Source organism: Mycolicibacterium sp. XJ879 (genome assembly GCF_053483935.1).
Window position 1 is genome coordinate 114010 of sequence record NZ_JBEFTH010000002.1, and the last position, 115343, is coordinate 229352.

At 66.7% G+C, this 115343-nt stretch carries 105 protein-coding genes, 3 tRNA genes and 2 pseudogenes (2 of these 110 only partly in view); 53 read left to right on the forward strand and 57 right to left on the reverse strand.

The features are described 5' to 3' along the window. Positions 1-211, forward strand: the 3' end of a protein-coding gene (locus ABQF13_RS04260) for a TetR/AcrR family transcriptional regulator (RefSeq protein WP_448392001.1). Its footprint begins 410 nt before the window's first position; only the last 211 of its 621 coding nucleotides appear in the window; its start codon lies off the left edge, out of view; it ends in the stop codon at positions 209-211. Positions 212-229: 18 nt separating this feature from the next. Here ABQF13_RS04260 and ABQF13_RS04265 read toward each other — a convergent pair whose 3' ends face one another. Next, on the reverse strand, positions 230-838 hold the full coding sequence (locus tag ABQF13_RS04265; protein ID WP_448391495.1) for a universal stress protein: 609 nt from the start codon (positions 836-838) through the stop codon (positions 230-232). A gap of 298 nt (positions 839-1136) precedes the next feature. Here ABQF13_RS04265 and ABQF13_RS04270 point away from each other — a divergent pair, with 298 nt between their 5' ends. Further along, on the forward strand, positions 1137-1496 hold the full coding sequence (locus tag ABQF13_RS04270) for a nuclear transport factor 2 family protein (RefSeq protein ID WP_448391496.1): 360 nt from the start codon (positions 1137-1139) through the stop codon (positions 1494-1496). A 67-nt stretch (positions 1497-1563) separates the two neighbouring features. Here ABQF13_RS04270 and ABQF13_RS04275 read toward each other — a convergent pair whose 3' ends face one another. From ABQF13_RS04275 to ABQF13_RS04310, 8 genes and pseudogenes are all read right to left on the reverse strand, one after another. Then, the gene (locus ABQF13_RS04275; RefSeq protein ID WP_448391497.1) at positions 1564-2331 is read right to left on the reverse strand and encodes a MerR family transcriptional regulator; all 768 of its coding nucleotides are present in this window, start codon (positions 2329-2331) and stop codon (positions 1564-1566) included. Positions 2332-2545: 214 nt separating this feature from the next. Continuing rightward, positions 2546-3400: a zeta toxin family protein gene (locus tag ABQF13_RS04280; protein ID WP_448391498.1), complete on the reverse strand. Its 855-nt coding sequence runs from the start codon at positions 3398-3400 to the stop codon at positions 2546-2548. Beyond that, positions 3384-3851: a sigma-70 RNA polymerase sigma factor region 4 domain-containing protein gene (locus tag ABQF13_RS04285; RefSeq protein WP_448391499.1), complete on the reverse strand. Its 468-nt coding sequence runs from the start codon at positions 3849-3851 to the stop codon at positions 3384-3386. Before ABQF13_RS04285 ends, ABQF13_RS04280 begins: the two co-directional genes overlap by 17 nt. A gap of 273 nt (positions 3852-4124) precedes the next feature. Beyond that, positions 4125-4982 (reverse strand): GIY-YIG nuclease family protein, encoded by an 858-nt coding sequence (locus tag ABQF13_RS04290; RefSeq protein ID WP_448391500.1) that lies wholly within the window; start codon positions 4980-4982, stop codon positions 4125-4127. A 194-nt stretch (positions 4983-5176) separates the two neighbouring features. Beyond that, on the reverse strand, positions 5177-8311 hold the full coding sequence (locus tag ABQF13_RS04295; protein WP_448391501.1) for a type I restriction endonuclease subunit R: 3135 nt from the start codon (positions 8309-8311) through the stop codon (positions 5177-5179). 2 nt (positions 8312-8313) lie between these two features. Continuing rightward, on the reverse strand, positions 8314-9567 hold the full coding sequence (locus ABQF13_RS04300; protein ID WP_448391502.1) for a restriction endonuclease subunit S: 1254 nt from the start codon (positions 9565-9567) through the stop codon (positions 8314-8316). Beyond that, a pseudogene (locus ABQF13_RS04305) lies at positions 9564-11299 on the reverse strand (type I restriction-modification system subunit M). Before ABQF13_RS04305 ends, ABQF13_RS04300 begins: the two are co-directional and overlap by 4 nt. 336 nt (positions 11300-11635) lie before the next feature. After that, positions 11636-11718 (reverse strand) — tRNA-Leu (locus tag ABQF13_RS04310). A 257-nt stretch (positions 11719-11975) separates the two neighbouring features. On the opposite strand from ABQF13_RS04310, the gene ABQF13_RS04315 reads away from it, so the two are divergent. The 7 genes from ABQF13_RS04315 (at position 11976) to pknB (ending at position 21626) form a co-directional block, all read left to right on the forward strand. Further along, a complete protein-coding gene (locus ABQF13_RS04315) occupies positions 11976-13415 on the forward strand; it encodes an FHA domain-containing protein (RefSeq protein ID WP_448391503.1) in 1440 nt (479 codons plus the stop codon). Between the two features lie 122 nt (positions 13416-13537). Next, a complete protein-coding gene (locus tag ABQF13_RS04320) occupies positions 13538-14005 on the forward strand; it encodes an FHA domain-containing protein FhaB/FipA (RefSeq protein WP_448391504.1) in 468 nt (155 codons plus the stop codon). Beyond that, the gene (locus tag ABQF13_RS04325; protein ID WP_448391505.1) at positions 14002-15561 is read left to right on the forward strand and encodes a PP2C family protein-serine/threonine phosphatase; all 1560 of its coding nucleotides are present in this window, start codon (positions 14002-14004) and stop codon (positions 15559-15561) included. The genes ABQF13_RS04320 and ABQF13_RS04325 overlap by 4 nt, the downstream gene beginning before the upstream one ends. Beyond that, the gene (locus tag ABQF13_RS04330) at positions 15558-16970 is read left to right on the forward strand and encodes a peptidoglycan glycosyltransferase RodA (RefSeq protein ID WP_448391506.1); all 1413 of its coding nucleotides are present in this window, start codon (positions 15558-15560) and stop codon (positions 16968-16970) included. Before ABQF13_RS04325 ends, ABQF13_RS04330 begins: the two co-directional genes overlap by 4 nt. After that, positions 16967-18442 (forward strand): D,D-transpeptidase PbpA, encoded by a 1476-nt coding sequence (gene pbpA / locus ABQF13_RS04335; protein ID WP_448391507.1) that lies wholly within the window; start codon positions 16967-16969, stop codon positions 18440-18442. Before ABQF13_RS04330 ends, pbpA begins: the two co-directional genes overlap by 4 nt. After that, on the forward strand, positions 18439-19755 hold the full coding sequence (locus ABQF13_RS04340) for a protein kinase domain-containing protein (RefSeq protein ID WP_448391508.1): 1317 nt from the start codon (positions 18439-18441) through the stop codon (positions 19753-19755). Before pbpA ends, ABQF13_RS04340 begins: the two co-directional genes overlap by 4 nt. Beyond that, positions 19752-21626, forward strand: coding sequence for a Stk1 family PASTA domain-containing Ser/Thr kinase (pknB, locus tag ABQF13_RS04345; protein ID WP_448391509.1), 1875 nt, complete (start codon positions 19752-19754; stop codon positions 21624-21626). Before ABQF13_RS04340 ends, pknB begins: the two co-directional genes overlap by 4 nt. On the opposite strand, the gene ABQF13_RS04350 is transcribed toward pknB, so the two are convergent. Further along, a complete protein-coding gene (locus ABQF13_RS04350; protein ID WP_448391510.1) occupies positions 21604-22308 on the reverse strand; it encodes an aminodeoxychorismate/anthranilate synthase component II in 705 nt (234 codons plus the stop codon). The two genes, pknB and ABQF13_RS04350, sit on opposite strands and share 23 nt — an antisense overlap. Before the next feature lie 23 nt (positions 22309-22331). Continuing rightward, on the reverse strand, positions 22332-23099 hold the full coding sequence (locus ABQF13_RS04355; RefSeq protein WP_448391511.1) for a DUF881 domain-containing protein: 768 nt from the start codon (positions 23097-23099) through the stop codon (positions 22332-22334). Positions 23100-23182: 83 nt separating this feature from the next. Between ABQF13_RS04355 and crgA the strand changes: the two genes are divergently transcribed. After that, on the forward strand, positions 23183-23446 hold the full coding sequence (gene crgA, locus ABQF13_RS04360; protein WP_448391512.1) for a cell division protein CrgA: 264 nt from the start codon (positions 23183-23185) through the stop codon (positions 23444-23446). Positions 23447-23600: 154 nt separating this feature from the next. Further along, entirely contained in the window at positions 23601-24023 is a 423-nt protein-coding gene (locus ABQF13_RS04365; RefSeq protein ID WP_448391513.1) for a PH domain-containing protein, read from the forward strand. 50 nt (positions 24024-24073) lie between these two features. Here ABQF13_RS04365 and ABQF13_RS04370 read toward each other — a convergent pair whose 3' ends face one another. After that, the gene (locus ABQF13_RS04370) at positions 24074-24601 is read right to left on the reverse strand and encodes a peptidylprolyl isomerase (protein WP_448391514.1); all 528 of its coding nucleotides are present in this window, start codon (positions 24599-24601) and stop codon (positions 24074-24076) included. A gap of 108 nt (positions 24602-24709) precedes the next feature. Here ABQF13_RS04370 and cwsA point away from each other — a divergent pair, with 108 nt between their 5' ends. Continuing rightward, positions 24710-25141, forward strand: a complete 432-nt coding sequence (cwsA, locus tag ABQF13_RS04375; protein ID WP_448391515.1) for a cell wall synthesis protein CwsA — start codon at positions 24710-24712, stop codon at positions 25139-25141. Between the two features lie 19 nt (positions 25142-25160). Here the strand turns inward: cwsA and ABQF13_RS04380 are convergent. The 11 genes from ABQF13_RS04380 to dnaA all read right to left on the reverse strand — a co-directional run bounded on the left by ABQF13_RS04380 (position 25161) and on the right by dnaA (position 38372). After that, positions 25161-25233, reverse strand: a tRNA-Ala gene (locus ABQF13_RS04380). Then, entirely contained in the window at positions 25224-25355 is a 132-nt protein-coding gene (locus tag ABQF13_RS04385) for a hypothetical protein (RefSeq protein ID WP_448391516.1), read from the reverse strand. The genes ABQF13_RS04380 and ABQF13_RS04385 overlap by 10 nt, the downstream gene beginning before the upstream one ends. A gap of 16 nt (positions 25356-25371) precedes the next feature. Next, a tRNA-Ile gene (locus tag ABQF13_RS04390) sits at positions 25372-25445 on the reverse strand. A gap of 55 nt (positions 25446-25500) precedes the next feature. Further along, positions 25501-26376 (reverse strand): DUF3566 domain-containing protein, encoded by an 876-nt coding sequence (locus tag ABQF13_RS04395; protein WP_448391517.1) that lies wholly within the window; start codon positions 26374-26376, stop codon positions 25501-25503. 27 nt (positions 26377-26403) lie between these two features. Then, a complete protein-coding gene (gene gyrA, locus ABQF13_RS04400; protein ID WP_448391518.1) occupies positions 26404-30177 on the reverse strand; it encodes an intein-containing DNA gyrase subunit A in 3774 nt (1257 codons plus the stop codon). 20 nt (positions 30178-30197) lie between these two features. Continuing rightward, positions 30198-32234, reverse strand: a complete 2037-nt coding sequence (gene gyrB / locus ABQF13_RS04405; RefSeq protein WP_448391519.1) for a DNA topoisomerase (ATP-hydrolyzing) subunit B — start codon at positions 32232-32234, stop codon at positions 30198-30200. Between the two features lie 223 nt (positions 32235-32457). Next, on the reverse strand, positions 32458-33018 hold the full coding sequence (locus tag ABQF13_RS04410) for a DUF721 family protein (protein WP_448391520.1): 561 nt from the start codon (positions 33016-33018) through the stop codon (positions 32458-32460). Beyond that, positions 33011-34183 carry a DNA replication/repair protein RecF gene (gene recF / locus ABQF13_RS04415; RefSeq protein ID WP_448391521.1) on the reverse strand — a complete coding sequence of 391 codons (1173 nt, stop codon included), beginning with the start codon at positions 34181-34183 and terminating at the stop codon, positions 33011-33013. Before recF ends, ABQF13_RS04410 begins: the two co-directional genes overlap by 8 nt. Before the next feature lie 28 nt (positions 34184-34211). After that, positions 34212-35105, reverse strand: coding sequence for a phosphogluconate dehydrogenase (NAD(+)-dependent, decarboxylating) (gene gnd, locus ABQF13_RS04420; protein ID WP_448391522.1), 894 nt, complete (start codon positions 35103-35105; stop codon positions 34212-34214). Between the two features lie 28 nt (positions 35106-35133). After that, positions 35134-36327 (reverse strand): DNA polymerase III subunit beta, encoded by a 1194-nt coding sequence (gene dnaN, locus ABQF13_RS04425; RefSeq protein ID WP_448391523.1) that lies wholly within the window; start codon positions 36325-36327, stop codon positions 35134-35136. Positions 36328-36881: 554 nt separating this feature from the next. Further along, positions 36882-38372, reverse strand: coding sequence for a chromosomal replication initiator protein DnaA (gene dnaA / locus ABQF13_RS04430; protein ID WP_448391524.1), 1491 nt, complete (start codon positions 38370-38372; stop codon positions 36882-36884). A gap of 550 nt (positions 38373-38922) precedes the next feature. Between dnaA and rpmH the strand changes: the two genes are divergently transcribed. From rpmH to ABQF13_RS04475, 9 genes are all read left to right on the forward strand, one after another. Further along, entirely contained in the window at positions 38923-39066 is a 144-nt protein-coding gene (gene rpmH / locus ABQF13_RS04435) for a 50S ribosomal protein L34 (RefSeq protein ID WP_082933415.1), read from the forward strand. Between the two features lie 20 nt (positions 39067-39086). Next, positions 39087-39446 (forward strand): ribonuclease P protein component, encoded by a 360-nt coding sequence (gene rnpA / locus ABQF13_RS04440; RefSeq protein WP_448391525.1) that lies wholly within the window; start codon positions 39087-39089, stop codon positions 39444-39446. Continuing rightward, positions 39443-39787 (forward strand): membrane protein insertion efficiency factor YidD, encoded by a 345-nt coding sequence (gene yidD, locus ABQF13_RS04445; RefSeq protein WP_448391526.1) that lies wholly within the window; start codon positions 39443-39445, stop codon positions 39785-39787. Before rnpA ends, yidD begins: the two co-directional genes overlap by 4 nt. Next, positions 39780-40910: a membrane protein insertase YidC gene (gene yidC / locus ABQF13_RS04450; RefSeq protein WP_448391527.1), complete on the forward strand. Its 1131-nt coding sequence runs from the start codon at positions 39780-39782 to the stop codon at positions 40908-40910. The genes yidD and yidC overlap by 8 nt, the downstream gene beginning before the upstream one ends. Positions 40911-40946: 36 nt before the next feature. Beyond that, positions 40947-41501, forward strand: coding sequence for a Jag family protein (locus ABQF13_RS04455; protein ID WP_448391528.1), 555 nt, complete (start codon positions 40947-40949; stop codon positions 41499-41501). Positions 41502-41570: 69 nt separating this feature from the next. After that, positions 41571-42251: a 16S rRNA (guanine(527)-N(7))-methyltransferase RsmG gene (rsmG, locus tag ABQF13_RS04460; protein ID WP_448391529.1), complete on the forward strand. Its 681-nt coding sequence runs from the start codon at positions 41571-41573 to the stop codon at positions 42249-42251. Further along, complete coding sequence (locus tag ABQF13_RS04465; protein WP_448391530.1) at positions 42248-43300, forward strand: ParA family protein; 1053 nt, start codon at positions 42248-42250, stop codon at positions 43298-43300. Before rsmG ends, ABQF13_RS04465 begins: the two co-directional genes overlap by 4 nt. Before the next feature lie 36 nt (positions 43301-43336). Then, positions 43337-44329 carry a ParB/RepB/Spo0J family partition protein gene (locus ABQF13_RS04470; RefSeq protein ID WP_448391531.1) on the forward strand — a complete coding sequence of 331 codons (993 nt, stop codon included), beginning with the start codon at positions 43337-43339 and terminating at the stop codon, positions 44327-44329. 218 nt (positions 44330-44547) lie between these two features. Beyond that, the gene (locus ABQF13_RS04475; protein WP_448391532.1) at positions 44548-45318 is read left to right on the forward strand and encodes an acetyltransferase; all 771 of its coding nucleotides are present in this window, start codon (positions 44548-44550) and stop codon (positions 45316-45318) included. Between the two features lie 5 nt (positions 45319-45323). Here ABQF13_RS04475 and ABQF13_RS04480 read toward each other — a convergent pair whose 3' ends face one another. The 8 genes from ABQF13_RS04480 to ABQF13_RS04515 all read right to left on the reverse strand — a co-directional run bounded on the left by ABQF13_RS04480 (position 45324) and on the right by ABQF13_RS04515 (position 56188). Then, a complete protein-coding gene (locus ABQF13_RS04480; RefSeq protein WP_448391533.1) occupies positions 45324-46520 on the reverse strand; it encodes an N-acetylmuramoyl-L-alanine amidase in 1197 nt (398 codons plus the stop codon). Positions 46521-46654: 134 nt separating this feature from the next. Further along, positions 46655-46981 (reverse strand): thioredoxin, encoded by a 327-nt coding sequence (gene trxA / locus ABQF13_RS04485; protein ID WP_448391534.1) that lies wholly within the window; start codon positions 46979-46981, stop codon positions 46655-46657. A gap of 15 nt (positions 46982-46996) precedes the next feature. After that, positions 46997-47968 carry a thioredoxin-disulfide reductase gene (gene trxB, locus ABQF13_RS04490; protein WP_448391535.1) on the reverse strand — a complete coding sequence of 324 codons (972 nt, stop codon included), beginning with the start codon at positions 47966-47968 and terminating at the stop codon, positions 46997-46999. A 94-nt stretch (positions 47969-48062) separates the two neighbouring features. Further along, positions 48063-48668 (reverse strand): RsmA family anti-sigma factor, encoded by a 606-nt coding sequence (locus ABQF13_RS04495; RefSeq protein ID WP_448391536.1) that lies wholly within the window; start codon positions 48666-48668, stop codon positions 48063-48065. Positions 48669-48704: 36 nt separating this feature from the next. Next, the gene (gene sigM, locus ABQF13_RS04500; RefSeq protein ID WP_448391537.1) at positions 48705-49274 is read right to left on the reverse strand and encodes an RNA polymerase sigma factor SigM; all 570 of its coding nucleotides are present in this window, start codon (positions 49272-49274) and stop codon (positions 48705-48707) included. A 64-nt stretch (positions 49275-49338) separates the two neighbouring features. Further along, the gene (gene murJ, locus ABQF13_RS04505) at positions 49339-52992 is read right to left on the reverse strand and encodes a murein biosynthesis integral membrane protein MurJ (RefSeq protein ID WP_448391538.1); all 3654 of its coding nucleotides are present in this window, start codon (positions 52990-52992) and stop codon (positions 49339-49341) included. Then, a complete protein-coding gene (locus ABQF13_RS04510) occupies positions 52989-55421 on the reverse strand; it encodes a DUF6049 family protein (protein ID WP_448391539.1) in 2433 nt (810 codons plus the stop codon). The genes murJ and ABQF13_RS04510 overlap by 4 nt, the downstream gene beginning before the upstream one ends. Next, complete coding sequence (locus tag ABQF13_RS04515) at positions 55418-56188, reverse strand: NUDIX hydrolase (protein WP_448391540.1); 771 nt, start codon at positions 56186-56188, stop codon at positions 55418-55420. Before ABQF13_RS04515 ends, ABQF13_RS04510 begins: the two co-directional genes overlap by 4 nt. Positions 56189-56273: 85 nt before the next feature. Between ABQF13_RS04515 and ABQF13_RS04520 the strand changes: the two genes are divergently transcribed. Both ABQF13_RS04520 and ABQF13_RS04525 read left to right on the forward strand, forming a co-directional pair. Continuing rightward, entirely contained in the window at positions 56274-57713 is a 1440-nt protein-coding gene (locus ABQF13_RS04520) for a CCA tRNA nucleotidyltransferase (protein WP_448391541.1), read from the forward strand. 17 nt (positions 57714-57730) lie between these two features. Next, the gene (locus ABQF13_RS04525) at positions 57731-58225 is read left to right on the forward strand and encodes a pullulanase (protein WP_448392002.1); all 495 of its coding nucleotides are present in this window, start codon (positions 57731-57733) and stop codon (positions 58223-58225) included. Between the two features lie 6 nt (positions 58226-58231). On the opposite strand, the gene ABQF13_RS04530 is transcribed toward ABQF13_RS04525, so the two are convergent. Together ABQF13_RS04530 and ABQF13_RS04535 are read right to left on the reverse strand one after the other, a co-directional pair. After that, a complete protein-coding gene (locus ABQF13_RS04530; RefSeq protein ID WP_448391542.1) occupies positions 58232-59005 on the reverse strand; it encodes a TIGR03084 family metal-binding protein in 774 nt (257 codons plus the stop codon). Positions 59006-59010: 5 nt separating this feature from the next. Next, positions 59011-60252: an MFS transporter gene (locus ABQF13_RS04535; RefSeq protein WP_448392003.1), complete on the reverse strand. Its 1242-nt coding sequence runs from the start codon at positions 60250-60252 to the stop codon at positions 59011-59013. A 157-nt stretch (positions 60253-60409) separates the two neighbouring features. Between ABQF13_RS04535 and ABQF13_RS04540 the strand changes: the two genes are divergently transcribed. Further along, complete coding sequence (locus ABQF13_RS04540) at positions 60410-61024, forward strand: YqgE/AlgH family protein (protein ID WP_448391543.1); 615 nt, start codon at positions 60410-60412, stop codon at positions 61022-61024. Here ABQF13_RS04540 and ABQF13_RS04545 read toward each other — a convergent pair. Both ABQF13_RS04545 and ABQF13_RS04550 read right to left on the reverse strand, forming a co-directional pair. Then, on the reverse strand, positions 61021-61371 hold the full coding sequence (locus ABQF13_RS04545; RefSeq protein ID WP_448391544.1) for a hypothetical protein: 351 nt from the start codon (positions 61369-61371) through the stop codon (positions 61021-61023). The genes ABQF13_RS04540 and ABQF13_RS04545 overlap by 4 nt on opposite strands. Positions 61372-61448: 77 nt before the next feature. Next, on the reverse strand, positions 61449-62426 hold the full coding sequence (locus ABQF13_RS04550; RefSeq protein WP_448391545.1) for an LpqN/LpqT family lipoprotein: 978 nt from the start codon (positions 62424-62426) through the stop codon (positions 61449-61451). 177 nt (positions 62427-62603) lie between these two features. On the opposite strand from ABQF13_RS04550, the gene leuS reads away from it, so the two are divergent. Beyond that, a complete protein-coding gene (gene leuS, locus ABQF13_RS04555) occupies positions 62604-65489 on the forward strand; it encodes a leucine--tRNA ligase (protein WP_448391546.1) in 2886 nt (961 codons plus the stop codon). 96 nt (positions 65490-65585) lie between these two features. Further along, positions 65586-66467 carry a PDDEXK-like endonuclease domain-containing protein gene (locus tag ABQF13_RS04560; RefSeq protein WP_448391547.1) on the forward strand — a complete coding sequence of 294 codons (882 nt, stop codon included), beginning with the start codon at positions 65586-65588 and terminating at the stop codon, positions 66465-66467. A gap of 20 nt (positions 66468-66487) precedes the next feature. Here the strand turns inward: ABQF13_RS04560 and ABQF13_RS04565 are convergent, their stop codons facing one another. Next, on the reverse strand, positions 66488-67159 hold the full coding sequence (locus ABQF13_RS04565) for an SDR family oxidoreductase (RefSeq protein WP_448391548.1): 672 nt from the start codon (positions 67157-67159) through the stop codon (positions 66488-66490). A 54-nt stretch (positions 67160-67213) separates the two neighbouring features. Between ABQF13_RS04565 and ggh the strand changes: the two genes are divergently transcribed. Further along, positions 67214-68554 carry a glucosylglycerate hydrolase gene (gene ggh / locus ABQF13_RS04570; RefSeq protein WP_448391549.1) on the forward strand — a complete coding sequence of 447 codons (1341 nt, stop codon included), beginning with the start codon at positions 67214-67216 and terminating at the stop codon, positions 68552-68554. A gap of 3 nt (positions 68555-68557) precedes the next feature. On the opposite strand, the gene ABQF13_RS04575 is transcribed toward ggh, so the two are convergent. The 5 genes from ABQF13_RS04575 to ABQF13_RS04595 are packed head-to-tail and all read right to left on the reverse strand — an operon-like array spanning position 68558 to position 73134. Further along, positions 68558-69001: a MarR family winged helix-turn-helix transcriptional regulator gene (locus ABQF13_RS04575; protein WP_448391550.1), complete on the reverse strand. Its 444-nt coding sequence runs from the start codon at positions 68999-69001 to the stop codon at positions 68558-68560. 55 nt (positions 69002-69056) lie between these two features. Next, positions 69057-69794, reverse strand: coding sequence for an amino acid ABC transporter ATP-binding protein (locus tag ABQF13_RS04580; RefSeq protein ID WP_448391551.1), 738 nt, complete (start codon positions 69792-69794; stop codon positions 69057-69059). Beyond that, entirely contained in the window at positions 69794-71557 is a 1764-nt protein-coding gene (locus ABQF13_RS04585) for an ABC transporter substrate-binding protein/permease (RefSeq protein WP_448391552.1), read from the reverse strand. The genes ABQF13_RS04580 and ABQF13_RS04585 overlap by 1 nt, the downstream gene beginning before the upstream one ends. A gap of 44 nt (positions 71558-71601) precedes the next feature. After that, positions 71602-72282: a GntR family transcriptional regulator gene (locus ABQF13_RS04590; protein WP_448391553.1), complete on the reverse strand. Its 681-nt coding sequence runs from the start codon at positions 72280-72282 to the stop codon at positions 71602-71604. Between the two features lie 60 nt (positions 72283-72342). Further along, positions 72343-73134: an LLM class F420-dependent oxidoreductase gene (locus tag ABQF13_RS04595; RefSeq protein ID WP_448391554.1), complete on the reverse strand. Its 792-nt coding sequence runs from the start codon at positions 73132-73134 to the stop codon at positions 72343-72345. 74 nt (positions 73135-73208) lie between these two features. On the opposite strand from ABQF13_RS04595, the gene ABQF13_RS04600 reads away from it, so the two are divergent. Further along, entirely contained in the window at positions 73209-74393 is a 1185-nt protein-coding gene (locus tag ABQF13_RS04600) for an aminoglycoside phosphotransferase/kinase family protein (RefSeq protein ID WP_448391555.1), read from the forward strand. A gap of 85 nt (positions 74394-74478) precedes the next feature. Continuing rightward, the gene (locus ABQF13_RS04605) at positions 74479-74724 is read left to right on the forward strand and encodes a hypothetical protein (protein WP_448391556.1); all 246 of its coding nucleotides are present in this window, start codon (positions 74479-74481) and stop codon (positions 74722-74724) included. A 28-nt stretch (positions 74725-74752) separates the two neighbouring features. On the opposite strand, the gene ABQF13_RS04610 is transcribed toward ABQF13_RS04605, so the two are convergent. From ABQF13_RS04610 to ABQF13_RS04625, 4 genes are all read right to left on the reverse strand, one after another. Further along, positions 74753-75664, reverse strand: coding sequence for an Rv0045c family esterase (locus ABQF13_RS04610; RefSeq protein ID WP_448391557.1), 912 nt, complete (start codon positions 75662-75664; stop codon positions 74753-74755). An 83-nt stretch (positions 75665-75747) separates the two neighbouring features. After that, positions 75748-76854 (reverse strand): inositol-3-phosphate synthase, encoded by a 1107-nt coding sequence (locus ABQF13_RS04615; protein ID WP_448391558.1) that lies wholly within the window; start codon positions 76852-76854, stop codon positions 75748-75750. A gap of 39 nt (positions 76855-76893) precedes the next feature. Continuing rightward, complete coding sequence (locus tag ABQF13_RS04620) at positions 76894-77439, reverse strand: PadR family transcriptional regulator (protein ID WP_448391559.1); 546 nt, start codon at positions 77437-77439, stop codon at positions 76894-76896. Positions 77440-77601: 162 nt separating this feature from the next. Then, positions 77602-78468: a DUF1707 SHOCT-like domain-containing protein gene (locus ABQF13_RS04625; protein WP_448391560.1), complete on the reverse strand. Its 867-nt coding sequence runs from the start codon at positions 78466-78468 to the stop codon at positions 77602-77604. Positions 78469-78556: 88 nt separating this feature from the next. Between ABQF13_RS04625 and ABQF13_RS04630 the strand changes: the two genes are divergently transcribed. The 8 genes from ABQF13_RS04630 (at position 78557) to ABQF13_RS04665 (ending at position 88473) form a co-directional block, all read left to right on the forward strand. Further along, a complete protein-coding gene (locus tag ABQF13_RS04630; RefSeq protein WP_448391561.1) occupies positions 78557-79000 on the forward strand; it encodes a DUF5318 domain-containing protein in 444 nt (147 codons plus the stop codon). Positions 79001-79145: 145 nt separating this feature from the next. Continuing rightward, positions 79146-81560: a transglycosylase domain-containing protein gene (locus tag ABQF13_RS04635; RefSeq protein WP_448392004.1), complete on the forward strand. Its 2415-nt coding sequence runs from the start codon at positions 79146-79148 to the stop codon at positions 81558-81560. Then, a complete protein-coding gene (locus ABQF13_RS04640) occupies positions 81557-83164 on the forward strand; it encodes a glycosyltransferase family 87 protein (RefSeq protein WP_448391562.1) in 1608 nt (535 codons plus the stop codon). Before ABQF13_RS04635 ends, ABQF13_RS04640 begins: the two co-directional genes overlap by 4 nt. Before the next feature lie 116 nt (positions 83165-83280). After that, the gene (rpsF, locus tag ABQF13_RS04645; RefSeq protein ID WP_448391563.1) at positions 83281-83571 is read left to right on the forward strand and encodes a 30S ribosomal protein S6; all 291 of its coding nucleotides are present in this window, start codon (positions 83281-83283) and stop codon (positions 83569-83571) included. A gap of 77 nt (positions 83572-83648) precedes the next feature. Further along, positions 83649-84155, forward strand: coding sequence for a single-stranded DNA-binding protein (locus ABQF13_RS04650; protein ID WP_448391564.1), 507 nt, complete (start codon positions 83649-83651; stop codon positions 84153-84155). Between the two features lie 38 nt (positions 84156-84193). Beyond that, positions 84194-84448 (forward strand): 30S ribosomal protein S18, encoded by a 255-nt coding sequence (gene rpsR / locus ABQF13_RS04655; protein WP_448391565.1) that lies wholly within the window; start codon positions 84194-84196, stop codon positions 84446-84448. Between the two features lie 22 nt (positions 84449-84470). Continuing rightward, positions 84471-84929, forward strand: coding sequence for a 50S ribosomal protein L9 (rplI, locus tag ABQF13_RS04660; protein WP_448391566.1), 459 nt, complete (start codon positions 84471-84473; stop codon positions 84927-84929). A gap of 460 nt (positions 84930-85389) precedes the next feature. After that, complete coding sequence (locus ABQF13_RS04665) at positions 85390-88473, forward strand: replicative DNA helicase (RefSeq protein ID WP_448391567.1); 3084 nt, start codon at positions 85390-85392, stop codon at positions 88471-88473. A gap of 706 nt (positions 88474-89179) precedes the next feature. Here ABQF13_RS04665 and ABQF13_RS04670 read toward each other — a convergent pair. Further along, positions 89180-90187, reverse strand: coding sequence for a zinc-dependent alcohol dehydrogenase family protein (locus ABQF13_RS04670; protein ID WP_448391568.1), 1008 nt, complete (start codon positions 90185-90187; stop codon positions 89180-89182). A 90-nt stretch (positions 90188-90277) separates the two neighbouring features. After that, entirely contained in the window at positions 90278-91225 is a 948-nt protein-coding gene (locus ABQF13_RS04675) for a DUF5996 family protein (protein WP_448391569.1), read from the reverse strand. A 408-nt stretch (positions 91226-91633) separates the two neighbouring features. Here ABQF13_RS04675 and ABQF13_RS04680 point away from each other — a divergent pair, with 408 nt between their 5' ends. From ABQF13_RS04680 to ABQF13_RS04695, 4 genes are all read left to right on the forward strand, one after another. Next, positions 91634-92200: a dihydrofolate reductase family protein gene (locus tag ABQF13_RS04680; protein ID WP_448391570.1), complete on the forward strand. Its 567-nt coding sequence runs from the start codon at positions 91634-91636 to the stop codon at positions 92198-92200. A 184-nt stretch (positions 92201-92384) separates the two neighbouring features. Then, complete coding sequence (locus tag ABQF13_RS04685; RefSeq protein WP_448391571.1) at positions 92385-93755, forward strand: flavin-containing monooxygenase; 1371 nt, start codon at positions 92385-92387, stop codon at positions 93753-93755. Next, the gene (locus ABQF13_RS04690; RefSeq protein ID WP_448391572.1) at positions 93745-94374 is read left to right on the forward strand and encodes a TetR/AcrR family transcriptional regulator; all 630 of its coding nucleotides are present in this window, start codon (positions 93745-93747) and stop codon (positions 94372-94374) included. The genes ABQF13_RS04685 and ABQF13_RS04690 overlap by 11 nt, the downstream gene beginning before the upstream one ends. Next, positions 94371-95315, forward strand: coding sequence for an alpha/beta hydrolase (locus ABQF13_RS04695; RefSeq protein ID WP_448391573.1), 945 nt, complete (start codon positions 94371-94373; stop codon positions 95313-95315). The genes ABQF13_RS04690 and ABQF13_RS04695 overlap by 4 nt, the downstream gene beginning before the upstream one ends. Before the next feature lie 56 nt (positions 95316-95371). On the opposite strand, the gene ABQF13_RS04700 is transcribed toward ABQF13_RS04695, so the two are convergent. From ABQF13_RS04700 to ABQF13_RS04710, 3 genes are all read right to left on the reverse strand, one after another. Next, positions 95372-95809 (reverse strand): type II toxin-antitoxin system VapC family toxin, encoded by a 438-nt coding sequence (locus ABQF13_RS04700; protein WP_448391574.1) that lies wholly within the window; start codon positions 95807-95809, stop codon positions 95372-95374. Beyond that, positions 95806-96060 carry an antitoxin gene (locus tag ABQF13_RS04705; protein ID WP_448391575.1) on the reverse strand — a complete coding sequence of 85 codons (255 nt, stop codon included), beginning with the start codon at positions 96058-96060 and terminating at the stop codon, positions 95806-95808. The genes ABQF13_RS04700 and ABQF13_RS04705 overlap by 4 nt, the downstream gene beginning before the upstream one ends. A 92-nt stretch (positions 96061-96152) precedes the next feature. Continuing rightward, positions 96153-97610: an alpha/beta hydrolase gene (locus ABQF13_RS04710; RefSeq protein ID WP_448391576.1), complete on the reverse strand. Its 1458-nt coding sequence runs from the start codon at positions 97608-97610 to the stop codon at positions 96153-96155. A gap of 16 nt (positions 97611-97626) precedes the next feature. On the opposite strand from ABQF13_RS04710, the gene ABQF13_RS04715 reads away from it, so the two are divergent. The 3 genes from ABQF13_RS04715 to ABQF13_RS04725 all read left to right on the forward strand — a co-directional run bounded on the left by ABQF13_RS04715 (position 97627) and on the right by ABQF13_RS04725 (position 99732). Further along, positions 97627-97845: a hypothetical protein gene (locus tag ABQF13_RS04715; RefSeq protein ID WP_448391577.1), complete on the forward strand. Its 219-nt coding sequence runs from the start codon at positions 97627-97629 to the stop codon at positions 97843-97845. A 207-nt stretch (positions 97846-98052) separates the two neighbouring features. Continuing rightward, positions 98053-98493: an NAD(+)--rifampin ADP-ribosyltransferase gene (gene arr, locus ABQF13_RS04720; RefSeq protein ID WP_448391578.1), complete on the forward strand. Its 441-nt coding sequence runs from the start codon at positions 98053-98055 to the stop codon at positions 98491-98493. Positions 98494-98613: 120 nt separating this feature from the next. Continuing rightward, positions 98614-99732 (forward strand): coiled-coil domain-containing protein, encoded by a 1119-nt coding sequence (locus tag ABQF13_RS04725; protein ID WP_448392005.1) that lies wholly within the window; start codon positions 98614-98616, stop codon positions 99730-99732. Positions 99733-99740: 8 nt separating this feature from the next. Here the strand turns inward: ABQF13_RS04725 and ABQF13_RS04730 are convergent, their stop codons facing one another. The 3 genes from ABQF13_RS04730 to ABQF13_RS04740 all read right to left on the reverse strand — a co-directional run bounded on the left by ABQF13_RS04730 (position 99741) and on the right by ABQF13_RS04740 (position 104880). Then, positions 99741-100508 carry a DUF1906 domain-containing protein gene (locus tag ABQF13_RS04730; protein ID WP_448391579.1) on the reverse strand — a complete coding sequence of 256 codons (768 nt, stop codon included), beginning with the start codon at positions 100506-100508 and terminating at the stop codon, positions 99741-99743. Between the two features lie 171 nt (positions 100509-100679). Continuing rightward, positions 100680-102821: a DNA gyrase subunit A gene (locus ABQF13_RS04735; protein WP_448391580.1), complete on the reverse strand. Its 2142-nt coding sequence runs from the start codon at positions 102819-102821 to the stop codon at positions 100680-100682. A 16-nt stretch (positions 102822-102837) separates the two neighbouring features. Continuing rightward, positions 102838-104880, reverse strand: a complete 2043-nt coding sequence (locus ABQF13_RS04740; RefSeq protein ID WP_448391581.1) for a toprim domain-containing protein — start codon at positions 104878-104880, stop codon at positions 102838-102840. A gap of 181 nt (positions 104881-105061) precedes the next feature. On the opposite strand from ABQF13_RS04740, the gene ABQF13_RS04745 reads away from it, so the two are divergent. Next, positions 105062-106450, forward strand: coding sequence for an oxygenase MpaB family protein (locus tag ABQF13_RS04745; protein WP_448391582.1), 1389 nt, complete (start codon positions 105062-105064; stop codon positions 106448-106450). On the opposite strand, the gene ABQF13_RS04750 is transcribed toward ABQF13_RS04745, so the two are convergent. Next, positions 106440-107321 (reverse strand): winged helix-turn-helix transcriptional regulator, encoded by an 882-nt coding sequence (locus tag ABQF13_RS04750; protein ID WP_448392006.1) that lies wholly within the window; start codon positions 107319-107321, stop codon positions 106440-106442. The genes ABQF13_RS04745 and ABQF13_RS04750 overlap by 11 nt on opposite strands. A gap of 32 nt (positions 107322-107353) precedes the next feature. After that, positions 107354-108844 (reverse strand): carotenoid oxygenase family protein, encoded by a 1491-nt coding sequence (locus ABQF13_RS04755; protein ID WP_448391583.1) that lies wholly within the window; start codon positions 108842-108844, stop codon positions 107354-107356. A gap of 67 nt (positions 108845-108911) precedes the next feature. Here ABQF13_RS04755 and ABQF13_RS04760 point away from each other — a divergent pair. The 3 genes and pseudogenes from ABQF13_RS04760 to ABQF13_RS04770 all read left to right on the forward strand — a co-directional run. After that, positions 108912-108989, forward strand: a pseudogene (locus ABQF13_RS04760) (hypothetical protein); the annotation flags it as partial. A gap of 71 nt (positions 108990-109060) precedes the next feature. Beyond that, on the forward strand, positions 109061-109393 hold the full coding sequence (locus tag ABQF13_RS04765; RefSeq protein ID WP_448391584.1) for an ArsR/SmtB family transcription factor: 333 nt from the start codon (positions 109061-109063) through the stop codon (positions 109391-109393). A gap of 2 nt (positions 109394-109395) precedes the next feature. Continuing rightward, a complete protein-coding gene (locus tag ABQF13_RS04770; RefSeq protein ID WP_448391585.1) occupies positions 109396-109884 on the forward strand; it encodes an SRPBCC family protein in 489 nt (162 codons plus the stop codon). Here ABQF13_RS04770 and ABQF13_RS04775 read toward each other — a convergent pair. Next, positions 109853-110338 (reverse strand): hypothetical protein, encoded by a 486-nt coding sequence (locus ABQF13_RS04775; protein ID WP_448391586.1) that lies wholly within the window; start codon positions 110336-110338, stop codon positions 109853-109855. The two genes, ABQF13_RS04770 and ABQF13_RS04775, sit on opposite strands and share 32 nt — an antisense overlap. A gap of 29 nt (positions 110339-110367) precedes the next feature. Then, on the reverse strand, positions 110368-111615 hold the full coding sequence (locus tag ABQF13_RS04780) for a L,D-transpeptidase (protein ID WP_448392007.1): 1248 nt from the start codon (positions 111613-111615) through the stop codon (positions 110368-110370). 107 nt (positions 111616-111722) lie between these two features. Between ABQF13_RS04780 and ABQF13_RS04785 the strand changes: the two genes are divergently transcribed. From ABQF13_RS04785 to ABQF13_RS04805, 5 genes are all read left to right on the forward strand, one after another. Further along, positions 111723-112457, forward strand: coding sequence for a DsbA family protein (locus ABQF13_RS04785; RefSeq protein ID WP_448391587.1), 735 nt, complete (start codon positions 111723-111725; stop codon positions 112455-112457). Further along, the gene (locus ABQF13_RS04790; RefSeq protein WP_448391588.1) at positions 112457-113356 is read left to right on the forward strand and encodes a cytochrome c biogenesis CcdA family protein; all 900 of its coding nucleotides are present in this window, start codon (positions 112457-112459) and stop codon (positions 113354-113356) included. Before ABQF13_RS04785 ends, ABQF13_RS04790 begins: the two co-directional genes overlap by 1 nt. A gap of 95 nt (positions 113357-113451) precedes the next feature. Then, positions 113452-113826, forward strand: a complete 375-nt coding sequence (locus ABQF13_RS04795; protein ID WP_448391589.1) for a BlaI/MecI/CopY family transcriptional regulator — start codon at positions 113452-113454, stop codon at positions 113824-113826. Then, a complete protein-coding gene (locus ABQF13_RS04800) occupies positions 113823-114752 on the forward strand; it encodes a M56 family metallopeptidase (RefSeq protein ID WP_448391590.1) in 930 nt (309 codons plus the stop codon). The genes ABQF13_RS04795 and ABQF13_RS04800 overlap by 4 nt, the downstream gene beginning before the upstream one ends. A gap of 290 nt (positions 114753-115042) precedes the next feature. Beyond that, positions 115043-115343 carry the 5' end (the start) of an RNA-guided endonuclease InsQ/TnpB family protein gene (locus tag ABQF13_RS04805; protein WP_448391591.1) on the forward strand. 1127 nt of this gene lie beyond the right edge of the window, so the window shows 301 of its 1428 coding nt (coding positions 1-301); the start codon lies at positions 115043-115045; its stop codon lies beyond the right edge, outside the window.

Below are 115343 nucleotides of genomic sequence, written 5' to 3' on the forward strand. Positions count from 1 at the left end.
CCCGGTGTTCGTGCTGTTGGCCGCGGAGATCGAACGCGCTCGTATCCGCGGCGACCTCTACGACGACGTCGACGCCTACCACAGCGCAGCGTTCTTCTTCCTCGGCGTCCACGCCCTGCTGACCACTGTCCGAGAGTTTCGCTCCGAACGTGAGGTGGCGCTGGAGAAGTTCGTCAAGAGCACCCTGCGCAGCCTGCAGCCGGTGACGTAGCCATACCGACTGCCGGATCTAGTCGACGACGAGCACCGGGACCGGGGATCGCTCGAGCAGATCGGAGGAAACGCTGCCGAGCAGCGCCCGGCTCAGACCCCGCCCGCGCCGGCCGACGACAACGACGTCGGCTCCGAGCTGTTGGGCGAAGTGGGCCAACGCTTCTGCGGGGGCGCCGACGAGCACTTCGTGGCGCGGCGGGGTGGCGGCCGGTGCGTCGGCCGCGCGAGCGGCCAGCCTTTCCTTGGCCGAGGTGATTACCGTTCGTTCGGGATCTTCTGCGGCCTCGTACGGAACGACCTCGGCCAGGACCAGTTCGGCCGTCTCACCGAAGAGGCGCTTCGCGGCGTCGAGGGCTGCGGTCGACTGAGTCGATCCGTCCAAGCCGACGAGGACTCGAGGCGCACCAGACGTCGGCGCCGAATCACTGGAGTCGCCGGCCGACGCCCGCCGTGGTCCACCGCGATCGGCGAGTTCCAGCGCAATCGGCACGAAGATGGGGCCGAGCATCAGTGCGATCGGAATCCAGCGCAGATCGTGGCCGCGCCGAGCCAGCCAGATGCCGGTGATCGCCCCGGTGACGAACCAAACCACCAGAAACACCGCGGCGAGAGGGAAAGTGTCCATAGTTATTGCGCCCTAGCGCAGCCTTTCGATCGAAGCAGCTTGATGATGCCGACCAGACTTCCCGGCGCGCCCCAGGCAGAGCCTACCGGGAGGGATCCATAGCTGGAGGCTCCCCGAGTGCACGCAGTCGGGCGTGGGCGTGAACGCCCGCGATGGGATGAGCCGAGGCGAAACGATCCGCCGCGTGCTGATCGAGCACTTCACGAAAGAGTGCGACCTAGCCGCGGCGCTCGACTACCTGAGTGCGGCTCGGATTGCGTCTTGACTCTCCCGTTGGGGGAGACTCCACGCTGGGATCATGACCATCAACGAGAACACCAATACGTCGTGGGACGAGCTTCCCGATATCGTCCGTACCTTTCTAAGCGCACAGTCTGATTCGGATCCGGATGCGGCGGCTGCCGCCTTCACCTCCGACGCAAAGGTGACCGATGAGGAGCAGACCTACCGCGGAGGCCGCGAGATCGCAGCCTGGTTGAGGCGCGCGGGAAGCGAGTACACCTACACCACCGAGTTCGACCACGCCACCATGGCTGGTGCCAACCATGTCGATGTGGTGCAGCATCTGGAGGGCAACTTCCCCGGCGGCGTCGCCGACTTGCATTTCCGGTTCACCCTCGAAGGCGGCCGGATCAGTCGTCTGGTGATCGAGCCGTGACTCAGTCGGCGCCTACCGCCGGGGTCACCGGTGCGAGCGGGAAGACTGGCCAGCCGATCTCCGTACGCTATGCCGTTGAGTCCGCGGTGTCACGCGGCCCGACCAAGTACACCTCCCTGACTGGTCCGTCGACGGCCAGCGCGTGTTCGACGACCCAGGCGCCGAGCCTGCCGTAGGTGACGTCGATGTCGTCGTGCGGTCCAGGGTGCACGACGACGGCGAGGTCGGCAGGCTGCAGGTCAAGGACCTCGATCCGCCCGGAGGCGCGCGGGGTTCGCACCGGACGGAAGACGGTCATGGGGCCGTCGCCCTCGGTGAACAGTTCGTTGGCATAGTGTCCGCCGGGCGGTCCGGTGCGTTCGGCTGGTGGGAACGCATCGTCGAGTTCGGCCATCGCGCCGTCATACCACTCCAGCGAATCATCAAGGGAGACAGACGCCGTGACCGCCACCACGGTGCGCGCCGGAACGGAGCGGACTTCCACGGGGAGGTCCGCGGGTTCGGGGTGCAGCAACCGGCGCAGCGAGACAACGGCGGCTCGGGTCCGGTCGAGCGCGGCCTCCAGGCGCCTGAGGTGGCTGGCGACGACCTCGGCTCGCTGTTCTGGATTGCCCGTTGCCAGAATCGTTTTCACCTCGGCGAGGGGCATGTCCAGCTGGCGCAGTTGCCAGATCACCTGGGCGGTGGGGATCTGTTCGGCACTGTAGTAGCGGTAGCCCGTGGCCGGGTCGATCGTGGCCGGCTCCAGGAGGCCTGCTTCGTGATAGCGGCGCAGCGTCCGCACGCTCAACCTCGTCACCGTGGCGAATGCCCCGATGGAGAGGCCGGGACGCATGACCGACTCCCTTCCTGTCATCTCGTCGCGAGCGACGCATGCGAGATGCACGGTACCGCAACCAGTAAGAGGAAGACATGCACCGATGGTGGACGTATCCGATGCCTGCCGCACCTAGAGCGGCCGCCAATTTCGTCTTCGATAACGCTGTCGGCGTCGCCAGGTACATCCAAGCCGTGGCGGTACCCGCCCGCCCACCTCAGCCAGCTGTCCGCTACTGACGATAGAAGCGCTCATCCGAGATCTCCACCGCCCCAGTAGCTTGCCTGCGCACGATACTGACGCGGACCCTGGGAATCTCTCCAGTCTGCGCTGATTCAATGAACCTCAGCGCGTGCGCAATACATATCGATGGCCCGCTCGACGGGTAACAGACATCGATGGCATCCGCTGGAGTGAACCGCCCGCCCAGGCGATCTTCGCCTCGGACCCAGCGTTGTCTACCCTCCCACCATCGCGTCAGAGCCTGCTCATGCGCGATCGCTTTTTCCGTGTCAACCCCATACACCTCGACATCGGTGTATTGGGCGTATGCAAGCTCCCGAAAAATTCTCGGGCCCTGACCATCCCACGTCAATGTGCCCTCAATGACGAGGTTCTCTCCGCGTTCTATACACAACCGTCGGATCTGGTCGGCCAGCTTTACGGACTCCACATGCACCAAGCCTGCTAGTTCACGTGGCGCGAGCGAGTGTCCATCCGCAAGGATCTCAGCCAGCAGACCGTCGTATATGCCGTCGTTGAGTGCCTGTTCAATCAGGTCGTCCTTCAAGTCGTCAGCATCGATCACGCGGTATTCGTCGAGGTCGGCAAGCAAGGCCCGCAAGATGGAACTCTTGCCTGCGCCCGGCGCGCCAGCCGTGATGATCGCCGAACGGCCATCGAGGCGGGGATTCGCTCGCGCGAGATACCTTTCGACGAGCCGCTTACGTAGCTTTGGGCGCCCGGCATCAGTCGCGTAGCGGAAGGCGGTGCATCCGGGGGCTTCGCGATGTAACGGACCACCCGGAGCCGACTTGCTTGCGAGCTGACGGGCTACCTGGGCCCGCACGTCAAGGTTGAATTCCACGACCCATGGTGTTCAGGTGGCGTTGGGCGAGGCGTTCGAACTCGTCGTCGGTGAGTAGTCCACGGTAGAAGCCCATCTCGATGTCGTCCCAGTCACCGGTCTTGTACGCATCGGTGACGACGCCGTCCACTCGGACCGCCCCACCAACGGAGTACTCCCAGTTCAAGAGACGGTCCATCATTTCATCGGTGTCAATGAGGCCTGCGGCACGTCGGTCGATGATCTCCGCTGGAGTCTCCTCAAGGCGCGAAGGGTCTTCCGTTATGCGACGAAGGATGCGCTGGACTGTAGCTTGTGAGTGGATGCCCACGATTTCGCTGATCTGGCGTTGCGATAGACCCTCCAGGCTGGCGGCCCTGTAAATCTCCCGCTCTAGCTCGCGCTCGTTAATTCGCTGACGGGCAGCTTTTATGGTCAGCCGCTCTCTAACGTTCATGACCTGCGGTTGCATGGCTGTCGCACCTTTCGCTGATTCATTTTGAATCACTCCCACGGTACGCCTCCGCAACAGTCGCCGCCACCCCTCTGGCAGTTCGTGCCGCCGGCCCGATACCGGCCTCGCATAGTTACATTCGCGTCAACATTGGGGTCTTGAGGCGCGGGCAGGAGATGACCTCGTTCAGCGCCCGAGTGCGACATGAACTCTGAGCTCCGTGCCTGCGATGAGTCGTAGCACGGCCCCCGCGACACGTCGGACCGTGCGTTAGTTCCCGGGGCTTCAGAGCTAGTTTCGATTGTTTCCAAACCTTCTCGACGCCAGAACGTTCTTCCAGTAGACCTCTCGGTCGATCACTCGCTGGTCGTCGGTGCGCAGGGTTAAGAACTCCAGCAGCGCAAAGCGCAGGTTGTCGAGCGCGTAGTTTTCACCTTTCGCCTCGATGAGAGCTTTCAACTCCACGTTGCCGCCATGCAACGTCGTCGCATAGGCGCACAAGCGTTGCCATATCCCGGTGTCACCGTAGGCGGCCCCGACGTACGGTGCACCGGTGGCCTGATCATGGATCACATACACGCCCTTCATCGCTTCGAGGGCACTGCGCCAATCTGGCCGGTTCTGTTCGATGACGGTGCGTAGCTGCCGCAGTGAATGGTCGATGTTGTCAACACCGGGGAACTCTTCGCCCTCGTAAGGTCGGTCATGAATCGCAGCGACGACCATGCGGTCCAGGTGCGATTCCAGGTTCAACCGCTTGTTGCGACCTGGAGGCCTGAACTCGATAACCAGGCGCTTGATGTACTCGCCCATGATGTCATCGCGCAACTCAAGGTCGTAGGACCGCGAGTTGGGGATGGGTTGGCGCCCGACCACCTTGAAGACTCCGCCGAACAGCCACCGGTCCAGGGACTTCCGCTCTCTTGCCATCGTGAAGATGAAATCCCGGTTGAAATGGTCGGTGGCTCCACGCCACCTGCTCCAGCCGACCCACTCGTCCCAATCGTTGGCGAGTACGTCAATCGGCTGGATCTGCTGTTCGTTGACCACTGCGCAGTGGAGTTTGAACGCTGTGGCATCGAGGCCACCGAACAGGTGCCGCACCGGTATGGGATTCAATGCGGGCCGACGATGCTGTTCTTTATGCACTTCGCCTCCTTGTATTTCCGCTGGCGCTGCCAGCGTGCCGCGCAATCAGCGGCGTCCGCTGGATCTTCGGTGCCATACGGCTGATGGCGCGAGCGTTTCGAGCCGACGGGCGCGCACAACGCGCGCAGCGGAGTCTGCGCCTCTGGTTAGGTGGTGCTCCTCTTGGGCTGGCGAACTCCATCACAATCGCGTTTTTATGCCTGACGCATCCCATCTGGTGCGAGTTCTGCATACTCTGATGCCACCACCCGGTGGAACCATTTCGCGATATCGGAGATTAGGTGGCTACGGCCAGGGGCGTTGGTGAAGAAGTAGTCGCTCATCTTTTCGTGCGCGCCGTGGTTGTCGGCGACCGCACCGGTGACGGCGTCGTCGAAGTCGGGTGATTCGACGAATTGTTTGATGGAGTTGACTTTGGCCTGCTGAACAAGGGCCTGGTCGTCGAGCAGGTTGCGCAGCAAGGCTTCGAGAAACGAGACCTTCTGCGACTCGGTGAAGTCCTCGGATCCGAACAGGTCGTTGAGCCGGTCGAGGACTTGTTGGAAGGCAACCATTTTCGGGTCACGCTTCTCCCCAGAGCCGGCGGCGGTGATACCGGTCAGCCCGACGCGAACGCCGAGACCGATGTCGATTCGACCGCGGTCGATCTGTTTGACCTTCTTCAGCACCACATCCGAAAGGTCGATGGGTGCGGTGTAGTTCTCCGGCTGAATCTCCCGCTCAAGATGCCGCAGGTAGATGTGTTTCTTCTCCAAAGCGGGGTCGCCGTAGTAGATGATCTGCGACATGAAGTCATACAGGCGCACAAACGAGCCGACATCCTTACGGAACATGTCCAACTCGGCGAGTGCGGCCTTGTCGCCCTCCCCGCCGTTATCGCGTAGCGCGGCCTGATACCGCTCGGCGAAACGCTTCTTGCCGGGGCCGATCGCCGCTCTCAGCGCGTTGTGGCCCTTGCCTTTCACGACAACCTCCGCGCAGTGGTCAATCTCTGCTTGCGTGTAGATCCCGGCGGTGTCGAGTTTGGCGGCCAGATCGTGGACCAGGTTGGGGTCGGTTTCGGTTTCCAGGAACGCGTCGGTGTAGTACGGCTCGAATGCCTTGCGGATCTCTTCGGGTTCGTTGACGAAGTCCACGATCTGGGTCATCGCCGCGGTCTTCTGCACGCCGGAGGGGGTGCGGTAGGTGCGGTTGAGCCGCGACAGCGTTTGGACCGCGGTGACTCCGGACAAGAGTTTGTCAACGTACATCGCGCACAGCAGCGGTTGGTCGAAGCCGGTCTGGAATTTGTTGGCGACGATCATCACCTTGTACTCATCGCCACGGAACGAGGTGCGGAGATCCCGCACGCCGGGGTTCATGGTGGCTTCGGTGAAATCCTCGGGTCCAGATTCGGGGTCGTGCACCGTGCCGGAGAACGCAACCAGGGTGCCGTAGCCGTAGCCCTTCTTGGCGATGTAGTCATCGATCGCCCCTTTGTAGCGGACCGCGGCTTTGCGGGAGTCGGTGACGACCATGGCCTTGGCGTGGCCGTCGAGCAGGTCGGCGACGTTGGCGCGAAAGTGTTCGACGATGATCGCGGCTTTCTGCGCGATGGTCTGCGGGTTGAGTTTCACCCAGCGCATGACGGCTTTGGTGGCCTCGGCCTGATCCACGTCCTCGCCGTTGGTGGCGTTCTGGCCGACCTGGAATGCCAGCTTGAACGAGTGATAGCCGGTGAGCACGTCGAGGATATAGCCCTCCTCGATAGCCTGCTTCATCGTGTACACGTGGAACGGTGCCGGCGGTTCATCCGGGCCGGGTCGGCGGCCGAACAATTCCAGCGTCTTGGCCTTCGGCGTCGCGGTGAACGCGAAGTAGGAGATGTTGGCCGATTCGGCCCGCTCGGTGGCCTCGGCCGCCAGGACGGCTTCGACGTCGATTTCTGCGCCTTCGGCGAGTTCCTGAAGCTCCTCAGCGGTCAATACCGCTTTCAGATTGGCGGCGACCTGCCCGGACTGAGAGGAGTGGGCTTCGTCGGCGATGACTGCGAACGTCTTGTCCCTGAGGCCCTTGTTCTTGCGGATCTCGGCCATCGCGAACGGAAAGGTTTGGATGGTCACAACGATGATCAGCTTGCCGTCGGTCAACGCCTTGGCCAGCAGCCCCGACTTCGACCCGCCAGTCTTGGCGGCTTCGTCGCGGTCGATGGCGACGACGATGCCTTGATCGTTGTCGATCTGCTTGATCGCGTCCTGCAGCTGGGCATCGAGCACGTTGCGGTCGGTCACCACGATGACCGAGTCGAACACCTTCTGGTTGTCGACCTGCAGCCTGGCCATCCGGTGCGCCGTCCAGGCAATCGAATCAGTCTTTCCGGAGCCCGCGGAATGCTGGATCAGATACCGCTTGCCGACGCCTTCGGCGGTGACCGCGGCCGTCAGCTCGGTGACGGCCTCCCACTGGTGAAACCGCGGGAACCGCAATGTGGCCGACTTGCTGGTCTTGCCGGTGATCGGGTCGGTGCGCGACTCGTGCTTGATGTACATCAACCGACCCAGAATGTTCAGCCACGCATCACGCTGCAACGCCCGCTCCCACAAGTAGGAGGTCTTCGACCCCTCTGCGTTGAGTGGGTTTCCGGCGCCGCCTCCTTCGGTCCCGCGGTTGAACGGCAAGAAATGGGACTTGTCGCCGGCGAGTTTGGTGGTCATCCACACCTCGTCGTTGGTGACCGCGAAATGCACCAACGCCCGCGCGCCCGACACGAACAACGGCTGAACCGAGCCAGTACTCGGATCTTTCGGCAACCGGGATGTCTTGTACTGGTTGATCGCATCGGCGATCGTCTGGGTGAAGTCGGTCTTCAACTCCGCAGTCGCGACTGGTAAACCGTTGACGAAGAACACCAGATCCACCGAACGCTGATCCGCGGTGGAAAAGTGCACCTGCCGCATCACCCGCAACCGCACCGCCGCATAGTCAGCGTTGCGCTTCTCGTTCAGAGTGGTCTCGGGCTTGAAGACACACATCTGGAACTTCCCCGCTAGATGCGAAAACCCTTTGCGCAACACATTGAGGGTGCCGCCACCGTTGTCTAGCGGTGTATCAAGGACTTTCACGATCCGGTCAAGCAACTGGCCCTGTTGCTTGACGATATCCCGGGAGCCCGATTTGACGACCTTCTCAAGTTGCTCGGGCTGCGTCTCCGCCAGCCAACCGAACACGTCCTCGGGTAACAGGGCGCGCGCCTTGTCGTAGCCGGCATCGTTCGGCGAGTACAGCCAACCATGGTCAGCTAGATACTCGGTTAGCTCCTTCTCGAACTCGATCTCGTTGTGCTGCGCCATAATCAGGCCACCTTGTCGCACACATCGATCTGACCCGTCACCGCCGCGGTGATCAAAGCCGACCGTCGCTCCCGGGACAACTCGATGAACTTCTCGGTTTCCGCGATGAGGGTGTCGATCTTGGCGGACCGCGCTCGCCACTTCCTAACTATCGAAACCTGTGCGTCTTTGTTTGGGAGCGGGATAGCTACCTGCTGTACAACCGAAGTATTGAGGCGTGCACGCGTCGCGCCACGAGCAAGGAGCATTACCTGTGACCTAGTTTCAGGCGCTGACAATGCCCACGCGAGATAATCTGGCGTAACGGCATTAGTCGGACGGGCGCGGTAGCAATCCGCCTTTACTATCGCTGGGCCAATCGGGGGCACCACAACTGCACGCCCCAAGGGCATCCTGTCGTCTCCCAGTCCGGCAATGACGACATCGCCTGGACTTACTGCGTGGGCCCTCAGTTTGTCCGCGTACGACAACGGGACGTAGGCAGCGTCCTCATTACGAAACTCGCAGAGACCGATGTTGCCAAGCCGGATCACTCGCGCTCCCTCGTCAGAGTAGTGAGCTGACGTCAGCGCCGATCCGAACGGACCGTCTACGATCGACGAGAGAATGCGCCGAACCCTCACAGGTTTACCGCTGCGGGCTGCTTCTGCAAGTCCGTGTGACCACACCGAGTCCCGTCGTTCCCGGAGCATTTCGATCAGTCGCTGCTGCTCGGCGATAAGCATGTCGATGCGTGCCGTCTCCCGATCCAGAAAGTCAGAGATAGCTTGCTGCTCGGATAGCGGCGGCACAAGAATTCTGATACTTGCCGCATCCTTTTGATAGATCGTTTGGTGGGTTGAACCCATGTTCATTGCCCGCAGTGCTGGTGCGATCGCTTTGAACTGGTAGTTGAGATACTCCGGGATCAGGTCGGGTCCGCACACCCAATTCCAGAAATCTTGGCTGGTTGCCATCGGTTTTGGCATCACGCCGGAGAACCCCACGGAGGCAGTCCGCGACAGTACGACTGTGCCCTCGGGTAGCAACTCCGCGGCGGAGTTCACAAGCCCAAGCTCGGAGATGCGGTTCGTTGTGTCTCCGAGATAGGTGCGCTGGCCATCCCTAAGCTGCCAGACGTCCGCGAGTGTGAACCAGGGAATTGTGGTGTTCTCCCAGTACTCCGGATTCGACCGACTAGGAGTGTGGCCCGTTTTCATCGAGGCGTAGCGTCTGATGTTTCCGCGGCGCCATCCGGGAGGAAGGACGCTGCTCACCCCTCCACCTCCCGCAGCATTTCCAGGATCTTGGCGACCTGCTTCTCCAGGTCGGCATCGATCTCCGCGAGGGGGCGGGGCGGCACGTACTTGTAGAAGTGGCGGGTGAACGGGATCTCATAGCCGACTTTAGTTTTCGCGGTGTCGACCCAGGCGTCGGGCACATGCGGTAGCACTTCGGCGTCCATGTATGCCTTGATCGTCGCATCGCGGCCAGCTTGCCCCTCGGTGTTGCCACCGTAGGTAAAGGGTACGTTCTCGGTGTCCCGCTTCTTCGGATCCGGTTTCGGATTGCCCTTGCGATCGGTCGAAACCTTGCCGCAGTCCGTGAGCAAGGCGCGTTCGACGGTGATGGTCCAGTAGCCGAAGTCGTTGGCAGTGAACACCTTCGAGAAATCCGGATCGGCTTCGTCGAAGGCGTCATACAACGCCAGAATGCGGTCACGGGCTTTTTCATCGACCTCGCGGTTCTTGGAGCCGAGACTCTTGCGCATCTTCATCCAGAACGATGTCGCGTCGATCAGCTGGATCGTGCCCTGCCGTTCGGGGCGTTTGGTGTTGTCGAGGATCCAGATGTAGGTGGCGATACCGGTGTTGAAAAACATGTTGGTAGGTAGCGCGATGATCGCCTCCACCAGATCGGATTCCAGCAGCCACTGCCGAATTTTCGACGGCCCGGATTCCGCGGCGCCAGTGAACAGTGGCGAGCCATTCAGGACGATCCCGGCACGGCCGCCACCTTCGTGAGCGGGCCGCATCTTCGATGCCAGGTGACACAGGAACAGCATCTGGCCATCGCCAATGCCGGGCAGGCCGTGGGAGAACCGCGAGTTCTGCGCCAGGGCTTCCTTTTTCACCGCGTCGGCTGCGGCTTTCCAATCCACCCCATAGGGGGATTGGACATGCAGAAGTCGAAGGTTCGGTCCCAGAACAGGTCGTCGGACAAGGTATCGCCGAGGCGAATGTTGTCGGCGTCTTGGCCTTTGACGATCATGTCGGACTTGCAGATCCCATAGGACTGGTCGTTGATCTCCTGGCCGTACAGTCGCAGCCGCGCATCGGGATTTTTTTCCAGCAGCCGTTCTTCGGCGACTGAGAGCATGCCGCCGGTGCCGGCGGTCGGGTCGTAGATGGAGCGCACGGTGCCAGGTTCCATCAGCGCCTTGTTCTCCTCAGCGAACAGCAAGTCGACCATCAGCCGAATCGCGTCACGCGGGGTGTAGTGCTCGCCTGCTTCCTCATTGGAAGCTTCGGCGAACTTGTAGATCAGGTGCTCGAACAGGTCACCCATCTCGGCGTTGGACACCGTGTCGGGGTGCAGGTCCACCTCCGCGAACTGGGAGGTGACCAGATACAGCCGGTTCTTCTCGTCTAGGGTGGCGAGTTCGTTTTCGAACTTGAATCGCTCGAACACGTCGATGTTGGCCGAGAACCCGGTGATGTAGTCCATCAGGTTCGCCCGCAGCCCCTCGGGGTCGTCGAGTAGGAGCTTGAAGTCGAACGGGCTGGTGTTATAGAAACCCAGCCCGGTCTTGCGCTTGACCTGTAGGTCCAGCGCACCGCCCGAATACTTCTCAGCGAGCGCGCGGACCTCGTCGCGGGTGGGTTCCAGTACACAGTCCAGCCGCCGCAGGATCGTGAACGGCAGGATCACCCCGCCGTACTGGTGCGGCTTGTACACACCGCGCAGCTGATCGGCGATCCCCCACACGAAGTTGCCAAGCTTGCTCAAACTTCAGCCCCCATTGAGTTATCCGAGTTGCACTCGCGCACCACGGTCCGGAGCGGTCCTCAGCATCTTCGCCCAAACGCAAGGTAGCCGGGGGCAGTCTGAGCGCCTTTTGTCGTCGGGGCCATAGACACTGCGCCCCGGCCGACATCATTCTTTGAGTGCCGTCGCGCATAAGGCCTGTCCATACTGCCGGCCCGCAAGGTCGTCAGGGACTTACGCCGCCAACTCCCCACGAGGCTGACTCCGGCACTCACGGACACGCCCCCAAGCAAAAAGGCCACGCCCTCTATAGAGTTCGTGACCTTTGCGTCGCAGTTCAAAAGAACCGCTCATGTGTGGGCGAAGGGGGACTTGAACCCCCACGTCCCGAAGGACACTGGCACCTGAAGCCAGCGCGTCTGCCATTCCGCCACTCGCCCCAACAACCGGGGGAGCCTATCACGCAGGCGCCCCGGCCCTTCAACCGTACCGATGGTCTCATCCGGCCCGCCACCTACACCAAAGCCACCCCCGCCCGGCCCGCTGAGCTGCACAAACGCGATTCTCAGAGTTCTGGTGGTCCCGCAGGCCTGCGCTTGGCCGATACCATGCAACTGAGCGATGTGCCCGGCGACACGCTGGTGTACATGGTCGTGTGCAGGATCGACGGGTACCAACGAGTGAGGCGGGCGGTGACATGGGTCTGGTCGACCGCATCGAGCGCAAGCTCGAGTCGACCGTCGGCGACGCGTTCGCCCGGGTGTTCGGCGGGGCGATCGTCCCGCAGGAAGTCGAGGCGATGCTGCGCCGCGAGGCCGACGCCGGTGCTCGTGAAGTGCTCGGAGGCCGGGTTTTGGCTCCGAACGACTACGTCATTACGCTCAGTGTGCCTGACTACCAGAAGGTGAGCGCCGACCCCGACCTGACCTCAGCGACTTTCGCCAAGCACTTGGAGGGCTACATCCATGAGCAGGGATGGCAAACATATGCTGACGTCGTCGTCAGGTTCGAACAGTCTTCCAACCTGCACACCGGACAGTTTCGCGCGCGTGGTGCGGTCAATCCTGACGCAACCGCTGGCGAGCCCGCCCCACCACCTCGAGACCTTTCGTCTAACGCAGAATCAGGAGTACCACCGATGAGCGACAACCCGAGCTACCGCGGCGGTCAGGGACCGGGGCGGGCCGCCGACGAACCCTACGACGACCGGTACAGCCGGCAGCCGGACGACCGGCCGCAGGATCCGCGGGGCCAGTACGTGCCGCCGGACCAGGGCGCCTACCCGCCGCCCCCGCCTCCCCCGGGCGATCAAGGCTATCCCCCACGCCACGGTGGCGGCTACCCCGACCAGGGCGGCTACCCGGACCACGGCGGCTACCCCGAACAGGGCGGCTATCCCGACCAGGGTTATCCGCCGTCGGCCTACGAGCAGCGCCCGCCCGCCGGCTACGCGCCGCCCGCCGCCGGCGGCTACCCCGATCAGGGCTACCGTCAGCCGCCCCCGAATTACGGCCCGCCGCCCGGCGGTCAGCCCGGCTACGGCCCGCCGCCCGCCGACTATGACTACGGCCGCGGACCCGCCCGCCCCGACGAGGGCTACGGCCGGCCCGAACCGCGTCCCGGCTATCCGGACCAGGGCTACCCCGAGCAGGGCGGCTACCCGGACCAGGGCGGCTACGGCGGCGGTTACGGACGCCAGGACCAGGGCTACGCTCCGCCCGACTACGGCCGCTACGGCGAGCCCGCCGGCGGCTACGCCGAACCCGGTTACGGCGAGCCCGCGGGCGGCGGCTACGACTACGGTCAACCCGGGTACGGCGCCGGCTACGGACAGCCCGATTACCCCGCCGCGACCGCCGTCACGTTGCAGCTCGACGACGGCAGCGGCCGCACGTACCAGCTGCGTGAAGGCTCCAACGTCATCGGCCGCGGCCAGGACGCGCAGTTCCGGCTGCCGGACACCGGGGTGTCCCGTCGTCACCTGGAGATCCGCTGGGACGGTCAGGTGGCCCTGCTGTCGGACCTCAACTCCACCAACGGCACCACCGTGAACAACGCACCGGTGCAGGAATGGCAGCTGGCCGACGGTGACGTGATCCGCCTGGGCCACTCCGAGATCATCGTCCGCGTGCACTAGAGAACGTCCGTCAACTGAGGGCGAAGCTGCGCGCTTCACCCTCACGTAGAGGGGTGTCCAAGTATCGTGACGTTGCGCCGGGACGGCCAGAACGGGATGGGGACGGACGGAGAGGACGTCAGATGCAGGGGTTAGTGCTGCAGCTGACGCGCGTCGGCTTTCTGCTGCTGCTGTGGCTGTTCATCTGGTCGGTGCTACGGATTCTGCGCACCGACATCTACGCGCCCCCGGGCACGGTCATGGTGCGCCGCGGGCTGCCGCTGCGCAGGTCGCTGCTGCCCAGCCGGGGCCGTCGAAATGTCGCCCGCCACCTGATCGTCACCGAGGGCGCGCTGGCCGGCACCCGGATCACCCTGGGCAGCCAACCGGTGCTCATCGGGCGCGCCGACGACTCCACCCTGGTGTTGACCGACGACTACGCCTCGACCCGGCATGCCCGGCTGTCGCCTCGAGGTTCGGACTGGTACGTCGAAGACCTAGGATCGACCAACGGCACATACCTTGACAGGGCGAAGGTGACGACGGCGGTACGGGTTCCGATGGGCACACCGGTTCGGATCGGCAAGACGGTAATCGAGCTGCGCCCGTGACACTGGTGCTTCGATACGCCGCGCGCAGCGACCGCGGCCTGGTCCGGGCGAACAACGAAGACTCGGTCTACGCCGGCGCGCGTCTGCTCGCGCTGGCCGACGGCATGGGTGGGCACGCGGCCGGCGAGGTGGCCTCCCAACTGGTGATCGCCGCGCTGGCCCATCTCGACGACGACGAGCCCGGCGGCGACCTGCTCTCTCAGCTCGACGATGCGGTCCGGGAAGGCAACGCAGCCATCGCCGCTCATGTCGAGGCCGACCCCGAACTCGAGGGCATGGGCACCACGCTGACCGCAATCTTGTTCGCGGGCAACCGACTTGGTCTCGTGCACATCGGCGACTCGCGCGGCTACCTGCTGCGCGACGGGGAACTCACCCAGATCACCAAGGACGACACTTTCGTTCAGACGCTGGTCGACGAGGGTCGCATCACCGCCGAGGAGGCGCACAGCCATCCGCAGCGGTCGCTGATCATGCGCGCGCTGACCGGCCACGAGGTCGAGCCGACGCTGATCATGCGCGAAGCCCGCGCCGGCGACCGTTACCTGCTGTGCTCCGACGGGCTGTCCGACCCGGTCAGCCACGACACCATCCTGGAAGCGCTGCAGATTGCCGACGTCGGCGAAAGCGCCGACCGGCTGATCGAATTGGCGCTGCGCGGCGGCGGCCCGGACAACGTCACCGTCGTGGTCGCCGACGTCGTCGACTACGACTACGGCCAGACCCAGCCGATTCTGGCCGGCGCGGTGTCCGGCCACGACGACCAGGTTGCCCCGCCCAACACCTCCGCGGGCCGCGCGTCGGCGTTCAACCCGCGTCGCAACGAGGCTAAACGCGTTCTGCCCCAAGAAGAGGAGCCGACGCGCCCGCCGCGGTCACGGCGCCGAATCTTCATCGCCGCGACGCTGGTGGTGCTGGTGGTGGTGGCCGGTCTGGCCATCGGCCGCGAAATCGTGCGCAGCAATTTCTACGTCAGCGACCACGACGGCGTCGTGTCGATCATGCGCGGGGTGCCGACCTCGTTTCTCGGCTACTCGCTGCATGAACCGTATCGGCAGGGTTGTCTGACCCCGTTCAACCAACTCACCCTCATCAGCCCCGGCCAGGATCCGCGGGACTGCGAACTGTTCCGGGTCTCGGACCTGAAGCCCTCTGAGCAACAGCAGGTCATGTCGGGTCTCCCGACGGGGTCTGAAGACGAGGCCATCAACCAGATCAGCCAACTGGCCCGCGACTCGCTGCTGCCGGTGTGCCCGACGCCAGCCCCGCCACGACCGACCACCACCGTGCCACACTCCCCTGAGGCGACGAATTCCCCTGGGCTGCCCAATGTTCCGCGCCAGCCGACTCCAGAGACCCCGCGCACAGCCCCGCCACCGCCCCCGCCGTCCCCGACCGAAGCTTCACCCCAGCCAGCGCCCGAGTCGCCGAAGCCGTCACCCGCGCCGCCGGCGACCGACACACCGCCGCCGCCTCCCCCGCCGGCGCCTCCGACCGTCACCGCGCTGCCACCTCCGCCGCCGGAACCGGGCGTAACCTGCCGGGAAGCGGCATGACCACACAGCCGCAGTCCGCCGTCTCCGTGGTGCCGCCGCTGCCCAACCGGCGCAACGCGGAACTGTTCCTCCTCGGGTTCGCCGCGCTCATCACGACGATCGCGCTGCTGCTGGTCGAAGCCAACCAGGAACAGCGCCTGCGGTGGGAGTTGGCGCAGTACTCCGTCGCCTATCTCGCCTTGTTCACCGGTGCTCATCTGGCGGTGCGGCGGTTCGCCCCGTACGCCGACCCGCTGCTGCTTCCCGTCGTGGCATTGCTGAATGGCCTGGGGCTAGTGATGATTCACCGGCTCGACCTCAGCGAGGGCGAGACCATCCGAAATGGGCTGGGCGGCACGGCCAACCAGCAGATGCTGTGGACGCTGGTCGGGGTGCTGGGCTTCTCGTTCGTCGTCGTGTTCCTGCGCGACCACCGTCTACTGGCGCGCTACGGCTATCTCTGCGGGGTCACCGGGCTGATCCTGCTGGCCATCCCCGCGGTGCTGCCCCGCTCGATATCCGAGCAGAACGGCGCGAAGATCTGGATTGAGTTGCCGGGCTTCTCAATTCAGCCCGCCGAATTCTCCAAGATTCTGCTGCTGGTGTTCTTCGCCGCGGTGCTGGTCAACAAGCGCAGCGTGTTCACCAGCGCGGGCAAGCACTTCCTGGGCATGGACCTGCCCCGACCGCGGGATCTGGCGCCACTGCTGGCCGCGTGGATCGCCTCGGTCGGCGTGATGATCTTCGAAAAAGACCTGGGCACTTCACTTTTGCTGTACGCATCGTTTCTGGTGCTGGTCTACATCGCCACGGACCGGCTCAGCTGGATGGTTATCGGGTTGGCCCTGTTCGCCGCGGGAAGCGTTGCGGCCTATTACCTTTTCGACCACGTACAGGTGCGGGTGCACAACTGGCTCGACCCGTTCTCCGATCCCGAGGGCGCCGGCTATCAGATGGTGCAGTCGATGTTCAGCTTCGCCACCGGCGGCATCTTCGGCACCGGTCTGGGCAACGGGCAACCCGGCACCGTGCCCGCCGCGTCGACCGACTTCATCATCGCTGCCGTCGGCGAAGAACTCGGGCTGGTGGGCCTGGCCGCCGTGCTGATGCTCTACACGATCGTCATCATCCGCGGGCTGCGCACCGCGATCGCCGTGCGGGACAGCTTCGGCAAGCTGCTGGCCGCCGGGCTGGCCTCCACGCTGGCGATCCAGTTGTTCATCGTGGTCGGCGGGGTCACCAAATTGATTCCGCTGACCGGCCTGACGACACCGTGGATGTCCTACGGCGGTTCGTCGCTGGTAGCCAACTACGTGCTGCTGGCGATCCTGGTGCGGATCAGCCACTCCGCGCGCCGCCCGCTGGTCAACAGCCCGCACAGCGCGACTCCGATCGCCGCGGCCGGTACCGAGGTGATCGAGAAGGTATGAACACCTCACTGCGCCGCATCGCCGTCGCCGTCATGGCGCTGGTGGTGTTGCTGCTGGCCAACGCCACCGTCACCCAGGTTTTCACGGCCGAGGGCCTGCGCTCGGATCCGCGCAACCAGCGGGTGCTGCTCGACGAGTACTCCCGGCAGCGGGGCCAGATCTCGGCAAGCGGCCAACTGCTCGCCTACTCGGTGTCGACCAACGGCCGGTTCCGGTTCCTGCGGGTGTATCCCGAACCGTTGGTGTACGCGCCGGTCACCGGCTTCTACTCACTGCGCTACTCCAGCACCGGCCTGGAACGCGCCGCGGACTCGGTTCTCAACGGCTCAGACCAGCGGCTGTTCGCCCGTCGGCTGGCCGACTTCTTCACCGGCCGGGACCCGCGCGGCGGAAACGTCGACACCACCATCAACCCGCAAGTGCAACAAGCCGCGTGGAACGCGATGGAAGACGGCTGCGCCGGCCCGTGCAAGGGTTCGGTCGTCGCGATCGAACCGTCGACCGGAAAGATCCTCGCGATGGTGTCGTCGCCGTCCTACGACCCCAACCTGCTGGCCACCCACGACATGGACAAGCAGGCGGCGGCCTGGCAGCGGCTGCGCGACGACCCCGACTCCCCAATGCTGAACCGCGCGATCTCGGAGACGTATCCACCCGGTTCGACGTTCAAGGTCGTCACCACGGCCGCGGCGCTCGCACACGGCGCCTCCGAGGACACCCGGCTCACCGGCCAGGCCCAGATCCAACTCCCGGACAGCACCGCCACTTTGGAGAACTACGGCGGCTCGGCGTGCGGGTCGGGCGGGACCGTTACCCTGCGCGAGGCGTTCGCGCGGTCGTGCAACACGTCGTTCGTCGAACTGGGCGTCGACACCGGCGCCGACGCGCTGCGTTCAACCGCATTGGGCTTCGGCATCGGCGCCCCTCCCCCGCTGATCCCGCTTCAGGTCGCCGAATCGACGGTCGGTCCGATCGTTGACGACGCCGCACTGGGCATGTCGAGCATCGGGCAGAAAGACGTCGCCCTCACCCCGCTGCAGAACGCGGTGGTCGCCGCCACGATCGCCAATAAAGGCGTGCCGATGCGGCCGTATCTGGTCGATAGCCTGAAGGGACCCGACCTGTCCAACATCGCCACCACGGCTCCTACCGAAGAGCGGCGGGCGGTGTCGCAGCAGGTCGCCGATACACTAACGGATCTGATGGTCGCCGCCGAGCAGGTGACGCAGCAGAAGGGAGCCATCGCCGGCGTGCAGATCGCATCGAAGACCGGCACAGCGGAGCACGGAACCGATCCGCGCAACACCCCGCCGCATGCCTGGTACATCGCCTTCGCCCCGGCGCAGGATCCCAAGGTGGCGGTCGCGGTGCTGGTCGAGAACGGTGGCAACCGGCTGTCGGCCACCGGTGGCGCGCTGGCCGCCCCGATCGGGCGTGCGGCGATCGCTGCGGCGCTGCGAGGTGGCTCATGAGCGCGCGCGTAGGGGTGACGCTGTCGGGTCGCTACCGGTTGCAGCGGCTCATCGCCACGGGCGGCATGGGTCAGGTGTGGGAAGGCGTCGACTCCCGGCTGGGTCGACGCGTGGCGATCAAGGTGCTCAAGGCCGAATACTCCACCGACGCCGAATTCGTCGAACGTTTCCGGGCCGAGGCGCGCACCGTCGCGATGCTCAACCACCCCGGCATCGCCGGTGTGTACGACTACGGCGAGACGGAGATGGACGGTGAGGGCCGCACCGCCTACCTGGTGATGGAGCTGGTCAACGGGGAACCGTTGAACTCCGTGCTCAAACGCACCGGGCGGCTGTCGCTGCGCCACGCCCTCGACATGCTCGAGCAGACCGGCCGCGCGCTGCAGGTCGCCCACAGCGCCGGGCTAGTACACCGCGACGTCAAACCGGGCAACATTCTGATCACCCCGACCGGGCAGGTGAAGCTCACCGACTTCGGCATCGCCAAGGCCGTCGACGCCGCGCCGGTCACCCAGACCGGCATGGTGATGGGCACCGCCCAGTACATCGCGCCCGAGCAGGCGCTCGGCCACGACGCGACAGCGGCCAGCGACGTCTACTCGTTGGGTGTTGTCGGCTACGAATCGGTGTCGGGGAAGCGGCCGTTCACCGGCGACGGCGCGCTGACCGTGGCGATGAAGCACATCAAGGAGACGCCGCCGCCGCTGCCCGCCGATCTGCCGCCCAACGTGCGTGAGCTGATCGAGATCACCCTGGTCAAGAACCCCGGCATGCGGTACCGCTCCGGCGGCGCGTTCGCCGATGCCGTCGCCGCCGTGCGCTCGGGCCGGCGCCCGCCGCGGCCCAACCAGGCGCCGTCGCTCGGCCGGGCCGCACCCGCGGCGGTGCCGTCGGCCGCCCAGGCCCGCGCCGCGGCGGATATGACCGGCCGCGCACCGGCCACCGCTGCGCGTCCCCGCCCGGTCACCGGCAGCCACCGCACTCCCCCGCCGCGAAGCACCTTCTCCTCCGGGCAGCGGGCGCTGCTGTGGGCCGCCGGGGTGCTGGGCGCGCTGGCGATCGTCATCGCCATCTTGATCGTGCTCAACGCCCAAGACCGCCGCGACCGGGAGAACCAGCCGCCGCCGACGATCACCACCACGATCACCGAGACGACGCCGTTCTCACCGACCGCGATGGCACCTGCGCCGGGCGACGACGGTCATGTCAACGAGGAATTGCGGGTAACCCGACACGATGTGCTCGCATCGGCCCCCGAGGCGTGGCAGCCGCAGACCCAGCGACAGACCGTTTCAGAACAGACACCGCAATGACCACCCCTCCGCACCTGTCCGACCGGTATGAACTCGGCGACATCCTCGGCTTCGGCGGCATGTCCGAAGTCCATCTCGCGCGTGACACGCGGCTGCACCGGGACGTCGCGATCAAGGTGCTGCGCGCCGATCTGGCCCGTGATCCCAGCTTCTATCTGCGGTTCCGTCGGGAGGCGCAGAACGCCGCCGCGCTGAACCACCCCGCGATCGTCGCGGTCTACGACACCGGTGAGGCCGAGACGCCGACCGGGCCGCTGCCCTACATCGTGATGGAGTACGTCGACGGCGTGACGCTGCGCGACATCGTGCACAACGACGGCCCGATGGAGCCCAAACGCGCCATCGAGGTGATCGCCGACGCCTGCCAGGCGCTGAACTTCAGCCACCAGCACGGCATCATCCACCGCGACGTCAAACCCGCCAACATCATGATCAGCAAGACCGGCGCGGTGAAGGTGATGGACTTCGGTATCGCCCGCGCGCTGGCCGACTCCAGCAGCGTCACCCAGACCGCGGCGGTGATCGGCACGGCCCAGTACCTGTCCCCCGAGCAGGCCAGCGGCAACTCGGTCGACGCCCGCTCCGACGTCTACTCGTTGGGTTGTGTGCTTTACGAAATCCTCACCGGGGAGCCACCTTTCGTGGGTGACTCGCCGGTTGCGGTGGCTTATCAGCATGTGCGGGAGGATCCGGTCCCGCCCTCGGAACGCAACCCCAACGTGCCGCCGGAACTGGATGCGGTGGTGCTCAAAGCGCTGGCCAAAAACCCCGACAACCGCTACCAGACCGCCGCGGAGATGCGCGCGGATCTGGTTCGGGTGCACAGCGGCGAACAGCCCGACGCCCCGAAGGTGCTGACCGACGCCGAACGCACCTCGCTGTTGGCGGCGTCCTCGGGACACGACCGCACCGAACCCATCGACGACGTGGCGCGTCCGCTACCGGACTACGAGGAGCGTGAACGACGCGGATCGGTGGGCCGCTGGCTGGTCGCCGTCGCCGTGCTTGCGGTGCTCACCGTCGTGGTGACGGTGGCGATCAACATGTTCGGCGGCGAGACCCGCGCGGTGCAGGTGCCCGATGTGAGTGGGCAGGCCAGCGCCGACGCGATCGCCGAACTGCAGAACCGCGGCTTCAAGACCCGCACGCAGCAGCAGCCCGACTCCACCGTGCCGCCCGACCACGTGATCAGCACCGAACCGGGTGCCAACAGCTCGGTGGCCGCCGGTGACGAGATCACCATCAACGTCTCCACCGGACCCGAACAGCGCGAAATCCCCGACGTCAGGAACCTGTCCTACGCCGATGCGGTGGAACGGCTCACCGATGCGGGCTTCGAGAGTTTCAAATCGTCCACATCGCCGTCCACGCCGGAGATGAAGGACAAGGTGCTGGGCACCAACCCGCCCGCCAACCAGACGTCGGCGATCACCAACGAGATCACGATCGTGCTCGGGTCGGGTCCGGAGAGCAGGTCCGTCCCCGACGTGGTCGGCCGCACGACGGCGAGCGCCAACCAGATCCTCAACGCAGCGGGCTTCACCAACACGGTGCCCGTCGAGGTCGACAGCACCGAGCCGCAGGGTCAGCTGGTGGGCACCGTGCCCTCGGCCGGCCAGACGGTTCCGGTGGACTCGGTGATCCAGTTGCAGGTCTCGCGAGGCAACCAGTTCGTCATGCCGGACCTGGCCGGCCAGTTCTGGACCGACGTCGAACCGCGGCTGCGCGCACTGGGCTGGACTGGCGTGCTCGACAAGGGCGCCGACATCCCCAACAGCGGCCAGCGGACCAACGCCGTCGTGCGTCAGAGCCCCGCGCCGGGCACCGGGGTCAACTTCGGCGCGACTATCACGCTGAGCTTCGCGTCGTAGCCGCCGCCACGGACCCTGATGTCGCCGCCCCAGCGGCTCCGGCGGCGGCTACTTCCAACTCGAGCCGGCGCACCAGTCCTTCTGCCGGTGCCGCGCCGCAGCAGCCGAGCCAGTTGGCGAGCATCCGGTGACCGCCCTCGGTGAGGATCGACTCGGGATGGAACTGCACCCCGTGGATCGGCAGCGCGACATGGCGCACCGCCATCACGACACCGCCGTCGGTACGCGCGATCACCTCGAGTTCAGCGGGCATGGTCTCGGGCAGGATCGTCAGCGAGTGATACCGCGTCGCGGTGAACGGATTCGGAAGTCCTTGCAGCACACCGGTGTTGGTGTGGTGTACCACACTGGTCTTGCCGTGCAGCAGTTCGGGTGCGCGGTCGACCGTAGCGCCGAACGCCACCCCGATGGCCTGGTGGCCCAGGCACACACCGAGCAGCGGGGTCTTCGCCGTCGCGCAGGCCGTCACCAACGGAATCGAGGCGCCAGCCCGCTGCGGGGTGCCGGGTCCGGGGCTCAGCAGCACACCGTCGAAGGTCTCGGCGGCGCGCGCGACGTCGGCGTCAGTGCCCAGGCGCTCGTCGTCGTTGCGCCAGACTTGCACGTCCACACCAAGCTGGCCCAGATACTGCACCAGGTTGAACACGAAGCTGTCGTAGTTGTCGACGACCAACACCTGCATCAGCCAAGGCTACCTAGTACGGATCAGTAGCCGACGGGTCCCAACGGTTTGGCGTACTGCATCCGCACCGGTTGCTTGTGGCCGACCACCTCGACCGAACTGCGGGGCTCCTCGGAGTAGCCCAACCCGAAGCGCACGACGTACTGCCGGTACAGCTTGACCAACGGCGACGCGGCCAGGGCGGCCTGCATCGCGCCGGAGTCGCCGATCGCGGTGATGACGTACGGCGGGCTGTAGGTACGTCCGTTGAGCAGCAACGTGTTTCCCACACAGCGCGGCGCCGACGTGCCGATGATGCGCTGGTCCTGCATCTGGATGCCCTCGGCGCCTGCACTCCACAGCGCGTTGAGCACGGCGTCGATGTCCTGCTGGTGCACGACGAGGTCGTCGGGGGAGGCGTCGCGCGGGAAGCGGCCTTCGGCGTCGCGCTGGGCATCGTTGAGGGTGACGACCAGACCCGGACCGCGCATCGGTTCCAGCCCGGCGCCGACGCCGAGGCGCTCGGTTCTGGCGGTGATGGCGGCCAGGGCCGCATCGGTGCCCGGGCTGCCGCCGTGGTGGCTGTCGAGCGTCTCCGCCAAAGTGTCCCGTTCGGCGCTGAGGCGGTCCACCGAGTGCTGGGTTTCGCGGACGAGGTCGACGAGCCGTGGGGCGTCGCTGCGCCGGATCTCGTCGCCGCCGGATACGCCGTGGGTGGCGGCGAGGAGTATCCCGGCCAGCAGGCAGATCACTGGGACGCCGAAGCGCCACGCGCTGCGCGTGCGCGCTGGCGGGGGAGCGGTGGGCTCCATCGGCTGGTCTCCTCCGGATCGTCGCTGCGATAGGCTAGCTACATCGTCGCACCGTGTGACCCCGATTTCTCGCGAAGGTACCCATGCCCAAGTCCAAGGTTCGAAAGAAGAACGATTTCACCATCAATCCGGTGAGCCGGACCCCGGTCAAGGTCAAGGCCGGCCCGTCGAGCACCTGGTTCGTGGTGTTGTTCATCAGCTTGATGCTGATCGGCCTCGTCTGGCTGCTCGTCTTCCAGCTCGCCGCGTCCGCTATCCCGTTCATGGCCGACCTCGGCCCGTGGAACTATGCGATCGCCTTCGCCTTCATGATCACCGGTCTTTTGCTCACGATGCGGTGGCGCTGAGGCGCGTCGCCGTCAAATGAATTCATCTTGGTCATTTGGGGTTCGCCCGCCAGCAACTTCGCTGTCACCGGATCACACTGATGTGATTCATCCCCATTGGGGATAGCACTTGTGGATAACCTCATTCCCGGCGGTGAGAGGGTGTTAATTACCCGTGCAGCAAACTGAATGGAGTCCGCCGCCGCTTGGAATCGCAGCGTGCGGCATAGCCGGGCTTATCTTGGCTATCAGCGTTGTGACCGTGGTCACAGACCCGCCGGGGCGGCTTCTCGGGGGCGTAGCCGCCGTCGGATTGTTGGTGTTCGCAACGATGTCGTGGCGTGCCCGGCCCAAGCTGGCAATTACCAGCGACGGTCTGGTGTTTCGCGGCTGGACCGGCACCCGGCACCTGCAGCGCGGTGACATCCGGCGCATCCGGATCACCGAGTTCCGCCGCCTCGCCCGAAAGCAGCGGTTGCTCGAGATCGACACCACCGACGATCGGCTGCTCGTGTTCACCCGATGGGATCTGGGCACCGACCCGCTGGACGTGCTCGACGCGCTGACCGAGGCCGGCTATGCGGGCGGCCCCGCGTGATTTCGGCGCGCTGACGGACCGCTACGGGGCATGAGCGCGCCGAAATCGCCCTAGCTGATGGTGATCGAGTCGATGACGACCGGGTCGGTCGGCCGGTCGTTGCGGTCGGTCGAGGTCGTGGCGATCGCATCGACCACCTTCTGCGACTCGGGGTCGACGACCTCACCGAAGATGGTGTGCTTGCGGTTGAGGTGCGGGGTCTTGCCGACCGTGATGAAGAACTGCGATCCGTTGGTGCCCGGGCCGGCGTTGGCCATGGCCAGCAGGTAGGGCTTGTCGAACTGCAGCTCGGGGTGGAACTCGTCCTCGAACTTGTAGCCTGGTCCGCCGCGGCCGGTGCCGGTGGGGTCGCCGCCCTGGATCATGAAGCCGGAGATGACGCGGTGAAAGACCACGCCGTCGTAGAAGGGCCCGGACGTGCCGCCCGATGCGTTCTCGCCGCTGTAATCCCTGGTGCCCTGCGCCAGGCCGACGAAGTTGGCGACCGTCTTGGGGGCGTGGTTACCGAAGAGTGCGATCTTGATGTCACCGCGGTTGGTGTGCAGCGTCGCGGTGGCTGTCTGAATGGGGCTCGTCACGAGAAATCAGTCTGCCACGCGCGGTCCGGCGGCCAACCGGGCACCGCTGGATAGCCGGGGATGGCAGGCTGGTATGGACCTGCCGACGGGTGATGAGAGAGGCCGAAGATGCGCGCGAAGACACAAGACCGGTTGACTCCCCGCGAGCGGTTGAACCGCGGACTGATGTATTCGGCGGTCGGCCCGGTCGACGTCACCCGCGGTGCGGTGGGCCTGGGGATCAGCGGCGCGCAATCGTCGGCGCACTGGGTGGGGGAGCGCTACCGCCAGGGCCGTCTCAAGGATCAGTTGAGCAAGGACCTGGCCGCCGCTCAAGAGACGATAAGCGCTGAGTTGGCCGCCGCCCAGGAGGTGGTGTCGGGGCTGCCGGAGGCGTTGAACAAGGCCCGGGCGCGGCGCCGACGTCGACCGCTGCTGTTGGCTGCGGCGGGCGCGGTGGTGCTGGCCGGGGGAGCGGTGGCCTTTTCGATCGTTCGCCGGTCGAGCCGGCCCGAGCCCTCACCGTTGCCGCCCAGCGTCGAAGTGGCGCCGAAACCGTAGTCGGCGCAGGACATTTGCGTGGAGCCTAGGAGAATCGAACTCCTGACATCTACCTTGCAAAGGTAGCGCTCTACCAACTGAGCTAAGGCCCCGTGATCGGTTCGGCGGGCGCGTCGGCTGCCACGTGCCATACCTCGACGCCGTGCCGCGATCGCCACAACGTGACGGCCACCGCCGCGACGATCCCGGTGGCGGCCAACAGCGCCAGCCTCATGGTGTGAACCTTTCCGTGGGGCTAGGAGGACTCGAACCTCCGACCTCTTCGTTATCAGCGAAGCGCTCTAACCGCCTGAGCTATAGCCCCGTATGCCGTCTGGCCGAGCGACGAGATTACCGCAACCCTAAGCCGCTACCCAAACTCAATCCCGATCGGCGAGGGTGACCTCGACACCGCCGACCAAGTCGGTCGTCAGGTTGTAGACGAACGCACCCACCGTGGCCATCGCGGTCAGCAACACGATGTTCACCAAACCGATCAACGTCGCGCCGCCGAAGATCGTTCCGCTGGACACCAACTCGCCGCCGGAGGTCCCGCTGGCGCTGGTGAGCAGGTCGCCGACGTTGCTGTTGAGTTTGCTCCACACGCCCATGCCGCCGAGCGCCAGGTACAGGAACGCGACGGCGATCATCCACACGAAGAACAGCGCGACCGACAGCACCAGCGACACCTTCAGCGTGCTCCACGGGTCGATGCGCCGGATCTGCATGCTGGCCCGCACCGGTCCGTGGTGGCGGGTGCCGACCTGGATGCGGCTGGTGGGACCCGCCGGCCGGTGGGCCGGTTCTGCCGTGGACCGCTCCGCGGCCGGTTTCCGCGGTGTCGGACGCGGCACCGGACCGGACAGGTCGGGCAACTCGCTGCTATAGGCCTCCGGGGTCGGCTGCCGCGTCTCGGGGCCGCCCGGCCGGGTTTCGGGCCCGGGTTGCCGGGCCTCGGGCCCCTGCCGGCCATCCTCGCCAGCACCCTCCGGTGCGTCACCGCGGGCGTTGGGTCCCCGGCCAGCCACCGGACGTCGACGCGGCGGACCCTCCGGCGGCCGTTGCGACGTATTCGCGCCGCGAGCCGCACCCTGGCCTCGCTGCCACGGCGGTGCGTCACCGCGGTCGGAAACGCCTGGCCGCGACGCTGCCGCGCCCAGCGCCCCGCCGTCGTGGCCGGGGCCGCCGGCTGAGCCGTTGGGGCCACCGGGACCATCGACCGCGCGCGGGTGTCCCGGCTCGTTCGGTGAACTCACCTACGGCTCCTCACTGGTGACGGGCGCTCAAGCTCCGGGGTCGGTGTTGACCTCATCGGTGCTGTCACCTTCCTCGGCGTTGCGCGCGATGGCAACCAGTGTGTCGCCCTCACCCAGGTTCATCAACCGAACGCCCTTGGTTTGCCGCCCGGCCTTGCGAACCTGGCGAGCCGCCGTCCGGATGACGCCTCCACCCGAGGTGATGGCGTACAGCTCTGTGTCGTCATCGACGATCAACGCACCAACAAGGGTGCCACGACGTTTGTCGTACTGGATCGTCAGCACCCCTTTGCCACCGCGGCCCTGCACTGGGTACTCCTCGATCGCCGTGCGTTTGGCGTACCCGCCCGACGTCGCGACCAGCAAATACGTATCCGGGCGCACCACGTTGAGCGACAGCAGCTGGTCGTCGGTGTTGAACCGCATGCCCTGCACACCGGAGGTGGCGCGGCCCATCGGCCGCAGCGCCTCATCGGTGGCCGAGAACCGGATCGACTGGCCCTTGGCCGATACCAGCAGCAGGTCGTCGTCGGCCGAGCACAACACGGCGCCCACCAACTCGTCGCCGTCGCGCAGGTTGACCGCCACGATGCCGCCCGACCGGTTGGAGTCGAACTCGGTGAGCCGGGACTTCTTCACCAGCCCGTTGCGGGTGGCCAGCACCAAGTAGGGCGCATCCTCGTAGGTCTTGATCTGGATGACCTGCGCGATGCGTTCCTCGGGCTGGAATGCCAGCAGGTTGGCGACGTGCTGGCCGCGCGCGGTGCGCGACGTCTCCGGCAGGTCGTAGGCCTTCGCGCGGTATACGCGGCCCTGGGTGGTGAAGAACAGGATCCAGTCGTGCGTGGAGCAGACGAAGAAGTGGTTGACGATGTCGTCCTGTTTGAGGCCGGCGCCCTGCACTCCCTTACCGCCGCGCTTCTGGCTGCGGTACAGGTCGGTCTTGGTGCGCTTGGCATAGCCGGTCTCGGTGATCGTGACGACGACGTCCTCGCGGGCGATCAGGTCTTCGTCGCTGACCTCACCGTCGGCAGGCACGATGCGGCTGCGGCGGTCATCGCCGTACTTGTCGACGAGTTCCTTGAGCTCATCGCGCACGATGGCCCGTTGCCGCTCGGGCTTGGCCAGGATGTCTTCCAGATCGGCGATCTCGGCTTCGATCTTGGCCAGATCGTCGACGATGCGCTGGCGCTCCAGGGCGGCCAGCCGGCGCAGCTGCATGTCCAGGATGGCCTGGGCCTGGATGTCGTCGATGTCCAGGAGCTCGATCAGGCCTTGGCGCGCGATGTCGACGGTTTCCGAGGCCCGGATCAACGCGATCACCTCGTCGAGGGCGTCGAGCGCCTTGACCAGGCCACGCAGAATGTGCGCCCGTTCGTTGGCCTTACGCAGCCGGTAGGTGGTGCGCCGCACGATGACGTCGAGTTGATGGTCGACGTAGTACCGGATCATCTGATCCAGGCGCAACGTGCGCGGCACCCCGTCGACGATCGACAGCATGTTGGCGCCGAAGCTGGTCTGCAGCTGGGTGTGCTTGTAGAGGTTGTTCAGCACCACCTTGGCCACGGCGTCGCGCTTGATCTCGATGACGATGCGCAGACCCACCCGGTCGCTGGACTGGTCCTCGATGTTGGCGATGCCGGCGAGCTTGCCGTCGCGGACCTGCTCGGCGATCGAGGTGATGAAGTTGTCGTGGTTGACCTGGTACGGCAGCTCGGTGATGACGATGCCGGTGCGGCCGCGGCTGTCCTCTTCGATCTCCACGACGCCGCGCATCCGGATCGACCCGCGCCCGGTGGTGTAGGCGTCCGTAATGCCTTGGGAGCCAACGATCAAACCGGAGGTGGGGAAGTCCGGACCCTTGACACGTTCGCAGACGGCCGCCAACGTGGCTTCCTCGTCGGCGTCGAAGTTGTCCAGGCACCAGTACACCGCGTCGGCGAGCTCACGCAGGTTGTGCGGCGGAATGTTGGTGGCCATACCCACCGCGATGCCGCCGGACCCGTTGGCCAACAGGTTGGGGAACCGGCTCGGCAGCACCGTCGGTTCTTGCACCCGGCCGTCGTAGTTCGGAACGAAATCGACGGTCTCCTCGTCGATTTCCCGGAGCATCTCCATCGCCAGCGGGGTCAGCCGCGCCTCGGTGTTGTGGCTGACGAACCCGTTGGTGATGAATGAATGGTCATCGGTGTCAACACGCAGGCTGTAGACCGGCTGCACTCCGGCGTCCGTCACCGAGGCCACGCGAGCGTAGTAGAACCGGCCGTCGGTGAGTTCCGAGGCGATCGCTTTCACGTCGGTGTCCGCGATACGGCCGAGTATCTCGGCGCGGTCGCGCTGCCAGCGGGACTGCCGGTCGATGTTGTGCCTGTTGAGCCAGTCCTTGTCTATCCACCGGCTGCGGCAGTGTGTGCGGATGAACTTGGCGAGGCCTGGGACATGATCGCCATCCAGCCCTGCGGCGTTCGCCGGCAGCGCCGCAAGGAGCCCTTGCAGCTTGGACTGTTTCGCTCCACCGAAACCGACCTGGGCCGCGAACATTTCAGCGTGTGCACGGTTCGTGATGACGACTTTGTGCTCACCCGTCGCATGCAGATAGCGCCGTGAGATCACTCCGAACTCCAACAGCATCTGCTGGATATCCTTGGCAAGCCGCCCACTTCGGGTTGAGTACGAGACCTGGATTATGTTGCGCGGCAGGGCCGAACATGATCCATCGCCTTCGAACAGTGCGCCAAGGAATGCGCGTTTGACCGCCGCCGGGCTATGCCAGAGCCACTCGGGGACGGCTTTCTCCGCCGACCGCTGACCCATGAGCTCGCCCAGGCGGCTGTGCCGGAGCGCATCCGTGTTCTGGACATCGAGTTCGAACAGATTTGCTCCGGAAGCAATTGTCCGCTCGGAGACATACCGGGGGCCGCCCACGACGGCGTCATAGGCACCCACCACCATGTTGAAGTAGTCGCGGTCCAGGTTGTTGAACCCAGCACGCTTCTCCGAGACGAAACCCTCGCTGATGAAGGCGCCGAACAGGAGTGCCTCCAGGGTGTCGTGCCAGTCACCCGGCGGTCCGAACTCCGCCGGCGGCGTTCTCTGGATGACCACCCGGTCGTCTGCACGCACTTCTTCGATGAGCTTCCACAGCAGAGTCGGAACGCCTGCCACATCCACCAAGCACAGAATCGGATGGTTGGCAGTCCCGGTGACCTCGTAGCCCTCGGCGGTCCGAACGGTGTAGGTCTGATGCTCCCCGGAGTGGAAAAGGCGGTCGGCCAGGACTGGGTTACCGTGGCGGTCCAGCACCTTGGCGTCGACCACATTGTCGGAGTTCGGCCGAACACCGGGAACGATCTCCGCAATCCGGACCGACTGTCCAAAGGGCAGCCGCACCAACGCATCTCCGGTCACGCAGTATCTCATCGCGGCCGGCGGGTCGTTGCCTGGCGAACCGAAGTTGCCCTGGCCGTCGACCAGCGGATAGCGCAGCGACCACGGCTGAGCCAGCCTAACCAGGGTGTCGTAGATCGACGCGTCGCCGTGGGGGTGGTAGTTACCCATCGTCTCGGCAACGGAGCGCGCGGATTTCGCGTGGCTGCGGTCCGGGCGAAAACCCGAGTCGTACATCGCGTAGAGCACCCGGCGGTGCACCGGCTTGAGCCCGTCACGCACCTCGGGCAGCGCGCGGCCCACGATCACGCTCATTGCATAATCGATGTAGCTGCGCTGCATTTCCTGCTGGATGTCGACCGGTTCGATGCGGTCGCCTGCTTCGTCGCCGGGAGGCAACGTGGTGTCAGTCATGAAATGAGTCCTATGGCTAGTTAAACGTCAAGGAAACGAACGTCTTTGGCGTTGCGGGTGATGAAACTTCGGCGCGCTTCCACGTCCTCGCCCATCAGCACCGAGAACAGCTCATCAGCGGCTGCCGCGTCGTCCAGGGTGACCTGGCGCAGGATTCGCGTGGAGGGATCCATCGTGGTCTCCCACAGTTCCTTGGCGTCCATCTCGCCAAGACCCTTGTACCGCTGGATGCCGTCGTCGACGTTGATCTTCTTACCCGCTTGGCGGCCCGCCTCGAGCAGGGCGTCGCGTTCACGGTCGGAGTACGCGAACTCCGGCTCGCTGCGCTGCCACTTCAGCTTGTACAGCGGCGGCTGCGCCAGGTACACATGGCCGTTTTCGATGAGCGGTTTCATGAACCGGAACAGCAGCGTCAGTAGCAGCGTGGCGATGTGCTGGCCGTCGACGTCGGCGTCGGCCATCAACACGATCTTGTGGTAGCGCAGCTTGGCGAGGTCGAACTCGTCGTGGATACCGGTGCCCAGCGCGGTGATGATCGCCTGCACCTCGGTGTTCTTCAGCACCCGGTCGATACGTGCCTTCTCGACGTTGATGATCTTGCCGCGCAGCGGCAGAATCGCCTGGAACATCGAGTCGCGGCCGCTCTTGGCCGAGCCGCCTGCCGAATCACCCTCCACCACATAGAGTTCGGACTTGCTCGGATCGGTGGATCGGCAGTCGGCCAGCTTGCCGGGCAGCCCGCCGAGGTCGGTGGCGCTCTTGCGACGCACCAGCTCGCGTGCCTTACGCGCCGCGATGCGCGCCTGCGCAGACGAGACCGCCTTGTTGACAACGGTTTTGGCTTCAGATGGGTTGGCTTCGAACCAGTGGCTCATCTGCTCGTTGCAGATCTTCTGCACAAACGACTTCACCTCGGTGTTGCCGAGCTTGGTCTTGGTCTGACCCTCGAACTGCGGCTCAGCCACCTTGACCGAGATGACCGCGGCCAGGCCTTCGCGAATGTCGTCGCCGGTGAGGTTGGGATCTTTGTCCTTGAGCAGCTTCTTGTCTTTGGCGTACCTGTTGACCACGGTGGTCAGCGCGGCGCGGAAACCCTCTTCGTGGGTGCCGCCTTCGTGGGTGTTGATGGTGTTGGCGAAGGTGTGCACCGACTCGGAGTAGCCGCCGTTCCACTGCATGGCGATCTCGACCTCGTGGCCTTCACCCTTGCCGCCGAAGTCGATGATGCTCTGGTGGATCGGCGATTTGGTCCGATTGATGTGTTTGACGAAGTCGACCAGCCCGCCGGGGTAGTGAAACGTCCGATGCTTGACCTTGAACGGCTCGGCCGCCTCGGCCGCCTTCTCCTCGGCGGACTTGGGCGCCTCGGCGACGTCGCTGACCACCTCGTCGGTGACCTCTTCTGCCCGCACCCGCTCGTCGACCAGCGAGATCGTCAGCCCCTTGTTCAAGAACGCCTGCTCCTGCAGGCGGCGCGCGACGGTCTCGAAGTCGTACTCGGTGGTTTCGAAGATGTCCGGGTCGGCCCAGAACCGCACCGTCGTCCCGGTCTTGTTGGTCTTGCCGCCCTGCTTGAGCTCGCCGGGTACCGACCGGTCGTAGTACTGGAACCACTCGTAGCCGTCGCGGAAGATCGTCACCTCCACCCGGGAGGACAGCGCGTTGACCACCGAGACCCCGACACCGTGCAGGCCGCCGCTGACCGCGTAGCCGCTGTTCTCGCCGCCGAACTTGCCGCCGGCGTGCAGCTGGGTCATCACCACGTCGACGGTGGGGATGCCAGCTTGTTTGTGCTTGGCCACCGGGATGCCACGACCGTCGTCGGTGACCTCGACGCTGCCGTCGGCCAGGATCTTGACGTCGACTTTGGTGGCGTAGCCGGCCATCGCCTCGTCGATGGAGTTGTCCACGACCTCCCAGATAAGGTGGTGCAGGCCGCGTTCACCGGTCGAGCCGATGTACATACCCGGACGTTTGCGGACGGCCTCGAGCCCTTCGAGAATGGTGATCGCATCGGCGCCGTACTCGTTGGGAGCACTCTTCTTCTGGGCAGCCACGTTGGACGGGTCTCCTTGGGGTTCAAATGCGGGCGGTCGAGCACCGCCCACCGATTCTGTGGAACAGTCTACCGGGAATGACCGTCAGGACCGACTCTGAGGGGGCGTTTCTACACACCTATTTGCGTCGCCTGTGGCATTTTTTGCCTTGAGGTGCCTCATGACGCTTCAGAACACCGATCGAAGCGTTCTAGTGCGTTTCAGGAACCAGCCGCGGCGGCGGTCAGCCGTAGGTGTCACGGGGTCCCCGGCCTGCGATGTGGTACGGGCCTTTTCGCCATGACGGCGCCACCGGTCCGACGATCTTCAGCGACGTCACCACCCCGTCGCCGACCTCCGCGGCGATCTTGGCCAGCAGTTGGGCCTGAACCATCCGCAGCTGGGTGGCCCACGCGGTGGATTCCGCGGAAACCGTCAGCACCCCATCGTGCAGCGTGGTCGGCGTCGCATGCGCCGCAATCTGCTCGCCGACGACGCCGGCCCAGCGTCCGAACACCGCGCCCTGCGCGACGCGGCCGGACCAGCCGCGGGTTTTGGCAACGTCACGCGCCGCCGACCCGAGCGGTTGTGGATCACGCGCGTCCGGTCCCGGCCCTGACCAGCGTCGGCGGCTGTTTCCCGCCACCCGGCGCGGTTGCGGCCGCCGGCCCCGGCCGATGTCCTTACCTTGGCTGCGTGCCGCGCCACGTGCTTCTTCCAACGTGCGACGGACCAGATCCATCCCCGCCAGGTTCGCCAGACGCTCGGGTGGCCGCACGTCGCCGTCGCCGCTGCCATCAGTCATGGTCCACACCAGCCACATCGGAGACCCGACCGTCGTCGCCGTCGCGCATCGACACCTCGATTCGGCGGGCATCCCAGTCCGCGGGGATGTCGTCGGCGACGGCCGCGGTGACCAGCACCTGCTCGGCGTCGGCGGCGACATTGGCCAGCGCTTGTCGTCGCGCGGTGTCGAGTTCGGCGAACACGTCGTCGAGCAACAGCACAGGATCCCCGCCCTCGGCGCGCAACAACTCGTAAGCCGCCAACCGCAGCGCCAGCGCCATCGACCACGACTCTCCGTGGCTGGCAAAGCCTTTCGCGACATGATCGCCCAGCCGCAGCTCCAGATCATCGCGGTGCGGCCCGACCAGACAGACACCGCGCTCGAGTTCGGCGTCACGGCGGCGCGCCAGCGCGTCCAGCAGCGCGGCCTCGAACACCTCCGCATTGCCGGTGCCCGCGGCGCTTTCTTCCTCCACGACTTCCACGCCGCTGCGGTACCGGATCGACGCCGGGCGCGACGCCGGCGCCAACAGCTGATAGGCCTTCTCGACCTCGGGTGCCAGTTGGTTGACGAGGTCGACGCGGGCCGCGATCAGCCGCGCGCCTTTCTCAGCCAGATGCCCATCCCAGACGTCGAGGGTGTCGAGCACCCCGCGGTCACCGCGATACCGGGCGGCCGCGGCGGTCTTCAACAGCGCGGTGCGTTGCCGAAGCACCTTGTCGTAGTCCGCGCGCACCGCGCTGACCTGCGGGCGCCGGGTGGTGGCCAACTCGTCGAGGTAGCGACGACGCTCGCCGGGATCGCCGCGGACCAGCGCCAGATCCTCCGGTGCGAACAACACCGCACGCAATACCCCGAGGATCTCGCGGGCCGCACGCACCGGCGACCGGTTCAGCCGGGCCTTGTTGGCCCGGCCCGCGGTGATCTCCACGTCTACCGCCAGCTCACGGCCCTCGTTGACCACGATGGTCGACACCACCGCGCGTGGGGCGCCCGTTCTGATCAGCGGCGCATCGGTGGCCACTCGATGCGAACCCAGCGTCGCCGAATACCACAGCGCTTCAATGATATTGGTCTTACCGAAGCCGTTCGGACCGACGAACACGGTGCGCCCCGGCGCCAACTCCAGGTCGACCCGCGGCCATGACCGGAAGTCGGTCAATCCGAGACGACGGACGTGCACCCTAACCGCTCCTCGCGTACGCAGGCACCTAGCCTGACTCGCTGATCCGCTTGACCGCATGGCCACCGAACTGGTTGCGCAACGCCGCGACGGCCTTCATGGTCGGCGACTCGTCCTGCCGGGACAGGAAGCGGGCGAACAGTGCCGCGGCGATGCTCGGCACCGGAACCCGCAGCCGGATCGCCTCCTCCACGGTCCACCGACCTTCCCCGGAATCCTCGGTGTAGCCGCTGATCTTGGCGAATCCCGGATCCTCTTTCAACGCCTTCGCCAGCAGTTGCTGCAGCCACGACCGCACCACGGTGCCGTTGCTCCACGCCTGATACACCGCCTGCGGGCTCTCGATCAACTCCTCTGCGGACAGCATTTCGTAGCCCTCGGCGTACGCAGTCATCAGCGCGTACTCCACCCCGTTGTGCACCATCTTCGCGAAATGCCCCGCACCGACCGGCCCGGCGTGGACAAACCCGTCTTCGCGCGGCCCGGGCGGGCGCAGGGTGTCGAAGATCGGCATCGCGCGTTCGACGTCGGCGTCCGCGCCGCCCACCATCAGCCCGTAGCCTTCTTCCAGCCCCCAGATCCCACCGGACACCCCCGCGTCGATGAACGCTACTCCTTTGTCGCCCAACAACTTTGCGTGTGGCGCGTCTTCGGTGTAACGGGAGTTTCCGCCGTCGATGACCAAGTCGCCGGCGCTGAGTTCGTCAGCGAGGCTGGTGATCGTCTCCCGGGTGATCGGTCCCGACGGCACCATCACCCACACCACCCGTGGCGTATCCAGAGCGTCGGCCAGCGCCGCCAGCGAGGGCACGTCGCTGACCTCGGGTCGTGGGTCGTAGCCGATGACCTCATGGCCGTTCTCGCGCAGGCGCTGACGCATGTTGAAGCCCATCTTGCCCAAGCCGACCAGACCCAGTTGCATATGCGCCCCTTTCCCGGGATCGGGCCGGTCAGCCGGGAAGCCGCACCGGCATCAGCAGGTAGACGTAATCAGTCTGCGCGGCGGGGAACGGACCGGTCGCGCCGGCCTCGGCCGCATCGTCGCCCGCCGGGCGCAGCACCGCGGGCCGGCTGGGCGTGGTGAACCCGAACGTCACCCGCTCCGAATGCAACGACCCCAGCCCGTCGGTCAGATACGTCGGGTTGAACGCGATGGTCAACGGGTCGCCCGCGAATGTCACGGGTAGGTCCTCTTCGGCCCGGCCGACATCGTCGGCGCCGGCGGACAACCGCAGCACGTCATCGGCGAACTCCATCCGCACCTGCGCGCCCCGGTCAGCGACCAGCGCGACGCGTTTGATGGCTTCGGTGAGTTCGGCGACGCCGACGGTGGCCACCGAGGTGTGCTCGGCGGGCAGCAGTTGGCGAAACTTCGGGAACTCGGCGTCCAGCAGTCGGGTAGTGCTGCGTTTACCTTGACTGCGGATACCCAGCAGCCCCTCCTGACCGACCTCGGCGCCCGCACCCAGCGACAGGTGGACTTCACCACCGTCGGTGGCCGCCTTCGCCGCTTCGGCCAGCGTCTTGGCCGGAACCAGCACCGCGGCTTCCAGATCGGCCGACGAGGTGGACCAGGTCAGTTCGCGAACCGCGAGCCGGAACCGGTCGGTGGCCGCCAAAACGACCTTCTCCCCGGCGATTTCCACCCGGATACCGGTGAGCATTGGCAACGTGTCATCACGACCGGCGGCGACGGCCACCTGACCGATGGCCTCGGCGAACAAGTCCGATGACACCACCCCGGTCTCCTCGGGCAGCGTGGGCAGGGTGGGGTAGTCCTCCACCGCCATCGTCGGCAACGAGAACCTGGCGCTACCGCAGGTCAATGACACCCTGGTGCCTTCGACACTGACGTCGATCGGCTTGGCGGGCAACGCTCTGGTGATGTCGGACAGCAACCGCCCGGATACCAAAACGCTTCCCGGGGAGGCGATTTCGGCTGGAACTTGCACCTCTGCCGACACTTCGTAGTCGAAGCCGGAGATGGTCAGCCCCTCGTCGGTGCCGGTGAGCAACACCCCGGCAAGCACCGGAACCGTCGGCCGGGTGGGAAGGTTTCGGGCCACCCAGGCGACCGCGTCGGCGAAATCTTCGCGCACCAACCGGAACTTCAAATCGGTGAGACCGACCGTTGTCGTCGCCACGTCCATTGGGTCCCTTCGATCAATGACACAACAAGCACTACGCAGCGGTTCCCCGGTGTCTCACTCGCATTCGAACCGATTTGCGTCGGAACGACCGTAACGGCTGCCGCTGAACCACCGTAGAGCTTTCCGCCTCAACTTGAAAGCTAAACGATGGGGCTGACATGCAGGTTGGGAAGGGGTTTCGACTTCGGGTGTCCGGGTGGTGTCCCCAGGCGCCTACTTCAAAGAAGAGTTCCGATAGATATACAAGCAACAGTATTAGGGCCTGTGCACATTGGGGATGAACACCGGTCTGCCCAGCCCAGCGTGATTTCCCGCTGTGAATGATTTGTGGATGATGCGTTGACCGAATGACAAACGCTGGGGAGTCCGGCCGGCCTGTGGACGACGCGCCGACCGGCTCCAGCGCTGGTTCCCAGGTTGTGCACATGGTGTGCACAGGGCCGGTCTGTGACCAGTGATGCTGGCGGTGCCAAAGATTTTTCGGATTCTCCCCGTCGTACGGACGCGCGAAAACCACCGCCGATGCGGTGATTCAGGTGGGGTGGACGTCAGCGCTTGGAGCGCTGACGGATCCGGGTGGTCAGTTCCTTGACGTGATCGAAGACCTCACGGCGTTCGGCCATCTCGGCGCGAATCTTCTTCTCCGCGTACATCACTGTAGTGTGATCGCGCCCGAACGCCTGCCCGATCTTGGGCAGGGAGAGGTCGGTGAGCTCGCGGCAGAGGTACATCGCGATCTGGCGGGACTGCGCCAGCGCCCGGGTCTTACCGGGTCCGCGGAGTTCCTCGACGGTGGTTTCGAAGTACTCGGCGGTGGCGGCCATGATCGCGGCCGCGCTGATCTGCATGGTGCTGGCATCCGAGATCAGGTCGCGTAACACGATCTCGGCCAGCGACCTGTCGATCGGGGTCTTGTTCAGTGAGGCGAACGCGGTGACCCGGATCAGCGCACCCTCGAGTTCGCGGATGTTGCGCTCGATGCTGCTGGCGATGAGCTCGAGCACGTCGCCGGGTACGTCGAGGCGGTCCATCTGCGCCTTCTTGCGCAGGATCGCGATGCGGGTCTCCAGTTCGGGCGGTTGAACGTCGGTGATCAAGCCCCATTCGAACCGGGTCCGCAGCCGGTCCTCGAGGGTGGCCAGCTGTTTCGGGGGCCGATCCGACGAGATCACGATTTGCTTGTTGGCGTTGTGCAGCGTGTTGAAGGTGTGGAAGAACTCTTCCTGGATACCTTCCTTGCCCTCGATGAACTGGATGTCGTCGACCAGCAGGACGTCGATATCGCGGTAGCTGCGTTTGAAGGACGCTTTGCGGTCGTCGCGCAGCGAGTTGATGAAGTCGTTGGTGAATTCCTCGGTGGAGACGTACTTGACCCGCATGCCCGGAAACAAGCGCTGGGCGTAGTTGCCGGCGGCATGGAGCAGATGGGTCTTGCCGAGCCCGGATTCACCCCAGATGAACAAGGGGTTGTAGGCCCGGGCCGGAGCCTCGGCGATCGCGAGCGTCGCGGCATGGGCGAACCTGTTGGACGCGCCGATGACGAAGGTCTCGAAGGTGTAGCGCCGGTTCAGGTTGACCGCGGTGTCTTCATCGTCGGGGGCGTTGAGCTGTCGGTTGGCGAAGTAGGTCGGCCAACTTTCCTCGGCGCTGGCCAGGGCTTCGGAGACCTCGTCGACTTCGTCGGGTTCGAGGGGGGCGGAGGCGCTGGAGCCGTCGTCGGCCTCGCTTTCGGAGGACGCGGCGATGCGAACACCGAGTTCGACGCGCTGGCCGAGCTGGCGGCTGAGCGCGCTGATGATCGGTTCACGCAGGTGCCGTTCGATCTCGTTTTGCACAAACGGCGTCGGTACCGACAGGAGGGCAAATCCTTCGGTGATGACGAGTGGCTTGACGAGCTTCAGCCACGCCCTTTGCTGCGGGGTGAGGACGGGGAGGGTCGATTCCCCGTTGGGGGCCTCGGTGGGCCGAGAGGTGGCGTTGAGTTCAGCGACGACGGTGTTCCACACCGACACGAACGGCGGATCGGGGTCGGCTGTCAATGACTAGTAACCCCCTTTAGGCCGTGTTTGAGACGACCAAATGAACGATGACGAACTGTCCACAAAGTTATCCACAGGTTGTGGATAACGGACAGTCGCCGCCGCTCGGTTCTCTACCGGTGAGGAGGGCAGTGGCCGGGGCTCGTCGCAGTCGTGCGGGCCGTGGGCTCGCGGCTGTTCGGCCATCCTCATTTCGTTGTCTGTCGCCGTTTCGTTATCGAATCGGCCTTGGCAGAAGCTAACAGGTTTCGGGCCGGGTGCCAACCGTTCTGCGACATTGACGGGGGCGGATTTTCGGGGTGCGTAAAGGCGCGACAGCTGTGACGGCTGTGACGATTTGTGGGGGCCCCGAACGAGGTTTGACCCAGGCAATACTCGTCAGTACCCTCGAACAGTCGCCCGAACGTGGTGACACGGCTGCGAGCAGGCACGCCTGGTGAACGCGCCGGTTAAGCGGGACGGATGAGCTTACCAACGGCAACCGGGTCCACGACAGCGATATTCGCTTGCTGTGGGCTGCGGGTGCAAGACGCAACAAGGAGATAGAGCCGTGGCCAAGGGCAAGCGGACTTTTCAGCCCAACAACCGGCGCCGCGCACGCGTGCATGGGTTCCGGCTGCGGATGCGGACTCGGGCCGGTCGGGCGATCGTGTCCAACCGGCGGCGCAAGGGCCGTCGCGCGCTGTCTGCGTAACGCGACGCAGGACTAGCGCGGTGCTTCCGGCGCGGTACCGGATGACGCGGTCGACCGATTTCGGGACGACGGTCAGCCGCGGTGTGCGCACGGCACGGCCCGATCTGGTGGTGCACGCGCTGCGTGCGGACAATGGGGCCGAAGACGGCCCGAAGATCGGGCTGGTGGTTTCGAAATCGGTTGGTACCGCAGTGCAACGACATCGGGTGGCGCGCCGGCTACGGCACGTGGCCCGCGCGGTGATCGACGAACTCGACCCGGCTGACCGGGTGGTGATCCGCGCGATGCCCAGCTCCCGGCACGCGATCTCGGCTCGGCTGGAACAAGAACTGCGTTCGGCGTTGCGGCGGAGCAGACCCAAGAGCGAGGCGCGTCGATGAAGGCGGGTGTCGTCGCGCGCGGGGTCATCTTCGTGATCCAGCTGTACCGCAACATGGTTTCGCCGCTGCGGTTGCCGACGTGCCGCTTCATGCCGACCTGCAGTCAGTACGCGGTGGATGCGCTGGGCGAGTACGGGCTCATGAAGGGCGGCTGGTTGGCAACCGTACGGCTGCTGAAATGCGGACCATGGCATAAGGGAGGATGGGACCCGATCCCGGAGCGCGGGGGCGAGGCGCACCAAAGCTGTGCGCAGGCAAGCGAGTACCGCACCGATCGGGAGAGTTCCGCCCGCAGCGGGCAAACCCCGGCATTGCGATCAGGAAGCGAGACGCGTGTTTAACTGGTTCAGCCTCGACATCATCTACTACCCGGTGTCGGCGATCATGTGGGTCTGGTACAAGCTGTTCGGTTTTGTGCTGGGGCCGTCGAACTTCTTCGCCTGGGCGCTGGCGGTGATGTTCCTCGTGTTCACCTTGCGCGCGATCCTCTACAAGCCGTTCGTCAAACAGATCCGTACCACCCGCCAGATGCAGGAGTTGCAGCCTCAGATCAAGGCGCTGCAGAAGAAGTACGGCAAAGACCGTCAGCGCATGGCGCTGGAGATGCAGAAGCTCCAGAAGGAACACGGCTTCAACCCGATCCTCGGCTGCCTGCCGATGCTGGCGCAGATCCCGGTTTTCATCGGGCTGTTTCACGTGTTGCGGTCCTTCAACCGCACCGGCGGTTACGGCATCGGCGCACAGCACCTCGATCCCGCGGTGAACCGCACGTTGCCCAACTACGTCTTCAGCGCCACTGACGTTGGGCACTTCCTGGACGCCAACCTGTTCGGCGCTCCGATCGGGGCGTGGATGATCCAGACCACGGGTCTGGACGCGTTCACCGAATTCAATCGCGCGGCGGTGATCGCGGTCGGTGTGCCGATCATGATCCTGGCCGGCGTCGCCACCTACTTCAACAGCCGGGCGTCGGTCGCGCGGCAGAGCCCCGAGGCTGCGGCCAATCCGCAGACCGCGTTGATGAACAAGTTGGCGCTGTACGTGTTCCCGCTCGGCGTCGTGGTCGGTGGACCGTTCCTACCGCTGGCCATCATCATGTACTGGCTCGCCAACAACATCTGGACCTTCGGTCAGCAGCACTACGTGTTCGGCAAGATCGAAAAGGAAGAAGAAGCCAAGAAGCAGGAAGCGCTGGAGCGGCGCGCACAGAACGCGCCGCCGCCGGGGGCCAAGCCGAAACGGGCCGGCAAGGGTCAGGCCGCGACCGCGCAGGTGACCACGACGGCCAACGCCGACAGCGCCGCCGACGACGGGGGTGAGGACACCACAACGGACGGTGAGAGCGCGCCGAAGACGAAGCCAGCCTCCGGTCCGCGCAAGTCCGCATCGGCGACGAACAACCGCGCGCCGCGGCCGGGAGCCACACCGCGGCCGGGCGCGCGACCCAAGAAGAAGAAACGTTGACCGGTTCTCACCGGTGGAATGAGGAGAGACACAGTCATGACGGACGCTGAGACGACCGAGCGCGACGAGGAGTTGACCGGCGGACCGGACGACGGCGAGGCCGCCGCGCCGACCGTCGAGGACGACCTGGAGGAGCGTCTGGTCGCCGAAGGCGAGATCGCCGGCGACTATCTCGAGGAGCTCTTGGATCTGCTCGACTTCGACGGCGACATCGATCTGGATGTGGAGGGGGACCGCGCGGTCGTCAGCATCGACGGCGGCGGGGACCTCAGCAAGTTGGTCGGGCGTAAAGGCGAGGTACTCGACGCGCTGCAGGAGCTGACCCGGCTGGCGGTCCACCAGAAGACCGGTGAGCGCAGCCGGCTGATGCTCGACATCGCGCGGTGGCGCCGCCGGCGTCGTGACGAGTTGACCGCTCTGGGCGAGAAGGTGGCGCGGCGGGTGCTCGAGACGGGGGAGCGCGAGGAGCTCTCGCCGATGACGCCGTTCGAGCGCAAGATCGTGCACGACGCGGTCGCCGGAATCGATGGGGTGCACAGCGAGAGCGAGGGCGTCGAGCCGTCGCGGCGCGTGGTCGTGCTGATCGACTGATCGCGAGCGAGTTACATCGATGTAGTTTTGACGGCTAGGCCGGCGCGCGAGATCCGGAGGATGTTTCACGTGAAACATGGCGAGGTATCGGCGGCGCCGGCGGCCGCGGAGGCCTTGTTCGGAGGGGCGGTCGAAACAGCCCAGCGGTACGCCGAAGCTCTTGCCGGCGCCGGCGTGGAACGGGGGCTGATCGGACCGCGGGAGGTGGACCGGCTATGGGAGCGCCACCTTCTCAATAGCGCCGCCGTCGGCGAGCTCATCGAACCGGATGCCAATGTCGCCGACATCGGGAGCGGGGCCGGGCTGCCCGGGATACCGTTGGCGTTGGCTCGCCCGGACCTCCGTGTGACGCTTGTCGAACCACTCCTGCGCCGCAGCGAATTTCTGGCGGAGATGATCGTGGAGTTGGCACTCGACGTGAGGGTTGTTCGAGGCCGGGCCGAGGAGGCGACGGTTCGGCGCCAAGTGGCGGAAATGGATGTTGTGGTGTCGCGCGCGGTGGCGTCGTTGGACAAGCTGACGAAGTGGAGCATGCCGCTGTTGCGTGTCGACGGGCGAATGCTGGCGATCAAGGGGGAGCGGGCCGAGGAAGAGGTCCGGGACCACCGGCGTGCGATGACGGCACGGGGTGCCGCTGATGTGAGGGTGATCAAATGTGGCGCGGATTTCGTGGATCCACCCGCGACCGTCGTGGTGGCGCGGCGACGCACTCCGAGGGCACACCGCTCAACGGGCAGGAGAAGAGGATGAGTTCGGTTCCTGAGCGCGGCGGGCGTGGGCCCGAGGGCTCCGGTGCAGACGCCGCCGCGGCCCAGGGCCCCGAGGTTTCACGTGAAACATCGACTCCGCGCGAGGACGTTTCACGTGAAACATGGGACACCTCAGCGCCGCCGACCGAGGACTGGTCGGACCCGGCGGCGGCGGACACCCCGATCGGCGCGGAGGCCGAGCGGGCCGTGCGCCTCTTGCACGCCGCGGCGAAGGGCCGGCTGCCGCGCCCGCCCCGCCAACGCGTCTTCACGATCGCCAACCAGAAGGGCGGGGTCGGCAAGACGACCACCGCGGTCAATGTCGCGGCGGCGCTCGCACTGCAGGGCCTCAACACGTTGGTCATCGACCTCGACCCCCAGGGCAATGCCAGCACCGCGTTGGGGATCGAGCACCGACCCGGCACGCCGTCCTCTTATGAGGTGTTGATCGGCGAGATACCACTGCAGGACGCACTGCAACGCAGCCCGCACAGTGAACGGCTCTACTGCGTGCCGGCGACCATCGACCTCGCCGGTGCCGAGATCGAATTGGTCAGCATGGTGGCCCGGGAAGGCCGGCTGCGCAGTGCGCTCGCCGGGCTCAAGGACCACGACTTCGACTACGTTTTCATCGACTGCCCACCGTCGCTGGGGCTGTTGACGATCAACGCCCTGGTGGCCGCACCCGAGGTGCTCATCCCGATCCAGTGCGAGTACTACGCGCTTGAAGGGGTGGGGCAGTTGTTGCGCAACATCGAGATGGTCAAGGCGCACCTGAACCCTCAACTCGATGTCACCACCGTGGTGTTGACGATGTACGACGGGCGCACCAAACTCGCCGACCAGGTTGCTGCCGATGTTCGGTCACACTTCGGCGATAAGGTATTGCGGACCGTCATCCCGCGCAGCGTCAAGGTTTCCGAGGCGCCCGGCTACGGGATGACGATCCTCGATTACGACCCGGGCTCGCGGGGCGCGATGAGCTATCTGGACGCGAGCCGGGAGATCGCCGAACGGGGCCAGATCGCCGAACGGAGCCACGGCCGATGAGCGGGCGCAGGTTCGAGGAGTAGGGGAGAAAGTGCAATGACCCAATCGTCACGCAGGCGCAGCGGTCTTGGTCGCGGGCTGGCTTCGCTGATCCCTACCGGGCCGGCCGACGATGACACGTCGTCGTACGGACCGCGGATGGGCGACGCGGCCGCCGACGTGGTCATCGGCGGCTCGATCGACGGCGCGAACACCACCACCAACGACGTCGGTGCGGTCTACTGCGAGATCGACCCGGCCGCCATCGAACCCAACCCGCGCCAGCCCCGCCAGGTCTTCGACGAGGAATCGCTCTCCGAGCTCATCCACTCCATCCGCGAGTTCGGTCTCATGCAGCCGATCGTCGTGCGCAGCCTGCCCGGCGAGCGGGGGGAAAGTCCGCGCTATCAACTCGTCATGGGCGAGCGCCGGTGGCGGGCCGTGCAGCAGGCCGGCCTCGACACCATTCCCGCGATCGTCCGGGAGACCACCGACGACAGCATGCTGCGCGACGCGTTGTTGGAGAATATCCACCGCGTGCAGCTGAACCCGCTCGAGGAGGCGGCCGCCTATCAGCAGCTGCTCGATGAGTTCGGTGTCACCCACGATGAACTGGCGGCCCGCATCGGCCGGTCGCGGCCGTTGATCACCAACATGATCCGGCTGCTGCGGTTGCCGATCGCGGTACAGCGCCGAGTCGCCGCCGGCGTGCTGTCGGCCGGCCACGCCCGCGCGCTGCTGTCACTGGAGGGCGGCCCGGAAAAGCAGGAGGAGTTGGCGGCGCGAATCGTCGCCGAAGGGTTGTCCGTGCGCGCCACCGAGGAAGCGGTCACGCTGGCCAATCGCTCCGACGATGCGGCCCCGAGCGCGCCACGACGTAAGCCGATCCAGATGCCCGGCCTGCAGGACGTTGCTGAACGGCTCTCCACATCGTTCGACACCCGCGTCACGGTCAGCCTGGGCAAACGCAAGGGCAAGATTGTCGTCGAGTTCGGGTCGGTCGACGATCTGCAACGCATTGTCGACCTGATGACCGCGGCCGAGCGCTGAACTACCACCCGCGGTAATTACGTCACTGTGACACTGGCATCCGGTAGCGAACCGCACGGGCAGCTCGTGCAGATGAATTCCGCTGGGGTGCAATCGGTTTCGGCTCACCGGCGGTGCGTCGCGCGATGCAGTGAAGAAACCGGGCCGTCGGCGCCGGAGCCTTCTATCCTGGAGTGGCACCCGAGCATCTCGGTACCGCGTGGAACCCGGAGAGTTTAGTGTCAGCACGAATCGCGCCTCTTCGGCTCGATGGCTTCGAGCAGTTACCCAAGCACGCCCGCCGGTGCGTGTACTGGGAGGTCGATCCGTCGACGCTGGAGACCGGTGCCGGCGCTGCGCCCGGTCGAAACGCTCCGCTGTCGGACCCCGAATTCGAGAAGGAAGCGTGGCTGTCGATGGTCATGCTCGAGTGGGGGTCGTGCGCGCAGATCGCGGTGCAGTGCCGCGACGGGGCCGACGACGACCCGGTGCCGCTGCGCGGCGACGAACCATGCCTGGGCTACGCCTTCTACGCGCCGCCGACCGCGGTGCCCCGCGCGCGTCACTTTCCGACCGGGCCAGTCAGCGCCGACGCCGTGCTGCTCACCTCGCTGGGGGTGGAACCGTGCGACGACGCTGACACGTTGCCGCGCAGCCTGATTGCCGCGGTCGTCGGGGATCTGGTGCGTCGCGGGGCGCGCGCATTGGAGGCCTTCGGGCACACCGCCGACGTCGGCGAACTCGCCGACCCGGACACGGTGTCGCCGTCGTTGCGCGGCGTGGTGGAAGTACTCGGGGACTGTGCGGTGGACCAGTGCGTGCTGGGCGTCGACATGTTGCGCGATGCCGGGTTCGTCGTCGTCGCCCAGCACCCGTACTTTCCGCGGCTGCGGCTGGAACTCGAGCAGGGTCTGGGCTGGAAGGCGGACGTGGAAGCCGCGTTGGAACGGCTGCTGGAAACCGTTGAGCTGAAGGAACCGGTCGGGGCGGGTGCGCGCTCGTCCGGGTGAACCGGTCAGGACCGGCTGACCCGGCCGGCGTTGTCGACGGACAGTTCGTGCGCCAACAGTTCGGCGAACGTGAATGTCCCTGTCGGACGGTCGTTCTTGCCGAGCAGGTAGAGGCGTTTGACGGCGGCGAGGATGCCTTCGGCGATCGAATCGCGGTTCTGGGTCGACACCAGCATGTCGCGGTCGCGCGGGTTGGTGACGTAACCGACGTCGACCTGCACGGTGGGCATCCGCGTCAACCGCAGCAGATCCCACGTCCGCCCGTGGGTGCGGCAGTCGCGTAATCCGGTGCGGGCCACTACTTCTCGTTGAATGAAGTCGGCCAGGTTGCGCCCGATGGTGGACACCGAGCCGTGTGAGTTACCGAAGTGGAAGGAGGCGACCCCGTTGGCGGCCGGGCTGGGCTGGGTGGCGCAGCGCAAGCTGATCATCAGGTCGGCGCCCACGGTGTTGGCGGTCGCGGCCCGTTCAGCGTCGGAGGGTGCGCCGTTGGCCGGTCGCGACAAGAACGTCTCCATGCCGATTGCGGTCATCCGGCCTTCGAGCCGACTGGCCAAGTCCCACAGGATATCTGCCTCGTTGATCGGCCCTTCCGGACTGTGCATGATCAGCCCGTGCTCGGCACCGCCGCGGCCCGGGTCGATGATGATCCGCTTGCCCGAGAGCCGCGGCCCCGACCGGCGGACCTGCTCTTCCTCGCGGATCGCGTGCGGGGAACCGCCCGTGACGCGTGATCCCAGAAAATACAAGGACCGCAACGTTTCCGGACCGCAGATGCCGTCGGGGTACAGGCCGTACTCGCGCTGGTAGGACATCAGCGCGTTGTGCGTACCGAGACCGAAGTGGCCGTCCACCATGCCGGTGTAGAACCCCAGGTCCTGTAGTCGGGCTTGTAGGGTGGCCACGTCGTCGCCGTACATCGGCGCGCCGAACTGGTGGTTCAGGGTCCGGGCGCCGAGCCGGTACGAAGCTTCTTTCAGCGCCCGGTACGTCGCTTCACCGACGATGCCGTCGACCAGCAGACCACGGTGCTGTTGGAAGGCACGCACCGCGCGGTCGAGTTCGTCGTCGAAAAAGTCGGCGACGACGTGGCGGCCCGTGGTGATCTCTTCATCGGGGTTGTCGAGCATGCCCAGCGCTGCCAGTGCAGCCCGGATCTCGGTGACCGGGCCTCCACGGTCACCGCGACGCAGACTCGACATGGGCGACCTTTCGATCACGGTCGTCAGGGGGTGACACCCGCGCTGACGAGGCATCAGGGACTTAGCCAGCATTGTCTCAGACACCGGCGGGATTCGAGAAAACGCCAGGCGGGTGTCCGCCAGGCAATCCGGCGTCAGACCACGTCGGCGAGCTCGCGCAACAGCGCTGCCTTGCCTTTTGCCCCGACGATGCGTTTCACCGGTGCGCCATCCTTGAACAGGATCAAGGTGGGGATCGACACCACCTGAAAGTCACGGGCGGTTGCCGGGTTGGCGTCGACGTCGAGCTTGGCGACGGTGAGTTGACCGGCCTTCTCGGCGGCGATCTCCTCGAGCACCGGCGCGACCATCTTGCACGGGCCGCACCACGTTGCCCAGAAGTCGACCAGCACCGGGGTGCTGCTGGACAGCACATCGGTGGAAAACGAGTTGTCGGTCACTTCGACGGTGCTTCCAGCCATCGCAACGTACTCCAATCAAGCAGGGGTGGATGTCTCTTCATCGGCTGGGGCAGAACCGATTTCGGCCAGCCAACGCTCGGCGTCGATGGCGGCCGAACAGCCGCTGCCCGCCGCGGTGATGGCTTGCCGGTAGACGCGGTCGACGAGGTCGCCCGCGGCGAACACGCCGTCAACGGAGGTATGGGTGGTGCGGCCCTGGGTCAGCACGTAGCCGTCCTCGTCGAGGTGCACCTGGCCCCGCACCAGTTCCGAGCGCGGATCGTGGCCGATCGCGACGAACACACCCGTCACCGCGAGCTTGGACTCCTCGCCGGTGCCGGTGTTGCGTAGCCGCACGCCGCTGACCTTGGGGTTGCCCTCGACCTCGAGGACCTCGGTGTTGGTGACAAAGGTGATCTTCTCGTTGGCCCTGGCCCGCTCGAGCATGATTCGCGAGGCGCGGAACTCGTCGCGGCGGTGCACGATGGTCACGCTGCGCGCGAACCGGGTGAGGAAGGTGGCCTCCTCCATGGCCGAGTCGCCGCCGCCGACGACCACGATGTCCTCGTCGCGGAAGAAGAAGCCGTCGCAGGTCGCGCAGGTGCTCACCCCCATCCCGATCAGCGCCTCCTCACCGGGAACGCCGAGGTGGCGTGCTGCCGCGCCCATCGCGAGGATCACCGCGCGCGCCCGGTGGGTTTCGTCGCCGACGGTGACCGTCTTGATCGCACCGTCCAGCGACACCGCGTCCACGTCCTCCATGCGCAGGTCGGCGCCGAAGCGCAGGGCCTGTTCCCGCATCTCGTCCATCAGTTCCGGGCCGGTGATGCCGTCACGGAAGCCGGGATAGTTCTCCACCTCGGTCGTGGTCATCAGGGCGCCGCCGAACTGGCTGCCTTCGAACACCAGCGGGGACAGCTGCGCACGCGCCGCGTAGACGGCGGCGGTGTAGCCGGCCGGGCCGGATCCGATGACGATTACGTCATGCACCGGGGATGTCGAGGTCATGAGCGCCTTTCTGCCGGAAAAGGGACGGCACGAGTACAAACACCAGCCTAAGCCCAGGTGTTCCCAACGTGGCTCGCCAGGCCTGCCGCACAGGTTACGGACGCCGAAGCACGGTGTGAGCCAACAGGCCGGTGCAGTCGGGTGGCGCCACCAGCGCGACCAGCGCGTCGTCGGTGTGGCCGGGCACCAGCAGCAGCACCCCGGACCGGCCCGCGATGTCGACGGGCCGCGCGCCCAGCGGCGTCACCCCTGAATAGCCCAGCCGGTCCAGACACCAGGTGCGCCGCGGCGCATCGGTCAGCGGGCCGTAGTCCGGCGCCCCGTCGAGCAACGCCAGGATCTCGGCGTCGGGCAGCGGTACGACGTGCTGGGTCACCGTAATGCTGCGCGCCGTCGGCCCGGTATCGGGCCGGGGCGGGGGACCGTCAGCCGAGAGCATCACGACGCCGATGACGCCGCCTGCCAACGCGGCGCCGACCCCGGCGATCAGGCCGAGTAGTTGCCACCGCCCGAACCGCGGTCGGCGCACCGAGTGCGCCGGGCTTTGGGACTGGGCGGGGCTGGCGGCCCGCAGCGCGGCGCCGATGCGGGCGGTGACCGCGCCGGGCACCTCGGGAGCCGACGCGTCGTCCGCGCCCAGCCGGGCGAGTTCCGCGCGCACCCGCGCCGACGCCGGGTCGAGCTCGTCGTCGTGGTCCATCGCTGTCAGTCTGTACCACCGGGCGCGAGCGTGGGGTCAGCGTGCGCCCGCGCTGCTGTCGAAGCAGTCGAGCGCCTCGGCCAGCTTGGTGCGCGCGCGGGCGCAGCGGCTCTTCACCGTGCCCTCGGGCACACCGAGGAGACCGGCGGTCTCGGCCACCGAATAGCCCTGCATGTCGACGGCGACCACCGCGGCGCGCTGCTCGACCGGCAGCCGCATCAGCGCGCGCTCCACCACGATGGTGGTGTCCACCAACGACGTCGGATCGCCGATGGCGAACTCGTCGTCGGGCAGCGCAGTGGTGTCGTGAGACTTGTTGCGGCGCAACCGGTCCAGACACGCGTTGACGACGATGCGATACAGCCAGCTGCTCACCGCGCAGTCGTAACGAAACGTGCGTGCCCTGCGGTGCGCGGACAGCATCGCATCCTGCAACGCGTCGGCGGCGTCGTCGGGGTTGCGGCTGGTGAGGTGGGCGAGCCGGTACAGCTGACGGTGGTGGCGGTAGAACAACTCCTCGAAGGCGTAGCGGTCACCGGCGACGTGGGCGGCCAGCAGGTCCGCGTCGCTGCGATGGTGTCCGGCCGGCCCGTCGAAGCTCCCCACAGCCGAACACTAAACGGCGCCGGGGGCACCGGATGACACATCTTTGCCCGGCTGGGGATAGCCGCTACTCGGCCGCCTTGACGGTGATCTCGGCGATGTCCGAGCGGCTCTCCCCGTTGACCTGACCCAGCTTGGACACCCAGATGAGCAGGTTCGACGTCGGTGACGCGTCGTCCACCTCGATGGTGTTCTCGCCCGGCTTGACCGGGGTCGCCGGGGTCAGCACCGTGGTGTCGGCCAGCGACGACGGTGTCGACGTGGACGCCGAGCGGATCTCGATCTCGGTGCCGGTGCTGTTCAGGTCGACGGTGACCGCGCCGACCGTGGTGGGCTGCGGCAACCGCAGGATCAACCCGACACCGTTCTTGAAGTTCGGGAACGGCACCGCGTCGGTGTAGGTGTCGATGGGCCACACCGTGCTGGGGTCGCCGTCGATGGCGAGACCGGCCAGCGCCGGCGCGTCGGCCTCGCCCTCGGGTGAAAAGACGGTCGCCGAAACGGGTTTCACCGTCCCTCCGCTGGCCGCGGGGCTCTCTTCGTCCTGGGCGGTGGTCGGCGCGTTGAGCCCCAACCGGTCACCGCCGAGGCCGCCTCCGACGTCACCGAAGATGCTGCTCAGCACCGAGCCCAGCACCACCAGCGCCACTACGATGATCACGGCGCCGACGGCCAGACCGACCATCAACCCCTTACGCCGGCGCGCCACGATCTCCGGATCGTCGGTGGACCCGGCCGCGGTGGCCGACGCCGACGGCGGCGCGGTTTCCTCGACGGGGGAGATGACCTCGGTGCGGTCGGCGATGGCGGTGGCCTGCTGCAACAGGTTCAGCAGGGTCGGGGCGCTGCGGATGCCGCCGCCTTCCTGCACGGCCCGCGCCGCGGCCGCCGAAATCTGGAACGGGATCTGGCGGTCGACCGCACGCGGTTCGACGGGCTGGCCGGCGGGGTCGAGGTCGGCGGGCGCCAGGCCGCTGCGGACCCCAGACTCGGGCAGCGGCCACCGGTTGATCAGCAGCGCATACAGCGCCGCGCCGATACCGCGAATGTCGTCTTCGGGGTTGGCGTCGGGCAGCGTCGCGGGGAAGGCCAGCGCCACATCGCCCTCGATGCTCACCCGCACCCGGTTGGGATGGTCGATCGACAGCGCCACACCGGAACGGTGCGCCGCCTCGGCGGCCGCCGCCAGCGACTGGATGGCCCGAGCGCCGCCGATCGGCGACGGTGACGTGTCGGCCACCTCCGCCAGCGAGCCGCCGCGGATCCACTCCGAGACCACCAACCCGCCCGAGCCGGTGTTGGCCACGTCCAGCACCCGGGCCACCCCGGGCATCTCCAGCCGGCTGAGCTTGAGCGTGCGCGACAGGATCTCCCGCAACTGCTCGTCGGGCAGCGTCGCGTCGGGGTCGACGAAGGTCAGCGCGACCTGCCGGTCCAGCGCGGTGTCCAGCGCCTGCCAGAACTGCAGGTTGGGCGGACCGCCGTGGAACACCAGCAGCCGGTAACGGCCGCCGGCGATCAGGGCGCCGGGAACCAGATGTACGTCCTCGTCGGAGGTGGCCGCCTCGATCGGGGGCTCCCGCGGCGGGTCGAAGGCGACCGGCTCACGGGTCGGGTCGCCGCCGTAGTCGGCCGGGGGCCGACCCGACACCGGTGCGCGCGCCGGGCCCGCGGTGCGCTCGGCGGCGAGCTCTGTGGTCTCCTCCTGGGCCGCGACGTCGGGCTGGAAGTCGTCGGCGGCCACGTCGGGCTGGAAATCCTCCGGCCGCGACCGCGGAATCTTGGTGGTGGCGGAGGTGTCGGGAATGGGCGTGGTGCCGCCTGCGGGTTCGTCGCTCACCGCTGGTCCTTTCGGCATTCCGTCCCCGGCAAACGCATCCGGGGGTTCGCGGCGGACGTCAGACCGGTTGGGTCGGCCCCCCGACGCGAACGAATTCCTCTGTTGAGGGTACGTGAGTGGTCCACGTGTCGGTGGCTTGTCGGGCACCGGCGGTGCCGGGGTGCGCCCGCCGAGGCGGCGGCGGACGAACGCCAACGCGGCCAGCGCGTCGGGAACCCGCGCGGCCAGCAGGACGGCCACGATGATCGGCACCATGATCAGCCCCAGCGCCAGCAGCCGCAGCAACGATCCCGCCCCACCCCAGTTGCGGGTGAGGTCTTCGAGGCCGAGCAGCTGGTCGGCGACGTGTGCGATCAGCCCGGCCAGCAGGGACGCCGCGATCGTCACCAGGATGCTGCGCACGACCTGCAGGCTGATCAGCCGCCCGCCGGGCGGGTCCAGGGCGGCGCGCAACAGGAAGTAGCCGACGGTGGCGCCGGCCAGGAAACCCAACCCGTTCGCCGTGCCGAGATAGCCGGCGACCAGGTCGGGGTCGTCGGTCACGTACGGGGCAAGCAAGGAGCCGATGATCTTGACCGTGGTGATGACCACGATCAACACGATCGGTATCCACGGCTGCTGACGGGCGTAGAACACCCGAAGTTGCAGCAACACAAGGGCATACGGGATCAGGGTGAATGCCGAGAGGGTCAGCGCCATCCCGAGGTAGCCGGCGTCGACGTCACCGAAATTGCCGTACGCGAACAACGCGCTGCCGATCGCCGGGCCACCGACCGTGGTCATCGCGACGATGGGGATCAGCGTCACCATCGTCAACCGGGTGGCCAGCGACAGGTCGGCCAGCACCGCGGGGCCGTCGTTGGCGGCGGCGTTGCGGCTCAACCGCGGCATCACCACGGTCAGCACCGTCACCCCGATGATGCCGAACGGCAGCTGCAGCACCAGCCATGTGTAGTTGTAGATGGCGGGCCCGGAAGCCGCTGCGCCGGCGGCGATCCGGTTTCCGACTATCAATCCGATCTGGCTGATCATCACGTAGAGCAGCATCGCCGCCGCCATCGCGCCGAACTGCTTCACCCGGTCGTCGATGCCCAGCAGCGGGCGCAGGCTGATCCGTTCGCGGCGGATCGCCAACAGCAGGACCACCACCTGGGTGACCGTGCCCAACGTCATACCGATGCCCAGCACCAGCAGCTTCGGGTTACCCATCCGCACCGGGTCAAGCGAAAGTTCGCCCGGCACAGCTACATACAGGCCGAGCGTGGCCAGCGCCACCAGGTTGTTGCAGACCGGCGCCCAGGCAGGCGGCCCGAACACGTTGCGGGTGTTGAGGATCGCCATGAACACCGAAGACAACCCGTAGAACAGCACCTGAGGCAGCAGGAGATAGGCGAAAGCCGTTGTCAGATCACGGTTCACCTCGGGTTGGCTGCCCAGCATCAGGTCGACCAGCAGCGGTGCGGCCGTCACCGAGATGACCGTCGTGATCAACAACAGGATGGTCGCCAACGTGACCAGGCGGCGCACGAAAGCCGTTCCGCCGTCGGGGTCGTCGCGCTCGGCGCGCGCCAGCACCGGCACGAAGATCGCGGTGAACGTCGCCTCCAGCACCAGCGCGGCGATCAGGTTGGGCAGCTGGTAGGCCACCGAGAACGCACTCGACAGCGCGGCACCCAGGATCGTGGCCAGCAACACGATGCGGGCGAACCCGGTGAGCCGGCTGACCAGCGTCGCCACCGCCATACCCCACGACCGCGACACCACCGCGGCGTCGGTGAGCTCAGGTCGGCCCGCACCTCGGCTGGGGGCGGGCCCGCGGGGCAGCCGGGGCGGGGGTTGGCGCACCGCTCTGCGCGACGGCGGCGCCCCCGGGTTGTTCACCTCTCCTCGCTTGCGCGGCTGCGGGCGTCGTCGTAGTGCAGCGCGACGTCGAGCGGATCCGGGCGGTGGGGGTCGGCATCCAAATCAGCACGGTCGGGCTGGCCGCGGAATCGGTGCCACAGCCGGCGCCCGGCCAACAACACCAGCACGGCGGCCGCCGACAGCGTGATGATGAACAGCACCTGACCGTAGGCGTTGGAGTGCACCGACAGCCGCACCTGCTCACCGAGCGGAAGCCCGTCGGCGGTGCGCAGCGCGACGTCGACGGCCACGCGCTGGGTGAAGTGCACCTCGATCGGCACCCGCACCGGCAGGTAGCCGGGCGGCAGCTCGATCACCCCCATATCGGTGACCGTCATCCCGGGCGGCGGGTCGATGTCGAGCCGCACCCGGATCGGCACCGGCAGATCGTTGCGCAGGGCCAGCGGCAGCGGGCTGCGCTCGGTCGCCAAGGTGTAGGAGCCGCCGGGGTTGACGATGGTGACGGCGTGGAACATGTCCTCGACCGTGCGCCCAACCGTCGTCAACCGCTGCTGCGCCAACCCGTTGCGCGCGGCCGGCGGGACCGACTGGCTCAGCGCGCGCAGCATGTCCTCGCGCAGCGGCGCGGTGTAGCCCAGCCCGGTGAGACCGGTGCGCATATCGGCGGTCAGCGCCGCCGTCAGCCCCCACAACCGTCCGGTGACCGCGGCGATGCCCGACACCACCGCGTCGTCGAAGCGGGCGCGCGGGTTGCCGAGGTCGTCGTCGGGCAGGCCGGCGTGCGGTTGCGGCGGGATCGCGTCGCCGTCGCCGATCACCGCGGGCAGCGGCCGCGGTTCGGCCAGCCCGGCGTTGATCGCGGTGGCCACCGTGGTGAGCATGGCCTGCGCGTCGGCCGGTTGCAGGCTCCAGTTCAGCGGGGGCATCAAGATCTCGGTGCGCGGCGTGGTCTCCGGGGTCAAACCCCGCCACAACAGCGCCCCCAGCGCGGACAGCCGCCGCGCCACCGCCGACTCGTCCTGCACCGCGATCTCCAGCGACGGATCGAGATACGCCGGCGACACCGGGTCGGTACCCGCGCCCGCCAGCGCGGCGCCGACGGCCGGGTCGAACGGCGCGGAGACCAGCTGCGGCGTGTAGCGCTGCGGCGTCAGTTCCGGCGGCGCCGCCGTACCGGTGCCCGACCCGTCGTCGCGGTCGGCCGCCGCGACGGCGACCGTGCGGCCTCCCCTACCCTCCGGGTGTGGGCCCAGGGCCGACAGCAGTCGCACCGCCGGGCCGGTCAGCGGTCCGTCGGCGAACAGGGCCACACCCCGTAGCGAGGTGATGCCGAGCAACTGGTCGACGATGTCGGCGGCGGTGCGGGTGGCGATCGCAGTGAGCCCGGGATCGCCGACGCGGTGCAGCGCGTCCAGATCCGCCTGGGCGTAGGTCGTCGGTGCGACACACAGCCGCTGCGCCAGCGCCTTAAGCCGGTTGAGCCAGGCCACCGCCGCCTCCTGGCCGGTGCCGGGCCGGGTAGGGGTGCCCGGGCCGGCGTCGGGGCCGGTGTTGACGACGTAGCCGCCCGTCATCGCGTTGACGGTGACCAGCAAGTCGGGGTCAACGGCCAGGCAGGCCGTGGCGCGCATCTGCCCGTCGGGGTCGACCTCGGGGCTGGTGGCGAATTCGATCGCCGACAGCATGGTGTCCAACCGTCCGCCCGGGGCCAACGACGTGGCCAGGTCGTCGTCGATCAACCGGACCGGGGTGGTGCCGCCCGGGGCTCCCGCGGCCAGCCGTGGTTCGTCGGCGATCGGCCACAGCAGAGTCAGCCGCACCGGGTTGGAGGTGTCGGGCGCCACCACCGAGGTCAACGTGTCGGCCACCGAGTCGGCCGTCGTATCGGGCGGCACCCCCAGCACCGGCAGCAGGAACCTCGAGTCGTCGAGCCGCGCCGGGGCACCGTAGTCCGGGGTGCCGTTGACGTTGACCATCACCGGGTACACCCCGGGCTCGTCGATGCCCAGCGACGGCTGCTGCGACGACCGCAGGGGATAGGACAGCTCGAACGGAACCTGTTCGCCGCGTTGCAGTTCCGGGGTCAGCGTGACGAAATCCCCGACGGGATCGAACTGGTCGACGTTGCCGGCGAGGTTGGTGCGCAACCCGGGCGACGACGTCACCGCGGCGGCGTCCTCGAGGCGCACCACCACGTCGCGCACCGGGCGGTCACCGACGTTGCGCACCGTTCCGGTGACGGTGACCGTGGGTTCGCTGGTGGTGGTCACCACCTCCGGGGTGACCCGGTCGATCTGCACCGACAAGAACTGCGTCGAGCCGGGCTCGGCGGCGGCGGCGCGGGGCAACGCGACTGGGGCGGCCACCAGCACCAGCAGCAGGACGGCACTGCACAGGCGGAGCACCGCCGGGGTGCGCTCACGTGGCACCGCCGCGGTGCGCGTCACGGACCCTGTCCGCAGCCGTTCGTCCGCCGGCCGGGCTGAGGTTGCGCGCGCTCGTCAGGACGACGGTTGCGGGTGTGCGAATGTGTCTGCGGCCGTCGTCGCGGCGCCATCCGCGGCAGCGGTGGCAACGCGGCGGGGCCGTCGGTATGCAGCCGGTCGATCAACTCGCCGGCCACCTCGGCCAGCCGGCGTTCGTCGGCGTAGGCCAGCCGCGCCGGCAGTTCCTTGAACGGCACCCACGCCACCTCGGTGACCTCGATGTCCTCGTCGGACAGTTCGCCGTCGAGGAACCGCATCAAATAGTGGTGCACGGTCTTGTGCACCCGGCGGCCCTCGGTGACGAACCAGTAGTCGATGCTGCCGAGCGCGGCCAGCACGCTGCCCTGAATTCCGGTCTCCTCGGCGACCTCACGGATCGCGGTCTGTTCGGCGGTCTCGCCGAGTTCGATGTGGCCCTTGGGCAGCGACCACAGCATCCGGCCGCGCCGGTCGATGCGCCCGATCAGCGCTGCGACCTGCCGGTCCTTCGGACCGTCGATACCGTCGATGACCAGGCCACCGGCGGACGTCTCGTGCACGGTGCGCAGCCGGTCCGGAGGCCGGCGCGGACGCGACTTCTGAGCCTTGCGTTGTCCGTTGCCGGCGTTGTTGGTGCGCAGCTGGGCAGCGTCGGGGGCCGGGGATGCGGCGTCCGGCGGGCCGGCAGCACGACGGCCCCGACGTCGCCCGCGGCGCCGTCGAGGTTTGGCCTGTTCGCCGTCCGACACCCAAGCGATAGTAGCTGCCACAGAGTTTCGCCCCGGCCGCACTCACCGGTCGTGACAGAGCCGTTGCACATTATGCTGTCCGAACGTGCCCGAATCAGCTTCCGACGCCGAACTGCTTGCCGCTGCGCAAGTCACGCTGAACCGCCATCGCGACCTGCTCGCCGACGTCGGCAAGCTTTTTGCTGCCGCGGGTCATGAGCTGTACCTCGTCGGCGGCAGCGTGCGTGATGCGTTGCTGGGGGAGAGCCGCGGGGATCTGGACTTCACCACCGACGCCCGCCCCGAGCAGATGCAGAAGCTCCTGCGGCCGTGGGCCGACGCGCTGTGGGACACCGGGATCGAGTTCGGCACGCTCGGGGTCGGCAAGGACGGCCACCGCCTGGAGATCACGACGTTTCGCGCCGACACCTACGACCAGGTGTCGCGTAACCCCGAGGTGCGGTTCGGCGACCGGCTCGAAGACGACCTGGTGCGCCGCGATTTCACCGTCAACGCGATGGCGGTACGCGTCACCGCCGAAGGTGCTGCTGAATTCCACGACCCGCTGGGCGGGCTGGCGGCGCTGCGCGAACGGGTGCTCGACACCCCGTCGGCGCCGGAGACGTCGTTCGGTGACGACCCGCTGCGGATGCTGCGCGCGGCGCGGTTCGTCTCCCAGCTGCAGTTCACCGTCGCGCCGCGGGTCATCGAGGCGCTTGTGGAGATGGCGCCGCAGCTGGGCCGGATCACCGTCGAGCGGGTGGCCGCCGAACTCGACAAGCTGCTGCTGGGCGCCGACCCGGTAGCCGGTATCGACCTGATGGTGCAGACCGGTCTCGGCGAGGTGGTGCTGCCCGAGGTCGGGGCGATGCGCATGGCCATCGACGAGCACCATCAGCACAAGGACGTCTACTGGCATTCGCTGACCGTGCTGCGGCAGGCGATCGCGCTGGAGGGTCCCGGGGGGCAGGACCTGGTGTTGCGGTGGGCGGCGCTGCTGCACGACATCGGCAAGCCGGCGACCCGCAAGCTCGAACCCGACGGCGGGGTGAGCTTTCACCACCACGAGGTGGTCGGGGCCAAGATGGTGCGCAAACGTATGCGGGCGCTGAAGTACTCCAAGCAGATGATCGAGGACGTGTCCCAGCTGGTGTACCTGCACCTGCGGTTCCACGGCTACGGCGGCGGGCGCTGGACCGACTCGGCGGTGCGCCGCTACGTCACCGACGCGGGGCATCTGCTGCCGCGGCTGCACAAGCTGGTGCGCGCGGACTGCACCACCCGCAACAAGCGTCGCGCCGCGCGACTGCAGGCCAACTACGACGACCTCGAGCAGCGGATCGCCGAGCTGGCCGAGAAGGAGGATCTGGCCAGGGTGCGGCCCGACCTCGACGGCAACGAGATCATGTCGATTCTCGGTATACCCCCGGGTCCGGAGGTCGGTGAAGCCTGGCGCCAGCTCAAGGAGCTGCGGCTGGAGCGCGGGCCGCTGTCGCACGACGAGGCCGTCGACGAGTTGTGGAAGTGGTGGAACGCCAGACAGTAGTGCTGCGTCGAAAGGATATGGACTACTGCCTTGGCGACGGGGACGGTTCGGCCACCATGTGGACCGCGGCGCCCGATGTCGACGTGGACGGCGACGGTGTGTTCGACGCGGTCGGGCTGGATTTCGACGGTGACGGGCTGCGCGACGACGCGATGGCTGACCTCGACGGCGACGGCCTCGCCGAGCATTTGGTGCGCGACGCCTCCCCTGATGACGCCGCGCTCGCGTATTTCACCGACGACGGCACCGGCACCTGGGCGGTGGCCGTGGACCGGGGTTTGCGGTGGTTCCGGCTCGACGGCACCGAACAGTTCGGCGGGCCGATGGTCGACATCGACGGGGACGGCCAACTCGACGACCGGCTGTCCGACGCCGACGGGGACGGCCTGGCCGACCGGGCGCTCGGTGAGGCCGACGCGTACGTGGACGCCGACGGCGACGGCCGCTGGGATGTGAAGCTGTCCGACGCCGACGGGGACGGTAAGGCCGACGGCGCCGACGAGCTGTCGTGACGCGCGTCAGCGGCCCGGGCCCGGCGGCCCGGCGAAAGCCTGGGCGATGCCCAACCAGGTCTCCGCGTCGTCACCGGTGGCCGAGACGTCCAGTTCGGCGCGTGGCCGGCGCTGGGTGACCAGCAGACAGAAGTCCTCGGCCGAACCGGTGACCCGCTGCGCCGCATCCTCGGGCCCCCACGACCACGTCGACCCGTCGGGCGCCCGCAACTGCACGAAGAACGGATCCTGCGGCGGCGCAAGCCCGTTGACCGTGAACGCGAAGTCGCGGGTGCGCACCCCGATGTGGGCGATCGAGCGCAGCCGCGCGGTGGCCGGCCGTCGCACCCCGAGCGCGTCGGCGACGTCGAGGCCGTGCGCCCAGGTCTCCATCAGCCGCGCGGTCGCCATCGACGCGGCGCTCATCGGCGGCCCGAACCACGGCAGCTTGCGGCCGTCGACCACCGCAAGCAGTTCGTCGTGCAACCGGCTGCGGGTGTCGCGCCAGTCGGCCAGCAGGTGCTGCGGCGGTGTGGCGGCCAGTTCCTCGGCGCCCGCGTCGACGAAGCCGGCCGGATCCTTGCCCGCCTCGGCCAGCACGGCCGCGAACGCGTCCTCGTCGGTCACGGCGGTGAGCGCGACACGGTCGGTCCACAGCAGGTGCGCGATCTGATGGGCGATGCTCCAGCCGGGCGCCGGCGTCGGTGTCGTCCAGCGCTCCGGTGCGAGGTCGGCCACCAGCGCGTCGAGCTCGTCGCTCTCGGCTCGCAGATCGGCGACCATCGGCGCGGCAGCAGACATGGCGGTCACTGTATCGCCACCGGCCGGTCCCGTCGGCCGATCACGGCGTGGGCGACCAACCCGACCAGGTAGACGCCGACGCCGGCCAGCGCCAGCGCGGGTTGGCGCCCGTCTGGCGGAATCACCATGGCCGACAACGCGATCGCCGCGATGAACGATACCCAGAACAGCGAGTCCTGCACGGTGAACACGTGTCCGCGCAGCGCGTCGTCGACATCGAGTTGCATGGCGTTGTCGGCGCACAGCTTTACCACCTGACCCGCCAGCCCGAGCAGGAAACCGCACGCCACCATGACCGGAAGCCACAGCCCCGAACCGGCCAGCTGGATCAGCGCGGCGCATACCAGTGCCCCGTTGGCGGTGGCGTAACGGCCCCATCGGCGCACGGCGATCGGTGTCACCGGCGCGGCGAGAAACGATCCAACACCGGTGGCCGCGACGAACAAGACGGCCGTGCCGAGCCCCGCGACGGCCGGGGTGTCGCTGTGGCGCACGATCACCAGCACCAGCAAGCTGTTGATACCGAACACCATTCGGTGCGCCGCCAGCCCAGTGAGCGTCGCGGCCACCGTCGGCACCGCCGCGACCGTGCGCGCGCCGTGCACCCACCCGGTGGCCACCGCGTAGAACGCCGACCCGTGCACGGCGCGTGCGCTGTCGTCGGGACCGAGGACCCGCGGCCGGAAGCGCCACGACAGCCACAGCGCCAGCCCCACCGGAACGGCGACGATCAAGATGATTGCTGCGGCACCGGCGTCGTCGGCGCCGAACAGCCAGCGGGGCAACAGCATGAAGTTGGCGCCGAGGAACGCCGCGACCGCGCCGGTGGCCGCGGCGACCGAGTTCATCGCCACCACCTGATCCCTGGGCACCACATGCGGCAGCGCCGCCGACAGGCCCGAGGAGACGAACCGGGTGAAGCCGTTGACGATCAGCGCGCCGAACAGGATCGGCAGTTCGCCTGCGCCCGACTCGAGCAGCGCCGCGACGGCCAACACCAGAAGCAGCCGCCCGGTGTTGGCGCCGACCAGGACTACGCGCCGGTCCCAACGGTCCAGCAGCGCACCGGCGAACGGGCCGAGCAGCGAGTAGGGCAGGAACAGCACCGCGAACGCGCCGGCGATCGCCCACGGCTCGGCGGCGCGCTGAGGGTTGAACAGGATCGCGCCGGCGAGAGCGGCGGCGAACAACCCGTCGCCGAACTGACTGACCAGCCGCAGTTGGAGCAGCCGCCAGAATTCGGGCATGCCGCGCACCGAGTGCCACAGGGTGATGGGTGCGCGAAGGTCGGCCAGCGGGATCACGTCCTGGTTGTGCGGATCGGGACCGGACCCACAGTACAAATCTCGCGGCGGGCCGCGCTTGTTCTCCACGTTGTTTGGTTGCTGGTGCCATGATGGATAGGTGGCGCAGTCGGAGGAGCCGGAGGATCGCAGAGAGGGGGTCGCCCCCGCGGCGCATCGGGTACGGGCCGGAACTCTACTGCTGGCCAACACCGACCTGTTGGAGCCGACCTTTCGGCGCAGCGTCATCTACATCGTCGAGCACAACGACGGCGGCACGCTGGGGGTGGTGCTGAACCGGCCGAGCGAGACCGCGGTGTACAACGTGTTGCCGCAATGGGCGAAGCTGGCCACCAAGCCCAAGACGATGTTCATCGGCGGGCCGGTCAAGCGCGACGCGGCGTTGTGCCTGGCGACGATGCGGGTCGGAGTGGACGCTGACAGGTCGCCGGGGCTGCGGCACGTGCAGGGTCGGATGGCGATGGTCGACCTCGACGCCGACCCGGACTCGATCGCGCCTGCGGTCGAGGGCGTGCGGATCTTCGCCGGCTACTCGGGGTGGACGATCGGTCAACTCGAGGGCGAGATCGAGCGCGACGACTGGATTGTGTTGTCTGCGTTACCCTCTGACGTTCTGGTCGAGCCTCGGGTGGACCTGTGGGCGCGGGTGCTGCGCCGTCAGCCGCTGCCGCGGTCGCTGTTGGCCACCCACCCGATCGACATCAGCCGCAACTAGCTGCAGGACAGCGTGCAGGTGGCGCAGGTGCCGCCGCATACGCCCGCCGCCGCCGAGTCCGCGCCGACGCGGGCCAGGCTCTTCGCGCTCTGCCAACACCCGGCGCCCACCGTGCCGACGGCGCCGAGCACGCACACGATCGTCACGATCAGCGCGGTGCCGGGTTCGGTGGTCAGCGCGACGGCCCCACCCACGGCCAGCATCACGGCGGCGGCGAACTGGGTGGGCACCAGCGAGCGCAGCACCTGCCGCGCGGGGTCATCGGAGCGCGGCCGGCTCAGCAGCCACAGCGCGGCCGCCGCGGACGCCACTGCGGCACAGAGGCAGAGGATTCCGGCGACCAACATGTGCCACACAATACGAGACGTGATGGCGTCCCCCGGGCGCCAGGCTTCGCCCGGGGGACATGTCCATCGCGGTAGCCCTAGCTGGGCCCCGTGTGCGCGAGCGCGTGTGACACCTGCGCCGACGCCGGCGGTGCGCTGGGCGGTGCCGGCGCGGCAGGTGCCGGTGCCGGGGGTGCTGCTGGGGGCTCCGCCGGGGCCGGAACGCTCACCTTGAAGCCCCGAACGATGGCGTCGGTGGCGTCCGCGGCGGGCACCACCTGGTCGATGCTGGTGGTCACGGCCAGCGAGACGAGATAGCGGTCCGGGCCTGCGGTGGCGATGACGTGGCGCCGCGACGTGTTCAGCGTCATCGAGTGTTGCCGGTAGGTGCCCTCGATGACCGACGACGGCATGCCGCCGAAGTTGGCGAACGACGCGTCGGTAGAGCGCCATGCGGGCAGTTGCTGGCTGTCGACGAAGCCGTGGCTGATGGCCTCGATCGGATCGAAGTCACCGAGGAGTTTGTAGACGGTCACCTGGGCGTTGGACGTGTACAGGCCGTTGCCGCCGACCCGGTCGGCGATCACCGCGAACGCGTCGGGCACGTTGGGGTCGGGCACATGGGACCACCCGCGTGGCAGGGGCAGCACGATGTTGAGCGCCGTGAAACCCTCGCTGCGCTGCGGTTCGAGCGTGACGCCCTGGGACTCGAGGAACTCCCGCAGCGTGCCGGACGCCGCCGGCGTGATCGCGATCTGCGGGGACGGAGCGGGTGCTGCGACGGGCGCGACGGGTGCGGCGGCGGACGCAACGGGTGCTGCGGCTGCTGCGGCGGGTCCGGCGACCCCGTTCTGCGCGACGCCGGTGGCGGAACTCACACCTGGTTGAACGAGGGCCTGCGGCGCGGCGTTCGGCGTCACCGTAACCGTCTGTGTCACAGTGGCCGGCGCCGGCATCGGCGGTTGCGGAGCCACCGGCTGGGCGGAGGCGGTGGTGCCGGCGAGGCCCACTACACCAGCCGTCGCGACGGCGGCTCCTGAAGCCAGAACCCGCCAGCGGCGGGCGATCTCGATCATTGAGGTCGGTCCTTCCGTACAGCCTTGGTGCACGCCAGGCGCCGACTGTATCCACACCGGTGCGTTAGCCACTAGAGCCGGAACCGACCTGCAACCTTGTTCTGACTTGTCCGCAACGCAACCGATACCAACCCGTGGCCGACGCAGACGAAATCCGCGGGCTTATACCCTGTTCACGTGACCGAACCGCCGACCGCTCAACCCGCGGCTGCCGCCGACGCCGGCGCCGAAATCCCGCAGCACCGCTACACCGCGGAGCTCGCCGGGCAGATCGAGCGCGCCTGGCAGCAGCAGTGGGCCGACGCCGCCACGTTCCACGTGCCGAACCCGGTCGGTTCACTCGCGCCCACCGATGGCGCCCGAGTGCCCGACGACAAAATGTTCGTGCAGGACATGTTTCCCTATCCCTCCGGTGAGGGCTTGCACGTCGGGCACCCCCTCGGCTACATCGCCACCGACGTTTACGCCCGCTACTACCGGATGGCCGGGCGAAATGTGCTGCACGCGCTGGGCTTTGACGCGTTCGGGCTGCCGGCCGAGCAGTATGCGATCCAGACCGGCACGCATCCGCGGGCGCGCACCGAGGCCAACATCGTCAACTTCCGTCGCCAGCTCGGCAGGCTGGGGTTCGGCCACGACCCGCGCCGCAGCTTCTCGACCACCGACGTCGACTACTACAAGTGGACCCAGTGGATCTTCCTGCAGATCTACAACGCTTGGTTCGATCCGGCCGCCGGCAAGGCCAGGCCGATCGACGAGTTGATCGCCGAATTCGCCTCCGGGGCACGCACTCTCGACGACGAGCGGACGTGGTCTCAGCTCAGCGCCGGTGAGTGCGCCGACATCGTCGACTCCCACCGGCTGGTGTATCACGCCGACTCGTTGGTCAACTGGTGCCCCGGTCTGGGCACGGTGCTGGCCAACGAAGAGGTCACCGCCGACGGGCGCAGCGAACGCGGCAACTTTCCGGTGTTCCGGAAACGGTTGCGGCAGTGGATGATGCGCATCACCGCGTACTCCGACCGGCTGCTCGACGACCTGGACCTGCTGGACTGGCCCGAGAAGGTCAAGACCATGCAGCGCAACTGGATCGGACGCTCCACCGGTGCGACTGTGTTTTTCGCCGTTGATTCGGCCCCGGACGCCGGCGACATCGAGGTCTTCACCACCCGTCCGGACACCCTGTTCGGCGCGACGTACATGGTGCTGGCACCCGAACACGAGTTGGTCGACACGCTGACCGCCGCGGAGTGGCCCGCCGACGTCGACGAACGCTGGACCTACGGCGCCGCGACTCCGCGCGAGGCCGTCACCGCTTACCGCTCGGCCATCGCGGCCAAATCGGATCTGGAGCGCCAGGAGAACAAGTCCAAGACCGGCGTCTTCCTCGGCGCGTATGCCACCAATCCGGCCAACGGTCAACAGATCCCGGTGTTCATCGCCGACTACGTGCTGATCGGCTACGGCACCGGCGCGATCATGGCGGTGCCCGGCGGCGACCAGCGCGACTGGGACTTCGCCACACAATTCGGGCTGCCGATCGTGCAAACCGTTGCCGGCGGCGACATCTCACAGGGGGCGTACACCGGTGACGGTGAGGTGGTCAACTCCGACTACCTCAACGGGCTCAGCGTCGATGCCGCCAAGGAGGCGATCACCCGGCGGCTGGAGGCCGAGGGCCGTGGTCGGGCGCGCGTCGAGTACAAGCTGCGGGACTGGCTGTTTGCGCGCCAAAGATACTGGGGCGAGCCGTTTCCGATCGTGTACGACGCCGACGGCCGGGCCCACCCGCTGCCGGAGTCGATGCTGCCAGTGGAACTGCCGGATGTGTCGGACTATTCGCCGGTGCTGTTCGACCCCGACGACGCCGACAGCGAACCGTCGCCGCCGCTGGGCAAGGCGACCGACTGGGTGCATGTCGAACTGGATCTCGGCGACGGGCCCAAGCCCTACACCCGCGACACCAACGTGATGCCGCAGTGGGCCGGCAGTTCCTGGTACGAGTTGCGTTACACCGACCCGTACAACTCGGAGGCGATGTGCGACAAGGAGAACGAGGCCTACTGGATGGGCCCGCGGCCTGCCGAGCACGGGCCGGACGATCCGGGCGGGGTGGACCTGTATGTCGGCGGCGTGGAGCATGCGGTGCTGCATCTGCTGTACGCGCGGTTCTGGCACAAGGTGCTCTACGACCTCGGCCACATCACCTCGCGGGAGCCGTACCGGCGGCTGGTCAACCAGGGCTACATCCAGGCGTACGCCTACACCGATGCCCGCGGCGCGTACGTGCCCGCCGCCGAAGTCGTTGAGCGCGACGGAAAATTCTACTGGGACGGTCCCGACGGCGAGATCGAGGTCAACCAGGAGTTCGGCAAAATCGGCAAGAGCCTGAAAAACTCCGTTTCACCCGACGAGATCTGCGACAACTACGGCGCGGACACATTGCGCGTGTACGAGATGTCGATGGGGCCGATCGAGGCGTCGCGGCCGTGGGCCACCAAGGACGTCGTCGGCGCGCACCGGTTCCTGCAACGGGTGTGGCGTCTCGTCGTCGACGAACAGAGCGGCGCCTTGCAGATCGTCGAGCACCAGGCGCTCGAGACCGACACGCTGCGGTTGTTGCACCGCACGATCGCCGGGGTGACCGAGGACTACACGAACCTGCGCAACAACACCGCGGTGGCCAAGCTGATCGAGTACACCAATCACCTGACCAAACAAGGGGTGACGGCCCGCGGTGCGGTGGAACCGCTGGTGCTGATGCTCGCGCCGTTGGCGCCCCATCTGGCCGAGGAGCTGTGGCGGCGCTTGGGCCACGACACCTCGCTGGCGCACGGACCGTTCCCGGTGGCCGACCCGCAGTACCTCGTCGAGGACACCGTCGAGTATCCGGTGCAGGTGAACGGCAAGGTGCGCGGGCATATCACCGTCGCTGCCGACGCAGATGCCGACGCGATGGAGGCCGCGGCGCTGGCCGACGAGAAGGTGCAGGCGTTCCTGGGCGGCGCCACACCGAAGAAGGTGATCGTGGTCGCCGGCCGCCTGGTCAACATCGTTATCTAAGTGATTTCGGTGCGCAAACAATCGGTACACGCTGGTTTGCGCACCGAAACCACGGGGAGTGGAACCGCCGAGCCGCCGGCCAACGTCTAAACTCATGTGCTCAGCGAATTTCTGCGCGACCAAGATGGTGTGATAACGCTCGACCAGGCACGTGCGGCGGGCCTAAGCGAGCACGCGGTTCAGCGCCGGCTACGGGCAGGCCAGTGGCAGCGATGCGGTCGCGGCGTGTACTTCGTCGCGGACCGCCCGTTCACCGACGGCGCTCGTATTCGCGCAACGGTCTGGGGCTACGGCCAACAGGCGGTCGCGAGCGGCCTGGCCGCCGCATGGTGGCACGGTTTGACCCGATTCGCCCCGGACATCGTGGACGTCACGATGCCGAGAAACGGACACGGTCGGTGCCACGAAGGCAGTCGGCTGCGGCGACGCGACCTCGACCCCACCGACATCGTCACCGTGCGAGCGCTTCGCGTGACCGCCCCGGCGTTGACGGTTCTGGAAGCTGCGATCCGGCGACCCGGCGGAGTCAAAATCATGGACCGGGCTTTGCAGAAGGACATCGAGCTACGCGAGTTATGGCGAGCGCAGCTGCGTAACAAGGGCCGATACGGTTCGCCGGCGGCACGTCGGCTGTTGCAAGCCGCGTCCGACGGCGCCCATTCGGAAGCCGAACGGCTCTTGGCCAAACTGTTTCGAGAGGCAGGTGTCACCGGGTGGAGAACGAACTACCCCGTGGCTGGATACAAGGTGGATTTCGCGTTCCCAGCAGCGAAGGTCGCCATCGAAACGGACGGGTTGGCATTTCACAGTTCGTCCGACGACTTTCACCACGACCGAGTCCGGCAAAACGACATCACGCTGCTCGGTTGGCAAGTGCTGCGGTTCACCTGGCTGGATTTGACCGAATATCCGCGACGGGTGATCGCAATCATCCGCCATGCGATTTCGGTGCGCGAACAAGCGATACGCGCTGGTTAGCGCACCGAAATCACCAGAAATCACCGGACGCGTGGGCGGATGATCACCTGGTGGATGTGCCCATCCGGCGGCGACGACACCGCGTCGGCGATGACGCGCGCGACCGTCTCGGGCAACAAGAACCGCGACGGGTCGTACTGCCCGCCCTCGTAGGCCACCAACCTCTCCTGCATCTCGGTGGCGATCCGGCCGGGATGCACCGACGTCACCCGCAACGACGGCTCGTCGGCGCGCAGCGAATCGGCGAACGACCGCAGCGCGAACTTGCTGCCCGAATAGGACGCCAACCCGGGTGAGGCGTTGATACCCGAACCGGAGTTGACGAACACGACGTGCCCGCCGACCGCCCGCAGCGCGGGCAGCAGCGCCAACGTCAGCGCCACCGCCCCAATCACGTTGACTTCCATACTCGTTCGCCACTCATCGACGGTCGACTCGGCCACCCGCCCGGGAAACGCCACCCCGGCGTTGTGCACCAGCACGTCGAGTTCGTCGACGGCCGCGACGGCGTCGGGAATCGTGTCGGTGTCGGCCAGGTCGAGGGCCAGGATGGCGGCGCCGAACTCGGCGGCCACCTCGTCCAGCCGCGTCGACGGCCGCCCCGCCAACACCAGGCTGTGCGTCGGCGCCAGCGCGGCCGCGACGGCCGCGCCGAGCCCCCGGGAGGCACCCGTGATCATTGCGGTCGGCATGTCGTCAACGCTACCGACCTGCGAACCACGCTCCCGCGTCGCATCATGGTACGGATGCCCGCCGACCACAGCTTCGCCCCGACGCAGCTCTCCGCCCGCGCCGCCTACCTGCTGCGCGGCAATGACCTGGGCACGATGACGACGGCCGCGCCGCTGCTGTACCCCCATATGTGGAGCTGGGACGCGGCGTTCGTGGCGATCGGGCTGGCTCCGCTGAGCGTCGAGCGCGCGGTCGTCGAACTCGACACGTTGCTCTCGGCGCAGTGGGGCAACGGGATGATCCCGCACATCGTCTTCGCCAACGGGGTCGACGGCTACTTTCCCGGCCCCGCGCGCTGGGCCACGTCGACGCTGGCCGTCCACGCGCCGCGCAACCGGCTCACCTCGGGTATCACCCAACCGCCGGTGCACGCCATCGCCGTCCAGCGCATCCTCGACAACGCCCGCACCCGCGGCCGCACCACCCGCGCGGTCGCCGAGGCGTTCCTGGACCGCCGCTGGAACAACCTGGTGCGGTGGCACCGTTGGCTGGCCGAAGCCCGCGATCCGCAGTCCCGCGGCAGGGTCACGCTCTACCACGGGTGGGAGTCCGGCATGGACAACTCGCCGCGCTGGGACAGTGCCTACGCCAACGTTGTTCCCGGCGCGCTGCCCGAGTATCAGCGCGCGGACACCACGATCGTCACCGACGCCAGCCAACGCCCCAGCGACGTCGAATACGACCGGTATCTGTGGCTACTCGAGGAGATGAAGCTGGCCCGCTACGACGACGAGTTGCTGCCCAAGGTGATGAGCTTCGCCGTCGAGGACGTGTTCGTCTCGGCGATCCTCGCCGTCGCCTGCGACGTGCTCGCCGAGATCGGCGAGGACTACAAACGTCCGTCGGCCGACGTGCGCGACCTGTACGCGTGGGCCGATCGGTTCCGGGCGGGCGTGATCGACGCCACCGACGAAAGAACCGGCGCGGCACGCGATTTCGATGTCCGCGCCGGCGAGTGGGTGGCCACCGAGACGGTCGCGCAGTTCGCGCCGCTGCTGTGTGGCGGGTTGCCGCACGAGCGGGAACGCCACCTGGTGAAGCTGCTGGAGGGCCCGCGGTTCTGCGGGCATCCCGACCTGAAATACGGTCTGCTGCCGTCGACGTCGCCGGTATCGCGGGACTTCCGCGCCCGCGAGTACTGGCGTGGGCCGGTGTGGCCGGTGATGACGTGGCTGTTCGGGTGGTGCTTCGCCCGGCGCGGCTGGGCCGAACGTGCCCGCCTGTTGCGCAAGGAGGGTCTGCGGCAAGTCAGCGACGGCAGCTTCGCCGAATACTACGAGCCCTTCACCGGAGAACCGCTGGGCAGCATGCAGCAGTCGTGGACCGCCGCGGCGGTACTGGACTGGCTGGGATGAGCGCTATTCGCCGAGGCGCTCGAGCGGGCCGATGGCCTTGGTCAGCATCTCCAGATCCTCGGGGCTGAGCTTGCCCAGCAGCGTGGCCAGGTACGCCCGCCGCGTCGCCAGCGCCTCTTGGTGCTGGGCCCGTCCCTCGGGGGTGATATCGACCAGCACCGCCCGCAAATCAGAGGGGTCACGTGAGCGTTTGACCAAGCCAAGCTTCTCCAGCCGGCGGATCGCGACCGTGGTGGTGGGGGTGCGAACCCGCTCGTGGGCGGCCAGATCGGTCATCCGCAGCGGCCCCTGATCGAGCAGCGTCAACAGGATCGACAGCTGCGCCAACGTCAGGTCACCGGCTTCCGCACGGTTGGTGTCGCTGCGGCGCAGCACGGAGAAAACCCGGGAGAGCACCCGCTGCAACTCCCCCGCCAACTCCGTGACCTGCGGTTCTACCTCGGCCATAATTCGTCAGTCTAACCTGTCTGAGGCTGCCAAGTTGTGATGACGGGCGATTACCTCACAGAACCTGGGACAGGAACCGCTGCAGCCGCTCGGTCTCGGCGGCCTCGAAGATCTGCTCGGGCCGACCGGCCTCGACGACCTGCCCGTGGTCCATGAACACCACGGTGTCGGCCGTCGACTGTGCGAAGCCCATCTCATGGGTCACCACCACCATCGTCATCCCGTCTTCGCCCAGGTCGGCGATGAGCGCCAGGATCCCCTTGACCAACTCCGGGTCCAGCGCTGAAGTGGCCTCGTCGAAGAACATCACCTGCGGCGCCATCGCCAATGCGCGCGCGATCGCGACGCGTTGCTGCTGACCACCGGACAGCGTCGTCGGGCGCACGTCGGCCTTGTGCCGTAGTCCGACCCGCTCCAACTGCGCCATGCCGAGTTCGCGGGCCTCGTCGGCGCCGAGGCGTTTGAGCTTGCGCGGCGCCAGCGTCACGTTGTCCAGCACGCTTCGATGTGGAAACAGGTTGAAGTTCTGGAACACCATCCCGATGCGCTGACGCAACTGATCCGGGTTGTCGTTGAGCACCGAACGCCCGTCGAGCAGGATATCGCCCCGGTCGGGTTCGTGGAGCCGGTTCAATGTGCGCAGCAGCGTCGACTTCCCGGAACCCGACGGCCCGATCACGACGGCGGTGCTGCCCGCCGGCACGTCGATGTGCACCCCGCGCAGCACCGAGTTCGGTCCGAACGACAGGTGAATGTCGTTGGCGGCCAGAGATACCGGTTCGAAGGCAGCCATCAGATCATCTCTTGTGACGTGGACAGTTCCAGTGGGTCCTCCTCGGTCGGGGCCCGCCCGCGCCGCAGCCGGTTGTCGATGTAGTTCACCAGATGGGTCAGCGGTACGGTCAGCGCCAGGTAGAACAGCCCGGCCGCCACCAGCGGGGACAGGTTGCCGGTCTGCGCGTTGAGGTCGCGGCCGACCTGGAACAGTTCACGCTGGTCGGCCACCAGACCCAGGAAGTACACCAGCGAGGATGCCTTGAGCAGCGAGATGAACTGGTTCATCAGCGCGGGCAATACCCGCCGGATGCCCTGGGGCACCACGACCAGCCGCATCGACGTGGTATACGAAAAGCCCAGTGCCCGCGAGGCTTCCAGCTGGCCCGGCTCCACGCTCTGAATGCCTGAGCGGAAGATCTCGCCGACGTAGGCCGCGGCCATCAGCCCCAGCGCGGCGATGCCGAGCGGAAACGGGTTGTTGCCGGTCAGCCCGCCCACCACCGGGCCCAGGCCCAGGCCGATCAGCAAGATGATGACCACCTCGGGCAGACCGCGGAAGATGTCGGTGTAAACCCGTGCGGGCCAGCGCAATAGGCGGCTTCGGGATATTCCGGCGACGGCCAGCGCCATGCCCAGCAGCAGCCCGATCACCGAGGCGCACACGGTCAGGATCAGCGTGTTGGGCAGACCGGTCTTGAACAGGTCGGGGATGGCCTGCTTGTAGAGGTTCCAGTCCAGGAACGAGTCCTTCAGTTGCGCCAGTGTGGATTTCGGCTGTACCGGCCCGCCGGTGTCGGTTTCCTGTTGCTGCGCGGCGATCGCGTCGAAGTTGGGCAGCTGCGGCACCGGCGCCGCCTTTGATCCGGGTTTCCACCCCGGCGGCAGCGCGCGCGGCACCCAGTCGGAGTACAGCCGGCCCCAGGTGCCGTCGGCGATCACCGCGTCCAGCCCAGCGTTCAACGCGTCGATGAGGGACTGGTTCTCCTTGGCGACCGCATAAGCGATGAAATTGTCCAAGCTGAAGGTGTTTTCGATGATCTCGGCTGGATCGCCGGGTTGCACCGTGCCCTCGGCCTGCTGCGACGGCGCGACCCACGCATCGAGCTGGCGGGATTTGAGGCTCGCGTAGACGGTGTTGTAGTCGGGGTAGATCACCGGCTGCAGGCCCAAGGTGTCGACGACGTAGGACTCCTGCACGGTGCCCTGTACAACCCCGATGCGCTGCCCGGCGGCCAGGTCGCCGAACCCGGTGATGGCCGAGCCGGCGGGCACCACCAGCGAGAAGTAGCCGAAGTCGTAGCCGTTGGTGAAACCGACGGTGCGGCGGCGGGCTTCGGTGGTGGTGATCGACGACGACCCGACGTCGAAGCGGCGCGAGGCCACCTGGGCCAGCAGGCCGGAGAACTCGGTGCCGACGAAGTTGATCTGCAGCCCCAACCGCTCGGCGATGGCCCGCAGCACCTCGTTGTCGAACCCGGTGAACTGACCCGCGGAGTTGATGCAGATGCTCGGCGGGGCGTCCGAAAGGGTGCCGACCGTCAGTGTTCCCGGGGTGCTCAGTCCGAGCGCATCCACGTCGACGGAGTCCAGCGGCACGACGGTGGCCGTGGTGTAGCTGTCTTCGTCAGGTCCCTTGGCAGCTGCGGCCAGGTTGGTGGGCAGTGCGCTGGCGCTCTCGACGCCGGGCGGCGCGCACTGGTCGACTTGCGCCCGTGCCGGCGGCGCCAGGCCCAAGGTGAAGATCAACAACCCGATCAGCGCCAAGACGGTTGTCTTCATTACTGCAACGTAGCGAGCGTCGGCCCGGCGACGGCGACGTCAGGTCAATTGGAATGCAACGCCGGGTGCGCGGACGGGGCGAGTACACCGCGGCGCACCAGTTCGGCCAGCATGATCCGGACCATCAGGTCGGACCGGTCGATGTTGGCTGCGCGCGCCGCGGCGGTGTCGCCGCGGCGGATCGCGTCGACCTCGCGTACGTAGAACGGCAGCATCTCGTCGTGGTTGTCGGTGTATGCACTCCAGAACGCCTCAGGCACCAGCGCCTGCGACGCCTGGATCAGCGCCAGCAACCGCGGGCCCGCGTACCGCTCCTTGATCAGCCGCCGGAAATCCCAGCCGGCCTCGTTGAAGGCACGTGAACGGCGGGTGCTGTGCATGACGCCGAGCAGCCTGTCGAGTTCGTCGATGAGCTCCGGATTGCGGTCGGTCGCCGCACGCGCGGCGGCGATGCCGTTGAGCAGGCCGTAGATTTCGTGGTGCTCGCGCACGACGGTCTCGTCGAACACCTCGACGAACGCCCCGCGGTGGTAGCGGGTGTAGAGGATGCCGTCGTGCTCGAGCTGTACCACGGCCTCCTGGATGGGCACGCGGGACACCCCGAGTTCCTTGGCGATCTCGTTGCGGTCCACCCGATCACCCGAGCGAAGTTTGCCGGTCAGTATCAGGTTGACAACATGCGAGACCACGAGGTCTTTTTCTTTGACCCCATACTTCTTTGGCATCGCGGCCAACAGTGTCTCACGCAGCGGGTGCGCCCGGAGCGGATCGACGCGAGGTGGTGACTAGCTCGTCTGGCGGTCGCGCCAGCGACATAGCGCTTCGGCCTGGGTGAGGTCGTAGTCGGGACCGTTGGCGCCGACGGTCAGCAGCGTGACCCCGAGTTCGGCCAGCGCGTCGGCCTCGGCGAGCAGCTCGTCGGTCGTCTTGCCCGACACTCCGGCCGACCGCTCGATCGCGGCAGGATCTCGGCTGACGTCCGAGCAGTGCCGCGCCAAGACCTCGGCCTTGCGGGGGTAGCCGGCGCTGCCGCTGAAGGTGTGCCAGATGTCGGCGTGCCTGGCCACCAGCCGCAGCGTCTTCTTCTCACCTTCACCGCCGATCAGGACGGGGATCGGCCGGGTGGGCGGCGGGTTGAGCTTGGTCAGCCGCGACGTGATGCGGGGTAGCCCGGTGGCCAGGTCGTCGAGGCGGCTGCCCGCGGTGCCGAACTCGTAGCCGTACTCGTCGTAGTCCTTCTGCTTCCAGCCCGAGCCGATGCCCAGAATCAGCCGGCCGTCGCTGATGTGGTCGACGGTGCGGGCCATGTCGGCCAGCAGTTCGGGGTTGCGGTAGGAGTTGCACGACACCAGTGCGCCGATCTCGATGCGCGACGTCTGCTCGGCCCAGGCGCCCAGCATCGTCCAGCATTCGTAGTGCGCGCCGTCGGGGTCGCCGTATAGCGGGAAGAAGTGGTCCCAGTTGAAGGCGACGTCGACACCCAGGTCCTCACAGCGACGGACCGCGTCGCGGATATGGCGGTATTGCGGGGAATGTTGCGGCTGTAGTTGCACACCGATGCGAATGGGGAAGCTCACCGTTTCAAGTTAGATGAGAGCACTCTCATTTCGCACTCATCTGCGTTTCCGCCGCAAACGCCAGGCTTGGGGATATGACTTCGCCCGCGCTGGATCTGCTGCTCGGTCCGCACGCACCCGACGTGCTGACGGCTGCCCTCACCGAATACGGCGGCAAACTCGAACACCTGCAGCCCGGTCACGTCAACGTGCGGCCCAGCGGCGCGGCCACCGTCATGTACTGGGCGGGGGTGCGTCGCGCCGACGGTACCCGCACGACGGAGATCCTGGCCGCCACGACCGGCAGCCGCATCCCGGCCGGCGCGGCCGTCGTCGCCGGCGAACATCTGGGCGAGTCGGTCGAGGTCGGCATCTGGCGTTGGCCCCAAGACCCGGCGCTGCCTGCGCTGGCCGCGGCCAGCGACGCGGGGGTGCTGCGCCACCTCGGCCTCAGCGCGACGGACGTGAGCGACGTCCGGGTACGCGCGTATCGGCCCGCGCAGCGCGCGGTGCTGGAGGTGCACGACGGCCGTCGCACATGGTTCCTCAAGGTGCTGCGCCCATCTGCCGTCGCGCAGCTGCGCGTCCGCCACGACCTGGCCAGCCCGCACCTACCCGTCCCGCCGGTGGCGGCGTTCACCCCGGACGGGCTGATCGCGCTGCCCGAGGCGCCGGGGACGGCGCTGCGAAACGTGCTTGCCGACGGCGGCGATGTGCCGGCGCCCGACGCGTTCGAGGCGTTGTTGGACGCGCTGCCCGCCGATCTGACGGCGATGCCGCGGCGACGGTCACACCTGCAGCTGGTCGACGACAACGCCGCCGCGCTGCGCTGGGCGGCCGCCGGCGAACCGGACGTGCTGGCCGAGCTGGCTGAGCTCGTCGCCGCCCTGCACACCGTCGAGCAGGAGGCGGCGCCGGTGGTGCCGGTGCACGGAGACTTCTACGAGGGTCAACTGCTGACCCACGGCGCCCGGATCACCGGGTTGGTCGATCTGGACACCGCCGGCCCCGGAGAACGCATCGACGAGTGGGCGATGCTGATCGCGCACCTGTCGGGGCTGGACCTGGAGGACCGGTGGCATCCGACGGCGGGACGGTACGCGGCCGAGGTGTTGGCCCACGCCGATCGGCGAGTGCCGCCTCGGCAGCTGCGCCAGCGCACCGCCGCGGCGCTGCTCGGCCTGGCCACCGGCCCGTTCCGCATTCAGCATCCGCAGTGGCGCGAGCACACCGTCGCGCGCCTGGAGCTGGCGAAGAAATGGCTGGCGAGCGCCGGATGAGAAGGCGCTCATCTTGGTCTCCTTCTGCCCTCACCGCAGAGCGAGACAGTGGACATGTCGGGGAAACGAGGAAAAGGAGCACACAATGAAACGCACGGCTACTTGGAAGGTCCTGACCATGGGCGCCGCGCTCACCGGACTCGGGGTCGCGGGCGCAGGTGCCGCACACGCCGACGCCGGACCGGCCGCGCTGGCTGCGCACCCGGCGGACGTGAATGTCCAACTAACAGCCGCTGTTCCGCAGATCGAGGGTCCGGTGCAGCTGAACATCCCGCAGGAGTTCCACGGTCTTTACGACAGCGTCGACAGCGGAAGCTACTGGGACAGCTGATGTTACGGGCAGGACGGCGGCGGCGCTTCTAGCGTCGCCGCTGTTCGTTCAGCACCTCGCGCAAAATCTCGATCAGCCTGCCCGGCTGGTCGCTCTGTACCGAGTGGCCGGAATCTTCGACGATGCGCACATCGCGAAAACCCGGTGCGGTACGGGCGAACTCGTCGGCGTCGTCGTCGTTGACGAAGAACGACTTGGCGCCGCGCACCAGCGTGGTGGGCACCTCGAGGCGGGGCACGTCGTCCCACAGGCCTTCGAACCCCTCGCCCTTGCGCATCTCGTCGTAACGCCACGTCCAGGTGCCGTCGTCGAGGCGTTGGGCGTTGTGGAAAACGCCGCGGCGCAACGACTCCCGGTCCCGGTGGGGTGCGGCGGCGACGGTCAGTTCGAGCATCGCGTCGAAGCTTTCGAATGTGCGCGGACCTTGTACCAGCGCGACGGTGCCTTTCTGGTCTTCGCTCAACTCGGTGTGGCGCTGCGGCGCCGACGGGGTGACGTCGACGAGTACCAGCCGGCGCACCAGCGCGGGGGCCGACACCGCCAGCCGCAGCGCGGTCAAACCGCCCAGCGACATTCCGACGACGAGGTCGGCTTCGGGCGCCAGCTCGCGCAGCACCGGTTCGATCGTGACCGCGTTGAGCTTGGGCCCGTAGTCGCCGTCCTCGCGCCACGCCGAGCGGCCGTGGCCCGGCAGGTCGAGCGCCAACGCGGGCTCGCCGAGGCCGACGACCACGGTGTCCCAGGTGTGCGCGTTCTGCCCGCCGCCGTGCAGGTACACGATCCGCGCCGGTCCCTCGCCGAACTTCAGCGCGCTGATCGGCCCGGAGTCGATGCGGGTGACCGGCGGTACGGTCTGGACGCCGGCCTGGCGCGCATTCTCTTTGAGGAACATGAACTCGTCGAGTGAGGCCAGTTCGTCGTCGGGGCTTATGTCGCTCACAGCGAAACAGTACAAAACGCGATCTGTGGAGCCCCAGCCGCGCTCAGCGCGGGCAGGACTCCACAAACCGCTAGAAGAAGAGGTCAGCTCTGGATGAAGGTTTCCAGCTGCGTGCGGGCCACGTCGTCGGGCAACTGCTGCGGCGGGCTCTTCATCAGGTATGCCGACGCCGCCACCACCGGGCCGCCGATACCGCGGTCCTTGGCGATCTTGGCCGCGCGCACCGCGTCGATGATCACGCCCGCCGAGTTCGGCGAGTCCCACACCTCGAGCTTGTACTCCAGGTTCAGCGGCACGTCACCGAACGCGCGGCCCTCCAGCCGAACGTAGGCCCACTTGCGGTCGTCGAGCCAGCCGACGTGATCCGACGGGCCGATGTGCACGTCCTTCGTCTTGAACTCACGCTGCAGGTTGGAGGTGACGGCCTGGGTCTTGGAGATCTTCTTGGACTCCAGCCGCTCACGTTCGAGCATGTTCAGGAAGTCCATGTTGCCGCCGACGTTGAGCTGCATGGTGCGGTCCAGTTGCACACCGCGGTCCTCGAACAGCTTGGCCATCACGCGGTGGGTGATCGTCGCACCGATCTGGCTCTTGATGTCGTCGCCGACGATCGGCACCCCGGCATCCTCGAACTTCTTGGCCCACACCGGATCGGAGGCGATGAACACCGGCAGCGCGTTGACGAACGCCACCCCGGCGTCGATCGCGCACTGGGCGTAGAACTTGTCGGCGTCATCGGAGCCCACCGGCAGGTAGGACACCAGCACATCGACCTTGTTCTCCTTGAGCACAGCCACCACGTCGACGGGATCGACGTCGGACACCTCGATCGTGTCCGCGTAGTACTTGCCGATGCCGTCGAGCGTCGGGCCGCGCTGGACGGTGACGTTCATCGGCGGCACGTCGGCGATCTTGATGGTGTTGTTCTCCGACGCGAAGATCGCCTCGGACAGGTCGAACCCGACCTTCTTGGCGTCGACGTCGAACGCCGCGACGAACTTCACATCGCGCACGTGGTACGGGCCGAGCCGCACATGCATGAGACCGGGCACGGTGGCCGACTCATCGGCGTCCTGGTAGTACTGCACGCCCTGCACCAGCGAGGCCGCACAGTTACCCACACCGACAATCGCGACCCGCACCTCTGCGTTGTCTGTCGCCGGCGCGCCGGCTCCGATGTGCTCACTCATGACACGAACTCTTCCCTTCGTACTAACTTGGTAACTGCCTTACGGCTGCTCGGCGCGTCTCTGCGCCAACTGTTCGGCCGCGATCAGTTCATTGAGCCACTTGACTTCGCGCTCGCTGGACTCCAACCCGAGCTGGTGAAGCTGTCGGGTGTAGCGGTCGATCGAATTACTTGCCCGCGCAACTGCTTCACGCAGGCCCTCACGGCGTTCTTCCACCTGACGACGGCGGCCCTCGAGGATCCGCATCCTGGCCTCGGCCGGGGTCCGGTTGAAAAACGCGAGGTGCACGCCGAACCCGTCGTCGGAGTAGTTCTGCGGGCCGGTATCGGCCACCAGTTCGGCGAACCGTTGCTTGCCGGCCTCGGTGAGCCGGTAGACGCGCCGGGCGCGACGCATCTTCGGGGTGCCGTCCGGTGCCGGATCCTCCGCGATCAGCCCGTCGGTCTGCATCCGGCGCAGCGCCGGGTACAACGAGCCGTAGGAGAACGCGCGGAACGCCCCGAGCAGTCCCGTCAGCCTCTTGCGAAGTTCGTAGCCGTGCATCGGAGCCTCTTGCAGGAGTCCCAGGATGGCCAGTTCAAGCACGCGGGACACCTCCTCCTAGAAATCCGAGCTGATCCGATACGGCGGTCCGACACCTCGGGCCAGTGTATCGCGCCGATATATTCGTCGCGAACTCCGGGTGGCCCCAATGCGAACGCCGGCCCGACGCCCGTGGTCGCGATCAGGGCCGGAAGTGCGTCGCTATCAGGACGGATAGCTGATCTGCTTGACCCTGCCGTCGGGCGCCATCGCGATATGGCCGCTGCCGTAGTCACTGGAGACGTAGACGGACACCGACAGCTCCCCCGGCGTGGTCGGATCGCGGGCGGGGTCGATGCTCAGATAGGTGCTGGTGACGTCGCCGGGCTTGATGCCCAGCGTTTCCGGCGCCCCGCGCAGCACACCGACGACCGTCTTGACGTCGAAGCGGCCCAGATCCACCACGGTGGCGCGGCTACTTCTGGAGCTCGACGACGGATCATCCCAGCCGCCGCGATAGGCGTAGATGAGCTCGCGGCGGTCCTCGGCCGGGTCCGGCCGGCTCAGCACGGCGTAGTCCGGGTAGACGGTCAGCCGGTAGCCGGTGGTGTCGCCGAAGCGCTGCTGCATCTGCTCGAGCAGACCGGTCAGACCGCCGAGCGAATGCAGCTGTCGCGGCGGGGTGAGCACGACGGGCGTGATGCCGTCGGGCTGGGCGCCCGGGTCGGAGGCTCCGCTCAGCGGTGACGACGTGTTGCCGTACAGCCCCCAGCCGATCGCGATGCCGACGACCACCAGGACACCGGCCACCGCGGCGCGGATACCCCAGTTGACCGGCTGCGGCACCTGCCGGTTGACCACCTTGGTGATCATCGTGGTCTGCGCCGTCTTCGGGTTCTGCAGATCGGCCACCAGATCCTGCAGCTGGCCCAGCGTCGTCGCGGCAGTGGCCGATTTCACCCGTTCGCCATGCTCGGTCATCGACAGCTGGCCGTCGGCCAGGGCGGTGTCCAGAATCTGGCAGGTTTCGGCGCGGTCGCTGTCTTTTGCCCGCATTCCCGAGGTGCGCCACCCTGAGCTGCCCGAAGCCACGTCGAAGATCGTAAGAGATGGTTTCCGATGGCGCGGGCCGAAGCACGTCGCGCCTCGGTCTGTCCCACAGAGACGTACTCTGGTCCTCGTGCGATTGCAGCGACAGGTGGTGGACTACGCGCTTCGGCGGCGGTCCTTGCTGGCGGAGGTCTACTCGGGGCGCACCGGCGTCTCCGAGGTGTGTGACGCCAACCCCTATCTGCTGCGAGCCGCCAAGTTCCATGGGAAGCCCAGCTCGGTGATGTGCCCGATCTGTCGCAAGGAGCAGCTCACCCTGGTTTCGTGGGTATTCGGTGACCACCTGGGCGCGGTGTCAGGTTCGGCGCGTAGCGCCGAGGAGTTGGTCCTGCTGGCGTCCCGATACGACGAGTTCTCGGTACACGTGGTGGAGGTATGCCGCACCTGCAGTTGGAATCACCTGGTCAAATCGTATGTGCTTGGCGAAGTACCGCCGACAGGCCCGTCCCGGGGTCGGCGGGCATCGCGGAGCACCCAGGCGGCGCGCGCGCGCGCGCGCACGGCCAGTGAATAGCGAAGGGCGACCCGACCGATCAGTCAACGATGTCCGCAAGGGACGCGAGGCTGACGGTGTGAGCGAGCCCGAGCCCAGAAAGGCCGACGGCGGCGGGCGGCATCGCCCGCCGGAGAACGCGCCGTCCGCCAACCGCACCCGACCGGTGCCGCCCGACGATCGGCACACATCGGTGTTGCCGCCGGTGCGCGACCAGCCGCCACCGCATCTGCGTGATCCCATCGACGCCGTCAAGGCGGCGCTGGACGGCACCCCGGCGCCCAAACAGCCGCCACCTCCGCCGCCACGGCGCCCACCCGGCGGTGGTGAACCGCCGGCAGGCCCACCGCCGCCACGGCGGCCCAGCCAGCGCAAGCCGGTCAACTGGTCATGGGTGCGCCGCGGCCTGTTGGCGGCCGCCGTCGTGTTGCTGGTGTTGCCGATGGTGACGTTCGCGATGGCCTACCTGATCGTCGATGTCCCCAAACCAGGTGACATCCGGACCAACCAGGTCTCCACGATCCTGGCCAGCGACGGCAGTGAGCTGGCGAAAATCGTTCCGCCGGAAGGCAACCGGGTCGATGTGAACATCGACCAGATTCCGGTGCATGTGCGCAACGCGGTGATGGCCGCCGAGGACCGCGACTTCTACTCCAACCCGGGGTTCTCGTTCACCGGATTCGCCAGGGCGGTCAAGAACAACATCGCCGGTGAGAACCTGCAGGGCGGCTCCACCATCACCCAGCAGTACGTCAAGAACGCGCTGGTGGGTTCGGAACGCGCCGGCATCGGCGGCCTGCTGCGCAAGGCCAAAGAACTCGTCATCTCGACGAAGATGTCCGGCGAGTGGTCCAAAGACCAAGTGCTGCAGTCGTACCTGAACATCATCTATTTCGGTCGCGGTTCCTACGGCGTGGCCGCGGCGGCCAAGGCGTACTTCAACAAGCCGGTCGAAGCCCTGACGGTCGCTGAGGGCGCGCTGCTGGCCGCGCTGATCCAGCGGCCGTCGGGCCTGGATCCGGCGGTGGACCTCGAAGGTGCCACCGCCCGGTGGAACTGGGTGCTCGACGGCATGGTCGAGATCGGCGCGTTGACGCCTGGCGAGCGCGCCGCCCAGGTGTTTCCGGAGACGGTGCCGCCGGAGTTGGCGCGTACGCAGAACCTGACGACCGGCCCGAAGGGGCTGATCGAACGGCAGGTGAAACAGGAACTGCTCGACCTGTTCGACATCAACGAGAAGACGCTCAACACCGAGGGTCTGCAGATCACCACGACCATCGACCCCAAGGCGCAGCAGGCCGCGGAGGAGGCGGCCGCGGAGTATCTCGAGGGCCAGGATCCCGAGATGCGGACTGCGGTCGTGTCGATCGATCCGCGCACCGGCGGGGTGGAGGCGTACTACGGCGGCGACGACGCCAACGGGTTCGACTTCGCGCAGGCCGGGCTGCCGACGGGGTCGGCGTTCAAGGTGTTCGCTCTGGTGGCGGCGCTGCAGCAGGGCATGGGGTTGGGCACCCAGGTCGACAGTTCGCCGCTGGAAGTCAACGGGATCAAGATCACCAACGTCGAGGGTGGCGGCTGCGGCACCTGCAATATCGCCGAGGCGCTGAAGCGCTCGCTGAACACCAGCTACTACCGCTTGATGCTGAAGCTGGAGGACGGCCCGGAAGACGTCGCCGAGGCCGCGCACCAGGCCGGTATCGCCGAGAGCTTCCCAGGTGTCGAGCACACCCTGTCCGAGGACGGTCAGGGCGGTCCGCCCAACAACGGAATCGTGTTGGGCCAGTACCAGACTCGGGTGATCGACATGGCGTCGGCCTACGCGACGCTGGCGGCCTCCGGTGTCTACCACAAACCGCACTTCGTGCAGAAGGTGGTCAACGCCCAGGGCGAGGTGCTGTTCGACGCGTCGCAGCAGGACGCCGAGGGCGAGCAGCGCATCGACAAGAAGGTCGCCGACAACGTCACGTCGGCGATGCAGCCGATTGCGGCGTACTCCAACGGCCACGCGTTGGCGGGCGGTCGTCCGTCGGCGGCCAAGACGGGCACCAACCAGCTCGGCGACACCGGCGCCAACCGGGACGCCTGGATGGTGGGGTACACGCCGTCGTTGTCGACGGCGGTGTGGGTGGGCACCACCGGCGGCGACAAACCGCTGGAGAACCAATGGGGCTCACCGGTTTACGGCTCCGGTCTGCCGTCGGACATCTGGAAGGCCACGATGGACGGTGCGCTCCAGGGCACTGAGGTCGAGTCGTTCCCCAAACCGGAAGAGATCGGCGGTTATGCCGGTGTGCCGCAGGCGCCGGTCGCGCCGCGGACCCCCGCTCCCGATGAAGACCAGCCGCCACCGTCGGACGTTCCGCCGTCGCAGCAGACGGTGATTCAGCCGACTCTTGAACTGGCACCGGGCATTACGATTCCGTGGGGTCCGCCCACCACCGTGCCCGTCGGTCCGCCCGCTCCGGCTGGTCAGCCCGCTCCGGGTCCGCCTGCGCCCGCCGGCCAGCCCGCACCTGTCGGGCCCGCGCCGCCGCCGGGAGCCCCGGGGCCCCCGCCCGGCCCGCCTCCGCCTCCGTGACCGAGCCGGACCTGAAATCACCGGCTCCGCTGGTAGATGACCGGCGGAGCCTGGACCAACGTGACTTGCCCAGCCGCACCGACACCGTCGGCGCTGCGCTGTCCGATGTGATCGGCGGGCCGGTCGGCAAGCACGCCCTGATCGGCAGGCAACGGTTCCTGACCCCGCTGCGGGTGATGTTGATCCTCGGGCTGGTGTTTCTCGCGCTGGGCTATGCGACCAAGGCTGCGTGTCTGCAGACCACCGGCACCGGCACCGCCGATCAGCGGGTCGGCAACTGGGACAACCAGCGCGCGTACTACCAGCTGTGCTATTCCGACACCGTCCCGCTGTACACCGCGGAACTGTTGAATCTCGGGAAGTTCCCGTACAAGTCGAGCTGGGTGGAGAAGGACGCCTCCGGTGAGCCGCACATCCAGTACGACGGCAACCTCGCGGTGCGCTACATGGAGTATCCGGTGCTCACCGGGCTCTACCAGTACGTGTCGATGTCGTTGGCCAAGACCTACACCGCGCTGACGAAGGTGGCGTCGGTGCCGATCATCGCCGAGGTGGTGATGTTCTTCAACATCGCCGCGTTCGGGTTGGCGCTGGCGTGGCTGATCACGGTGTGGGCGGCATCGCAATTGGCCGGGCCGCGCCGGGTCTGGGATGCGGCGCTGGTGGCGGCGTCGCCGTTGCTGATCTTCCAGATCTTCACGAACTTCGACGCGCTGGCAACGGCTTTCGCGACCGGCGCGCTGCTGGCGTGGGCGCGACGAAAACCCGTGCTGGCCGGAGCGCTGATCGGTCTGGGGGTGACGGCCAAGCTGTATCCGGTGCTGCTGCTCGGGGCGTTGGCGGTGCTGGCGGTGCGCACCGGCCAGGTACGTGCGGTCGTACGCGCCGCGGTGGCGGCAGTGGTGGCGTGGCTGGTGGTGAACCTGCCGATCATGGTGCTGTTTCCGCGCGGGTGGTCGGAGTTCTTCCGGCTCAACACCCGCCGCGGCGACGACATGGATTCGCTGTACAACGTGGTGAAGTCGTTCACCGGCTGGCGCGGTTTCGATCCCGATCTCGGCTTCTGGGAACCGCCGACGGTGACCAACATCGTTTCCGCGATCCTGTTTCTATCGTGTTGTGTCGCAATCGCTTACATCGCGCTGACCGCGCGGCACCGGCCGCGGGTGATGCAGGTGGCGTTCCTGGTGGTGGCCGCGTTCCTGTTGACCAACAAGGTGTGGAGCCCGCAGTTCTCGCTGTGGCTGGTGCCGCTGGCGGTGCTGGCGTTGCCGCATCGGCGGGTGCTCTTGGCGTGGATGACGATCGACGCGCTGGTGTGGGTGCCGCGGATGCTGTACCTCTACGGCGAGCAGAACGGCGGCCTGCCCGAGCAGTGGTTCACCACCACGGTGTTGCTGCGTGATATCGCGGTGATCGCGTTGTGCGCGCTGGTGATCCGCCAGATCTACCGGCCGGAGCTGGACCTGGTGCGGGCCCGCGGCGAGGTCGACGACCCGGCCGGCGGGGTGTTCGACGGGGCGCCGGACGCGCCGCCGTCGTGGCTGCCGGACTGGCTGCGGCCGGAGCGCTCGCGGGTGAGCGTCGCCGCGTCGGCGTCGTAGCTCGGTTTCGCAGATCAGCGCGGGTTCCTGTAGCCTGGGCCGGTTGCCGACGCAGGCGACCCTCCTGTCACGGAACGTCCGTGGCCGATTAGACCGTAGGAGGTGATGAGGTCTTCATGCGTCCATACGAAATCATGGTCATCCTCGACCCCACCCTTGACGAACGCACCGTAGCTCCGTCGCTGGAAGCGTTCCTCAACGTGGTCCGCAAGGACGGCGGCAGCGTCGACAAGGTCGACATCTGGGGCCGACGCCGGCTCGCATACGAGATCGCCAAGCACGCCGAAGGCATCTATGCCGTCATCGATGTGAAGGCTGAGCCCGCGACCGTGTCCGAGCTGGATCGCCAGCTCAACCTGAACGAGTCCGTGCTGCGGACCAAGGTGATGCGGACCGACAAGCACTAGTCCCGAAGAAGAGGCTGTACACGTCGGAGCGCTTCCGTAGGCTCGCGCCCAGTAAGCCGCCCAAATAGGAGGATCTCGTGGCTGGTGACACCATCATCACCGTCGTTGGAAATCTGACCGCCGACCCGGAACTGCGGTTCACCCCATCGGGTGCAGCTGTCGCCAACTTCACGGTCGCGTCGACGCCGCGTATCTATGACCGCCAAAGCGGTGAGTGGAGAGACGGCGAAGCACTGTTCTTGCGGTGCAACATCTGGCGCGAGGCCGCCGAGAACGTGGCCGAGAGCCTGACCCGCGGTGCGCGGGTGATCGTGCAGGGCCGCCTCAAGCAGCGGTCCTTCGAGACCCGCGAAGGCGAGAAGCGCACCGTGGTCGAGCTCGAGGTCGACGAGATCGGCCCATCGCTGCGGTACGCGACCGCCAAGGTGAACAAGGCCAGCCGCAGCGGCGGGGGCGGCGGCGGCTTCGGTGGTGGTGGCGGCGGCGGAGGCTCCCGCCAGCCCGAACAGCCCAAGGACGACCCGTGGGGCAGCGCGCCCGCGACCGGCTCCTTCGCCGGCAACGACGACGAGCCGCCCTTCTAACCAAACTGATCAGCAATATCGAGAAGAGATAGAGACACATGGCCAAGAGCAACAAACGCCGCCCGGCTCCCGAGAAGCCGGTCAAGACTCGCAAGTGCGTGTTCTGCTCCAAGAAGGGGCAGGACATCGACTACAAGGACACCGCGCTGCTGCGTACCTACATCAGTGAGCGCGGCAAGATCCGCGCGCGCCGCGTGACCGGCAACTGCGTGCAGCACCAGCGTGACATCGCCGTCGCGGTCAAGAATGCCCGCGAGGTGGCGCTGCTGCCGTTCAGCTCGTCGGCGCGATAAGCCGCGATAAGAGGACTAGAGAATGAAACTGATTCTTACCGCTGACGTCGACCACCTCGGTACGACGGGCGACATCGTGGAGGTCAAGGACGGCTACGGCCGTAACTTCCTGCTGCCGCGCAAGCTGGCCATCGTGGCCACCCGGGGCGCGGAGAAACAGGCCGAGGCGATCCGGCGGGCCCGGGAAGCCAAGAGCGTCAAGAGCCTCGAGCATGCGGGCGAGCTGAAGACCGCCATCGAGGGCCTGGGCGCGGTGGAGCTGTCGGTCAAGGCCGCTCCGGACACCGGCAAGCTGTTCGGCTCGGTGACGGCTGCAGACGTCGTCGCGGCCATCAAGAGCGCCGGCGGGCCGAACCTGGACAAGCGCACCGTCCAGCTGCCCAAGGCACACATCAAGACGACGGGCACCCATCCGATCGAGGTGCGGCTGCACCCCGAGGTGGGTGCTTCGGTGTCGCTGAACGTCGTCGCCGCGGACTAGCACCAGCGTCAATAAGACCGGGTGAGGGCTTGATCGGCCTTCACCCGGTCGTTGCTGTATGCGCTGGCGAACTTTGCGGGCCCATCGCGTCACAGCGAAGATAACCGGCTGTTAACCTCCGCGCCGTCGGGACGATACTCAACACGCCCGAGACGGCAACCCGACCCGACACGCCGAACGAATTGTCATCCACAGATCCACGCCCCACCTGTGGTGCGCTTAACTGCGCAAATGTATTCAACGGAGACGTTAGTCCACAGGTTCTCCCCAGGCCGTCAACATGGGGGGAGCGGTCTATCCACACGCCATGCACAACCTTATGAACAGGCCCCATTGACTGGCCTCCAGCAACGTCTAGCGTGAGCCGTCGCGGGCGATTTGTCTGTGTGCTCATTTATTGTCACGGCAGTACGTGTCGAATATGCGTTCGAGCTTTGAACTAGGGGAGGTGCAGGGCTAGGTGGCTGTCGTTGACGACTTGGGCCATTCGGGCATGGATGCTCCACCGCCCAGTGAGGACTTCGGTCGCCAACCGCCGCAGGACGCCGCGGCCGAACAGGCCGTCCTCGGCGGCATGCTGCTGAGCAAGGACGCCATTGCCGATGTGCTGGAGCGGCTGCGTCCCGGCGACTTCTACCGGCCCGCCCACCAGAACGTCTACGACGCGATCCTGGACCTGTACGGGCGCGGTGAGCCCGCCGACGCGGTGACGGTGGCCGCGGAGCTCGATCGGCGGGGGTTGTTGCGCCGCATCGGCGGGGCGCCGTACCTGCACACGCTGATCTCCACGGTGCCGACGGCGGCCAATGCGGGCTACTACGCGGGCATCGTGGCGGAGAAGGCGCTGCTGCGCCGGCTTGTGGAGGCCGGAACGCGGGTCGTGCAGTACGGCTACGCCGGCGCGGAGGGCGCCGACGTCACCGAGATCGTGGACCGGGCGCAAGCCGAAATCTACGACGTCACCGAGGGCCGCGGCGGATCCGAGGACTTCGTGCCGCTCGAGGATCTGCTGCAGCCGACGATGGATGAGATCGACGCGATCGCGTCCAACGGCGGCCTCGCTCGTGGCGTGCCGACCGGCTTCATCGAGCTCGACGACGTCACCAACGGTCTGCATCCGGGCCAGATGATCATCATCGCGGCGAGGCCGGGTGTGGGTAAGGCACTGGCGCTGGATACACCGCTGCCGACGCCGACGGGCTGGACCACGATGGGCGACGTCGCGGTGGGGGATTGGCTGCTGGGGGCTGACGGTGAGCCGACGCAGGTGGTGGCGGCGACGGACGTCATGCTGGCCCGGCCGTGTTACGAGGTCGAATTCGCCGACGGGACGGTGATCGTCGCTGATGCGATGCACCAGTGGCCGACGAGTCGGGGTGTGCAGGTCACCACGGCGCTGCGACCCGGCGCCGACGTCATCAGCGCGACGCGGGTGCCGGCGTTGGCGACGGTGGGTGGTCGCCGTCAGTCCGCGTGGGGAATCGACGGGGTACGGCGCACTGCGAGTGTGCCGGTGCGCTGCGTCGAGGTCACTAGCGCTGATCACCTGTATCTGGCGGGCCGAGACATGGTGCCGACGCACAACTCGACGCTGGGGTTGGATTTTTTGCGGTCGTGCTCGATCAAGCACCAGATGTCTAGCGTCATCTTCAGCTTGGAGATGAGCCGGTCAGAAATCGTCATGCGGCTGCTGTCGGCGGAGGCGAAAATCAAGCTGGCTGACATGCGGTCTGGCCGGATGAGTGATGACGACTGGACCCGGCTGGCGCGGCGGATGAGTGAAATCAGCGAAGCGCCTTTGTATATCGACGATTCGCCGAACCTGACGATGATGGAGATCCGCGCCAAGGCCCGGCGCCTGTCGCAGAAGGCGGGCTTGAAGCTGATTGTCGTCGACTACATGCAGCTGATGACGTCGGGCAAGAAGTACGAGTCGCGTCAGCAGGAGGTGTCGGACTTCTCGCGAAGCCTCAAGCTGATGGCCAAGGAACTCGACGTCCCGGTGGTCGCGATCAGCCAGCTGAACCGCGGTCCGGAACAGCGCACCGACAAGAAGCCGATGATCTCGGATCTTCGCGAGTCGGGCTGCCTCAGCGCGAACACGCGAATCCTGCGGGCTGACACCGGCGCTGAGGTGACGTTCGGCGAGCTGATGCGAACGGGCGAGCGGCCGCTGGTGTGGTCGCTGGATGAGCGCAAGCGCATGGTGGCGCGGCCGATGACCAACGTGTTCTACAGCGGGCACAAGGAAGTCTTCAAGGTGAGGCTGGCGTCGGGACGTGAGGTGGAAGCGACGGCAAACCATCCGTTCATGACGCTGGACGGCTGGACTCCGTTGGGCGAGTTGCAGGTCGGCGACCGCGTCGCGGTGCCGCGGCGGGTGCCTGAGCCGGTGCGGACCCAGCGGATGAACGACTCCGAGGTGATCCTGCTGGCGCACATGATCGGTGACGGTTCGTGTGTCAAGAACCAGCCGATCCGCTACGCGAGTATCGACGAGTGGAACCTGCACGCGGTCGCGTCCGCGGCCGAGCATTTCGGTGTGACCGCGGTGCGTGATGACTATCCCGCGGCGCGGGTGACGACGCTGCGCCTGCCGGCGCCGTATCACTTGACGCACGGCAAGCGGAATCCTATTGCCGCATGGTTGGACAAGCTGGGGCTATTCGGCAAGCGAAGTTACGAAAAGTTCGTGCCAGAAGCGATTTTCGCAGCACCGAATGATCAGGTCGCGTTGTTCCTCCGGCATCTTTGGGCGACGGATGGGTCGGTGCGGTGGGATTCGAAGGCTGGGCAAGGCCGGGTGTATTACGCGTCGACAAGTCGCCGGCTCGTCGATGACGTCGCCATTCTGTTGGCACGTTTGGGCGTGTTCGCGCGCATCAAGCGGGTCCGTAAAGCGGGGTATCGCGATGGGTGGCATCTGTACATCTATGGCGCCGAGAACCAATTGCGATTCCTTCGCCATGTCGGCGTGAACGGCGAAAAGTCGATCGCCGTGCGGGACGTGGTCGGGATGCTCGAGAGCAAGGTTCGTAACACGAACCTCGACACTGTTCCGAAGGAAGTCTGGACGAATGTCCGTGCGGCGCTGGCAGATCAGAAGATGTCACACCGGGCGTTCGCGGCGGCGATGGGCACAAAGTTCTGCGGTTCGACGTTGTGGAAGCATGCACCGAGCCGTGGCCGGTTGCATCGAACGGCCGCACTGTTGGAAGACCACGAGTTGCACGACCTCGCAACCAACGAGGTGTTCTGGGATTCGATTGTCGAGATTACGAGCATCGGCGAACACGATGTATACGACGGAACCGTAAGCGGGACGCACAATTTCGTTGCGCAGGGTATCTCAGTTCACAACTCGCTCGAACAAGATGCGGATATGGTCATACTTTTGCATCGGCCGGATGCGTTCGAGCGTGACGATCCTCGCGGTGGCGAAGCGGACCTGATAATAGGTAAGCACCGCAACGGGCCAACCAAGACCATTACCGTTGCGCACCAACTGCATTTGTCGCGCTTCACCAACATGGCGAAGGCGTAACACGACCTGTGACTTCTCATACTTCGTGACCAAATCCCATCTGGAATGACCACCGAATGACCAATTGGTCACGAAGCGTGAGACAGATTGGATGTCAGCAAGCATGCGTTGTATTCACCCTGGTTCAGGGCCAACTCAGCGACGCCACTAGCGCGGGTGGCGGTCGCTCTAGTGTCATCGTCTAACCAACTTGTTAAACAGTCATGGGCAGCTCGTCGATCTTTCTCGCAGCTCGACACACGGCTACCGAGCGGACTGCTTCGTAGCCTATCAACTGTTGCGTCTGGCAACAGTTAGTGTTGACAGACGCAACCGAAAGCTGGTTTGGCCGTGCGCTTTTCGGGTGGAGGTTCTGTCTCGGCTCCGTCCCGATTCGGTTATAAGCTCGCGCTGGCACCACTTTGCGCCGCATCCTCGACCGCAAGCTAATTCGATGATCCGCACGCCACATCCCCCGAGTACACGGCGCGTCAGGCGTGGGCCCAGATGGGGGAGCGGGCCAGGCATGTGCCGATGCTCGTCATCCAGGGCACGGAGGTCGAGGTGGTTCCCCCGCTGGTCGCTACTCGTTTCGTCGCGCACTGGAGCGCGGTGAACGATCTTGTCGACGCGTTGTCGTGGGGGACTTCGCGTGGCGAAATGCGCTCTCCTAGCGATAGGCACCATCCCCCCATGCCGTCGAACAGCACGCGATGTAGCCGTTCCGCTACGCGGCACGCGGGGGAAGCTCAACCGTTTCACCCGCGACATCGATCGCGACCTTGCCGTGCAGCACATATGACCGCCTGTTCTCCAGGAGATCGTGAGCCTCGCCCATTCGTGCGAGCGGCAGGGTCGCGCCGATGACCGGCTTGACGAGACCACGCTCGACCAGCGTGGTGAGCGCGTCCAGTTTTCCTCGGTTCTGTCGTGTGAAGACGAAGTGATAGGCGGCGTTCTTGCCCCACGCCTCGATGAGATTCTGCGGCTGCGCGATGTCGACGATGCTGACGACGCGTCCGGCGTCGGCGAGCGCCAGCGGGCTTTGAGTGAGCGTGTCACCGCCGATCGTGTCGAGGACGACATCGACCCCCTTGCCCTGCGTCATCTCGGCCACGGCGTCGACGTAGTCCGTCGACGTGAAGTCGATCGCTGCATCCGCTCCGAGAGAGCCCACGAACTCATGGTCGCTGCCCTTCGCGGTGGTGATCACCCGCGCCCCGATCGCCTTCGCGACCTGGATCGCGATCGTGCCGACACCGCCGGCGCCACCATGGACGAGGACCGTCTCCCCGACGGTGAGCTGAGCCCGCGTCACCAGCGATTCCCAGACGGTTCCGCCGACGAGAGTCAGACTTGCCGCCTCCAGGTGACTGAGGTTCTCCGGCTTCCGGCCGACGAGGTCGACATCGGCGACGTGCTGCTCGGCGTAGGAGCCGGGGCCGCCGAAGATCTGGGGCGTGTAGTACACCGCATCGCCGACGCGGAACTCGCTTACGTGGGACCCGATTTCCTCGATCACGCCGGACACGTCGTGCCCGGTGATCGTGGGGAGCGCCACCAGGTCCGGGTAGTCTCCGCGACGGATCTGATAGTCGAGCGGGTTGACGGCGGTCGCATGGACGCGCACCCGTACCTGGCGGGGTTCGACCTGAGGTACGGACACGTCGCGCAGTTCGAAGGCGTCGGACCCACCGAAACGTTCGAGCACCACAGCTTTCATCGATTCGGCCATATCCGTGTTCCTCCTCGTGGTTCTGGGTGCGTAACGCTCCAGGACGGGCGTTTCTTCCCCATGCGCCGGGTGCACGCTCCACGCACTGTCTCATGCACGCGATTGCCGGGCTCTCCAGCGATCGGGGTCGTCCTCCAGCGCGGCGCGGTCCCAGTTGCCGAGGACTGCCGCGGCTTCGTAAGTGCCCTGGAGGAATTCGGTCAGTGCCTGGTCGGGGTCGGCTGCTTGCCGCACGGCCTCATACGGCAGCAGGAACTGGCGGTAGTCCTGACTGTAGAACGCCTCTTCGGGGCCGACCTGGTAGTCGGCGAAGCCATCGGGTGCCGGGTAGGCATAGGCATAGAACGCGCCCTCGTCGCCGCCGCCGGGCCAAAACCCGCAACTGCTCAGTTCGCGGGAATACCCCTCCACCATCACCCAGTCACCGACATTGGGTGAGCCACCGGGGTGGATCGGCGCGCTACCGCCGGAGAATCTAGTACACGCTAAATCCATTGCACCCCAGAAGAAGTGAACCGGACTGACCTTGCCAACGAACCGTGATCGGAACTGGCCGATGACGCGGTTCGCCTGGAGCAGTTGCCGCCAGAACAGGTTCGCGGCTGCGGGATCGTACGATGCGCGCTCGACGTCTTCGGCGAACGGCACCGCCGGCTCGACCTCGTTGGGACGGGGTTGGATCCGCGTGTCGAGACCCAGCTCCTGCAGCGCCGACATGACCGTGAGGTAGAAGTCTGCGACGGATCTCGCTTTGAGATGGATGGATCGGCTTGCGCCGCTGCTACTTCGGATCCGCAACTGGTGGTCGATGAAGTCGAACTCGATGTCGAAGGTTTCACCGCGGTGCGGGATCGCCGATGTGGTGAGCCCACGCGGCGTCACGTACAAGGTGACCTGCCACCAATGGTTCACCAGCGGGGCGTGGGCGAGCCGGATCTTGCCGACGATCTGCGTCCACATGTGCAGCGTTTCCCGCGTCGGTGCCCAGTCGTCGACACGCAGACGGGGCCAACTGTCGAGGCGCGTGTGCTCTGCCACGGCGGTCCTTTCTCCTTCGGGTACTTCTGGTACTCCGGCTTGGCGACGTTGGGCGAGCAGCCTGCCTCCAAGTACGGCGTTGGTTGCCGTACGCAGCAACGGCGGCGCGCAATATCTTTGTGAGACGCCTCGGCATATGACGAAGTGCGATGCAGCGCAGCTACACCCCTGACCTTACTGTGATGTGCACGACACGCAACACTTTGCTTGGCGGCAGCGAGGACGTCGTGACGAATGTGCCTGCGGCAGGGATGGGTTCGTCGGCGATGTCAGCTGTCTCAACGACTGCCATGGTGGACACCGTTGACCCTCGATGTACGGAGAAACGGGCCTCTGGGCCTTTACGAACTGCAGTCGGTCGCGCGTGGCGTCGCGATGAGATTTGCCCTCCGGTGCAGTCTGATCTGTATGGGCAAACTCATCTATGGCTTCAACGTGTCGGTGGACGGCTACATCGCCGACGCGCAAGGCAGCATCGACTGGTCTGAACCGAGCGACGAACTGCACCAGTACTGGAACGACTTCGAGCGCGAGACCGCGCTGTCGCTCTACGGGCGGCGACTCTACGAGTTGATGTCCGCGTACTGGCCGACCGCCGACAAGGCCCCAGACGCCACCCCGCTGATCATCGACTTCGCCCGCATCTGGCGCGACATGCCCAAGGTCGTGTTCTCGCGCACCCTGAGGACCGTCGACTGGAACTCCCGCCTGGAGCGCGGCAACCCGGTCGAAGTTCTGCGGAAGCTGAAAGCCGAAACCGACGGTCAGCTCGAGGTGGCCGGCGCGACGCTGGCCGCACCGATTGTGCAGGCCGGACTGGTCGACGAGTTCCGGATCGTACTGGCGCCCACTGCGGTGGGCGGCGGCACATCGTTCTTTCCGACCTTGCCGTCATGGATCTCGCTGCGACTATTGGAGAATCGCACCTTTCCGGGTGGCACGGTCCTGCTGCGCTACGAAGCGAAGCACGACTGATCTGTCAGCTATTCGAGCTGCGCCACAAGTCATCCCACTCGGACTCGGTGCGATCCTCGCTTAGGGCACAACGCCACGGCACCGAATCTGAGCATCGCGCGGTGAGCCGCCAGATCAATATTTTGACAAGTGTCAGAATATTGGTACCGTTGCCGGTGACGGAGTTCACAGAACGGTAGGCGACATGGCTACATCACCCACGGTGGCAATCATCGGCGCAGGCATCAGCGGCTTGACCACCGGCAAAAACCTCGCGGACGCCGGAATCGAGTACGACTGTTTCGAGTCGTCCGACCGCATCGGCGGCAACTGGGCGTTCCGAAATCCCAACGGACGCTCCAGCGCCTACCGGTCGCTGCACATCGACACCTCGCGGCACTGTCTGTCGTTCCGCGACTTCCCGATGCGCGACGACCTCCCCGACTTTCCGCACCATACCCAGGTCAAGGAGTACCTCGACGAGTACGCCGACGCGTTCGGCCTGCTGAAGCGGATCCAGTTCCGCAACGGCGTCGAGCACGCCCGGCGGCTGCCACACGGCGGCTGGGAACTCGACACCGAAGACGGACAGACGCGCCGCTTTGACGCCCTGGTCGTCGCGAACGGACATCATTGGGATCCGCGCACCCCCGAGTTCCCCGGTGAGTTCACCGGCGAGAGCATCCACGCCCATGCCTACATCGACCCCACCGAGCCGCTGGATCTGCGCGGCAAGCGCATCGTCGTCGTCGGGATCGGCAACTCGGCGGCCGACCTGGTCTCCGAGCTCTCCCAGAAGTCCTGGCGCAACACGGTTTATCTATCCACCCGCTCCGGAGCGTGGGTGGTCCCGAAGTACATCTTCGGGATGACCGCCGACAAGGTCGCGCGATCGCTGCCGGTGATCCCGCTGTCCTGGCAGCGTCGCGCCATGCAACCGTTCGCGCGGTTGATGTTCGGCGACCCGCAGAGTTACGGTCTGCCCAAACCCAACCATGGATTCCTCGAGGCGCATCCCACCCAGTCCGCGGAACTGCTCATGCGGCTAGGCTCCGGTGACGCGATCGCGAAGCCGAATATCGAACGCCTCGACGGAAATTCGGTGGTATTCGTGGACGGCTCGACCGTAGAAGCCGACGTGATCATCTACGCGACCGGATACAACATCACGTTCCCGTTCTTCGACCGGAGCTTCCTCGAGGCACCGGAGAACCGGCTTTCGCTGTACAAGCGGATCCTCAAACCAGGCATCGACGACCTGTTGTTCATCGGGTTCGCGCAGGCGGTGCCCACCTTGTTCCCGTTCGTCGAGTGCCAGGCCCGGCTGGCCGCCGCGTATCTCGCCGGCACCTACCGCCCGCCGTCCGAGGCGCAGATGTGGCGCGTCATCGCCGCCGACGAACGCAAGTACGTCGGGCACTTCGTCGACAAGCCGCGGCACACCCAACAGGTCGACTATTGGCACTACGAACGCGACATGCGCAAGCGTGAGCTGCCGGCCGGACGGCGCCGTGTCGAGAAGCTCGGACCGGTGCAGCTGGCCGGTCGGGCTCGCGAGGCGGCCGGTGTCGCCTGAGTCGACGCAGACCTCACGACGTAACGCGCGCCGGCCACAAGCGCGCGGCGACCAGAGCAGGCTGCGGATTCTCGAAGCCTTCGAGGAACAGCTGCAGACCCACTCGTTGGCCGACATCAGCATCGCTGAGGTAGCACGGGCGGCGGGGTTGAAGCGGCCCGCGTTCTACTTCTATTTCGCCGGCAAGCACGAGGTCGTCACCGAACTGCTGACGGAGATCTTCCACGACGACGTCTTCACCATCGGGGGATCGCTCGCCGGTGGCGGTGACCCGCGCGCCGCCGTCGCCGACGCGATGACGCGGACTTTCGAGTCGTGGCACAAGCACCGGACGTTGTTCCGGGCGATGCTCGACGCCCGCGACACCGACCCCGAGGCGCGCGCGATCTGGCACCAGTGGCTGCAGCGCTATGAGGAATTCGTCTGCGACTTCATCACCACCCAGCCGACCATCGACATACCCGCCCCCGACGCGCTGGCCCACACGCTGATCTCGATGAACGAACGGGTCCTCGACCGACACGTCCGGTCCGACGACGATGTCAAGGCCGCCGGCCCGCTCCTTGCGGCTGTCATACATGTCTGGCACACAGCGCTATTCGGAGAGGCGCCGCAATGACATCCACCCGACTTCAGATCCCGATCGGCGGCGACGTGATCGTGGCGCGGCGCTTCGCGGCGACGACGGACGCGCTGACCGGTGAGGCCGGGCGCCCCTGTGTCGTCATGGCACACGGGCTCGGCGCCACCCAGGACAGCGGGCTGTTCGAGTTCGCCGAGGCGCTGGCCGGCGCAGGTGCCGAAGTGGTGACGTTCGACTACCGGCACTTCACCGAATCCACCGGAGAGCCAAGGCAACTGGTTTCGCTTACCCGGCAGGTCGCCGACTATCACGCGGTGATCGGCTATGCCCGGCAGCTCGACAACGTCGATCCAGCACGGATCGTCGGGTGGGGTGTGTCGCTGTCCGGCGGCCATGTCATCCGGGTTGCGGCGGAGGACCCAAACCTGGCCGGGATCATCGCGCTGACGCCTGCGACGGACGGACTTCCCGCGGTGGCCCGGATGATTCGGACGCTCGGGCCCTGGTATGTCATGCGGGTGATGGGCCGAGGGGTGCGTGACGTGGCGGCGACGTTGCGCCGCCGCCCGCCGGTGCTCATCCCGGTGGTGGGCTCTCCCGGCGAAGTGGCGGGTCTGAGCGCGGAAGGCGCCGTCGAGGGGATGTTGCGAATCGCCGGGCCCAGCTGGCGCAACGAGTTCGCCGCTCGACTGGTGTTGGTCATGGGTGGACACCGGCCAGTTGTCAACGCGAAACGAGTCACCTGCCCGGCCCTGGTCCAGATTGGCGATCTGGACCGCACCGCCCCGCCCGAAGCGGCGACGACGGCGGCAACGCGGATGCGGGCGACGGTGCACCACTATCCGTGCGACCACTTCGACGTCTATCCCGGCGCCAGGTTCCATGGCCGGGTCACAAAGGATCAGATCGCCTTCCTGCAGCGGATATTGGCGCCCCGCTCAGGGCCCCGAGCCGCGGCCGGCGCGATCCGGCAATGATCTGCCAAGCCACCAGGTAGCCTCTGCGCTCAGCACGCCAGAGCAGTAGCGTTTAGTCAGGCGAGCAACGCGTCCGGGGTAGTCCAGCGAATGCCGTCGAACCGGCTGAAGTCGCTGTCGTAGCTGACGATCGACGCGCGGTGTTCGATGGCCAGCGCCGCCAGATGGGCATCGTTGACGAGATTGCCGCCAGTGCCCAATTGCGCGAGAAGGCCGTGCAGGACGTCCCCATGCCGCGCCGTCGGCCCGATTGTCGTCGCACCCGGCGCGGTCGTCCATTCAACGGCCTGGCGCATCGCGTCTGCCGGAGACAGCGGCGACGGGAAAAGGCCGATCTTCGTGCTCAGCCGGACGAATGCGAGCAGGGGCGTCCAGCCCAACCCGACGGTGTCCGATCCGGAAAGGGCGCCGTCGAGCCACCGTCTACTTGCCTCATGGTGGGTGCTGGTGGAGTTCACCGCGTACAGAAGCACGTTCGCGTCAACGATTTTCACGCGCCCCGCCGTTGCTTGCGCAGTAGCTCCTCGTCCTCGAGGTCAGCGGCAAGTTGCAGAGCCCGATCCAGATTCACCGTGGGAACGCCGAGATCAGCGGTCCGGGTGACGAACGGGGTCGGCCGCGGTTGTCCGAGGGCACCGTCGCGGATCGCGTCGTTGAGTGCGGTTTTGAAGGAGACGCCGCGTTCGCGCATGCGCCGCCGGACCAGCGCGAGTGTGTCGTCGTCAAGCGTGACGGTAGTGCGCATATTGACAGCATAGCATCAGCAGTATTGATGCTGCGCTTTCAAATATGCGGCTCACTTGAGAATTCAACATGAGGGCTGGATCCACCGCGGCGTCACAGCTCGCAGAACGCACCTTCTGGCGGTAACTTGAGGTCGATCAGGTAGTCGGCGGCTATTTCGTTGACGCACTGGTTGGTTCCGCCCATGACGACGGTGTGTCCTTCCCCTTCCACGGTGAGCAAGGCACTGCCGAGCGCCTCTGCAAGCTTGATGCCGCCGGCATGTGGTGTCGTGGGATCGCCGGTGATCGACACGACCAGCGTTGGCGGCAGTCCTGCGACGTCTGACGCGTAGGGAATGCCAAGGGTCGGCTCGCTCGGCCACTGCTCGCAGCCGTCCCGCGCGCCGGTGAGGACGACGCCGGGGTCCATGAACGGTGCGACGTCGAAGATTTTGGCGCGCAACGTGTTGCCCTCCTCCTCGCTGAGCCGTTGCTCGTCCATGCAGTTGATCGCGTAGAGCGCTTCGGCGAAATTGGGCCAGCGGCCTTCGGCGTCGCGGAGCGAGAAGTCATAGTTGAGCTGTAGCAGTTCGTCACCGTGTCCCTGTTGCAACTGGGTTATCCCGGTGATGATTCGAGGCCACGCCGTCTCGCTGTAGAGACCGGCGATAACCCCGCCGATTGCTTCATCGAAGTCGAGGTCGGAGTTCAGCGCCGGTACCGGGTTCCCGTAAAGCGGGCGCACGATCTGTTGGAATTGCCCGGTAGCCCTGGCCGCGTCGTCGCCCAGCGGGCAGTCGCCCTGAGCGGCACAGAATCCGGCCATCTGCTCAAAAGAGCGTTGGAACCCGGCGTACGCCGCGACCCGGCGCTCGAAGGTGCCCTGGTTCGGGTCGATGGCGCCGTCGAGCAGCATCGCGCGCACGTTCTGCGGGAACTGTTCGGCGTACACAGTGCCCAGCCGAGTGCCGTAACTCTGACCCAGGAAAGTGAGCCGTTCATCGCCGAGTACGGCCCGCAGCACGTCGATATCACGCGCCGCGTCGCGGGTTCCGACACTGGTCAGTACGTCGACGCCACCGGAGCGCTCGGCGCATCGATCGAGGATGTCTTTTGTGTCCTGTTGTGTCCATTGCACAGCGGTGCCCTGAGTGCTCAACAGGAACTCGCCACGATCGGACTCGGCGTCGGTGTAGCAGTCGATGGCCGGGTCCGTGCTGCCCACGCCACGGGGGTCGAAACCCACCAGGTCAAAGCTTTCGGTCAGCCGAGCATCCGGAAGTGACATCGCCGTCGCCGCGGTGGCGAACAACCCAGAACCGCCGGGCCCGCCGGGGTTGAGCACCAACGAGCCGATGGCTTCGCCGCGGGCGGATACTCGCGCGACGGCGAGGCGCACTGTCTTGCCAACGGGGTCCAGGTAATCCAGCGGCACTTCCAAGCGGCCGCACTCCATGGTCGGCGCCTGGGCAAAGACAGCACCCTCGATCGAGGTGTTGGCATAACTCTCGCAGGCCTCCCAGGCAATCTGCTGAGAGTAGAAACGGCTCAGGTCAGGTGTTGACGGCACTGCTGGGGTGCCTGACGTGCAGGCGCTGGTCGTGATGGTCAAGATGAGGACCATGAGGCCGATGAACATTCGAAAACCACTGCGGTTCTTGACCATCGCACACTTCGAAGGCCTCGCCGACGACACATTCGCAGTCATCCCGCTCCTGTTCGGCTGCTTTGCGGTGTTGATTCGAAGGGTGGCTTCGGAAACCAACCCGGCGCTGCGGCTGCTCCACATATGTCATCGGCGTTGACGGTTAACGCTATTCGTCGTGCCGCAGGTAACCCAAAACAACAACCTCGATCGGGCGGGTGTTCCCTGGTGAAGACTCCTGGGCTGATCGCCTGCGGCAACTCGTCGGACCCGGCGGCCATGCCCATGCTCACTATATGGCGGAGAGGGGGCCTTGCGGCAAGGCCCCGGATGCGCGGCACAATCTTGCGGCCAACAAACGCGACGAATGGAGGCCGGAGTGCCGAGTCCGCCGAAACCCTTTGAAGTGCACGAGTCGGGCGCTTACCTGCACGGCACCAAAGCCGATCTGTCCATTGGCGATCTGCTTGTGCCCGGTCGCCTCTCGAATTATGAGGATGGCCGCGTCATGAACCACGTGTATCTGACCCAGACTTTGGATGCGGCGGTGTGGGGAGCCGAGCTGGCCCGCGGCGATGGTCGGGGCCGCGTCTACATCGTCGAACCGCTGGGCCCCGTCGAAGACGATCCGAACGTGACGGACAAGAAGCTGCCGGGCAATCCGACCCGCTCCTACCGCACCCGCGAACCCGTGCGCATCGTCGGCGAGGTCACCGACTGGACGGGCCATTCCGTCGAACAGCTCCAGGCGATGCGCGACGGCCTCGCCGATCTCAAACGGCGCGGGCTCGACGTCATCTACGACTAGGCCCGACGCCGTCCGCAGGGCACGGGTGGACACCGTCACGACCAGTTCGTACCCTGTCTCGGGACGTAGTAGAAGCTGGGCCGAGACCGGTCCTTGCAGCGAAGGATCGTGGCTATCCAGATGACCGGGGTGCGTCATTCACTTCGGCGAACAGTGTGTGGTGCGACGGCCGCCGTCATGGTGCTCGTGCTTTCGATGGGCGTCTCGATGGTCAATGTGGCGGCCGACCCGGCGGCCGACGCACTGGCCGAGCTCAACGAATTGTCCAGCCAGGCGGTGCAGACTCGTGAGGCCGTCACCGCCGCGCAACGCGACGTCGACGCCCGACTGGCCGCCCAGCAGGCGGCCGAAGACCGCCACCGCGCCGACCTCGACGCCCTTGCCGCGGCGAACTCCCAGCTCGCGCCCTTCCAGGCGGCGGTCGACCGGATCGCGGCGATGAACTACATGGGTGGCCGCGACGGTGAGATGGCGACGGTATTGACCGCCGCCTCGCCGCAACACCTGATTGACCGGCTGTCGGTACACCGGGTGGTATCCGCCACGACGACCGATCAGATGAAGAACTTCCGGGCGGCGCAGGCGCGTGCGGCCGCCGCAGCCCAGGCGTCGGAGAAGTCGGCCGCCGACGCCCGCGCCGCGGCCGAGCAGGCCACCGCGGTGCGCGCGGACCTGCAGGCCAAATGGAAGGAGTTGATGCGCCAGATCGCGGCCGCCGAGGCGCAGTACTCCGCGCTGACCCCGCAACAGCAAGCGGCGGTCGACAACGCGGTCCCACCGCCGCCGCCCAGTGCGCCCCCTCCGGCGGACCCGGCGATCGTCGCGATGCCCGGCCAGCCTCCCGCCGACCCGGTGCCGTCGCTGGCCGCAGCCCAGATCGACATCCCCGAGGCGCTGCCCGTCGGCGTCGCGAACGAGGCCGGCCTACAGCGAAACACCGTTCTGGCGGCACGGGCCATCAGCGCACGGTTTCCGCAGATCGCAAGTATCGACGGGGTCCGGCCGGATTCCAAGCCGTGGCACCCGCGCGGCTTGGCGATCGACATCATGATCCCCAACCACGGCAGCCCCGAGGGCATTGCGCTCGGCAACGAAATCCTCGCGTTCGCGATGGCCAATGCGGGCCGGTTCGGCCTACAGGATGTGATCTGGCGAGGCACGTATTACACGCCGGCGGGTCCGCGAGGGTCTGGTTACGGCCACTTCGACCACGTGCACATCACGACGTTGCCGCGCTGACTGTCCGGTCAGGGATGGAAGTTCCACTGGCCGCAGTCCTGGGCCAGCACATCGTTGACGTCGACGCGGCTGCCGCCGACCACCGGTCCCGGGTTCGAGGCGGTGTCGATGATGCGCTGGTAGAGCACCGCACCGGGGAAGATCTGTCCGTTCGACCACGACCGGGTCTGCCACGCCCAGACGCGGCCCGGCGTTTTTGACTTGCCGATGACGCCGTCGGCGGCGGCCCACTGACACGGCCGGATGCCGGCGTAGATGCCGGTGCGCAGCACACCGATGACCGAGTTGATGCCGCGGAACCAGGGCAGTGCCAGGTCGTTCCAGGCCTGGCGGTCGATGTCGTCGTCGACGCTGAAAAAGATCGGTGCGGTGCGGCCGCCACCGGCGGCGGTGTGCAGATGCCAAGCGGTTTTCGCGTCGGCGACGCCACCGGCGTATCCGCGGGTGAAGTCCGACGGCGCCGTCCCGCCGGGCTTGCCGTATTGGTAGTTGCTGACGATCACCAGACCGGCCGCGGAAAGCGACTTGGCGTAGGGCAGCGTGATCGGCTTGGCACCGAAGTTGGAGCCGGGCCGTGACGTCGATACGTAGTTGATCACCCCGGCGTGGCCCGCGGCTTTGATGGCTTCCGCCGGAATCTGGCGCATGGCGAAGTCGATCAACGTCGGAGCGGCGGCCCTAGCCGCAGGCGCGTGCGTACCCGCGGCGGCACCGAGACCGACCAGTGCGGACGCCGCAGCGGCATAGCGCAGCGCGTCACGGCGGGATACCTGCACGGCGTGAAGTTACCAAAGTGGCAGCCGTGAACAGCGTGATGAGCGTCGGCGATTCCGGTTTGTAGTCGTTTTGTTGCAGAACTCGAGTGCGGCTCAACCGCGGTCCAACGTGAGCTTATATCCACAAATCTTCGAAAACGTCGCGCACAAGCTCACATTCGGCACCGCCAGCTACTCCACCGGGGTCACGTTCGAACCCGAGCCCTTGATCGAGGCCTTCGCGCGCTTCTCGGCAGGCACCCGCCGCTTGCCCCGCATAAAACCGTTCGGTGAGACCGTCGCCGAACGCAGCGCGTTCTCGCCACGCACGAACGGGTGGAATCCGACCCCGGCGCCGCCGCGGCCCTTGACCGGAATGTCCGGCACTTCCGTTACCTTCCAGCCTTTTTCGGATACCGACAGGATGGCCTCGTCGTTGCCGCACGACAGGGGCAGCGCGGCAATCACCTCGTCGCCGTCACCGGCCAGCTTCACGCCCGCCACGCCGTTGCCGGCCACGCCCTGCGGGTTCACCGCGGCCGGGTCGATGCGCAGGATCTTGCCGCGCCGGGTCACCAGCGCCAGATGGAAATCTGCGGGCAGCACGCCTGAGCGCAGCAGCGTCGTGATGTCCGGCGCCACCGGGATGTCGCGGATCTTGTACGGCAGGCCTGCACCGGTGGTGAACTTCACCCGGCCGTCGGTCCACACCGCCCAGCCCAGCCCGGAGGTGAGCAACTCACCGTGGCTGTCGGAGAACACCCCTCGCTCGTCGAGCCGCCAGGCCGTGTTGACCTTGCGCTCACGGGGCCCGTCGTCGCCGCCGCCGTTGGCGGTGACCGGGGCGGCCTCGAAGTCCAACACGGTGCGCCGGTCGAACTCCGGGCCCTTGAACAGCTTCGCGGTCTCGACCAATTCCTTATCGATGACCTTCCGCCGGGCATCCGGATTCGACACCAGCTCAGTGAGATCGACGAACTCCTGGTCGAGCCGCTCAGCCTCGGCCCGCAGTTCGATGACGTCGAGCTTGGTCAGCCGGCGCAGCTGCAGCGCCAGCACGTAATCGGCCTGCACGGCGTCGATCGTGAACCGGTCCTGTAGTCCCTGACGCGCTTCGTCGACGGTTTCGGAGCTCCGAATCACCGCGACGGCAGCATCAATATCCAGGTGGATGGTCATCAAGCCGGCCACCAGATGGCGTCGCGCGGTCACCTTTTCCAGCCGGTACTCGCTGCGGTGCAGCACCACCGAATCGCGCAGCGACAGGAACGCGGCGATCAACTCGCGCACCGACCACCACCGCGGGACCCGGTTCTCGTCGAGCGCGACGAGGCTGGCGGCGAACGTCGACTCCAGCGGGGTGAGGGCCAGCAGCTGCTCGCGGATCTTCTCGGCGTCGTGGCCGCGTTTGGCGGTGACGACGATTCGCAGCCCGTTGCGGCGGTCGGTCAAATCCGACATGTCGGCGACGCCGGACAGCTCGCCGGAGTCCACCAGGGCCCGGATGCGTTCCTGCACAGTGTTACTCGCGATACCGGGCGGCAGCTCGGTGATGATGCAGTTCTTGCCCTCGACGCTCACCGTCCCGCGCACGGTGAAGTGGCCCCGGCCGGTGGTGATGTATTCCCGCAGACCTGCCGTGCCGACCACGCTGGCGCCGGAACCCCAGTCCGGTCCGGGAATCAGCTTCACCAGACGGTCGTCGGTCATATTCGGGGTCTTCAGCAGCGCGCGGCAGGCAGCCATGATCTCGCGAGGGTTGTGGGCAGGCACCTTGGTGGCCCACCCCTCGGCGATGCCGACAGCGCCATTGCACAGCAGCACCGGCCACTGGGCCGGCAGCACGGTGGGCTCGATCCATTCACCGTCGAAGGTCGACGTCATCGGCACGGCGTGGCTGTCGAGCTCGGCGGTCAACGCGGCACCGGCTGCGGATAACCGCATCTCGGTGTAGCGGTCGGCGGCCGGGATATCGCCCTGGATACGGGGGAAAGCGCCCTGTCCGTCAATGACTTTCACGCGCTGGAAGTCGGCGGCCATCAGCGCCGCCGCGCCGTACATCGAGGTGCCGCCGTGCGGGTGCAGGTTGCCGGTGACCGCGGAGCAGATCTTCGACGACTTCTGCGGCTTGTTGCCGGGCTGCAGTTTGGACTCGTGCATCTGGTAGAGCAGCCGGCGCTGACCCGGCTTCAGACCGTCGTAGGCCGACGGGATCGCGCGGTCACTGACGCTGTAGAGCGCGAAGGTCAGCTGGTAGAGGTTCCAGTAATCGTCGGCGCTCTGGTCGCGGACGAGGTCCGGATTCTGTTCGGGGATTTCCAGGGTGGCGGTCACAGTGTCTGCCTATGTCTTAATCGAGGTCGAGGGAATTGGTGTCGACGCGGGCGGCGATCTCGGCCATCCACGTGCGCCGACCCTCGGGCGGCCCGCCGAACAACGTGTGGTGCAACTTGTTTTCACCGTCGTCGGGGTGGACGCGAATTACCGTGCGCCGCTGAGGATCCAGCACGGTGTTCCAGAAGTCATCGGCGTCCATCTCGCCGAGACCCTTATTGCGCTGCACCTCCACCTTGCGCCTCGACGTCTCCTTGAGCTTGGCCACCGCGGCGTCGCGCTCGGATTCGTCCTGGCAGTAGATCCGCTGCTGGCCGTCCTTGACGACGAACAGCGGCGGCAGCGTCACGTACACCATGCCGGCCTCGACCAGCGGTCGGTAGAAGTCGAGGAACATCGAGATCAGGCTGGAGTTGATGTTGCCGCCGTCGGGGTCGGCGTCGGAGGCGAACAGGATCCGGTCGTAGCGGCACAATTCGGGGTCGCAGCTGTCACGTACGCCGCAGCCCAGAATGCGTTCGATCGCGTCGAACTCGTCTTTGCCCCGCGCCTTGGACAGCGCAAACCCGTAGACGTTGGGCGGCTTGCCTTTCAGTGGGAACGCGGCCTGGAAGGTGGCGTCGCGCGCGGCCTTGATGGTGCCCAGCGCCGAATCACCCTCACACAGGAACAACTCCGCGCCCGATCCTCGCCCGGTCTCGCGGCTGGGGAGCAGTTTGGGCGGCAGCGACAGGTTTGTGCCCAGCCCCTTGGCCTTCGAGGCGGCGCGGGACCGCGCTTTGGCCCCTTCTGCGCTGCGTCGCGCCCGGGCGGCCTCCAGGGCCAGCTTGGTCCACAAGGTCACGGTGTCGCTGTTGGCGGGGTTGGCAGCCCAGACGGTGACGCTGCGCGCGACATCCGGGGCCATCGCGACGTTCAGCGACCGCGACGAGACCGCGGTCTTGGCCTGCGAGTCCCAGCCGACATCCGGCGCGCGGGTATCCACGGCAAGGGCGGTGACCGCCGCGAAATCCTGTGGCTCCGGGCCGTCCTCACCCTTGGCCAGGCCCAGATCTCGCATCCGCGACGCCCGGTCGGCGAGCGCCTCAGAAAGGCCCTTGACGGTAGCCGTCAGGTGCGATCCGCCGCCGGGGGTGCGCACCGTGTTGCAGAAGGCGGCCACCGTCGCCGGTTCGGCCGGGCCCGCGGTCAACGACCAACGAAACGGCGTCGGGCCGCGACCGGTGGTGTACTCGCCGTGGCCCTCCACCACCGCGCGCACCTCCGGCGCGGGCGCCCCGGCCGCCGTGCACATCAGGTCCAGCAGGGTGTCGGTGCCCCACGGGCCGTCGAACGGTTCGAGCAGCGCCGGCGGAACTTCGTCCCCGGGCCAGCCCTCGTCGGTGACGACCAGGTGCACACCCGGCGACATCCGGGCCGCGGCGTGCGCGCGCAGCAGTACCTCGCCGATGTCGATGGTGGAATCGGCGACGACGGCCGGGTCGAACAGGATCCGCACCGTGGTGCCGTGCAGATCGGGCTTGCGGTTGCCGGTGCCGCGCAGCTTCTGGGTGTCGTTGCGGGTGAACGGCGCGTCGGGGTCGAACCCGCGGCTCCCGGCGCCCTCGAACGTCCCGGGATAGCCGCGGCCGAAGCTCTGCAGATAGGTCTTGCCGGCGCGGTGCACCGTGACGTCGGTGCGGGCCGAAATGAATACCGCCGCCGCGGCGCCGATGCCGTTGAGACCGGCGCCGGTGCTGGTCGCGTCGGTGTGCTCGGAGAATTTCCCGCCGGCCCGCGCGGTGCCCAGCGTCTTTACGATGCCGTTCTTCTTCGTCGTCGCATCGGTGTCGACCGGCAGACCGCGACCGTCGTCGGTGACGCTGACGGATCCGTCGGCGTGCAGGGTGATCGTCACGGTGGAGCCACCGTGGCCGGGCTCGGCGACCTCTTCGATGGCGTTGTCGATGAGCTCACGCAACGCGGTGTTGAGCACGTCGAGCCCCAGGTTCACCGCCGGCCGCAGACGGGTGTGCTGGACATCATCGAGCTCGGTGATGTCGGCGGCGGTGTAACTCACTGCTGGTCCTTATATCTTGCTTCGGACAGGGGCCGCAGGAATCGTAGACGCTGGCACCGACAATTCCGCGCTGCCCGCGCCGCCCTGGGCGGGGAGAGTGCGGAACCGCCATTCACATCAGCTGGCTCGTGAGATAGCGTCCGGATCAGTGTCCTGTTTTCCGGAGGGTGGGTTTAGCTGCATGACGGTGACTGGGGAGCGTCCGAAAATCCAGCTGGACGACGTCGAATTCAACCGGCGGGATCATCCGGACCGGCCGTTGCGGCCGATCCCGCCGGGCCGTGACCATTTCGCCGCGCAGTGGCGTCAGATGCGCGAGTTCATGTTCGGCCAGTGGATCGACATCGACAAAGAGGTCGAACCCAACGAACTCACGCGGCTGCGCGACGACTACTTTTGGCAGGGCGACGAGTACATCGTCGGGGTGGTCGACGCGTTCGAGCGCCTCGGCTACGAGAAGGGCCGCGCACTCTACGAACAGGCGCTGACTCAGGGCATCGACTCGCTCGAGGATCCGCCCCGGGAGTTCGTCGAATTCTTCGAACACCTCGAGCAGCTGCCGAGCCAGTTCGACCTCGAGGCCGCCGAACGCGGCCGCATGCTGGCGATGTCGGCCACCAAGACGGCCACCATGATCATCCAGGGGTGGGCGTTCTACGAGACGGCGATGACCGGAGACATCTCCGCATCCACCGGAGCCACCGGTCGCTTCGCCGACGACGGTCCGCGGCGCTTCATCGAAACCGCACGGGTGTTCGCGGAGTTCACCCTGCCCGACATCTTCGACCGGCACTCGGACGCCTTCCAGGATGTGATTCGGGTGCGGTTGATGCACGGGCTGGCCAGCCGTGGGTTGCGCCGGAAATGGGGTGACGACGTCTATCTCAAGTTCGGCGAGCCAATTCCGGTGACGTCACTGCTCGGCTTCGGCAGCGGGATGCTGCTCGGCCGGCTCGTCGACCACGCGTTCGGACGCAAGTTGACCCACCAGGAACTCGAGGACCTTGCCGAGTACTCGTCGTACTCGGGACGGTTGTGGGGCGCGCCGGAGCGGCTCTACTCCCCGACCGGTCTGGAGCTGATCAAGTCGTTGAACTACGTGCTGGCCAGGGGCGGCAACCCGTCGCCGTGGCGCGCCGAACTCGTCGACGCGATCGCGGGTCCCGCGCACCTGACGACCCTGACCGACGCCCTTCCCGGCGTCGTCAAGAAGTTGGTGGCTCGGCACGCCAACCAACTCACCGCAACCCTCGCGCTGGTTCCGGCGGGCGCAGTGTTCGGGTATCAGCAGATCGAGGCGATGGTGGCCGGCAGCTTCTTCGAGCCGCTGGGCTACAACTACGAGAGCCGTATCCGGATCTTCAAGGAGATCGCCAAACTCAACGTCCGCATCGCGATGGTGGCCGACAAGCTGCCGTGGTCCAACCCCATTCGCGAGCACAGAAAGAGGACCGGCGCGGCCGCGCGCGAGCGGATCGCGATGCTGAACAAAATCGCCAAGAATCGGCAGATCCCACTGACCTACACCAGCCATGACCAATCGACAAAGGGCGAAAGCTTCACCGGCTAGCGACCACCTCGACGGCGCTGCCGGCCAGGGCCTGCCCGCACTGATCGCAGGCCAACTCCGGAATGAACGGCTGCGCGCACTCGGTGTGGCCGAGGATCAACGCCGGGGTATCCGGAGAGCCGAGATAGCGCTCACCCCAGTGGATTGCGGTGGCGACGACGGGAAAGAACGCCAACCCTTTGGCTGTGAGGTGGTATTCGGACCAGTCGGCGCGCTGGGGGTGGGCGGTCGCCTGCAGGACGCCGATGTCGCAGAACACCCGCAACCGGTCGGCCACCACTGCCGCTGGTGCCGACAGTCGGCTCTGGAAGTCGCTGAACCGGCGCGTTCCGAGAAAGGCCGCCCCGACGACGGCCGATGCCCACCGGTTCCCGAAGATCGCCATGGTGTGCGGGAAGAGGCCGGCTTCGGCCGCTGCGTCACCGCGGATGCGGCGGCGCGTCGCTGCCTGTGGAACAGAGCGCTGCCAACCGCCGTCGGGCCCCCACCGGCCATCGATGACGTCCGGCCCGGCCGGCCGCCGGCAGTTCCCGCAGCGCAGCACCGGTGAGAAGTCGTGACCACATCCTTGGTGGCGCATGTCAGGCAGCGACGAGGTCTGGGTGTCCACCCAGGTGCGTTCCCAATGCCATATCGACACCAGCACCGGCCACAGCGCCTGGCAGGGTTCGGTGGGGTGGTAGTCGGCGCGTGGTGGCTGCGCCTGGTAGATACGCCGTTCCAGCAGCCCGTCGTCGACCAGCGTGCGCAGTCGGCTGGTGAGCACGGCGTTGGAGATGGGCAGCGCCGCGAAGTCAGTGAAACGCCGTGCGCCTAGCAGAGATTCGCGCACGATCAGCAGGGTCCACTCGTCGCCCAGCAGGGCGAGCATCCGCGCGACGGCGTTCAGGTCGCCGGACGCTGTCACTGGCGCCGGGGCCAGCGGCGTAACTCCTCGCCGGCCACCCAGGTGGAATGCGTTCCGCTGCAGATGCGTTCAGGCAACCGCAGGGTGCAAACCGGTCCGTTGCCGACGCGGGCGGCATCGAACACCAGGCAGTAGGACGCGTCGTCGTTCATGTCGGTGGTGAGCGTGACAAGGTAGCCGTCGTCCTCCGCGCCGCCGCCGGGTCGCGGCGCCATCGCGGTTTCGCTGCCGAACACCCCGTCGCCGAACATGAACCGCTCCTCGGTTCCGGTGAGCAGGTCGTGCTTGACCAGGCCGTCGAACAGGAACCACCCGGGCTTACCGGTCGCGGCATAGACGTAGCGGTACGGCCGGGTCTGAAAATCGCCGTTGAGCATGCCGAACTCAGTGAAGTTGTCACTGATCCGCTCTTCGGAGGTGGCCCCGGTGGTCAGGTTGAAGCGCCAGCGGTGCAGATGGGACTGAAAGCCGTCGAGCGCGAGGTAGCGGAAGGCCGCCTCCTCCAACGACCGAGCGCCTTCCGTCGACGGTGTCGGGTTGTCCTGGAAGAACCCGTCGAGCACGATTTCGTCACCGTTTTCGAACGCGTTGACGAAGTGCAACGCGTACGTGGGCGCGGCCTCGAACCAGCGCACCTGCGATTGGTCGCCGCGGCGGGGCAGCACGGCGAACCGCGACGGCAGGTCGGGGTGAAAGACCGGTGCGTGAATGTCGCGTTTGAGCAGCGAAGGCTCCCAGAACAGCGGGAAGTCGTTGAGAATCACGTAGTTCTCGGTGAACGCCATGTCGTGCGGCATCCGCGGGCCCGGCAGTTCAACGTCGGTGTGGTGCACGAGGTTGGCGTCCTTGTCGACGACCCCGTAGCGCAGGTAGGGCGCCTCCTTGCGGTAGCTGAAGAACAGCAGTTCGCCGGTGACGGGATCGACCTTGGGGTGCGCCGAGACGCCCCACGCCGGAAAGGAGCCGTGCCAGGTCTCCTTGCCGACGGTGTCGGCGGTGTGAGGATCGATCTGGTAGAGGTCACCGCACATGTAGAAACTGGTCAGCGCCACGCCGCGGTGCACGACGACGTCGGTGCTCGACGCGTCCTTCATGCGGGTACGAGCACCCCACCCGTCGGCGCGTCTGGCGGCCGAGGGCATCTCGATGAACCCCGCCCAGAGCGCCGCACCGGCCTCGTTCTCGGCGAGCAGGCCGTCGGTGCGCACGAACCTGTTGCGGTAGTGCGCTTTTCCGTTGCCGAACTCGACGATGTGGATCATGCCGTCGCCGTCGAACGGGTGGTAGGCCGTGGCGGCTGGGTGCAACGGATTTTCGGTGTTGCGCAGATACATCCCGTCCAGATCGGCGGGCACCTCGCCTGCGACGACGTCGAGGTCGTCGGCGCTCCACTCGTTCACCTGGGGCCGCCACGGACCGGTCCGATAGGGATGGTCGTCGTCGCTCGGCAGCGTCGAGGTCCAGGTATCCAGCAGTCGTACCCGCATATCGCGCAAGCTACAGTTGACAGAGTGACTCTGTCAACTGAACCATAGTCATATGACGGACGTGTAGATCCACGACTGCTTCACGCCCAGCGAGTACCTCGCCATCGATCACATCGGGCTGACCGGACCAGGCGAGTCGTGGCGCAGGAATGCCCGGTGTCGGTCACCGTCACGAGAACCCCCGATTGACAATCTACAACCGAGCGGTTGTATATTATGGACGTGACCGGTCAGGACGAGGAACGGGCGGACGCGTTCTTCCACGCCCTGGCCGACCGGACTCGGCGCGACATCCTGCGCCGGGTACTGGCCGGGGAACATTCGGTCACCGCACTCGCGGAGAAGTACGACATGAGCTTCGCCGCAGTGCAAAAGCACGTCGCCGTGCTGGAGAAGGCAGGCCTGATCTCCAAGCGTCGCCAAGGGCGAGAGCAATTGGCGAGCGGCGAGGTGGAGGCGGTGCGTTCAGTCGCCTCGATGCTCACCGAGCTCGAAGACGTCTGGCGTGGCCGCATCGCTCGCATCGACGACCTACTCAACGAGGAATAACCATGCCTGTCACCGACATCAGCAAGAACATCGACGACCTCACCCTGACGATCACCGCGGAGTTCGCGGCGCCCGTCGAGCGGATTTGGCAGATCTACGCCGACCCGCGCCAGCTCGAGAAGATCTGGGGTCCGCCGGGCTATCCGGCGACCGTGGTAGAGCATGCACTCACACCGGGTGGCACGGTCACCTACTACATGACCGGCCCCGAAGGCGAGAAGTTCGGTGGTTACTGGAAGGTCACCGCCGTCGACGAGCCACGCAGCTTCAGTTTCGAAGACGGCTTCGCCGACGATGACCTCAAGCCGGCGGGCGATATGCCCGTCGCGCACAGCGTCTACACGTTCGAGCCGATCGACAACGGGGCCACCAGGGTCACCTACGTCAGCACGTACGCGTCGGCCGAAGGGCTGCAGAAGGTGCTCGAGATGGGCGTCGAAGAAGGCTCGAGGCAGGCGATCAACCAGATCGACGCATTGCTCGCGAGCTGACACCGTCAGGCTCCGGAACTCCTTGTTGCATAGGGGTTCCGGAGCATACGACTCCGGACACGCAGGGCCGGCGTCGCCACCGCAGCACGACCAGGACCGTCAGCAACGCCAACGAGAACCCGGCCAGCACCGGTTGCAGGGGCGCCCAGAGGCTGAGCGCGCCGGACGCGCCGACCGCGAGCAAGACGAGTTTGTTGCAGACCGGGCATCCCACGGCGAACGTCACCAACGCGAGCCCAGAGGCCATCGACCCGGTGTTGCGCCGCGCACCTCCGATCGCGACCCACGCCGCCGTCAGCACACCGGTCGCGATCAGCACCGGATATTCCCACCACCGCACGGGCACGTCTCGACTGAACAACGGCGTGTCGATGATGTCGGTGGGCACGGCGATCACCACGACGGCGACCACCCCAGCCAGCAGCCCTTGGGCGTGCCTCTTCGTCACTTGCATCGCGCGGCCTTCCTGCGTTCGATCCCGTTTCAGCTCCGCAGCGCACTGCCAGCCAACCATTCGTCCCACGACACGCTCCAATCCCCGTTCTGCCAGATCGGCAACGGGTCCCCTTCAGTGTTGCGTACCTCGAAAACGTCGCCTGGACGGGAGAATTCGTAGAACCAACGGGCGTGGTCGGCGTTGACGTTCAGGCATCCGTGCGACACGTTGGTGTTCCCCTGGGCCCACACGGTGCTTTCCAGCTCATGGACATAAATCCCGCTGCTGGTGAGGCGGACGGCGTAGTTGACCGTCGTCCGGTAGCCCTCGGCCGAGTCGACCGGTAGCCCGTACGTCGAAGAGTCCATGACGACCGGGTTGGCCTTACCCATCACGGTGTACACCCCGGGCTGCGTCCAGAAGGAGATCGTTTTTCCCCCAATGGTTTCCGAGCCGCCCATGCCCATGGATGTGGGAATCGTGCGCACCAGTTCCCCGTTCTCGTACACGCTGATCTGCTTGGTTGCATCGTCGGCGATCGACACGTGCGAATCCCCGATGCGGAACGAGGCGTGGCTGGACTGCCCGCCGTAGCGCCCGTCGCCCAGATGTGCGCCGTAAATGTTTGCGCGTGCGGTGATTTCGGTGCCGGGGCGGTAGTAGTCCTTCGGACGCCAGTGCGCACGGCGGTCGTCCATCCAGTACCAAGAGCCCTCGACAGCGGGCACGGTGGTGACCGACAAGCGCTCCTCGGCGGCGGCGCGATCGGGTACCGACTCGTCGAAGCGCGCCACGACGACGGTGCCGACACCGTAAGTGCCGCCGTCGGCCAACGCGGCTCCCGAGGTGGTGGTGAAGGTGACCCGCGTCTGCTCCTGCGGTGTCAGCGTCGTGAACGTCGAGGTTTGGGTGGCGGGTATTCCGGTAGGGCCGGAACTCGACACGGTCACGGTGTAGGTGCGGCCGTACTCGAGCGCTGCACCGGCGGTCCAGGTGCGGCTATCCGAGTCCGTCGAAGCCGGCACCGCCTCGCCGGTGTCATCGACAAGCGTGACGCCGGTGAGGGTTCCGGTGCTGGCGCTGACCCGTACGTCGCTCAGGGGATTGATCCCGGTCGCCTGCGGCGGGGGCGCGATCGTGACGGACGCGGGCACCGCCGGCGGCGGTGTCGACATGGCAACGGTGTTGGCTTCTCCGGAACCCGAACGAATCTGCAGCCAACCGATCGCAACGACGAGGGTGATGACGAGCGCCACACCCGCTGACCACTGCAACCGCTTCTGGTGCGGACCGATCCCCACTTGCGGCCTCCCTCTCCCGATCGCATTGCTGCGGTAGGTGTGCTACAAATTCCTACGTACCTACGCAGTAGATACGTAGAACGCTAGCACGGAGGTGGACAGTGAGCGGTTCGCGGCGAGACAACGTCGGTAAGGACCTCATATTTCTCGGTGGTCTCGTCGTCGTCGCGGTAGCGCTGATCCTTTATCTGGTGATGGATGCCGACACCGACGTCGCTGGTCCGGCCGCGGGGGCTGCGCCGACCTCGATTGCAGCCAGCCCCGACGAACCCGCCACCGAATCCGGCGTCGCCCCGGTGGAACGCCGGCAGGACGGCGACCCGTTCGCGCTCGGAGATCCGGACGCCCCCGTCGCAATGGTGATGTTCTCCGACTATCGCTGCCCATTTTGTGCCAAGTTCAGCCGCGACACCCAACCCGAACTCGTGGAGCGCTTCGTCGAGGACGGCACCCTTCGCATTGAGTGGCGTGACTTCCCGATCTTCGGCGAAGAGTCGAAGCTGGCCGCTCGGGCCGGACGGGCAGCCGCCGAACAGGGGAAGTTCTGGGAGTTCAACGAGGCGGTGTACGCGGCATCACCGGATCGAGCGAAAGCCGACCTGAGCGAAGATGCGCTGATCGGCTTCGCCGAGCAGGCCGGCGTCGCCGATATCGACCGGTTCGTCGCCGGAATGCGCGGAACCGACTTCGACGACGCCATCAACGCCGACTTGGCGCAAGGTAACCGCATCGGCGTCCCCAGCACTCCGGCGTTTCTGATCAACGACGTCCCGTTGCTCGGCGCACAACCCACCGACGAGTTCGTGCGCGAGATCACCGAAGCGTTGAACAACTGATGAGCGGCATCGGTTTGCTCGGCGCGTTCCTTGGCGGGTTGGCTTCGCTGCTGAGCCCGTGTTCGGCGCTGCTCCTACCGTCGTTCTTCGCCTACGCGTTCGACCGGGTGCACCTGCTGATGCGCCGGACCTTCGTCTTCTGGATCGGGCTGTGTCTGGTGTTGATGCCGATGGGCGCCGGTCTGGGGTTCGTGGGCAGTGCCGTCACCCGCTACCGCAGCGAAGTCACGCTGATCGGCGGCCTGGTCCTGGTCAGCTTCGGCCTGATGACGTTGCTAGGCAAGGGGTTCCAAGTACCCGGCATACAGCGGTTGACGGACCGGATCAAGATCTCCAGCACGCTGTCGGTCCTCGCGCTCGGAGCGGTCTACGCGCTGGCCGGTTTCTGCGCTGGTCCGCTACTGGGGGCGGTGCTCACGATGTCGGCGATGGGCGCCGACCCGGTCTACGGTTCGGTGCTGATGGCGGTTTACGCCATGGGCATGGCCGCACCGCTGTTCCTGCTCGCCTGGTTGTGGGACCGCTTCGGGCTGGCCAACCGCACCGCGCTGCGGGGCCGCCCGGTCCGGGTGGGTCCGGTACAGACGCACACCACATCGCTTATCGCCGGGCTCATCCTGGTCGCGATCGGCGCGGTGTTCATCTTCACCGACGGCACAGCCAATCTCGGCGGTGTGCTGACCGTCGACGCGACCTACGACCTACAGGCATGGCTGGGTCGCCTGTCGGCCACCGCGGGTGATCCGGTCGTGATTCTCGGCGTCGTCCTGGCACTCATCGCCTGGCGCGGCTACCGGCTTTGGCATCGCCGCACCCAGGCTCGCACCGGTCCTGCGGATCCGAACTCGACGGAATCCGATTCCGGTCAGCGGCGGCGGGAAGGCGCATCCGTTGGGTGACAGAGCTACTATCGCGCTAAGTAGGTTGGGCATGGCCGGGCCCATGAGCCGCGGCGGGACGGCATGACGGCACAACGGTACGGGTGGTGTTAGACGTGGCAATCAGGGGATTCGGCGACCTGGAAGCCGTCGTGATGGACGTGCTGTGGTCCAGGTCGGAGCCGTCCACGGTGCGCAGCGTGCATGACGAGCTGGCCGCCAGGCGGCAGATCGCCTACACCACCGTGATGTCCACGATGGACAACCTGTTTCGCAAGGGCTGGCTGTCACGGGAGAAGGTCGGCCTGGCCTACCAGTACGTGCCGATCATGAGCCGTGAAGAGCACTCCGCGAAGCTGATGCGGACCGTGTTCGAATCCGGCGGTGACAGCGAGCTCATCCTCAACTTCTTCCTCGAACAGATGGCCGACGACGAATCCGCGAAGCTGCGGCAGGTGCTTCAGCGCGCGGCGGAAGGCGAGTCCACATGAACGCGGTCACGTTCCTGATCGCCTATGCAGTGGTCCTGAGTTGGCTGGCGCCTGCGCTGCTCACCAGCCGCCGCATCAATGGGTTGCATCCTCGGCTGTCGGTCGCCGCCTGGCTGGCGACGGTCGCCACCGCATCGATCGCGTGGGTATCGGCCCTGGCCATTCTGATCGTCAGCGCCGCGACGAGCCTGCTCACCGGCGCCGCGGTGACCTTCTGCGTCGAAACACTCGGCATCACCGGGGCTGTATTGCTGCCACCCGCACTCGCGACGATGTTGGTCGCCGGCCTCCTCGCGCTCACCGCCGGGGTGGCCGTTGAGACCGCGCGACGCGTGATCGTGGCGCTGGCCAGAACACGCCGCCGTAACCGCGAGCACGCCGAAGCGGTGCGGATCATCGGCCGGCCGGCCGACCACTCCGGCGTCGTCGCCGTCAGCGCGGAGCAGCCCGTTGCGTATTGCGTCTCCGGCGGACGGCGAAGCGCGATCGTCGTCAGCACCGCAGCGCTGGACCTGCTGAACCCGGCCGGGCTGGCCGCAGTGCTCGCCCATGAGCGCGCGCACCTGCGTGGACACCACCACCACGTCATTGCGCTCTTGAACGCCCTCGCCGCGGCGCTGCCGAAGGTGCCGCTGATGCGCACCGCAGCCCAGGCGGTGCCGCCCCTGCTCGAAATGTGCGCTGACGATGCCGCCAGCCGCACACACGGCCGCGCGCCGCTGGTCGCCAGCCTGGTCGCGTTGAGCACCCGCCACCGCGTTCCCGAAGGGGCGTTGGCTGCCGCAGGCGCCGCCGTGGTGGACCGCGTGGTGCGACTCACGCAGGCGGAGAACCGGTCGCGTCGACCGCAGGAGGTGGCGATGTCGGTGTTTGTCCTCGCCACCCTCGCGGCCCCGGCGATGGCGCTTGCGTTCTGCGGGCTCTGAACGTCGGGCGGCTAGTCGACCGCACGTCGAGAGTAAGAGGACCCGCCGTCGCGCAGCCCGCTGTGGCGGCGGGTTTTTTCATGTCCGGAACACGCCTAGAGCGTGTCGAACAACCGGCTGCGGTCGAGCCTGCTGACCGGTAGCAATTTGGCTGTGCTGGACGAAGCGTTCGTGTGCTTGCAGGGTGGTTTTCATACTGACGATCGATTCGGCGGCAGTGGTTGATCCAGTCCCTGGTGCGTTCCGACGGGCCAGGGATTTGTCGGTGGGCTGTGGAACGTTGACGGGTGATGAGTCGGCACACCACATTCCGCTTCTGTCTGGACCCCACGGTCGAGCAGTACGAGGTGCTGGCACGGCATGCCGGGGCGTCGCGGTTCGCGTTCAACCAGTGCCTTGTGATCGTGAAATCCGCGCTCACCGGGCGCAAGACCGATGCTGGTGTTGAGGTGCCGTGGACGGGGTTTGATCTGATCAATGCGTTCAACGCGTGGAAGAAAACCGAGGACGCCGGGCGGGTCTTCACCGTCGATGCCCACGGTGAGGCCGCGCTGCTGGTGACCGGACTGCCCTGGCGGCGTGCGGTGTGCC

What these genes read in the sequence shown, in the direction of transcription:
- ABQF13_RS04265 (WP_448391495.1), bottom strand. Translation starts at nt 838, where the DNA reads ATGGACACTTTCCCTCTCGCCGCGGTGTTTCTGGTGGTTTGGTTCGTC.
- ABQF13_RS04270 (WP_448391496.1), top strand. Translation starts at nt 1,137, where the DNA reads ATGACCATCAACGAGAACACCAATACGTCGTGGGACGAGCTTCCCGAT.
- ABQF13_RS04275 (WP_448391497.1), bottom strand. Translation starts at nt 2,331, where the DNA reads ATGCGTCCCGGCCTCTCCATCGGGGCATTCGCCACGGTGACGAGGTTG.
- ABQF13_RS04285 (WP_448391499.1), bottom strand. Translation starts at nt 3,851, where the DNA reads ATGCAACCGCAGGTCATGAACGTTAGAGAGCGGCTGACCATAAAAGCT.
- ABQF13_RS04295 (WP_448391501.1), bottom strand. Translation starts at nt 8,311, where the DNA reads ATGGCGCAGCACAACGAGATCGAGTTCGAGAAGGAGCTAACCGAGTAT.
- ABQF13_RS04315 (WP_448391503.1), top strand. Translation starts at nt 11,976, where the DNA reads ATGGGTCTGGTCGACCGCATCGAGCGCAAGCTCGAGTCGACCGTCGGC.
- ABQF13_RS04320 (WP_448391504.1), top strand. Translation starts at nt 13,538, where the DNA reads ATGCAGGGGTTAGTGCTGCAGCTGACGCGCGTCGGCTTTCTGCTGCTG.
- ABQF13_RS04330 (WP_448391506.1), top strand. Translation starts at nt 15,558, where the DNA reads ATGACCACACAGCCGCAGTCCGCCGTCTCCGTGGTGCCGCCGCTGCCC.
- pbpA (WP_448391507.1), top strand. Translation starts at nt 16,967, where the DNA reads ATGAACACCTCACTGCGCCGCATCGCCGTCGCCGTCATGGCGCTGGTG.
- ABQF13_RS04340 (WP_448391508.1), top strand. Translation starts at nt 18,439, where the DNA reads ATGAGCGCGCGCGTAGGGGTGACGCTGTCGGGTCGCTACCGGTTGCAG.
- pknB (WP_448391509.1), top strand. Translation starts at nt 19,752, where the DNA reads ATGACCACCCCTCCGCACCTGTCCGACCGGTATGAACTCGGCGACATC.
- ABQF13_RS04350 (WP_448391510.1), bottom strand. Translation starts at nt 22,308, where the DNA reads ATGCAGGTGTTGGTCGTCGACAACTACGACAGCTTCGTGTTCAACCTG.
- ABQF13_RS04355 (WP_448391511.1), bottom strand. Translation starts at nt 23,099, where the DNA reads ATGGAGCCCACCGCTCCCCCGCCAGCGCGCACGCGCAGCGCGTGGCGC.
- crgA (WP_448391512.1), top strand. Translation starts at nt 23,183, where the DNA reads ATGCCCAAGTCCAAGGTTCGAAAGAAGAACGATTTCACCATCAATCCG.
- cwsA (WP_448391515.1), top strand. Translation starts at nt 24,710, where the DNA reads ATGCGCGCGAAGACACAAGACCGGTTGACTCCCCGCGAGCGGTTGAAC.
- ABQF13_RS04385 (WP_448391516.1), bottom strand. Translation starts at nt 25,355, where the DNA reads ATGAGGCTGGCGCTGTTGGCCGCCACCGGGATCGTCGCGGCGGTGGCC.
- gyrA (WP_448391518.1), bottom strand. Translation starts at nt 30,177, where the DNA reads ATGACTGACACCACGTTGCCTCCCGGCGACGAAGCAGGCGACCGCATC.
- ABQF13_RS04410 (WP_448391520.1), bottom strand. Translation starts at nt 33,018, where the DNA reads ATGACTGATGGCAGCGGCGACGGCGACGTGCGGCCACCCGAGCGTCTG.
- gnd (WP_448391522.1), bottom strand. Translation starts at nt 35,105, where the DNA reads ATGCAACTGGGTCTGGTCGGCTTGGGCAAGATGGGCTTCAACATGCGT.
- yidD (WP_448391526.1), top strand. Translation starts at nt 39,443, where the DNA reads ATGAAGGCGGGTGTCGTCGCGCGCGGGGTCATCTTCGTGATCCAGCTG.
- ABQF13_RS04455 (WP_448391528.1), top strand. Translation starts at nt 40,947, where the DNA reads ATGACGGACGCTGAGACGACCGAGCGCGACGAGGAGTTGACCGGCGGA.
- ABQF13_RS04465 (WP_448391530.1), top strand. Translation starts at nt 42,248, where the DNA reads ATGAGTTCGGTTCCTGAGCGCGGCGGGCGTGGGCCCGAGGGCTCCGGT.
- ABQF13_RS04470 (WP_448391531.1), top strand. Translation starts at nt 43,337, where the DNA reads ATGACCCAATCGTCACGCAGGCGCAGCGGTCTTGGTCGCGGGCTGGCT.
- ABQF13_RS04480 (WP_448391533.1), bottom strand. Translation starts at nt 46,520, where the DNA reads ATGTCGAGTCTGCGTCGCGGTGACCGTGGAGGCCCGGTCACCGAGATC.
- trxA (WP_448391534.1), bottom strand. Translation starts at nt 46,981, where the DNA reads ATGGCTGGAAGCACCGTCGAAGTGACCGACAACTCGTTTTCCACCGAT.
- trxB (WP_448391535.1), bottom strand. Translation starts at nt 47,968, where the DNA reads ATGACCTCGACATCCCCGGTGCATGACGTAATCGTCATCGGATCCGGC.
- ABQF13_RS04495 (WP_448391536.1), bottom strand. Translation starts at nt 48,668, where the DNA reads ATGGACCACGACGACGAGCTCGACCCGGCGTCGGCGCGGGTGCGCGCG.
- ABQF13_RS04525 (WP_448392002.1), top strand. Translation starts at nt 57,731, where the DNA reads ATGGACTACTGCCTTGGCGACGGGGACGGTTCGGCCACCATGTGGACC.
- ABQF13_RS04530 (WP_448391542.1), bottom strand. Translation starts at nt 59,005, where the DNA reads ATGTCTGCTGCCGCGCCGATGGTCGCCGATCTGCGAGCCGAGAGCGAC.
- ABQF13_RS04535 (WP_448392003.1), bottom strand. Translation starts at nt 60,252, where the DNA reads ATGCCCGAATTCTGGCGGCTGCTCCAACTGCGGCTGGTCAGTCAGTTC.
- ABQF13_RS04545 (WP_448391544.1), bottom strand. Translation starts at nt 61,371, where the DNA reads ATGTTGGTCGCCGGAATCCTCTGCCTCTGTGCCGCAGTGGCGTCCGCG.
- ABQF13_RS04550 (WP_448391545.1), bottom strand. Translation starts at nt 62,426, where the DNA reads ATGATCGAGATCGCCCGCCGCTGGCGGGTTCTGGCTTCAGGAGCCGCC.
- ABQF13_RS04565 (WP_448391548.1), bottom strand. Translation starts at nt 67,159, where the DNA reads ATGCCGACCGCAATGATCACGGGTGCCTCCCGGGGGCTCGGCGCGGCC.
- ggh (WP_448391549.1), top strand. Translation starts at nt 67,214, where the DNA reads ATGCCCGCCGACCACAGCTTCGCCCCGACGCAGCTCTCCGCCCGCGCC.
- ABQF13_RS04575 (WP_448391550.1), bottom strand. Translation starts at nt 69,001, where the DNA reads ATGGCCGAGGTAGAACCGCAGGTCACGGAGTTGGCGGGGGAGTTGCAG.
- ABQF13_RS04580 (WP_448391551.1), bottom strand. Translation starts at nt 69,794, where the DNA reads ATGGCTGCCTTCGAACCGGTATCTCTGGCCGCCAACGACATTCACCTG.
- ABQF13_RS04585 (WP_448391552.1), bottom strand. Translation starts at nt 71,557, where the DNA reads ATGAAGACAACCGTCTTGGCGCTGATCGGGTTGTTGATCTTCACCTTG.
- ABQF13_RS04590 (WP_448391553.1), bottom strand. Translation starts at nt 72,282, where the DNA reads ATGCCAAAGAAGTATGGGGTCAAAGAAAAAGACCTCGTGGTCTCGCAT.
- ABQF13_RS04600 (WP_448391555.1), top strand. Translation starts at nt 73,209, where the DNA reads ATGACTTCGCCCGCGCTGGATCTGCTGCTCGGTCCGCACGCACCCGAC.
- ABQF13_RS04605 (WP_448391556.1), top strand. Translation starts at nt 74,479, where the DNA reads ATGAAACGCACGGCTACTTGGAAGGTCCTGACCATGGGCGCCGCGCTC.
- ABQF13_RS04615 (WP_448391558.1), bottom strand. Translation starts at nt 76,854, where the DNA reads ATGAGTGAGCACATCGGAGCCGGCGCGCCGGCGACAGACAACGCAGAG.
- rpsF (WP_448391563.1), top strand. Translation starts at nt 83,281, where the DNA reads ATGCGTCCATACGAAATCATGGTCATCCTCGACCCCACCCTTGACGAA.
- rpsR (WP_448391565.1), top strand. Translation starts at nt 84,194, where the DNA reads ATGGCCAAGAGCAACAAACGCCGCCCGGCTCCCGAGAAGCCGGTCAAG.
- rplI (WP_448391566.1), top strand. Translation starts at nt 84,471, where the DNA reads ATGAAACTGATTCTTACCGCTGACGTCGACCACCTCGGTACGACGGGC.
- ABQF13_RS04670 (WP_448391568.1), bottom strand. Translation starts at nt 90,187, where the DNA reads ATGGCCGAATCGATGAAAGCTGTGGTGCTCGAACGTTTCGGTGGGTCC.
- ABQF13_RS04680 (WP_448391570.1), top strand. Translation starts at nt 91,634, where the DNA reads ATGGGCAAACTCATCTATGGCTTCAACGTGTCGGTGGACGGCTACATC.
- ABQF13_RS04685 (WP_448391571.1), top strand. Translation starts at nt 92,385, where the DNA reads ATGGCTACATCACCCACGGTGGCAATCATCGGCGCAGGCATCAGCGGC.
- ABQF13_RS04695 (WP_448391573.1), top strand. Translation starts at nt 94,371, where the DNA reads ATGACATCCACCCGACTTCAGATCCCGATCGGCGGCGACGTGATCGTG.
- ABQF13_RS04705 (WP_448391575.1), bottom strand. Translation starts at nt 96,060, where the DNA reads ATGCGCACTACCGTCACGCTTGACGACGACACACTCGCGCTGGTCCGG.
- arr (WP_448391578.1), top strand. Translation starts at nt 98,053, where the DNA reads ATGGAGGCCGGAGTGCCGAGTCCGCCGAAACCCTTTGAAGTGCACGAG.
- ABQF13_RS04725 (WP_448392005.1), top strand. Translation starts at nt 98,614, where the DNA reads ATGACCGGGGTGCGTCATTCACTTCGGCGAACAGTGTGTGGTGCGACG.
- ABQF13_RS04745 (WP_448391582.1), top strand. Translation starts at nt 105,062, where the DNA reads ATGACGGTGACTGGGGAGCGTCCGAAAATCCAGCTGGACGACGTCGAA.
- ABQF13_RS04750 (WP_448392006.1), bottom strand. Translation starts at nt 107,321, where the DNA reads ATGCTCGCCCTGCTGGGCGACGAGTGGACCCTGCTGATCGTGCGCGAA.
- ABQF13_RS04755 (WP_448391583.1), bottom strand. Translation starts at nt 108,844, where the DNA reads ATGCGGGTACGACTGCTGGATACCTGGACCTCGACGCTGCCGAGCGAC.
- ABQF13_RS04765 (WP_448391584.1), top strand. Translation starts at nt 109,061, where the DNA reads ATGGACGTGACCGGTCAGGACGAGGAACGGGCGGACGCGTTCTTCCAC.
- ABQF13_RS04770 (WP_448391585.1), top strand. Translation starts at nt 109,396, where the DNA reads ATGCCTGTCACCGACATCAGCAAGAACATCGACGACCTCACCCTGACG.
- ABQF13_RS04775 (WP_448391586.1), bottom strand. Translation starts at nt 110,338, where the DNA reads ATGCAAGTGACGAAGAGGCACGCCCAAGGGCTGCTGGCTGGGGTGGTC.
- ABQF13_RS04790 (WP_448391588.1), top strand. Translation starts at nt 112,457, where the DNA reads ATGAGCGGCATCGGTTTGCTCGGCGCGTTCCTTGGCGGGTTGGCTTCG.
- ABQF13_RS04800 (WP_448391590.1), top strand. Translation starts at nt 113,823, where the DNA reads ATGAACGCGGTCACGTTCCTGATCGCCTATGCAGTGGTCCTGAGTTGG.